We start from the raw sequence: 115,343 nt of genomic DNA on the forward strand, positions 1-115,343 counted from the left end.
TCGCGGCCCTATCCGCAGGAGCCGCCCGCGCAGCCGGCGCCCGAACCGCCGCCGACTCCGGGGGCGCCGACGCCGCCGCCTCCCGGCCAGCAGGCGCCCGGTCAGCCCGCGCCGCCTCCGGGGCAGCCCGCGCCGCCGCGCGATCCCAAGGACATCCCGCTGCAGCAGCGCATCGCCGACGAGAAGCAGTTGCGCCAGAGCACCGATCAGCAGATCCAGATCCTGGCGCTGCAGTTCCAGGCCACCCGCTGCGGCCAGGACGACGTGCTGGCCGGCAACGACGATCCGAACCTGCCGCTGATCACCTGCTCCGACGACGGCTCGACGGTGTATCTGCTGGACAAGTCGATCCTCAGCGGCGAGCAGATCCAGGACGCCACCTCCGGGCTGGATCAGCAGCGCGGCGAGTACGTGGTCGACGTGCAGTTCAAGGGCGACGGCTCCAAGACGTGGGCGGACTTCACGGCGGCCAACGTCGGTACCCAGACCGCGTTCGTCCTCGACTCGAAGGTGATGAGCGCCCCCGAGATCCAGGAGGCGATCCCCGGCGGCCGCACCCAGATCACCGGTCAGTTCACCCAGTCCACGGCCCGCGAACTGGCCAACGTGCTCAAGTACGGCTCGCTGCCGCTGTCGTTCGAATCCTCTGAAGCCGAAACCGTCTCGGCCACACTGGGTCTGTCGTCGCTGCGGGCCGGCCTGATCGCGGGCGTGGTGGGGCTGGCGCTGGTGCTGGCCTACTCGCTGCTCTACTACCGGTTGCTGGGCGTGCTGACCGCGCTGTCGCTGGTCGCCTCCGGCGCAATGGTTTACGCGATCCTGGTGCTGCTCGGCAGATGGATCAACTACACCCTGGACCTGGCCGGTATCGCGGGTCTGATCATCGGTATCGGTATGACCGCGGACTCGTTCGTGGTGTTCTTCGAACGCATCAAGGACGAGATACGCGAAGGACGGTCTTTCCGATCGGCGGTACCGCGCGGTTGGGCCAGGGCCCGCAAGACGATCATCTCCGGCAACGCGGTGACACTGCTTGCGGCCGTGGTGCTCTACATCCTGGCGGTCGGTCAGGTGAAGGGCTTCGCGTTCACCCTGGGGTTGACCACGGTGCTCGACGTCGTGGTCGTGTTCCTGGTGACCTGGCCGCTGGTGTACCTGGCGTCGAAGTCGACGCTGTGGGCCAAGCCGGCGCTCAACGGCCTCGGCGCCGTTCAGCAGATCGCCAGGGAACGACGAGCAGCCGCGCACGCGACGGGACGGGATTGATATGGCGGCCAAGCAGTCAGCCGACGAGAAGCAGAGCCGCGCCGTGGAGGCGCCCGACCTGGAGGCGGCCACACCGCGCCACGGCTTCTTCGTCCGGCTCTACACCGGCACCGGTGCCTTCGAGGTCATCGGCAAGCGCAAGCTGTGGTACGCGGTCAGCGGCCTGATCGTCGCAATTTGCCTCGCCAGCATGGTGTTTCGCGGATTCACCTTCGGTATCGACTTCGAGGGCGGCACCAAGGTCTCGATGCCGGCGTCGACGGAGTCCGGCACGGTGACCACCCAGCAGGTCGAAGACGTGTTCAGCCGCACGCTGGACAAGACCCCGGAGTCGGTCGTCCTCGTCGGTAGCGGCGGCTCGGCGACCGTGCAGATCCGGTCGGAGACGTTGTCCAACGAGGAGACCGAGGAACTGCGCACGGCGCTGTTCGACGAATTCCAGCCCCGCGGCGCCGACGGCCAACCCAGCAAGCAGGCCATCAGCGATTCGGCGGTGTCGGAGACCTGGGGCGGTCAGATCACCCAGAAGGCGCTGATCGCGCTGTTGGTGTTCGTGGTGCTGGCCGCCATCTACATCACCGTGCGCTACGAGCGCTACATGGCGATAGCGGCGTTGGCGACGCTGGCGTTCGACCTCATCGTCACCGCCGGGGTGTACTCGGTGGTCGGGTTCGAGGTGACACCGGCGACGGTCATCGGCCTGCTCACCATCCTGGGCTTCTCGCTGTACGACACGGTGATCGTGTTCGACAAGGTCGAGGAGAACACCAACGGGTTCGAACACACCACCCGGCGAACCTTCGCCGAACAGGCCAACCTCGCCGTCAACCAGACCTTCATGCGCTCGATCAACACCAGCCTGATCTCGGTGCTGCCGATCGTCGCGCTGATGGTGGTGGCGGTGTGGCTGCTCGGCGTCGGCACGCTGATGGACCTGGCGCTGGTGCAGCTGGTCGGCGTCGTGGTCGGCACCTACTCGTCGATCTTCTTCGCCACCCCGCTGCTGGTGTCGTTGCGCGAACGCACCGAACTGGTGGGCAGCCACACCCGCAAGGTGATGAACCGCCGCGCCGGCGCGTCGGCGCGCGCCGCCGAGGCCGCCGACGACGAATCGCAGACCGTCTCGACCGCCACGGCGCGGGTGAACACCCCGCCGCCGCCGGACAAACCGGCGCCGGGTGCCCGTCCTTCGCGACCCACGACCGGCCGCCCGTCGGGTAAGCGCGACACCCGCCGGCGGTAGCCCCGATGAACACCCGCAAGACCCGCACGCGGGTGGCCGTGATGGCGAGCATCGCGGCGCTCGCCGCGACCCTGGTGGCCGCGTGCACACCGAGCCCGGCCGACAGCATCGACTACGCCATCGACGGGGCGTTGATCACCTACAACACCAACACGGTCGCCGGTGCGGCCTCCGGCGGACCGCAGGCGTTCGCCCGGGTGCTCACCGGGTTCAACTACCACGGCCCCGACGGGCAGATCGTCGGCGACCACGACTTCGGCACCATCTCGGTCGTCGGCCGCGCCCCGCTGGTGCTCGACTACGAGATCAACGCCAACGCCGTCTACTCGGACGGAAAGCCGATCACCTGCGACGACCTCGTGCTGGCCTGGGCGGCGCAGTCCGGCAGGTTCCCGACGTTCGACGCCGCCAGCCGGGCCGGCTACAGCGACATCACCGCGGTCGAGTGTGCGCCCGGGCAGAAGAAGGCGCGGGTGTCGTTCGCGCCGGACCGCGGGTTCGTCGACTTCGGCCAGCTGTTCGCGGCGACGTCGCTGATGCCCTCGCACGTGATCGCCGACCAGCTCGGGCTCGGCGACGGCGGGGTCACCCGCCCGATCCTCGACAACGACGGCGCGGTCGTCGAGCGGATCGCGCAACTGTGGAACACCGGCTGGACCCTCAAACCCGACCTCGACCTGAAGCGGTTCCCCTCGTCGGGGCCCTACAAGCTGGACTCGGTGACCGAGGACGGCGCGGTCATCCTGGTCGCCAACGACAAGTGGTGGGGCGCCGCACCGGTCACCGAGCGGGTGACCGTGTGGCCGCGCGGGGCCGACATCCAGGAACGGGTCAACCAGGGCGCCTACGACGTCGTCGACATCGCGACCGGATCGTCAGGCACCCTGAACCTGCCCGACGACTACGTGCGCACCGAGTCGCCGTCGTCGGGCATCCAGCAGCTGATCTTCGCGCCCGGGGGCGTGATGGGCCCGCCGCCGGCGCGCCGCGCGCTGGCGCTGTGCACACCGCGCGACGTCATCGCCCGCAACGCCGAGGTGCCGATCGCCAACTCGCGGCTCAACCCGGCCGCCGAGGACACCTACACCGCGGCCGAGGGGGTGGGTGACGCCGGCCCGTTCGTCGCCGCCAATCCCGACGCGGCCCGCGCCGCGCTGGCCAACCGGCCGGTGACCGTGCGGATCGGCTACCAGAGCCCCAACCCGAGGCTGGCCGCCGCGGTCGGCGCGATCGCGAAGGCGTGCGCGCCGGCGGGGATCACCGTCGAAGACGCCGCCACCGACACGACCGGCCCGGTGGCGTTGCGCAACAACGAGATCGACGTGCTGATCGCCAGCACCGGCGGCGCGTCGGGTAGCGGTTCGACCGGTTCGTCGGCGATGGACGCCTACCAGTTCCACACCGGCAACGGCAACAACCTGCCGCGGTACACCAATCCGGAGGTCGACCGCGTCATCACCGGCCTGGCCGTCACCGCCGACCCGAAGGAGATCGCCCGACTGCTCGGCGAGGGCGGGCCGGTGCTGTGGGCCGATATGCCGACGCTGCCGCTGTACCGTCAGCACCGGACCGTGCTCACGTCGAAGAAGATGTTCGCGGTCAGCAGCAATCCGACACGATGGGGCGCAGGGTGGAACATGGACCGTTGGGTGCTCGACCAGTGAGCGCCGGACCGTCGTCGCCCGAGGCCATTTCGACGCTGATCTCGTCGATGATGCGCCAGGTGCCCGACTTCCCCGAACCGGGCATCCAGTTCAAGGACCTGACGCCGCTGCTGGCCGACGCGCACGGGCTGGCCGCGGTCACCGACGCGCTCGCCGGATGCGCGGCCGGGGCCGACCTGGTCGCCGGCATCGACGCGCGCGGCTTCCTGCTCGGTGCCGCGGTGGCGCTGCGGTTGGGTACCGGGGTGCTGGCCATCCGCAAGGGCGGCAAGTTGCCGCCGCCGGTACACAGCCAGACCTACGAACTCGAGTACGGCACCGCGACGCTGGAGATCCCCGCCGACGGCCTGGATCTGCACGGGCGCCGGGTACTGATCATCGACGACGTCCTGGCCACCGGTGGCACCGCGGCCGCTGCGGTGCGGCTGCTCGACGATGCCGGTGCGACGGTCACCGGCGCGGCGGTGCTGCTCGAACTGAGCGCCCTCAACGGGCGGGCGGCGCTCGGGTCGATGGCGGTGACGTCATTGCACCGCGTCTGAACGATATCCTCGAAGTCGGGCGTCAGCGACGGCGGAGCAGGAGGTGAGCATGGCGGACAAACCCGGTACCGGACCGGCCGTGCAGTCGCCGCCGGCCGCGTCGAGCCCCGAGACCCAGCCACTGGAGACACCGAAGTCGTCGGCGAGCGCGTCGCGCCGGGTCCGGGCCCGGCTGGCGCGCCGGATGACCTCACAGCGCAGCGCGATCAACCCGGTGCTCGAGCCGCTGGTCGCGCTGCACCGCGAGATCTACCCCAAGGCCAACCTGCAGCTGTTGCAGCGCGCCTACGAGGTCGCCGAGCAGCGCCACGCCGACCAGATGCGCCGCTCCGGTGATCCCTACATCACCCACCCGCTGGCGGTGGCCAACATCCTCGCCGAACTCGGCATGGACACCACCACGCTGATCGCCGCGCTGCTGCACGACACGGTCGAGGACACCGGTTACACGCTGGAGGCGCTGACCGAGGAGTTCGGCACCGAGGTCGGCCATCTCGTCGACGGGGTGACCAAGCTGGACAAGGTCGCGCTGGGCACCGCCGCCGAGGGCGAGACCATCCGCAAGATGATCATCGCGATGGCGCGCGACGCCCGCGTACTGGTCATCAAGGTCGCCGACCGGCTGCACAACATGCGCACCATGCGGTTCCTGCCGCCGGAGAAGCAGGCCCGCAAGGCCCGCGAGACGCTGGAAGTCATTGCGCCGCTGGCGCATCGGCTGGGAATGGCGACGGTCAAGTGGGAGCTCGAGGACCTGTCGTTTGCGATCCTGCACCCGAAGAAGTACGAGGAGATCGTCCGGCTGGTCGCCGACCGGGCGCCGTCACGCGACACCTACCTGGCCAAGGTGCGCGCCGAGATCACCTCGACGCTGACCGCCTCGAAGATCAACGCGGTGGTGGAGGGCAGGCCCAAGCACTACTGGTCGATCTACCAGAAGATGATCGTCAAGGGCCGCGACTTCGACGACATCCACGACCTGGTCGGCGTGCGCATCCTGTGCGACGAGATCCGGGACTGTTACGCGGCTCTGGGTGTCGTGCACTCGCTGTGGCAGCCGATGGCGGGACGGTTCAAGGACTACATCGCGCAGCCGCGCTACGGCGTCTACCAGTCGCTGCACACCACCGTCGTCGGCCCCGAGGGCAAACCGCTGGAAGTGCAGATCCGCACCCACGACATGCACAAGACCGCCGAGCTCGGCATCGCCGCGCACTGGCGGTACAAGGAAACCAAGGGGCGCAACAACGTTCCGAACCAGCACTCGTCGGCCGAGATCGACGACATGGCCTGGATGCGCCAACTGCTCGACTGGCAGCGGGAGGCCGCCGACCCCGGCGAGTTCCTGGAGTCGTTGCGTTACGACCTTGCGGTGCAAGAGATCTTCGTGTTCACCCCGAAGGGCGACGTGATCACGCTGCCGACCGGTTCGACGCCGGTCGACTTCGCCTACGCGGTGCACACCGAGGTCGGCCACCGCTGCATCGGTGCGCGCGTCAACGGCCGCCTCGTGGCCTTGGAACGCAAACTCGAAAACGGGGAAGTGGTGGAGGTTTTCACCTCCAAAGCCCCCAACGCCGGCCCGTCGCGGGACTGGCAGAGCTTCGTGGTGTCCCCGCGGGCCAAGGCCAAGATCCGCCAGTGGTTCGCCAAGGAGCGCCGCGAGGAGGCTCTCGAAGCCGGTAAAGACGCCATCGCCCGCGAGGTCCGCCGCGGCGGACTTCCGTTGCAGCGGTTGATGAACGCCGAGTCGATGGGCGGACTGGCCCGGGATCTGCGGTACGCCGACGTGTCCGCGCTCTACACCGCCGTCGGTGAGGGTCACGTCTCGGCGCGCCACGTGGTGCAGCGCCTGCTCGCGCTGGTCGGCGGCGACGAGGACGCCGCCGACGAACTCGCCGAGCGGTCCACCCCGGCGACCATGCCGGTGCGCCAGCGCACCAGCGACGACGTCGGGGTCGCGGTACCGGGTGCTCCGGGGGTGCTGACCAAGCTCGCGAAATGCTGCACCCCGGTGCCCGGCGACAACATCATGGGTTTCGTCACCCGCGGCGGCGGGGTCAGCGTGCACCGCACCGACTGCACGAACGCCGGGTCGCTGCAGGAGCAGTCCGAGCGGATCATCGAGGTCAAGTGGGCGCCGTCGCCGTCGTCGGTGTTCCTGGTCGCGATCCAGGTCGAGGCGCTCGACCGGCACCGCCTGCTGTCGGACGTCACGCGGGTGCTGGCCGACGAGAAGGTCAACATCCTGTCGGCGTCGGTCACCACGTCCAACGACCGGGTGGCGATCAGCAGGTTCACCTTCGAGATGGGCGACCCCAAGCATCTGGGGCATGTGCTCAACGTGGTGCGCAACGTCGAAGGAGTTTACGACGTGTACCGGGTTACTTCCGCGGCGTGACACGGCATCGCTGAGCTGGCAAATACCGGCTTCGAGCGTCAATAATTTGCCTGCTCTGCGATACTGCGACGATGCGCCCCGCCCTGCTGATCGTCGCGGCCGCGCTCGGCATCAGCCTCGTCGGGTGCAGCAAGACGATCACGCCGGAGGGAGCGGCGAATTCCGTCGTCGACCTCGTTTCCGAGCAGACCGGGTTCACCCCGACCGACGTCCGGTGCCCCGACGGCATCGAAGCCGAAGAGGGCACCACCTTCGAGTGCACGTTTACCGGACCTCAGGGTATGGAGTACACGGCGAACATGCGGGTGACCAAGGTCGAGGGCGAGGACGTCGAGTTCTACATCGAGACCGAGCCCAGCGGATAGCGCTCAGTCCAGCCGGACCGACTCGATCTCGACCGCGGTGACGGGCTCACCGTCGGTGCTGCCGCCCTTCACACCGGCTTCGGCGATCTTGTCCAGCGTCGCCAGGCCGGTCTCATCGATCGTGCCGAACACCGTGTAGGTCGGCGGCAACTCGGAGTCCTCGTAGACCAGGAAGAACTGGCTGCCGTTGGTGCCGATACCGGCGTTGGCCATCGCCAGCGTGCCCCGCGGGTAGCGCACCGGCTTTTTCAGCGCCGGATCGCTGAGCCGGAACTGGTTGGTCGGGTACTCGTTGGGGAACCGGTAGCCCGGCCCGCCGATTCCGGTACCGGTCGGATCCCCGCACTGCAGCACGGCCAGCGCGCCGGTGGTCAGACGGTGGCACGGGGTGTTGTCGAACCACCCCTGCTGGGCCAGGCTCGCAAAGTTGTTGACCGTGCACGGGGCCTGGGCGTTGTCGAGTTGCAGACCGATGTTGCCGCGGTCGGTGGTCATGCTGACGCTGACCTCGGCGGGATCGGTGGGCACCTTGCCGGTGCGCGGCGATTTGGCGGGCTTGCTCGCCGGCTCGGCGGTCGCCGGGTACTGGCAGTTCGAGCCCAGCGTGGCCGGCGGTTTGAACTTCGGCAGCTCGTCGAGTTGGCCGGTCGGGGTCGCGGTGGTGTCGGGCACCATGCCGTCGAGCGACTCCAGGTCCCGCGCCACGGCCGCGACGAAGACGATGCTCACCACGATCACCAGCACCGCGACCACGGTCAGCAGGTAACCGATCACGAGGCCCGCGATCGCCAGGCCGCGGCCCTCCTCACCGCTGCGCTTGATCTGCGACAGCGAGATGTGCCCGAACACCACGCCCAGCGGTGCGAACAGGAACGCGCAGATCAGCGACACGACGGCCAGGGAGTTGGTCTGCCGCGGCGGCGGATGGCCGTAGCCGGGGTAGCCCGCGGGGTAGCCGGGCGGCGGATATCCGGCGTAGGGCGGATAGGGCTCCGGCGGCGGGTAGTCGCCGCCCGGTGGTGGTGTCGTCACGGTCGGGTCAGTCCAGCAGGATCGACTTCACCTGGACCGGGGGTGCCGGCGGGCCGTCCTGTGCGCCGCCCTCGACGCCGGACTCGGCGATCTTGTCCAGGGTGGCCAGACCGGTCTCGTCGATCGTGCCGAACGCGGTGTACTTCGGCGGCAGCTGCGAATCCTGGTAGACGAGGAAGAACTGGCTGCCGTTGGTGTTGGGCCCGGCGTTGGCCATCGCCAGCGTGCCGCGCGGATACGTGACCGCCTCCTGCAGCTTCGGGTCGTCCGGCTGGTACTGGTTCGTCGGGTACTCGTTGGCGAACGAGTATCCGGGCCCGCCGGTACCTTCGCCGGTCGGGTCGCCGCACTGCAGGACCTTGAGGGAATCGGCGGTGGTCAGGCGGTGGCACGGGGTGTTGTCGAAGTACCCCTGCTGCGCCAGGCTGGCGAAGCTGTTCACGGTGCACGGCGCTTTGGCGTTGTCGAGGACCAGGCCGATGTTGCCTTGATCGGTCGACATGCTGACGCTGACCTCGGCGGGATCGGTGGGCACCTTGCCGGTGCGCGGCGGGTTGACCTCCTTGCTGGCCTCCTCCGCCGACGCGGGGTACTGGCAGTTCTCGCCGAGGCCGGCGGGCGCGGCGAACGCGGGCAGCCCACCGGGCTGCGACGACCCCGGCTCCGGGGTGCTGGTGGCGGCCGCGTTCTGGCTGCCTTCCGAGTCGCGGTTGGTGATCACGACGGTCGCCACCACCGCGGCGATCACCACGACGGCGCCGACGGCCGAGCCGATGATCGTGTACAGCCGCCGCTTGCGAGCTTGTTCGGCGCGGCGCTCCAACTGCCGCTCGAGTTTGCGCTTCGCTGTCGCCCGCCGCTGTTCGTTGGTCGGCACGCCGGTGTCCTCCTCGTGTTGATCGGTCCGCAACGAGTGTGCCAGGCATTGCTGAGCGCAGTGCCGCACCCCACGTCGCGGCGGGATGGGAAACTGGAGGCCGTGTTCATCACCGGGTTTCCGGCCGGCATGCTGGCGTGCAACTGCTACGTGCTGGCCCCGCGGCCGGGGGCCGACGCGATCGTCGTCGACCCCGGGCAACGCGCGATGGGTCCGCTGCGCCGGATCCTCGACGAGAACCGGCTGACCCCGGCCGCCGTGCTGCTCACCCACGGCCACATCGACCACATCTGGTCGGCGCAGAAGGTCGCCGACATGTACGGCTGCCCGGCGTTCATCCACCCCGAGGACCGCGGCATGCTGACCGACCCGATCAAGGACTTCGGGCCGAAACTGGCGCAACTGGCGGTCGGGGCGATGTTCCGCGAACCCCGGCAGGTCATCGAACTGGACAGGGACGGCGACAAGGTCGAGTTGGGCGGGGTGACGGTCACCGTCGACCACACGCCGGGCCACACCCGCGGGTCGGTGGTGTTCCGCATCGCGCAGGGGCCTGACGAGGTCGCGTTCACCGGCGATACCCTGTTCCGGCAGTCGGTGGGTCGCACGGACCTGCCGGGCGGCAGTGGCCGGGACCTGCTCGGCTCGATCGTCAACAAACTGTTGGTGCTCGACGACGACACCGTGGTACTACCGGGGCACGGCCCCAAGACCACGATCGGCTTCGAACGCCGCCACAACCCGTTTCTCGAAGGCTTGAGCTAAGTGAGTGAATTTCAGGCGCCCAAGGGCGTCCCGGACTACCTGCCGCCGGACTCGGCGCAGTTCGTCGGTGTGCGCGACGGGCTGCTCGACACCGCCCGGCGCGCCGGGTACGGCGACGTCGAACTGCCGATCTTCGAGGACACCGCGCTGTTCGCGCGCGGGGTGGGCGAATCCACCGACGTGGTGTCCAAGGAGATGTACACCTTCGCCGACCGCGGCGACCGGTCGGTGACCCTGCGCCCGGAAGGCACCGCGGGCGTGATGCGCGCGGTCATCGAGCACGGGCTGGACCGCGGCGCGCTGCCGGTCAAGCTCTGCTACGCCGGGCCGTTCTTCCGCTACGAGCGCCCGCAGGCCGGTCGGTACCGCCAGCTGCAGCAGGTCGGCGTCGAGGCGATCGGCGTCGACGACCCGGCGCTGGACGCCGAGGTGATCGCGGTCGCCGACGCCGGGTTCCGCTCGCTGGGGCTCGACGGCTTCCGGCTGGAGATCACCTCGCTCGGTGACGACACCTGCCGCCCGCAGTACCGGGAGTTGTTGCAGGAGTTCCTGTTCAAGCTCGACCTCGACGAGGACACCCGCCGGCGCGCGGAGATCAACCCGCTGCGGGTGCTCGACGACAAGCGCCCGCACATCCGCGAGATGACCGCCGACGCGCCGGTCATGCTCGACCACCTCTCCGATGTCGCCAAACAGCACTTCGACAGCGTGCTGGCGCATCTGGACGCGCTGGAGGTGCCGTACGTCATCAACCCGCGGATGGTGCGCGGGCTGGACTACTACACCAAGACGACGTTCGAGTTCGTGCACGACGGGCTCGGCGCGCAGTCGGGGATCGGCGGCGGTGGCCGCTACGACGGGCTGATGCGTCAACTCGGCGGAAAAGACCTGTCCGGCATCGGGTTCGGGCTCGGCGTCGATCGCACGCTGTTGGCGCTGCGGGCCGAGGGCAAAACCGTCGGCGGGACCACACGTGTCGATGTGTTCGGGGTGCCGATGGGGGAGCAGGCCAAGGTGACGCTCGCGGTGCTGGGCGCGCGGTTGCGGGCCGCCGGTGTCCGGGTCGACCTGGCCTACGGCGACCGCGGGATCAAGGGCGCGATGCGGGCCGCGGACCGCTCCGGGGCGTCGCTGGCGCTGGTGGCCGGTGACCGCGACGTCGAGGCCGGCACGGTCGGGGTGAAGAACCTGGCGACCGGCGAGCAGGTGGACGTGCCGATCGGGGCCGTGCACACCGAGGTGCTGACCCGCCTGAACCGCGCGTAGACATTTCTTGTGGGGCGAACGTGCGCGTCTGCACACGACACGCCGCGCATTTTCGAGCCTTTGCGCACGCTCGTCGCGCGGTGAGCGTGCTCAAATGCCGTGCACGACGCCGGTCAACACACGATCGAGCGTTCCGATGCCGCCGGTGAAAGCGTTGCCGCGCAGCAGTATCCGCGTCGCCGACGGCGTCACGGCCACCAGCCGGGAGGTCAACAGGCTCGAGCGTCGTTCGAAGACGACATCGCTCAACAAGGCGACGACTTCGCCGGCGCTGTCGCGGTAGACCCCTCGGTGCCGGTCGAAAACCGCCACCGGCGCATAGACACTCAGCGGCGTTCGACGAACGCGGCGCAGCGCCCCCGACGCGCGGATCATCGCGCCGAATGCGAGCACCCCGACCGCGAGCAACGCCGCGCCGATCACCACCGACCGTCCGGCCATCGCGCCGGCCGCGGTCGAGATCGCCGACACCACACCGAACCCGCCGCAGATCAGCGGTGTCATCGTCAGCAACAGCACCGTGACCTCCGACGGCACCCGGCCACGGTCGATCAGCAGGACCTCGTCGCCGCGCACCGCGAGCACCGCAGAACCGTGTTCGGCGAGCAGAACTGGTTCCGGCGGGTGCGACACGTCACCAGCATGCCGGACCGCGCGTTACATTACGTCCGACGCGCACACTCGCACCTCGCCGAGTCCGCGAGAACGGGAGAGCCCATGCCGCTGATCGCGCTCGAGGAGCACTACGCGTGGGACCCGGCCAGCACCGGCAACGTGGTGGCGACGTGGCTACGGACGCACAACGACCTCGGTTACGAGCGGTTGTACGACCGCGGCGCACTGCGCCTGGAGCAGATGGACGTGGCGGGCATCGACTTTCAGATCCTGTCCCTGTTCGATCCGGGCGTGCAGGACGAGACCGACGTCGCCGTCGCCGTCGACATGGCCCGTCGCGCCAACGACGACCTCGCCGAGACCGTGCGCGCGACCCCCGACCGGTTCGGCGGCTTCGCGACCCTGGCGACCCAGGACCCCGTGGCTGCTGCCACCGAATTACGCAGGGCGGTAGCCGACCTCGGCCTGGTAGGCGCGCTGATCAACGGCCACTGCCAGGGCCGCTACCTCGACGACCCCGCCTACCACGAGCTGTTCGCGGCGGCCGAAGACCTCGGTGCTCCGATCTACCTGCACCCGACCACGCCTCACCCGGCGGTGATGGACGCGTGGTTCGCGCCCTATGTCGACGACGGCCTGCACCTGGCGTCATGGGGTTTCGCGGCCGAGACCGGCACCCACGTGCTGCGGCTGATCTACTCCGGGCTGTTCGACCGGTTCCCGAGACTGCAGATGATCATCGGACATCTCGGCGAGATGCTGCCGTTCGCCGCCTACCGGATCGACCGCTACTACGGGCTGGGCGGAACACCCGCGGGCAACAGGCTGCGGCGTCTCCCGTCGGACTACCTGCGCACCAACTTCCACGTCACGACCAGCGGGAACTTCTGCGCTCCGGCCTTCGCGTGCACGCTGGAGGTGATGGGCGCCGACCGGGTGATGTTCTCGGTCGACTACCCGATGGACGACAACGTGACCGGTGCCCAGTTCCTGCGCGACTACCCGATGGACGACGGCACCCGCCGAAAGGTGTCCTCCGGCAACGCGGTACAGCTGTTCGGTGACCGTCTGCCCGCCCGCGTGAGGGGCTGAGAACTCACAGCGCGAACACCTGTCCGTCGCGGGCGACGGTGACACGACCGGGGTAGTGCTTACCCACCGCGGTCAACCATTCCGAGTCCGGCAGGTCGGTGGGCGAGTAGTGGCTGAGCACAACATGCCCGGCGTTGGCTGCGGCGGCCACCTCCCCGACCTGCTCGGCCGAGGTGTGCGAGTTGACCAGGTAGTCGGGCGGGAACCGGTTGCCGTAGTAGGCGTCGTCGAGGCTGAACTGCGCCTCGTGCACCAGGATGTCGGTGTCCCTCGCCAGGGTGACGACGTTCTCCGACTTCGTCGTGTCACCGGAGAACGTCACCGAGACACCGGATTTCAGCAGATCGAACCGGAACGCGAATGCCGGGTACACGTCGTAATGCGAGACGAGCGTCGCGGTGACGGTGACGTTGTCGTCGCGCATCACGGGGAACGGGTCGGTGCGCGGCGCCCGGTTGAGGTAGTCGGAACCGGGCGGAACCGCGATCTCGACGACGTCGGCGAGACGCTGGATGTCGTCGGTGCCCATGTCGCGGATGAAGATGTTGTCGGTGTAGGCAAACGCCTGCTGCAGCGCCGCGGTGGTGGCGGCCAGCCCGGGCGTCGCGTCCGCAGCGTCGATCAGGGGCGGGTTCGGGTTGCCGACCCGGCTCGGAGGCAGACCGCCCGCAGGGCCCGGGCCGTAAACCATCACGGGCGCTTTGCCTTTCGCGGCGGTGTAACCGCCGGAGGCGAAGAAGCTGAAATAGTCGACGATGTGGTCGGTGTGCAGGTGGGTGATGAACATGGCTTTGAGAGCGTCGAACCGGAAACCCGCGTTGGTGAACGCGTTCAGCGAGCCCAGCCCGCAGTCGATCTGGTACAGGTCGGCGCCGACCTTGAGCGTCGACGAGATGCCGGTGCGGCCGGGGACCGGGGGCGGGCCGGCCTGCACCCCGAGCGTGACCAGGGCATCGCGCGGCAGGTCGGCCACCGGGGCCGCCGAGGCGGGACCCGGCGAGGCGACTGCCGCTCCTCCGACGACGGCGGACACCGACGCGGCCAGCATCGCGCGACGCGACAGCGTGGCGTCGGCGTGCCCGCAGGCGCATCCGCCGTCGCCCGCGGTCACCCTTCGCGGACCACAGCGTTGAGCACCTCGTCGATGTTGCCGACCCCGCCGTCGAACGGGTTGCCCCGCTTGAGAATCCGGGTTCCGCCGGGCATCTCTGCGACGAGTTTCGGTGAGCTGGAACCGATCTGGAACTTGCGGGCGAACCGCACCTGGTCGAGCTGTACCAGAGCGCCGCCGCGGTAGCTGAACAGTTCGAGTTTGCGGTCCAGCACGGCCGCCGGCCGGCATTCGTGCAGCGGTCGACCCCGGTACCGGCGGATCCTGCGCACGACCAGAAACGTCGCCACCGCCAGCGCCACACCGGCCGCGACGAAGACCGCGCCCACCGTCGTCGACGGGCTGGTAGTGATCAGCGCGACGAGTCCGAAGCCGCCGGCGACGACGGCCAACACCCCGAGCACGAACGCCAGTACCGTCAGCGGCCCCGTCCCGCGGTCGATGACCAGCACGCGGCGCCCGTCGTCGGTGACCACGAGGCCGCCGGTGTCGATCAGAACTCGGTTCTCGGTCGGAGTGTCCACGGCTGAACTGTGCCATTCGACCGCCACGAACGTGCACAAACTGCTGAAGATCAGCGGCGTGTCGTGTGCTGACATGCACGCTCGCCGCACGGGGAGGATCAGATGGCCATGGCTGCGCGGACGTCGGCCTCCGACGCCGATCCGCCGGTCCCGCTGGACGTCACCCGGCCGGCCTCCAGGATGTAGTACTGCTGGCAGGACTCCAGCGCGAACCCGATGTGCTGTTCGACCAGCAGCACGCCCAGGTCCCCGCGGCGGGTCAGGTCGGTGATCGCGGCCTCGATCTCGGCGACCACCGACGGCTGGATGCCCTCGGTCGGCTCGTCGAGGATCAGGCATTTCGGCGTGGTGATCAGCGCCCGGGCGATCGCCAACTGCTGGCGCTGACCACCCGAGAGCAGCCCGGCACGCCGGGTCAACAACTCCTTGAGAGCGGGGAACAGGTCGAGTTGCTCGTCGATCAGGCGCTTGCCGTTCTTGCGCCCGTCCGCGACGACCTGCAGGTTCTCCATCGTCGTCAACTGCCCGAACGACTGCTGCCCCTGCGGCACATACGCCAGGCCGCGCGCCACCCGAGCGCTGGGCCGCAGCTTGGTGATGTCCTCACCGTCGAAAAGCACCTGTCCGGCAGAGCATTTCAGCAACCCGACCGCCGCGCGCAGCAGGGTGGTCTTGCCGGCGCCGTTGTGGCCCATCACCGCGGCCACCCCGTCGGACGGCACCTCGATGCCGACGCCGTGGATCACTTCGGAACGGCCGTAGCCGCACCGCACATCGGCCAGTGTCAGCATCAGGCGTTCTCCTCGATCAGCTCTTCGGGCACACCGGCGGTACCGGCGGCCGCCGTGCCCAGGTAGACCTCCTGCACCTTCGGGTTGGCCTGCACCTCGGCGACCGAACCCTCGGCGATGACCTGCCCGCGCGCCAGCACGGTCACCGATGTCGCGAACGCGCGCATGAAGTCCATGTCGTGTTCGACGACGACGACGGTGCGCTGACCGCCGATGCGCCGCAGCAGCTGCCCGGTTTCTTCGCGCTCCTCGTGACTCATCCCGGCCACCGGTTCGTCGAGCAGCAGCACGTCGGCGTTCTGCACCAGCAGCATGCCGATCTCGAGCCACTGCTTCTGGCCGTGCGCCAGCACCCCGGCGGGCTTGTCGGCCAGCTCGGTCAACCCGGTCGTCTCGAGCGCCTCCTCGATGGCGGGCAGCACACCCCTGCGCCTGCGCAGCAGTGTCCACGCCGACCGGCCCGCCCCCGCCGCGATGTCGAGGTTCTGCAACACGGTCAACTGCTCGAAGACGCTGGCCGTCTGAAACGTCCGCCCGACGCCGAGGCGCGCGATCTGGTGCACCTTCTTGCCGAGCAGGTCGACGCCGGACTTGTTGACCGACCCGGTGGCACTGACCAGCCCGGTGATCGCGTCGATCACGGTCGTCTTACCCGCGCCGTTGGGCCCGATCAGGAACCGCAGGTCGCCCTGGAACAGGGTCAGGTCGACGTCGCTGACCGCCTTGAAACCGTCGAAATCCACGGTGAGGCCGCGCACTTCGAGGTACTCGGTGCCCATGCCCACGTTTCCGCCGGGGGCGGGATCTTTGACCGTGCTCATGTGGAGGCACCCACCTTCTCGGTGTCGGGATCGGTCTGCGCCTCGGGTTCCGGCGCGGGAGGCGGTTTGGTGCGGCCGAGGCGGCGCCGCTTGAACAGCACGCCGAGCCCGGCCAGACCGGCGGGGAAGAACCCGACGACGACGATGAACAGCAACCCCTGCGCGTAGGTCCACTCCGACGGGAACCGTTCGGAGAACAGGGTTTGCGCCCACGCCACGCCGATCGCGCCGAGTACCGGTCCCAGCAGCGTGGTGCGCCCGCCGATCGCCACCCCGATCAGGAACGCGATCGACGGCAGGATGCCGACCTGCGACGGTGCGATGAACCCGACGATCGGCGCGAACAGCGCACCGGCGATGCCGGCGAACAACGCCGCGGTGGTGTACGCGACGACTTTGATGTTGGCCGGGTCGTAGCCGAGGAAGCGGACCCGCTCCTCACCGTCGCGGACGGCCACCAGCAGTTCGCCGTAGCGACTCTGCATCAACTGCCGCACGACGGCCACGACGAGCAGCAGCACCCCGGCGGCGATGAAGTACAGCATCCGCCGGTTGGCGGGGTCGTTGAGGGTGAACCCGAAGAAGGTGCGAAACCTGTTGAGCCCGTTGCTGCCGCCGAGGCTGGTCTGGCCGACCAGCAGGATCGCCAGCGCCGCCGCCAGTGCCTGGGACAGGATCGCGAAGTAGGCGCCCTTGACGCGACGTTTGAACACGCCGAACCCGAGTGCCGCAGCGATCGCGGTCGGCACCAACAGGATCGCCAGCACGGTGAACGCGGGGGAGGCGAACGGCGCCCAGTAGCCGGGAAGCTCACGGACACCGGCGATCTGCATGAAGTCGGGCACGTCGTCGCCGCGCAGTTGCGCGTCGGCGATCTTGAGGTGCATGCCCATCATGTAGCCGCCGAGCCCGAAGAACACGCCCTGGCCGAGCACCAGCATTCCGCCGCGGCCCCAGGCCAGCCCGATGCCGACCGCCACGATCGCGAAGCACAGGAACTTGCCGAGCAGGCTGAGCCGGAAATCGGACAGCACCACCGGCGCCACACCGAACAGCACCACCGCCGCCAGCCCGAAGCCGGCCCACGTCTGCCAGCGGCCCAGGAACGTCGTCATACGAGACTCCTTGTGCGGACGGTGAACAGGCCCTGCGGGCGGGCCTGCAGGAAGATGACGATGATCACGAACACGATCACCTTCGCCAACGATGCGGTGGTGTTGTACTCGATGAACGAGTTCAAAAAGCCCAGCGCGAACGCGGCGATCACGGTGCCCTTGATCTGCCCGAGCCCGCCGACCACCACCACCAGGAACGCGTCGATCAGATAGCTCTGCCCGATGGTCGGGCTGGTCGACCCGATCAGCGTCAACGCGACCCCGGCCACCGCGGCCAGGCCCGAACCGATGAAAAACGTTGTGATGTCGGTCTTGCGCGACGAGATACCGCTGGTCTCGGCGAGGTCGCGGTTGGCCACCACCGCCCGGATCCGCCGGCCCATCGGGCTGACCTTGAGCGCCGTGGCCAGCGCCGCGACGCAGATCACCGCCAGCACCAGGATGAAGATGCGGGTCTTGGGCACCACCGCGCCCAAGATCTCCACACCACCCGAAAGCCAGGCGGGTGCCACCACGTTGACCGCCGGTGCGCCGAAGACGTCACGGGCCACCTGCTGCAGCACCAACCCGACGCCGAAGGTCACCAGGAGGGTGTCCAACGGCCGGTGGTACATCCGCTGGATCAGCGTGGTCTCCAGAAGGGCGCCCATCGCCCCGCCGATCAGGAACCCGATCAGCAGTGAAAGCAGCAGCGACACACCGGCACTGGACACGACCTGCTGAACGACATACGCGGTGTAGCAGCCGGCCATGATGAACTCGCCGTGCGCCATGTTGATGACGCCCATCTGACCGAACGTCAACGACAACCCCAGGGCGGCCAGCAACAGGATCGAGCCGAGGCTCAACCCTGTTGCCAGCTGCCCGATCAGGACATCCATCTGTCAGGTCAGCTGGACAGGCCGGCAGCCCACGGGTACGACTTGAGGTAGGGGTCGGGCTCGATCGGTCCGGGCGACTCCCAGATCGTGTAAATCAGTCCGTCGGGCCGGATCTCGCCGATGCGGGCGGTCTTGGTGATGTGGTGGTTCTCGCCGTCGATGGTGACCAGGCCCTCGGGCGCGTCGAACGTCACCCCGCCCGCGTTGTCCTGAATCGCCTTGACGTCGAACGAGTTCGCCTTCTCAACGGTGTTCTTCCACAGGTAGACCGAGACGTAGGCGGCCTCCATCGGATCCGAGGTCGGCTTGTCGGCACCGAACTTGTCCTTGTAGGCCTTGACGAACGCCTTGTTGGCCGGGGTGTCGACGGTCTCGTAGTAGTTCCACGCGGTGAGCTGACCGGTGACGTTCTGGATCCCGATGCCGCCGACCTCTTCCTCGGCGATCGACACCGAGACCACCGGCATCGCCTCCGGGGTCAGGCCGACGTTGCGGTACTCGCGGAAGAACGCCACGTTGGAGTCGCCGTTGAGGGTGTTGAACACCGCGTCGGCGTCGGCGGTGCGAACCTTGTTGACGATCGTGGAGAAGTCCGTGGACCCCAGCGGCGTGTAGTCCTCACCCTTGATCTCGATACCGTTGGCACCCGCGTACGCCTTGATGATCCGGTTGGCGGTCTGCGGGAACACGTAGTCGCTGCCGACCAGGTAGAGCGATTTGACGTCCTTCTCCTTGAGATAGTCCAGCGCGGGCACGATCTGCTGGTTGGTGGTGGCGCCGGTGTAGAAGATGTTCTTGCTCGACTCCAGGCCCTCGTACTGCACCGGGTAGTACAGCAGCGAGTTCGCGCTCTCGAACACCGGCAGCATCGCCTTGCGCGACGACGATGTCCAGCCGCCGAACACCGCGGCCACGCAGTCGCTGCTGATCAGTTTCTCCGCCTTTTCGGCGAACACCGTGGGCTCCGATGCGCCGTCCTCGCCGACCAGCTGGATCTGCTTGCCCAGCACCCCGCCGGAGCCGTTGATCTGTTCGACGGCGAGGTCGATGGCGTGCCGGACGGTGACCTCGGAGATCGCCATGGTGCCCGACAACGAGTTCAGCGCGCCCACCTTGATCGTCGAACCCGAGGTGTCGACGCACGATTCGGCGTTTGCCGAGTCCGACTCGGTTGCCTTGCTTCCGCAGCCGGCCAGCACCAGGCTTGTCGCCGCGACGATACCGCTCGCAACAAGTGCCGACCGTTTCACCGAGGACCGTCGTGGTAGTCGCATGAACAGCCTTTCCTATATATCCGCAGCGCACATCGGGCGATGAGCGTCGAGTCTGAGGTGAGATCCCGACACCCCGGGGGTGTCGACTCGGGACGTTAGAGCCGCGGTGTTTCTAGGAAATGTCTGTGTGTGACGAACAAATTAACCTGTGCCCCCGCGGGCGGTGGTTTGCCGTTCACCGGGCGGCCCGGTAGCTGCCCGGCCGGCGGTGTAACGGTTTGGTACGGTCCGGCGATGTGACGAGCATGCGAACAGGTACAGCTAAGGTCGGGGCGGCGTTCATGCTGGCAGCGGCGTCGGTCGCGGTCAGTCAGGCGACGGCGGTGGCCCAGTCCGAAGGACACGTGGTCCGGTACACGCTGGTGTCGGCGACCCCGGCGGATTTCCAGCTCAACTATCTGACGGTGCAGCCTCCGAGCAAGGAGGCCTACAACGCCGACGCGTACGCGTACCTGAAGAAGGAAGAGGTCGTCCTCCAGCCGGGCGTGCCGTGGGTGTTCGAGACGACGATGGCCGACCCGCAGTGGGCGATCCTCACCGCGAGCACCGGTGTGCACGCCATGCAGGCCTCGCCGAACCCGCACTGCGAGATTGCGATCGACGGTGAGGTCGCAGTGCAGCAGGACGGCCCGTACACGGTGCAGTGCCAGCTCAGCCAGTGGTGAGCACGCAGATCACTCGGTGACCGTCTCCAGTTCGGTCAGGCCGTGCAGCACCGCGGGCAGCGGGTCGCGGTGCAGCACGCCCAGTCGCTGGGTGGCGCGGGTGAGCGCGACGTAGAGATCGGCCGCACCGCGCGGGCCGTCGGCCATGATCCGGCCCGGGTCGACGACGAGCACGGCGTCGAACTCCAGGCCCTTGGTCTCCGACGGTGCCACCGCGCCGGCAACGCCGGGCGGCCCGATCACGACGCTGGTGCCGTCGCGGTCCGCCTCGTCGCGAACGAATTCCTCGATCGCCGAGGCTAATTCGTCGTCGTCGTCGTCGTCGACGGGACGGGACCAGGGCCGCACCCCGCACGCGCGCACCGACTCCGGCGGCTGCGCCTCGGGCGCGAACTGCGCGAGCAGCGCCGAGGCGACGGCCATGATCTCGGCCGGGGTGCGGTAGTTCACGCTCAGCGGCCGGTAGACCCACCGGCCCGGCACGTACCGGTCCAACACCGCCCCCCACGAGGTGGCGCCCGCCGCCGAGCGCCGCTGCGCCAGATCGCCCACCACGGTGAACGACTTGGCCGGGCAGCGGCGCATCAGTACCCGCCAGTCCATCTCCGACAACTCCTGGGCCTCGTCGACGACGATGTGCCCGTAGGTCCAATCCCGGTCCGCGGCAGCGCGTTCGGCGACGTCACGGTTGTCGCGTTCGGCGAAGCGGTCGGCGAGTTCGTCGGCGTGCAGCAGGTCCGAGGCGATCAGGTGGTCCTCGTCGTCCATCAGGTCCTCGCGGGCCACCATCAGATCCAGCACGCCGGCGGCGTAAGCGGCTTCCTCCTGGCGCTCCCGCTCGGCCGCGACATCGGGTTTGATGCCGCCGAGCAGGTCGACCAACTCGTCGAGCAGGGGTACGTCGGAGACGGTCCAGGCGTCTCCCTGGGCGCGCCACAGCGACGGGTCGGCGCCGGCCGCGCGTAACCGGTCCCGCGATTCGTACAGTCCGGCCAGCAGCGTCTGCGGGGTCAGCTCGGGCCACAGCTGGTCGAGCGCGGCGGCGAACCCGTCGTGGTCGTCGAGTTCGTCGAGCAGTTCGGCCCGCAGATGTTCCCACGCCTGCTTGTCCGCGCGGGTCAGCCAGCCCTTGCCGATGCGGGCGATCGCGCGTTCGGTCAGCACCCAGGTGATGACGTCGACGAACGTCGCGCGGGCGTCGTTGTGCGGCAACCCCGTGTCGCGGGCCTCCTGCACGGCCCACTGAGCGGTTTCGGCGTCGATGCGCACGGTGACGTCGGCGAGTTTGATCGGCAGCGGCTCGTCGGGGACACGTTGGCGGTCGGCCACCGCGGCCGCGAGCACCTCCAGCATCGTCAGCGAACCCTTGAGCCGCGCCGCCTCGGGGGAGTCCTGCGCGGTGACGCGCAGCCCGGCGACGAGGTCGCCGGTGGTCATGAACACCACGTTGGTCTCACCCAGCGACGGCAGCACGCGCCCGATGTGGTTGAGGAAGGCCGGATTCGGGCCGATCACCAGGACGCCCTGGCGCTCCATGCGGTCGCGGTGCGTGTAGAGCAGGTAGGCGACGCGGTGCAGCGCCACCACGGTCTTACCGGTGCCCGGCCCGCCCTCGACCACCAGCACCCCGGGATGGTCGAGGCGGATGATCTCGTCCTGCTCGGCCTGGATGGTGGCGACGATGTCGCGCATGCCGTCCCCGCGCGGTGCGTTGACCGCCGCCAGCAGCGCGGCGTCACCGCGTTCACCGTCGCCGGGTCGCCCGAACACCTCGTCGGTGAAGTCGAGGACGCGGCGCCCGCGGGTGTGGAACTGGCGGCGCCGCCGCATGTCCTCGGGATGGGCGCCGGTGGCGACGTAGAACGGGCGGGCCGCGGGCGCCCGCCAGTCGATCAGCACCGGTTCGTAGTCGTTGTCCTCGTCGAGCAACCCGATCCTGCCGATGTAGCGCCGCTCACCCGAGACGCTGTCCAGGCGGCCGAAGCACAGTCCGTGGTCGGCGACGTCGAGCCGGTGCATCCGCTTGGCCTCGGCGCGCACCTCGGCGTCGCGGTCGACGAGCGGGCCGCCGTTTCCGCGCAGCGCGGCGGTGTAGCGCGCCTTGGCCTGCGCGCGTTCGGCGTCCAGCCGCGCGTACAGGTCGGACACGTAGCGCTGCTCGGACCGCAGTTCCTCGTCATAGCCGTCTGTCGGCACCCCGCCCCACTTTCTTGAACGTCTCGAACCGAGCGAGTACCGGTTCAGATCAACGATTTTCAGGTATCACCCCGGCCTTGCGGCAAGCCCCCCACCACGGCGTACGCCGAAACGGGGTGACACTCCTTTGTACCCCTGCGCCGACATGCTTGACATCGTATCGAACGTGAGTTCGAATGGATGTCATGCGGTGGGACGGACAGGGCGTGGGCGTCGATGACGGCGCGTTGCCCGGCCTGCAGCGGATCGGCTTCGTGCGCAGCGTGCGCACCCCGCAGTTCGAGGGCATCACGTTCCACGAGGTGCTCTGCAAGTCGGCGTTGAACAAGGTGCCCAATGCGGCCATGCTGCCGTTCAAGTTCACCGTCAACGGCTACCGCGGCTGTTCACACGCCTGCCGCTACTGTTTCGCCCGGCCCACCCACGAGTACCTCGACCTCGACTGCGGAACCGACTTCGACAGCCAGGTGGTGGTCAAGACCAACGTCGTCGACGTGCTGCGCCGCGAACTGAGGCGGCCGTCGTGGCACCGCGAGACCGTGGCGCTGGGCACCAACACCGACCCGTACCAGCGCGCCGAGGGTCGATATGCGTTGATGCCCGGCATCATCTCGGCGCTGGCCGATTCGGGCACTCCGTTCTCGATCCTCACCAAGGGCACCCTGCTGCGCCGGGACCTGCCGCTGATCACCGACACCGCCCGGCACGTCGACGTCAGCGTCGCGGTCTCGCTGGCGGTGGGCGACCCCGCGCTGCACGCCGACGTCGAACCCGGGACCCCGACGCCGCAGGCCCGCCTCGGGCTGATCGCGGCGATCCGCGACGCCGGCCTGGACTGCCACGTGATGGTCGCGCCGGTGCTTCCGTATCTGACCGACTCCGTCGCGCACCTCGACGATCTGCTCGCCGGTATCGCCTCGGCCGGGGCCACCAGCGTCACGGTGTTCGGGCTGCACCTGCGTGGCTCGACGCGGGGGTGGTTCATGGACTGGCTGGCCCGCTCACACCCCGCGTTGGTGCCGAAGTACCGCGAGCTGTACCGCCGCGGGGCGTACCTGCCAGCGGACTACCGGAAGATGTTGCAGGAGCGGGCCGCTCCGCTGATCGCCAGACACGGGTTGTGCCGCGACCGCCGGTCGTTCCGCGCGGTCGACGAACCGGCACCGCGCCCGCCAGCGCCGGCCCTGCAACCCACCCTGTTCTGAGTCGTCAGCTCTTGTTGCGCTTGACCTCTTTGAACGGCACGCCGCGGTCGGCGGCCGGTTCGCGCGGGAAGCCGAGCACGCGTTCGCCGATGATGTTGCGGGCGATCTCGGTGGTGCCGCCGCCCAGCGCGGCAGCCTGCCGCGACAGGTAGCGCTCGCCGTGGCGGAACAGCGCACCGTCGACGTCGACCACACCCGCGCTGCCGGTGATGGCCAGCGCCGTGTCGAACTCGACGTGGTGGACGTCGGCGTGCGCGATGCGGATGATCGACCCGGCGGCCGGCGGCAGCGAGCCGTCGAGCACACCGTGGTAGACGTGGTCGATCAACTGCTCGCGAACCGTCCGGTGCACCATCGCGCGCCCGGCCATCTCCTGCAGTCGGGCGTTGTCGGCCTGGCCCGCCTTCTCCAGCAGCTCAACGTAGTTGGTCGGGACATCGGATTTGCCTTCGGCGCCGATACCACTGGCGAATTCCGATCCTCCGCCGACCGCGCGCCGCTCGTGGTACAGCTGCCGGGACGCGACGTGCCAGCCCTCGTTCACTTCGCCGACGACCGCGTCGTCACCGAGTTCGAGGTTGTCGAAGAACTCCTCGCAGAACTCCACCGAACCGTTGACCTGCTTGATGCGGCGCAGCGTGATCCCGGGGCTGTTGATCGGCACCAGGAACATGGTCAGGCCCTCGTGTTTGGGCGCGTCCCAGTTGGTGCGCGCCAGCATCAACCCGTAGTCGGCGGCGAATGCGCTTGTGCTCCACGTTTTTGCGCCGTTGATCACCCACTTGTCGCCCTTGCGGTCGGCGCGGGTGATGACACCGGCCAGGTCCGAGCCACCGCTGGGTTCGGAGAGCAGCTGCACCAGCACCTCGTCGCCGCGCAGCACCGCCGAGATGTGCCGGCGTTTCTGCTCCTCACTGCCGGTGTCGAGGATCGTCGCCGCGCAGATGGTGAACGTCGGCGTGTTCAGGATGATCGGCAGCTCGTAGGCGCGCGAAACCCTGTCGAACGCCTTCTGGTACGCGATCGGCAGCCCGAGGCCGCCGTACTCGGACGGAAAGCAGATGCCCGCGAAACCGCCCTCCCACAACTTCTTCTGCAGTTCCCGCGCCCGCTGCCACGGTTCCTCTTCGCCGCGGTCGTGTTCGGGGGGATTGTTCGGGTTGATCGGCGGCATGTTCTCGGCCAGCCAGGCTTCGGCGCGGGCGGCGAACTCCTCGACCGATTCGGTGGTGGCGGGCGCGGCCGGGGCCGATGTCGTGTCGGTCATGACGCTTGCTCCAGTCCCCAGCTGGCGTGTGGGCCCACCTTGGTGAGCGAGTAGACGCGCAGGTTGTGATCCTCGGGCGTGCCGAACAGCGAGCGGTACAACGTGACCCGCCGCAGGAACAGGTGCAGATCGTGTTCCCACGTCACCCCGATACCGCCGTGCAACTGGACGCACAGCTGCAGCATCCCCGGGGCGTATTCGCCCACATAGGATTTCGCGACACTGACCGCCATCGGCGCCTTCGGTGTCCGCGCGGCCACCTCGGCGGCCGCGGCGTTCGTCGTGGCGCGGCACCCCTCGAACCAGATCTTGAGGTCGGCGTACTTGTGCTTGAGCGCCTGGTACGAGCCGAGCGGGCGGCCGAACGAATGCCGGTCGAATCCCCACTGGATGGTGAACGCGAGCACCGTGTCCAGGATGCCGACGACCTCCGCGCACTGCAGCACCGAGGCGATCTGGGACTGCCTTTCGATCAGCGCCGGTGTCTGTTCGGCCGTGCCGACTTCTGCGCTCGCCTCGACCTGCACACCGTCGAACTGCACCCGGGCGTAGGTCTTGACCATGTCGACCGACCGCTGTGTCTCCACGTGCACACCCGGCGCGTCGGCGGGCACCAGGAACTGCCGGATGCCCTCGCCGGATCGTGTTGTGACGAGGAAGATCTGGCTGTCCGCGCCCGCCTCGACCCGGTCCTTGACCCCGTCGATCCGGAACCCGCCGTCGGTCGCGGTGGCGGTCACCGTCGGCGTCAGCGGTGACCACGGTTGCCCGGGCTCGTACACCGCCCAGGAGGCCACCGTCGCACCGGCGACCAGCGCCTCGATGGTGTCTTCGTGGCCGGCGGGTGCCTCCACCAACCCGGCCAGCACGGTGCTGACCGGGTGCAGCGGACCCGGCGCGACGGTCTTGCCCGCGATCTCGGCGACCAACGCCAGATCCTTCACACCGTCGCCGGAGACGCTTCCGCCGCCGAGCTCCTCGGGCACCAGCAGGCTGGTCCAACCGAGTTCGGCGGCGCGGCGCCACCATGCGGTGTCGAATGAGATGCCGGCGTCGTGCATCTCGCGGATCCGACTCAGGGGCACTTCCTTTTCCAGGAAGGACTGCGTCGTCAATGCGAAGAGCAGCACCTCAGGATTCGCGCTGTCGCTCACGGGCTCACTTTCGTAATCGCGCCAGCGCGTGCCGACGGATCGACACGCACGCTGGTTACGGGTTGCCTGGTCAGGCGGGGATGACGAGCGCAGGCACGTCGGGGTTGTGGACGATCTCGTTGGGCACTTTGAACAGGTCGATCATGTTGCCGCCCATAACCTTTCGCTGCCCTTCCTCGTCGAGTCCCTGCAGGTCGTCGATGAGGTGGGTCGGTTCGGCCAGCCCCTCGGGGTGCGGCCAGTCCGATCCGAAGATCACCCGGTCGACGCCGATGAGATCGGCCATCTGCTTGAAGTCGTCCTCCCAGAACGGTGCGACATACACCCCACGCTTGAACGCCTCGATCGGGTTCTCGGGGAACTCCTGCGGCATCTTCTTGTAGACGCCTTCGAACTGCTTGAACAGGTACGGCACCCAGTCGGCGCCATTCTCGATCGACAGGATCCGCAGGTCGGGATTGCGGGTCAGCGCGCCATGGCACACCAGCGCAGCCATCGAGTCCTCGATCGGGCGCTTGCCCATCGAGACCATCCGGAACGCGGTCGGTTTGAACGGCAGGTACTCGTCGGCGGGTTCCCAGTCGTTGAGGTACTCGGCGTAGCCCGAGTCCGAGGCGTGCATCGACACCGGGATACCGGCCTTGACGCAGGCGTCCCAGAACGGGTCGAACTCGGGCAACCCGAATGACCGCGTACCGCGCACACCGGGCACCGGCGCCGGGCGGACAAGCACGGTCTTGGCGCCGCGTTCCAGGCACCACTCGAGTTCCTCGAGCGCGCGGTCGACGATGCCGAGGTTGATCACCGGGGTGGAGAAGATGCGGTCCTCGTAGTTGAACTGCCAGGTCTCGTACATCCACTCGTTGAGCGCGTGGATCACGTCGAGGATCAGTTCCGGGTCGTCCTTCATCCGTTCCTCGACCAGGCTGGCCAGGGTCGGGAACATCAGCGAGTAGTCCAGGCCGAGGCCGTCCATGACCTCCAGGCGGGCCGCGGGTTCGCGGAACGCCGGGATCGCCTTCATCGGCTTGCCCATCACCTCGCGGAAGCTCTTGCCGCCGCTGCCGTGCTTGAAGTACTCCTCCTGCGCGCCGGGCCGGGCGACGACCTCGAAGGTGGGGTTCGGGATGTAGTCGCTGACCTGGTTGCGGACCATGATCTTGGTCCGGCCGCGCACCTCGATGTAGTCGATGACGTTCTTGCGATGGTCGGGCAGGAACTTGGTCAGCGCCTCTTTGGGCTCGTAGAAGTGGTTGTCGGCGTCGAACACCGGATAGGGAAGCTGGCGGGTCATTTGCGCCTCCTGGAAGTCTGCTTGGCGGCTGGTGGTAATGACATTACCACTTTCAGACCAGCAGAAACAGACGAGTCGGAGAGGATGCTTCTCACCGGTTTCCGTGCAGGTCAGGCCGGACCGGTCAGCCCGCTCAGGCAGTAGTCGTAGATGTCGTCGGCGGAGACCGGCACGCCGGTGAGTTCGGCGCCGAGCACCTGCAACCGGATCGCGCCCAGCGAGGACTGCATGATCAGCGCGGCGCGCGCGCCGACGTCGAGGTCGGACCGGAAGACGCCCTCGTCGATACCGCGGTTGATGATGTCCTTGATCAGCTCGTGCACCGGCGCGAGCACGCGGGCGTACTCGCGCGGCAGGAGTTCGGCGAGGCGGTCGTTGTAGTTGGTCAGCCCACGGTTGACCTTGTCCTGGGTCGTGGTCTCCGGTGGGGTGCAGACGCGGTCGATGAACACGCGCAGCGCCGCAGGCGCCGGCAGGCCCGCGGTGTCCTCGCGCCAGCGGCGCGTCGACTCGGACATGATCTTGTCGACGAGCGCGAGCAGCAGTTCGTCCTTGGTCGAGAAGTGCTGATAGAAGGACCGCAGCGACGTCTTCGACCGCTCGACGACCTCGAGCACGGTGAAGTCGGTGCGTCCGGTTTCGCCGAGGATCGCCAGCGCCGACTTCATGAAGCGTTTCGGCCGGGGGTCGGCGTCGTGGCCGGCGGCGGTCTCGGCCGTCGCGGCCCGCCCGCTCGGCTTGGACATGTGCGGCGCCTTCCGGTTCGAAGTTACTGGTAATGACGTTACCGCTTTTGCAGAAGCTCGGTTACTGTTCCCTGTCATGACGACTGACTCAGCGCAGAAGCAGTGGACCGTCGACACGCTGCTCGACCTGTTCGACGTCCGCCAGGACGGGGAGAACCGTTTCATCGCCGAAACCGGACCGGCCGGGGAGGAGGACCGGCAGGTCGTGGAGGGCACCCAGGTGCTCGCCCAGGTGATCGTCGCGGTGGCCAAACGGTTCGAGGGCAAGTCGGTGCGCTCCGCGTACGCGGTGTTCTCCCGGGCGGTGATGGTGGCCGCGGGTCCGCTCGAGTTGGAGATCGACGTCATCAACGAAGGCCGTTCGACCGCAACGGCTGTCGTCGCCGCCAAGCAGAACGGTAAGCGCTGCATCACGGTGACGGTGTTGACCGACGTGCCCACCGAGGACGTCATCCGGCACGCCGTCGCGCGCCCCGAGGTCAAGCCGCCCGCCGAGGCCAACGATGCGCATATGGCGATGACCGGGCGCGAGATCCGTCTCGTCGATGTCGTCGACGTCAACAGCCCCGACGAGGTCGGCCCGCCGGAACTGTACGCCTGGGTGCGCTACGACAAGACCCCCGACCGCGACGAGGTCGCCAAGGCGCTGGTCGCGTATCTGACCGGGCACCTGGGCATTTCAACGACGATGCGGGCACATGAGGGGATCGGCACCGCGCAGTCGCACGTCACGGTGTCGACGGCGCCGATGACGGTGTCGGTCAGCTTCCACGAGCCGTTCCGCTTCGACGGATGGCTGCTCTACAGCCATGAGAGCACCCAGGTCGGCGCGGGCATGTCGTATGTGCGCGGCACCGTGCACACCGAATCCGGTGAGCTGATCGCGTCGTTCACCCAGGACGCGTTGATCCGCCCGTTGCGCACCACCGACACGGCGATCAAAGAACAGTCCCGCCTGTAACCTTTTCTCCGCGAGCTTTTCTCCGCGAGCAGACGCGAAGTGCCCCATTTCCGCGGCGAAACAGGGCACTTCGCGTCTGCTCGCGGGGCTACTGGGTGGCCAGCCAGTCGTCGAAGGTGGTCGGTGCGATGCGAGCATTGTCGCCCGGCAGCAACACATTTCCGGCCATCGACGGGCCGAACATCCCCGACCATGTCGGCACCAGCTTGACCTGCCGGCCCCTGGCGGCCAGGGTGCGGCGGGCCATGTCGACCAGGTCCTGGGGTTCCGGGCCGGCGACGTCGACGTAGCGGCCCTGCGGCGGGCCCGTCGCGATCTCGGCGAGCACCTCGGCGATGTCGTCCGGCGCGATCGGCTGCACCAGCAACGGCGCGATGGTGGCCACCCCGTCCTGTTCGGTCCAGCCGGCGACCATCGCCGCGAAATCGTGAAACTGCGTGGCAGGCACCACAGTCCACGGCACAGCACCCTCGGCGACCAATCGCTCCTGCTCACGCTTACCGGAATAGTGGGCGTTGCCGTCGATACCGTGGATCCCGACGATCGACAGCAGTACGTGATGCCGCACCCCGGCGCGTTGCTCGGCGGCGAGCAGATTGCGCGTGGTGGTGCCGAAGTACTCGGTGGTCTGGTCCCGGTCGGTCGGCGGCGCGCTGACCGCGTCGACGACCGCCTCGACCCCGGTGAGCGCGGCGTCGAGACCCTCGCCGGTCATCAGATCGACACCCAGCGAACGGCTGATCGGCACGACCTCGTGGCCGTCGCGCTGCAGCGCAGCGACGGTGCGGCCGCCGATGTTTCCGGTGGCCCCTGCGACCGCGATCCGCATCGGTGCCCTCCTCGACTAGGGATGAACGCGCCCGATGGTATGGCCGACACCCGTTTCCGTGTCCGGTTTCGACAACGCGGTCGGCGCTAATGGGTGACATCCCAGCTGTGGTGCACGATGTCGTGCAGGTGGTAGATCGCGATCGTTGCGATCGTGAATTCGCTTCCGTTGCTGCGCAGACCCCGCCGGGACCACGCGTCGGCCGGGACGCTGTCGTAGGTGGCGGCGACCGCCGTCGCCGCGTCGTACAGTTCCACGGCGACGGTCGCGGGATCCTGCGATCCGTAGTCGTCGGCGCGGGCCGTCTCGTCCTGATCCCAGTTGGGAAACAGCGGGGCGTCCTCGGTGAGCATCAACCGCACCCGGTGCTCGAAGATGCGGTGCACATCGCGGATGTGGCAACCGTATTCGAGTGTCGACCACACCGTCGGGCGCGGCCGCACGCCGACATCGGCACGGTGCAGGCGCGGCACCCAGTCTTGCGCGTCGGCGCGGATACGTTGCGCGACTTCGGTGTGCGAAAGAAGCGAGGCGTCGAACCCGCACTCCGGGCACGGTTCGGCGAGCACCCAGGTCCAGTCCTTGGTGTCCGGTTCGATGGGCTGATCGGTCACGCTGTCAGTGTGGCAGCCCACTCGCGCAGCCGCCCACCGACGCAGGAGACGAAGCGCGCCGTTTCTAGCTCGCGGTCAGCGCGGTGCTGAGCACTTCGAGCGGGAGCCCGCCGAGGTCGAGTGCGCGGCTGTGGAACTCCTTGAGCGACCCGCCGCGCCGCAACGTCTCGTCGCGCAGCTGCTGCCAGATCCGCTGGCCGACCGCGTAGGACGGTGCCTGTCCCGGCCAGCCGAGGTAGCGGTCCAGCTCGAACTGCAGGTTCTCGTCCTTCATCGCGCTGTGCGACGTCAGAAAGTCCCAGGCGTGCTCGGCGTCCCACATCTCACCGTCGGGTGCGGTCATGCCGCAGTGCACGCCGATGTCGATCACCACCCGCGCGGCGCGGAATCGCTGGGCGTCGAGCATGCCGATCCGGTTGCCCGGATCGTCGAGCCAGCCCAGGTCGGCCATCAGCCGTTCGGCGTACAGCGCCCAGCCCTCGCCGTGCCCCGACACCCAGCAGCCCAGCCGCCGCCACCGGTTGAGCTGGTCGGCGAGCACCACCGCACGGCCGATCTGCAGGTGATGGCCGGGCACGCCTTCGTGGAACACCGTGGTGGTCTCCTGCCACGTGTGGAACGTGTCCACCCCGTGCGGCACCGACCACCACATCCGGCCGGGCCGGCTGAAGTCCTCCGACGGTCCGGTGTAGTAGATCCCGCCGGTGTGGGTGGGTGCGATGCGGCATTCGAGCCTGCGCAGCGGTTCGGCGATGTCGAAGTGCGTGCCGGCCAGCGACTCGACCGCACGGTCCGACAGGTCCTGCATCCAGGCCTGCAGCGCGTCCACCCCGTGCACGAGGTAGCGCTCCTCCTCGTCGAGGCGGCGTAACGCGTCAGCCACCGACGTACCGGGATAGAGCTGGTCGGCGAGGCTTTCCTGCTCGGCCACAATGCTTTCCAGCAGAGCGAGCCCCCACTCGTAGGTTTCGTCGAGGTCGATCGACGCGCCGAGAAAGGACCGCGAGCACAACCGGTACGTGTCGCGGCCCACCGCATCTTCGGTGCGTGCGTGCGGGGCGATCTCGTCGCCCAGGATCCGGCCGAGCTCCCGGTACGCGTTCGCGGCGTTGGCGGCGTGCTGCTGCAGTTCGTCGTGCAGCGCAGCGTTGTCGGTCGGCGCGCCGGTGACCATGTCCACCAGCAGGTGCTGGATGGTTGCGGCCTGGTCGATGCCGCGCACCACCTGGCGCACCGCGGGCGGGTCACCGGCGGTGACCGTCGCCCGCAATGCGTCGGCATAGCCCATGAGCCGCTCGGGTAGCCGCGACAAGCGCCGACTGATCACCGCCCAGTCGTCGACGGTGTCGGTCGGCATCAGGTCGAACACGTCGCGCATCGACTGCAGCGGGGAGGCGATCACGTTGATCTCCCCGACGTCGAGGCCGGCGTCGTTGAGATCGACGGTGACACCGAGGCGTTCGCGCATCGCCGCGATCGTCACCTCGTCGACGGCGTCCTCGGCGGTGACGGTGTCGAGTTCACGCAGCGCGGCGCGGGCGGCGTCGGCCCGTGCGGCGACGCCGTCGGGGGAGTAGTCGGTGATGTCCTCGTCGTGGCCGGTGATGCCCATTTCCGTTGCGGCGCAGGGGTCGAGGGCGGCGAACGTCTCGAGATAGCGCTCGGCGACGGCGTCGACGGCCGTCGGTGTCCTAGCCAAGGTTGTCGGTCGCGAATGTGTTGCAGGCGTTCGGGTCGCCGGTGCGGTAGCCCTCGGTGAACCACTTCTGCCGCTGCGCGGCCGATCCGTGGGTCCACGCCTCGGGGTTCACCTGCCCGGTGGCCTTCTCCTGGATACGGTCGTCGCCCACGGACGCCGCGGCCGACAGCGCGTCGGCGATGTCCTTGTCGGTCAACGGTTCCAGGAACGGCACGCCGGTGCTCTCCTGTTTGGTGATCGCCGCGTAGTGCGCCCACACCCCGGCGTAGCAGTCGGCCTGCAGTTCGGTGCGCACACCACCGCCGGTGGGGCCCGCCGCGCCGGGTCCCTGCGACTGCTTCAACGTGCCGGTGATGTTCTGGATGTGATGGCCGAACTCGTGCGCGACGACGTACTCCTGCGCCAATGGCCCACCGCTCGAACCGAATTCGTCCCGCAGGACGTTGAAGAAGCCGACGTCGAAATAGGCGGTCTGGTCAGCCGGGCAGTAGAATGGGCCGACGTCGCTGGTCGCCGCGCCGCATCCGGTGTCAACACTGCCAGTGAACAGGCGGACATTGGGGCGGGTGTAGTCCGGCAGCAACTGCGGCCATATCCCGTCGAGTGAGTTGCCGGTCGCCACCACCCGGCACTCGGCGATCTCGTTGGCGTCAGCGCCGGTCTTGCACTGGCTGAGGTCGAAACCCGGCGTCTCAGCGCCAGGTCCGCCGAGCTGACCCTGCTGTTGCGGCGGCATCACCGAACTGGGGTCCACGCCGAGAAACAGCGCCACCACCATGATCAGCAGCCCGCCCACACCGCCGCCGATCGCGATACCGCGTCCGGGGCCTCGTCCACCCCCGCTGGTGGAGGTGGTGCTGGTGTCGATCCGCATGCCCTCGTTGAAGGTCATGGCATCAGCTTCGCACACTACGATTTGGTCGTGGCAGTCGTTGTCGGACATTCGGCGGTTGTACACACACCGCTCGGCGACCTGCGCGGATCCACCGAGGGCGGGGTGAGCGTCTTTCGGGGTGTGCCCTACGCCGAGCAGCCGGTCGGCGAGCGCCGGTTTCTGGCGGCCGAACCGAAACGGCCCTGGACGGGTCTGCGCGACGCCGTCGAGCACGGGCCGCTGCCGCCGCAGGGCAAGTCGTTCGTCGGCGGCGGCCGCGACGATCCCAAGGTCCGCGACGAGGCCTGCCTGACGCTGACGGTGTGGTCGCCGGACACCACCGCGTCGCTGCCGGTGATGGTGTGGATTCCCGGTGGCGCGTTCGTGTTCGGCGCCGGGCAGTTCCAGCTCTACAACGGGTCGCGGCTGGCCGCCAACGGCAACGTCGTGGTGGTCAACGTCACCTACCGGATCGGGGTGTTCGGCGGCTTCGAGCTCGGCGACCTCGGTGAGGGCTTCGACGACAATCTGGCGCTGCGCGACCAGATGGCCGCGCTGCGCTGGATCCGCGACAACATCTCCGCCTTCGGCGGGGACCCGGACCGGGTCACCGTGTTCGGCGAGTCCGCGGGCGGCACCTCGGTGCTGGCGCTGTTGGCCTCACCGGAGGCCGACGGCCTGTTCAGCCGGGCGATCGCGCAGAGTCCGGCGCTGCCGCTGATCGCCGACCGCGAGGTGCGGGCCCGACAGGCCCACGAGTGGCTGCGCCGCCTCGGGGTGTCGGCCGCCGAGGTCAAGGGCCTGCCGCAGCGCGACTTGCGCCGCGCGGCGGGCACGCTGCAACTCGACAGCGCGGCCAGGACGCCGACGCTGGCGTACGGGCTGACGTTCGGCGTCGACCTGCTGCCGCGTCACCCCATCGACGCGGCCCGCGACGGCACCATGCGCCACATCCCGCTGATCATCGGCACGAACAGCCACGAGGCGTCGATGTTCGCCTGGACCAAACCGCCGATGCTGCCCACCACCCGCGCGACGGTGGACGCCTACTTCGAGCGGATCGGATCGGACGCCAAGGCACGGGTGCTGGCGGCGTATCCGGACTATCCGCGCAGACGGGCGCTCATCGCGTTCGGCTCCGACGTGATGTTCGGCGGGCCGGCGTGGGCGTTCGCCGACGCCTACAGCGGGTTGGCGCCGACGCACGTCTACCGCTTCGACCACGTCGGCTTGAGCCTGCGGATGCTCGGACTGGGCGCCACCCACGGCAGCGAGATCGTGCACGTCCAGCACAGCTACACCTCATACCTCGGGCGCAAGATGCACCCGCTGGGGCGGCGGTGGCAGCCCGCGGTCGGGCGACGCATGCAGCGGGCCTGGCTGGACTTCGCCGCCAAAGGCTGGGACGACGGCGAGATCCGGTGGTCCACCGGCCACGACTGGCCGACGTACGACACCGTCGACCGCTGCACCCGCATCATCCAGTCCACCCGCGACACCGTCGTCTCCGATCCCGACGCCGCACGCCGCGAGGCGTGGACGGGCCTCTACTGAGCCCCTTTTGCCGCGAAACGGTATTCCCGCAGCGAAAGTGCGAGAAGAGACCTGCGGGAACGCCGTTTCGCGGGTGATGAGGCTCAGCCGAACCGCTCGGCGGAGTAGTCGCGCAGGTTGTACAGGAATTTCTGGAACAGCCAGCCCATCACGGGCCGGCCGAGTGTCATACCCAGGCGGGCGGCGACGCCGCGGGGCTTCATCGCCATTACCCACGTCAGGTGGCAACCACGCGGGGTGCGCACCACGCGGTAGTCCTCGGCGAACGCCGCGATGCTTCCGGTCGAGGCCTGGTTGAACCGAAACGCCATGTGCGAGTACGGCTCCCACGCCAGGAACTCCTCGTCACCGACGATCCCGCCGCGCATCTTCACGGTGCGGGTGGTGCCGACGCCGCGGGGTTCGGCGCTGGTCCAGGTGACCTCGGTGATGACGCTGGCCCAGCGTGGCCACGACTGGGCGTCGGCGAGCACCTCGAACAGTTGCTCGGGGGTGATGGCGAGGTCGACGGTGCTGACGAAGCGGAAGGGTGCAGAGTCGACGAAATCCAGGCCGACGCGCTCGCAGGGCTGCATGGCCATACACAGTAGAGGACACTGTCTAGTCGAATTGGCTATCCGGGCCCGTCGCTCGCCGCCGCCAACAACGGGACGATGACGTCGCTGATCGGCGTCGCCAAGCCGTGTTCGGCGGCCTTGCGCGAGATCACGCCGTTGCGGATGTCCCACTCGAGCTGCCGGCCGGCCTGGCGATCGGTCAGGATCGACGTGGTGATGTCCTCCGGCGATCCGGCCAGCAGCCCCACGACGTCGTCGATGACCTCGTCGCCGAGTTGGGCGCCGTCGGCCCGCGCCACGGCCAGGCATTCGGCCAGATAGCGTCGCGCCAGCGCGGCGACGTCGTCGCGCCGAAACATGCCGGCCCGGCGCCCGGTGAGCACCATCAGCCCGACGACGGCATTCACCAGCAGCTTGTGCCAGGCGGCGCTGACGAAGTTGGGATCGTTCTCGACGGCGATCGCAGTGCCGGCGAACACGCCGGCCAGCGACCGGGCCGCCGCGGTATCCGGCAGCACCAGCCGCACCGACGTGCGCACCCGCACGGCGCCGTCGGCCGTCGGCTCGGCCGAGACCCACACCGCGGCCGGCACGACCGTCGAGCCGGGACAGAAGCGGCCGACGCGCTCGACCTGCTCGACACCGTTCTGCAGCGCGCACACCACGGTGTCCGGGCCGCACAGCGCCGCCAGCCAGGCCGCGGCCTGCTCGTTTTGGGTGTCCTTGACCGCGAGCAGCACGACGTCGGAGGTCGCGTCGATCCGGCCGGGATCGGTCAGCACGGGGCCAGGCACCGTGATCGGGTCCTCACCGTCGGGTTGGACGACGATCGAGTCGCGGGCCGTGCGCCCGCACAGGGTCACCTGGTGGCCCGCGGTGTGCAGCAGCGCGGCGACGGTGGCGCCGATCGCCCCGGGTCCGACGAGCGCGATTCGGGTGCGCATATCCGCAAAACTACCGGCGCGAACGCCCCCTCTACACTTGTGCAGTTGTCCCATCAGGCGATTCCCAGGAGAGTTTTCAGTGCTGCGCAGTCATGCCGCCGGAGCGTTGCGGCCCACCGACGCCGGTCAGAAGGTGACGCTGGCCGGCTGGGTCGCGCGTCGTCGCGATCACGGCGGTGTCATCTTCATCGACCTGCGCGACGCGTCAGGCGTGTCCCAGGTGGTGTTCCGCGAAGGTGACGTGCTCGCGGCCGCGCACCGGCTGCGCGCCGAGTTCTGTGTCGCGGTGACCGGTGTCGTCGAGGTGCGCCCGGAGGGCAACGAGAACCCCGAGATCCCCACCGGGCAGATCGAGGTGAACGCCACCGAGCTGACCGTGCTGAGTGAGAGCGCACCGCTGCCGTTCCAGCTCGACGAGACCGCGGGTGAGGAAGCGCGGCTGAAGTACCGCTACCTGGACCTGCGCCGGGAGGGCCCGGGGCAGGCAATTCGGTTGCGCTCCAAGGTCAATGCGGCCGCGCGCGAGGTGTTGGAGCGGCACGACTTCGTCGAGATCGAGACCCCGACGATGACGCGCTCGACACCCGAGGGCGCACGCGACTTCCTGGTGCCTGCCCGACTGCAGCCCGGATCGTTCTACGCGTTGCCGCAGAGCCCGCAGCTGTTCAAGCAGCTGCTGATGGTCGCGGGCATGGAGCGCTACTACCAGATCGCCCGGTGCTACCGCGACGAAGACTTCCGCGCCGACCGCCAACCCGAGTTCACCCAACTCGACCTCGAGATGAGCTTCGTCGACTCCGAGGACGTGATCGCCGTCGCCGAGGAGATCGTCGCCGCGCTGTGGCGGTTGATCGGCTACGACGTGCCGCTGCCGCTGCCGCGGATCACCTACGCCGACGCAATGCGCCGATTCGGTTCGGACAAACCGGATCTGCGGTTCGGGCTTGAGCTCGTGGAGTGCACCGACTACTTCGCCGACACCTCGTTCCGCGTGTTCCAGGCGCCCTACGTCGGGGCCGTCGTGATGCCCGGCGGCGCGTCGCAGCCGCGCCGCACCCTCGACGCCTGGCAGGAGTTCGCCAAACAGCGCGGCCACAAAGGTCTGGCCTATGTGCTCATCGCAGAGGACGGATCGCTGGGCGGTCCGGTCGCCAAGAACCTGTCCGACGCCGAACGCGACGGGCTGGCCGCGCACGTCGGCGCGTCACCGGGTGACTGCGTGTTCTTCTCGGCGGGCCCGGCCAAGACGTCGCGGGCGCTGCTGGGCGCGGTGCGCATCGAGGTCGCCAAGCGCCTCGACATGATCGACCCGAACGCGTGGGCGTTCACCTGGGTGGTGGACCCGCCGCTGTTCGAACCGGCCGACGACGCGACCGCCTCCGGTGATGTCGCCGTCGGGTCCGGCGCCTGGACCGCGGTGCACCACGCGTTCACCGCGCCCAAGCCCGAATTCGCCGACCGCATCGACACCGACCCGGGTGCCGTGCTGGCCGACGCGTACGACGTCGTGTGCAACGGCAACGAGATCGGCGGCGGCTCGATCCGTATCCACCGCCGCGACATTCAGGAGCGAGTGTTCGCGGTGATGGGTCTGGACAAGGCCGAGGCCGAGGAGAAGTTCGGATTCCTGTTGGAGGCGTTCACGTTTGGCGCCCCACCCCATGGCGGGTTGGCCTTCGGGTGGGACCGCACCACCGCGCTGCTGGCCGGCGCCGACTCGATCCGCGAAGTGATCGCGTTCCCGAAGTCCGGCGGCGGCGTCGACCCGCTGACGGGTGCGCCCGCCCCGATCACCGTGCAGCAGCGCCGCGAATCGGGCATCGACGCCAAGCCCAAGAAGGACGACTAGCTCGGCCAGTCGCACCCGGTCAGTTCGGCCGACAACGCCCAGAGCCGGCGTGCCGCGTCGGGGTCGACGGCCTTGCGCCGCAACCGCGTGACCTTCGGCCTGCCGAGTTGGTTGAACCGCGGCGCCAGATAGGTGCCGCTGGGCAGGTCGGTCGTCACCGCCTGCAGGCTCGCACGCGCACCCTGGGCGGGGGAGTGCATCAGCCGCCGGATCCGCGCGTGTTCGGCCATGTCGAGCGAGCGGGTGATGTCGGTGTCGGTGGCGCCGGGATCGGTCGCGTAGGCACGCACCCCGCGCCCAGCCAGCGCCGCGACGAACAACAGGTTGGCCAGCTTCGACTCGCCGTAGGCCGCCCAGCGGGAGTACGTGCGCCGCTCCCAATTGAGGTCCTCGAGATGCAGGCGGCTGAACAGGTAGGTCGCGCTGGCCACCGAGATGACCCGATTGGTGATCCGGTCGGCCAGCAGGCACGCCAGCGCGAAGTGGCCGAGATGGTTGATCCCGATGTGGGATTCGAACCCGTCGGCGGTGCGGGTCAACGGCACGGCCATCACGCCCGCATTGTTCACCAGCACATCGACGGACTCGACGGAGTCGGCGAACGCGCGCACGCTGGCGAGGTCGCCGAGATCGAGGGCGGCGACTGCGACCTCCCCGGGCATCTGCGCGGCGGCCTGCTGAGCCTTATCGACGTCGCGGCAGGCGATCACCACGCTGTGCCCGTCGGCGGCCAGCGCCGCCGCGGTCGCCTTGCCGACCCCGCTGTTACCGCCCGTCACGATCACCCGCATGGGCACAAATTATGCGGGGTGGGAATACGGCCGGTGTTCGCGGCACTTGTGGCTGCCATGACCGACATCAGCAACCTCAAAGAACTCAACGCCGGCATCGTCGCTGAATTCCGCGCCAACGGCGGCAAGGTGGGTGGCCCGTTCGAGGGCGGGCACATCCTTCTGTTGCACACCACCGGCGCCAAGTCCGGTCAGCCGCGCCTCTCGCCGCTGGCGTACTTCCCGCTCGGCGACAAGATCTACATCGTCGGGTCGTTCGCCGGCGCCGACAGGGACCCGGCCTGGGTGCACAACCTGCGCGCCAACGCCCGCGCGCACATCGAGGTCGGCACCACCGACTACGACGTCACCGCGCACGAACTCCCTCGCGACGAACGCGACGCGCTGTATCCGAAGCTCGTCGAAGCCGCACCGGTGTTCGGCGAATATCAGGCCAAGACGAGCCGCATCATCCCGATCTTCGAACTCGCCAAAGCGTGATTTCGGTGCGCTGCCAGTCGCTCGGCGATCGGCAGCGCACCGAAACCGCCCGGAACTCAGACGCGTTCGATGATCGTGGCGTTGGCCATGCCGCCGCCCTCGCACATCGTCTGCAACGCGTAGCGGCCGCCGCGCTGTTCGAGCGCGTTGACCAACGTCGTCATGATGCGGGCGCCGCTGGCGCCCAGGGGGTGCCCGATCGCGATGGCGCCGCCGTTGACGTTCGTCTTGGCCAGATCGGCTCCGGTGTCGTGCGCCCAGGACAGCACGACGGGCGCGAACGCCTCGTTGACCTCGAACAGGTCGATGTCGGCGAGCGTCAACCCCGCGCGCTGCAGCACCTTCTGGGTCGCCGGGATGACACCGGTCAGCATGTACAGCGGATCGGAGCCGACGACGGTCATCGAGTGGATGCGCGCCAGCGGCCGCAGACCCAGCCGCGCGGCCACCTCGCTGGTGGTGATCAGCAGCGCCGCGCTGCCGTCCGACAGCGGCGACGCGTTGCCCGGCGTGATCCGCCAGTCGATCTGCCGGAACCGCTGCTCGTAGGCCGGGTTGTAGAACGCCGGCTTGAGCGCCGAAAGCGTGTCGACGGTGGTGCCCGGCCGGATGATCTCGTCGGTGGCCAGCCCGGCGATCGGAGCCAACTCGTTGTCGAAGCGGCCCTCCTTCGTCGCCGTCGCGGCCTTCTCGTGGCTGCCTGCCGAGAACTCGTCGAGCTGCTGGCGGGACAACCCCCACTTCGCCGCGATCAGCTCGGCGCTGATGCCCTGCGGCACAAGGCCTTCGGGGTAACGATGCGCCATCGCGCCGAACGGGTCGGAGCCGGGCAGCACGTTCGATCCCATCGGAGCCCGCGACATCGACTCCACACCGGCCGCGACCACGATGTCGTAGGCGCCCGAGATCACACCCTGGGCCGCGAAGTGGATGGCCTGCTGGCTGCTGCCGCACTGCCGGTCGATCGTGGTGCCGGGCACCGACTCCGGGAAGCCGGCCGCCAGCACGGCGTTGCGCGCGATGTTGACCGATTGATCCCCGACCTGGGTGACCGCACCGGCGATCACGTCGTCGATCTGAACCGGATCGACCCCGGTGCGCGCCACCAGTTCGGTGAGACTGTGTGCGAGCAGGTCGACGGGCAGCACGTCGTGCAGCGCGCCGCTGGCCTTGCCCTTCCCGACCGGGGTGCGTACGGCTCCCACGATGACCGCGTCACGGCCTGAATATGCCGACATTGCTGCCTCCTCGACTCAACTCTGAGTAAATCCTTCTATACCCAGCTATAGCACTCTGGGTATAGGTGGAACAACTCAGAGGTAGGGTGAATTCCATGACTGTCCTGCAGGGCCGCCTCGCCAACCGCGATGCCTGGTCGGCGATCGGTGAGTGCCCGATCGAGAAGACGATGACGGTGCTGGGCACCAAGTCCGCCATGCTGATCATGCGCGAGGCCTACTACGGCACCACCCGCTTCGAGGACTTCTGGCGTCGGGTCGGGATCACCAAAGCCGCTGCGGCCGCGCGTCTTTCCGACCTCGTCGAGGCGGGCCTGCTCGAGCGCCGCCCCTACCGGGAACCCGGTCAGCGCAGCCGCGACGAGTATGTGCTCACCGACGCCGGCACCGAGTTCATGCCGGTGGTCTGGGCGATGTTCGAGTGGGGCCGGCGCCACCTGCCCAACCGCACACCGCTGCGACTGGCGCACCGCGACTGCGGCGCCGAGGCCACGGTCGAGGTCGTGTGCGCCGACGGGCACCGCGTGCCGCCCGAGGAACTGGCGGTGCGGCTGACCCGGTGACGTTCAGCCGGCCAGAAACGCCTTGGTCAACGCCTTGGGCGCCTGCGACAGCCACGCCTCGGTGACGAGTTCGGTCAGCTCGTCCACGCCGATCGCGGCCAACCGGACCAACACGATCGGGTAGCCGTCGAAGTGCGGTGTGGTGAAGTACACGCCGGGATCGTCGTTGAGCAACGCGAACTTCACGCCCTCGTCGGCGACCCGGACACCGACGATGTCCCCGGTCGGTGCATCGGCTCCCAGCGCCGCGTGATCGGCCTTGCGCAGCGGCCGTTCCCACACGACCAGCTTCTTGCGCACCCGCCAGGTCCGCGGGGAGGTCTCGCTGGTCTCCGGTAGTCCGGCCGCGATCCGACCGACATCAGTCCAGGTGGCCACCCGACCAGTCTGGCACCGGCGGTTTACCGCGCGGCCAAATCGGCTATCTCCGCGCGGCGCACCCACAGAAGGGCGGGACCGTGTCCAACGACAGCCAACGCCAACTCGGCGAATCCGACAGCCCGATCGAAGACGAACTGGAAACCGCCTTCCGGCGGATGGTCGACGAAGGCACTCAGCGGCTGCACCGCACCTGGCGCGAAGTCCTCGTCACCGGCTTCTTCGGCGGCACCGAGGTGGCCGTCGGCGTGCTGGCCTACCTGTCGGTGCTGCACGCCGGGGGGAACCAGCTCGTCGCCGGCCTGGCCTTCTCGGTCGGTTTCCTGGCGCTGTTGTTGGGCCGCAGCGAATTGTTCACCGAGGGGTTCCTGGTGCCGGTCACCACGGTCGCCGCCAAACGGGCCGGGCCGGGACAGCTGATGAAGCTGTGGGGCGGAACGCTGGCGGCCAACCTGGCCGGCGGCTGGGTCCTGATGTGGCTCGTGATGACCGCGTTCCCGAAACTGCACGAGCAGACCATCGAATCGGCCGCCCACTTCGTCACCGCGCCGCTGTCTATGGAGACCGCGGCACTGTCGGTGCTGGGTGGCATGGTGATCACGCTGATGACCCGCATGCAGCACGGGACCGACGCGGTGTTCGGCAAGATCGCCGCTGCGGTGGCGGGCGCGTTCGTGCTGGCCGGGCTGGGGCTGTTCCACTCGGTGCTCGACTCGCTGCTGATCTTCGGTGCGCTCGACACCGGCGTCGCCCCGTTCGGCTACCTCGACTGGCTGTCGTGGTTCTGGTGGACCACCGTCGGCAACGTCGTCGGCGGTCTCGCGCTGGTGACGTTGCTGCGCCTGCTGCGCAGCAAGGACCGCATCGAGGAGGAACGCAGCCATGCCGAACGCGACGAACCGGTGGATTGACTGACACTGCACACGCGCACACCTTGTGGTGGGATCTCCGGTTATGGGGATCGCGGCGGCGCCAGAGCATCGCACCGGTGACCCCTCCGATCCGCTGGTGGAGGCCGGATCACGACGCGGTCGCCCCATCGAGGTGATCGGACTCGCACCCGGCATCCTCGACCTGCGGCGAGTGCGTACCGTTCTGCACTGATGGCACTACCGGCACCCAACGCGCCTGACGACCTGCTGGGGCGCTACCGCACCGCGCGGACCCAGCAGGCGCTGTTCGACGTGCGTTCCAGTGCGGGCAGCGGGTACGACGAATTCGTCGACGCGGCAGGAGAGGTCCGCCCGGCCTGGCAGGAGCTCGCCGATTGCGTCGCGGACCGCGGGCGCAGCGGGCTCGACCAGCTGCGCGGCGTGGTGCGCAGCCTCGTCGACAACGACGGCATCACCTACATCCAGGTGGGCAGGCACGGGTCGGTCCTCGGTCAGGCCTCCACCAACGGTCACGGCGCGGCCGAACCGGGCCCGTGGCACCTCGACGCCCTGCCGCTGGTGCTCTCCGCCGAGGACTGGGCGACGCTGGAATCCGGTCTGCTGCAGCGCTCCCGGATTCTCGACGCGGTCCTCACCGACCTCTACGGCGCGCAGCGCTCGATCACCGGCGGCGTGCTGCCTGCGCCGCTCCTGTTCGCCCATCCCGGATACGTGCGGGCCGCCCGCGGCATCGAACTGCCCGGCAGGCACCAACTGTTCCTGCACGGGTGCGACGTCAGCCGCGCGGCAGACGGCGGTTTCCGGGTCAACGCCGACTGGACCCAGGCGCCCTCCGGTGCGGGGTACGCGCTGGCGGACCGGCGCGTCATCGCGCACGCGGTGCCCGAACTCTACGAACGGATCGGGCCGCGGCCCGCGTCGCCGTGGGCGCAGGCACTGCGGTTGGCGCTCATCGACGCCGCGCCGGAGTCGGCCGAGGAACCGGTGGTCGTGGTGCTGAGCCCGGGCATCCACTCCGAGACCGCGTTCGACCAGGCGTACCTGGCCAGTGTGCTGGGTTTCCCGCTGGTCGAGAGCGCGGATCTGGTGGTGCGCGACGGCAAGCTGTGGATGCGTTCGATGGGCACACTGAAGCGGGTCGACGTGGTGTTGCGCCGCATCGACGCCGAGTTCGTCGACCCCTTGGACCTTCGCGCCGACTCGCGACTCGGGGTGGCCGGGCTGGTCGAGGTGCTGCGGCGCGGAGCCGTGAGCGTCGTCAACACGCTCGGCAGCGGCATCCTGGAAAGCCCCGGGCTGCAACGGTTTCTGCCCGATCTCGCCCAACTGCTGCTCGGTGAGGCCCCGGAGCTGGCCGGCCCGCCGATGTACTGGGGCGGCATCAACACCGAACGCTCGCACATCCTGAACCACCTGCCGCGGTTGCTGATCCGGCCCGTCACCGGCGGACCGACGATCGTCGGCCCCTCACTGTCGAGCGTGCAGCGCGAGGACGTCGCCGCCCGCATCCAGGTGGCGCCGTGGCAGTGGGTCGGCGAGGACCTGCCCCAGTTCTCCTCGGCGCCAACCGCGCAACGCTCCGGCGGCCTGTCCGCAGCCGATGTCGGGTTGAGGTTGTTCACCGTCGCCCAGCGCGGCGGATACGCGCCGCTGGCCGGTGGGCTCGGGTACCTGCTGGCTCCCGGCGACGCCGCCTACACCCTGAACACCGTCGCGGCCAAGGATGTCTGGGTTCGTGCACCGTCGCGGGTCGGGGTGGAGTGGACGCCGCCGGTCGACCTGCCCGCGATCACCCCCAGCCCCACCAGGGCGGTCAGCTCGCCGCGGGTGCTGTCGGACCTGTTCTGGGCCGGCCGGTACGCCGAACGCGCCGAACACATGGCCCGGCTGCTCACCGTCACCCGCGAGCGCTACCACGAATTCCATTACCGCCGAGAGATGGACGGCAGCGAATGCGTACCGGTGCTGCTGACCACGCTCGGCACGATCACCGGCACCGACACCGGCGCCGACGGTGACCACGCCGAGATGGTGGCCACCGCACAGTCGACGCTGTGGTCGCTGACCGCCGACCGGCAGCGGCCCGGTTCGCTGGCCCAGTCGGTCGAGCGGCTCGGTCTGGTCACCCGCGCGGTGCGCGACCAACTGTCCAACGACACCTGGATGGTGCTGGCGGCGCTGGAGCGTGCGCTGCTGAGTTCACCTGGCGCACTGCCTGATTCGCAGGCCGACGGTGAGGCGTTCCTGTCGGCGACCTGCAACCTGGCGCTGGCCGGCATGCTCGCGCTGTCCGGGGTGGCCGCCGAGTCGATGATCCGCGACGCCGGCTGGACGATGATGGACATCGGCAAGCGGATCGAACGCGGCCTGAACCTGACCGCGCTCCTGGGCGCGACGCTGACCACCGTGCGCAGCCCCGGTGCCGAGCAGACGATCACCGAGTCGGCGCTGGTGGTGCTGGAGTCCTCGGTGATCTACCGGCGGCGCATGCTCGGCCGCGTCGACGTGTCCGCGGTCGCCGACCTGGTGCTGTTCGACGCCGACAACCCCCGCTCGCTGGCCTATCAGCTGGACCGGCTGCGCGCCGGGCTCAAGGCGCTACCCGGGTCGTCGGGTTCGTCGCGCGCGGAGCGACTGGTCGACGACATCGGCACCCGGCTGCGGCGCCTCGATCCCGACGATCTCGACGACGTGGTCGACGGCCGACGGGTGGAATTGGCCGCCCTGCTCGACGGGATGCACCGCGACCTTCGCGAACTGTCCGCCGTCATCACCGCCACGCACCTGTCGCTGCCCGGTGAGATGCAGCACCTGTGGGGACCCGACGAACGCCGGCTGGTGCCATGACCCGTACCTACCGGATCGCGCACCGCACGGCGTACCGCTACAGCGACGATGTCACCTCCTCCTACGGTCGCGGGTTCCTCACCCCGCGCGACTCGGCGCGCCAACGGTGTCTGTCGCACGAGTTGGTGGTCGATCCGGTCGCCGCCGACAGCTCCACGAGCCGCGACGTGTACGGCAACGTCAGCTCCTATTTCCATGTGACCGAACGGCACCGCGAACTGACGGTCAGCAGCCGGGCCGTCGTCGAGGTGGACCCGCCACCGCCGTCGCTGTACGGCGCCGGGTCGGCGCTGGCGCCCTGGGAGATCGCCCGCCCCGTCGGGGTCGACGGCGCGCTGGCCACCGAGTTCACGCTCGACCTTCGGCCGCCGGAGATCACCGACGCCGTCCGTGATTACGCCGCACCGAGTTTCGTGCCGGAGCGGCCGCTGATCGAGGTACTGGCCGATCTGACGCACCGGATCTTCACCGACTTCACCTACCGGTCCGGGTCGACAACGGTGTCCACTTTGGTCAGCGAGGTTTTGGCGGTGCGGGAAGGGGTATGTCAGGACTTCGCACGGCTGGCCATCGCCTGCCTGCGCGCCAACGGGTTGGCCGCCAGTTATGTGTCGGGCTATCTGGCGACCGATCCGCCCCCCGGGAAGGAACGCATGATCGGAATCGACGCGACCCACGCCTGGGCCGCGGTGTGGACGCCGCAGAACCAGTGGCTCGGACTGGATCCCACCAACGACCAGATGGTCGACGAGCGGTACATCACGGTCGGTTACGGTCGCGACTACGCCGACGTTCCGCCGTTGCGCGGCATCATCTTCACCAACTCCGACCGCAGCGTGATCGACGTCTCGGTCGACGTCGAACCCTTCCCGAGTGTCGAAGGGGGAGTGCGGCATGCGTGACTTCCAGTGCCCCAACTGCGGACAGCGCCTGGCGTTCGAGAACTCGCTGTGCCTGTCGTGCGGGCGGCCGCTGGGCTTTTCGCTCGAGGACATGGCGCTTCTGGTCATCGCCACCGGCGAGGAACAGGACCAGGCAGGCTTCATCGACGGCGACAAGTACCAGTTGTGTGCGAACATGCATCTGGCCGAATGCAATTGGCTGGTCGGAATGCAGACCGTGCACAAGTTGTGCCCGGCGTGCACGCTGACCAGGACCCGGCCCCGCGACGACGACACCAAGGCGCTCGCGGCGTTCGCCGAGTCCGAGCGGGCCAAGCGGCGGCTGCTCGCCGAACTGCACGAACTCAAGCTGCCGATCATCGGCCGCGACGAGGACCCTGACTACGGCCTGGCGTTCGACCTGCTGTCGAGTGAGCAGGAGAAGGTGTTCACCGGCCACCAGAACGGTGTCATCACACTGGATCTCGCCGAGGGTGACGACGTGCACCGCGAACAGTTGCGCAAGGCGATGGACGAGCCGTACCGCACGCTGCTCGGACACTTCCGCCACGAGATCGGCCACTACTATTACTACCGGCTGGTGAGCGTCTCACCGGACTACGACGGACAGTTCCGCGAGCTGTTCGGAGACCCCGACACCGACTACCAGGCGGCGCTGGACCGCCACTACAACGACGGCCCGCCCCCGAACTGGGAGCAGAACTTCGTCTCGTCGTATGCCACCATGCATCCCGCCGAGGACTGGGCCGAGACGTTCGCGCACTACCTGCACATCCGCGACACTCTCGACACCGCCGCGGCGTTCGGATTTGCGCCCGCGTCGGCGACGATCGAACGGAAAGTGCTCGGGCCCAGTGGGTTCGACACCATCATCGATCAGTGGCTGCCGCTGTCGTGGGCGCTGAACATGATCAACCGGTCGATGGGCAAGGCTGATCTCTACCCGTTCGTGCTACCGCCACCGGCGCTCGACAAGATGCGGTTCATCCACACCATCGTCGACGACCTCTGAGCAATTGTGGCGAGCGTGCGGGTCTGCACCCGGACACGCCGCAAAATCTCGACATTCACGCACGCTCGTCCGGGCGTGAGCGCTGCAGTCCGGTCGACAACAGTTCACGCGCTTCGGCACCGCCGTCGAACGCGCGGGTGCGCCGCGCCACGATCCGCCAGCGACCGTCGCCGCGCCGCAAGCGGAAGTGGTTGGCGCCCGCGCGCCAGACGGCGAATCCGTCGCCCTTGCGCGTCACCAGGACGGACTCACAGACCGCCACCGCATCGTCACCGTCGACGGTGACCACGGCAGGTCCCAGAAAGTGGCAGCACCCGGCCTCGATCAAACCCCGGTGGGCGTCCGAGCGCACCATCGCGGCCACCTCGGCACGGCTGGACATGAACCAGCCCTCCACGTCGTAGCTCCCGTCGACCGCCCACAGGTCGGCGGCCGCGTCGGCGTCGCCGGCATCGACGAGGGGACCGTAGGAGGCGATCATCCGCTCGATCTCGCGTTCGTCTTCGATGCGCCGCAACCTTCGCTCGAGGTCGGCGATCCGCTGATCGGTCATCGGGTGCCCCTCTCGCCCAACAGTTTCTGCATGAAGCGGTGTGTACCGAGCACCACCTTGGCCCGGTCCGGATCGTTACGCCGCGCCACGTCCTCGGCGTTGCCGCCCGCGACGAACACCGGGCCGTTCGCCAACTGCTGCAAACCTTCCCGTGCGACATCGGCGGGCTCGGCGACCCGCATGCCGGGCACATCGAAGTTCAACCCGACCCGCTGCATCGCCGGTGTGCGGGTCACGCCCAGCACGAGTTCGAGCACGTGCACGTCGTACTCGCGCAGTTCGAGCCACAGGCTCTCGGCGAACATCCGCCCGAACGCCTTGACCCCGCTGTAGACGGTGTGCCGCATCGATCCCAGATAGCCGGCCATCGACCCGACCATCAGGATCCCACCGCGCCTGCGGTCACGCATCGGCCGGCCGAAGTGCTGGACCATCGCCAACATCGTGCCGATGTTCAGATCGACCACACGCTGGAAATCGTCGAGCGGCGCGTCGAGGAAGTGCTCACTGCAGGTGTTGGCGCCGGCGTTGTAGACCAACAGGCCCACCTCGACGTCGGCGGTGATCGCGCTCACCTGTGCGAGCGCGTCGGGCGACGTCAGGTCCAGCGCGAGGGTCCGCGCCTCGACGCCGGTGCCCCGGCACGCCTCGGCGGTCGCCTCCAGCGGCCCGGGCTTGCGGGCGATGAGGACCAGGTGGATGCCGGCGTCGGCGAGCTGGCGGGCGAACTCGGCGCCCACGCCTTCGGAGCCGCCCGCGATCACCGCAAAGGGGCCGTAGTGGAAGAGTTCGCTCACGCAGGCGATTGTGTCCGACCGGCCACCGATTCGTGAAAAGCGGGCGTGACGACGCGCTCGACCTGCCGGGCCGCGGCGAGCAACTGCTCGTCCTCACCTTCGGGCAGCGAGAGCAGCAACCCCACCGTCGACGACCCGTCGCCCCGGCGCAGCGGCACGCTGATGCCGCAGGTGCCGAGCACGCTGAGCACCATGGTCGTTCGCAGCGTCGACGCGTTGGCGGCGTCGTAGCGCGACGGCGAGGCCCGCAACTCGTCCACCCGGTGCGGCTCGTGGCGAACGGTCGGACACAGCAGCAGCGCGCCGTCGAGGTCTCGACGCAGCCGGCGTCGCAGCGCCGGCATCTGCGCCCGCACCCGCGCGACCGACCGATCGACGTCGCGGTTGGCGAGCAACCGCCGCCGGGTGGCGTCCTCGATGTCCGGGGAGGACGCCAGCCGGCGGTAGCGGCGGTACGCGTCGGCACCGACGATGGTGCCGTGAATATCCGTGAGCCGCTGCGCATCCCGAAGCGACGGCACCGTCACACAGTCGATCCGGACGCCGGCGGCGGACAGCGCATCGACCGCCGCGTCGAACAGCTCGCGCACACCGGCGGTGGCTTCGACGACCCACTCGCCGCGCGGCACCACGGCCCGGAACTCCCGGCCCGGGCGCCGACGGCCGGGAGCGAGCAGACCGTCGAGCATCACGACGTCATCGACGGTGCGGGCGAGGATTCCGACGCGGTCGAGTGCCGGCGAGAGCGGGAGGTGATCGGGGCGGCCGTACCGGCGGCGGCTTGCCCGGAAGCCGACGCATCCGCAGAACGCCGCCGGCACCCGGACCGACCCGGAGGTGTCGGTGCCGATCGCGAGCGGTGCGACGCCGGTGGCCACGGCGACCGCCGATCCCGACGATGAGCCCCCGGGCACCAGGGCGGCGTCGTTCGGGTTGGCCGGGGTGCCGAAGGTCTCGTTGATCCCCAGCCCCGAGAACGCGAGTTCACTCGTGTTCGCCTTTCCGACAACGACGAGTCCCGCAGCCCGGGCGCGGCGGACGATTTCGCTGTCCGCCGCCGCGGGTGGGCGGCGTGAGAATCGTCGCGAACCGCCGGTGGTCACGGTGCCCGCGACGTCGAACACGTCCTTGATCACCAGCGGAACCCCGTCGAGAACACCGGTGGGCGAACCATTCTGGCGCCGTGTGTCGCTGGCATCGGCGTCGTGTGCTGCCCGCTCGGTGGTGGTCGTGATCAGCGCCGCACGCGCAGCCGGCCGGCTTGCCGCAATCAGCGAGCGCTGCAGCAGCTCCCGCGCCGAGACCCTGCCGTCGGCGAGGTCGGCCGCCATCTGCTGTGCGGTCACGCCGGGATCCGCGGGGAGGCACCGGCGGCCGACGTGTCGGCGAGCGCACGGCCCCGGGTCTCTTCGCCGAGCAGCACGGTGACGACCAGTCCGACCACGTTGACGGCTGCGAGCAGCCACATCACACCGCCGAGGCCGGTGCCGGTGAGCACCAGCGGCAGCACGAAGGTGCTGATGGCCGACCCGACCCGGCTGATGGCGACCACGGTTCCGGTCGCGGTGGCGCGGACCGGGGTCGGGAACAGTTCGTTGGGGTAGATGATCTCGATGAAGTTGCAGGCACCGGAGGTGACCGCGTACACGGCGAGCGCAGCGAACAGCAGCACCGCGGGTGCCGACGGATTGACCGCCATGAACGCGAACGCGATGCTCATGATCGCGAATGTGTAGATCAGCAGCGGCTTTCGCCCGATCTTGTCGACCAGCAGCAGACCGGGAACGCCGCCGACGAGGAACAGTGTGCTGATCACGAGTTCGGCGAGGTAGATGTTGTGCTCGGCGATACCGATCTCGGCGATGATGTCGGGGCCGAACGTGTACACGGCGAACAACGGGATCACGTGGGCGGAGAAGAAGACGCCGACGAAGATCACCCGGCGCAGGTAGACGCCGCGGAAAATCGTCGAATAGCGGGTGGGCGCGACTTCGCCCGGGTTCGTCATGAGGCCGGCGATGCCGGCCAGGTCGGCGTCGGGTCCCCACACCTGGCGGCACACCTGCAACGCCTGGTGCTCCCTGCCCTTGCTCAACAGCCAGCGCGGTGACTCCGGGGTGCCCGCCCGCAGGATCAGCGTGATCAGGCCGAACACCGCCGGGCTGGCCAGCATGTAGCGCCAGGCGTCGGGACCCAGCGTAGACAGCACCCAGCCCGCGGCGGCGGCCGCGGCGGCGCCGGCCGCCCATACCACGAACAGCGAGCCGAGCAGCCGCCCCCGGTATCGGCTCGGAACAAACTCTGTCAGAAGCGAACTCGCGATCGGATAGTCCGCGCCGATCGCGACCCCGAGGATGAACCGCAGCAGCACCAACTGCCAGACCTCGGCCACGAACGCCGACGCGATCGACACCACCACCAGCATCAGCAGGTCCGCGATGTACATGACCTTGCGGCCGATCCGGTCGGTCACATATCCGAAGACCAACCCGCCGAAGAAGATACCGATCAGCGCGGCCGCGCCGGCCAGGCCGACGTCGACGGCGTCCATGCCCAGTTGCGCTTTCATGGACACGAACGCGATTCCGATGATCGTCAGCGCGTAACCGTCGAGGAAGGGTCCGCCGGCCGAGTAGAGCGTCAGTCGCTTGTGGAACGCGGTCAGCGGACCGTCGTCGATGATCGAGGACATGAGACTCCTATCGGGTCGGGATGGTGATCGGGTCGATGCGGGCGAAGCCCGCCGCGGTCCGTGCGAGCGGATCGGTTTGCGCCACATCGATTCGGCCGTTGGCGTCGAGGACGTGACTGGCGATGTGGAAAGCCACCACCTCGCCGATGACGAGGCGATCGCTGCCGGGCCGCAGCGTGGTGTGCAGCCGGCACTCCAGGCTGACCGGTGACTCACCGACACGGCACGGCCGGACGAGGCGGGACGGGACCGGTGTCAGGCGGGCGAGCGCGAACTCGTCGACGTCCGGGCCGAAGTCGTGGCTGGTGTGATCGACGGCGGCGGCGTAGCTTGCCGGGGCAGTGTTGACGACGAACTCGCCGGTCGCCTCGATGTTGGCCGCGCTGTCCTTGGGGCGGCCGTCGGGATGGAACTCCAGGCTGAGCAACACCATCGGCGGCGACGACGACACCACCGTGAAGAAGCTGAACGGCGCGAGGTTGTTCACGCCGTCGACGCTTCGGGTCGAGGTCCAGGCGATGGGCCGCGGAACCACGCTGGCCTTCAACAACCCGAAGGTCTTGGCGGGGCTGAGGTCGCGGGGGTCCACGAAGAGTTGGTCCGTCGCGTGCATCCGGGCTCCTGGGCTGACGAGGAAATGTGGTGTGGCGCACGCTATGGCCGGACGGCGACGTCGGAGAATGTAGATACCTCCACCGTTTCGCTGGCTACGTCGTCGCAAGCTCCATTGGCCGGTGCCGGGAGCCACCGGTGCAATGACGGCATGGATTCAGAAGTCAGAAAGCGCACCATCGTGGCCGCCGGCGAGGGACGCGCCGTCCACCTGCGAGCCGGCGAGCGGGTCAGCGTCGTCGACATCGAGGGCGGGCAGGTCGGTGACGTCTTCGCCTTCTCGGCCGACGACCTCGGCGAGTACGTCAGCGCCGCACACACCAGGACATCGATCGGCAGGCTCTTTCCCCGCATCGGGGAGGCGTTCATGACGAACCGGCGCCGGCCGATGCTCACACTGGTCGGCGACACCTCACCGGGCCACCACGACATGCTGATCGCGGCCTGCGACGCCGAACGGTACCGGTCGCTGGGCAACCCGGAGCACGCGTCGTGCGCGGAGAACCTGCACAACGCCCTCGGTCTACTCGGCCTGTCGGTCGACACGGTGCCCCAGCCGGTGAACGTGTTCATGCGGATCCCGGTGGCCCCGAACGGAGATCTGACCTGGTTGCCGGCCACCAGTGCGCCCGGCGACGCCGTCACGTTCGAAGTCGAGATCGACTGCGTGTTCGTGGTATCGGCGTGCCCGATGGATCTCAACGCCATCAACGGCGGGCGACCGACCGCCCTCGGCGTGAACGTCTCTGCGCCGCTGTCAGTGGAAATGGAGAAGTAGACATGAAAAGCGTTGCCACCCACCACCCCACGGTGTTCACCTCCGTCGAGCTGGGCGGACTTCGGCTCAGGAACCGGCTCGCGGTCGCGCCGATGACGCGGGTGTCGGCCGGTCCCGACGGCACCCCGACCGCCGAAATGGCCTCCTACTACGCCGACTTCGCGGTCGGCGGGTTCGGGTTGATCCTCACCGAGGGTGTCTACCCCGACGAAGCGCACAGCCAGGGCTACTTCAACCAGCCGGGCCTGGCGTCGTCAGCGCACGTGCGGGGCTGGCGCCCGGTCACCGAGGCGGTGCACGCGGCCGGCACCCCGATCCTGGCCCAACTCATGCACGCTGGAGCGCTGTCCCAGGGCAACGCGTACGGAATGCCCACGATCGCACCGTCTCCGGTACCTCCGCTCGGCGAGATGATGCCCGAGTACGGTGGGTCGGGCCGCTGGCCGGTACCGCATGAGATGACGGTCAGGGACATCAACCGGGTCGTCACCGGCTTCGTCGACGCGGCGGCGCGCGCCCGCACTGCCGGATTCGACGGTGTGGAGATCCACGCCGCCAACGGATACCTGCTCGACCAGTTCATCACGACCTACACCAACGAGCGCGACGACGACTACGGCGGCGCGGTGTCCAACCGGATCCGGTTGACCACCCGCATCGTCACCGGAATCCGGGAACGTCTCGGCGACGCCTTCGTCGTCGGTGTGCGGCTGTCGCAGACCAAGGTCAACGACACCACCTACCGGTGGCCCGGTGCGGCCGCCGAGGCCGAAGTGATCTTCGGCGCGCTGGCCCGCGCCGGCGCCCACTACCTCCACATCGCCAGCGAGGGAAGGGACTTCATCGACACCGCCCGCTTCCCCGACGGCCGCACGATCACCGCCGTAGCCCGCGAGACGACCGGGCTTCCGGTGATCGCCAACGGCGGTATGCACGATGCGCGCCAGGCCGCCGACGTGCTCGACGGCGGGCACGCCGACCTGGTGTCGATCGGGCGCGGCGCGCTCGCGAACTCCGACCTGCCGCAGCGCTGGCGCACCGGGACCTCGCTGACACCCTTCGATCACGCCATGCTGTCCCCGATGGCGACGATTGCGAATGCCCGGTCCTGGCGTGCGGCCCATCGTGCAGACTGACGCCATGGCCTCCCCGTGGCACGGTGGCGCCGCCGCCGTCGCGACCATCACGTTCGACGTCGACGCCGAGACACCGATTCTGGCGCACAGCCGCCGCTACGCCGACCATCCGATGACGATGTCGCACCAGTCGTTCGGCCCCGACGTCGGGGTGCCGCGGATCCTCGACATGCTCGACGAGACCGGCATCCCGGCGACGTTCTTCGTGCCCGGTTGGGTGGCCGAGCACCGGCCGGGGCTGGCCGCCTCCATCGTCGAGCGCGGGCACGAGGTGGCCCACCATTCCTACAGTCACCGCCCGGCCGCTTCGATGACTCCGGCCCAGGAGCGGGCCGACTTCGTCAGGGCCCTGGAGGTTTTCGCCAACCAGGGGATCGACATCGCGGGGCACCGCGCGGCGATGTGGGACGCGAGCTGGCGGACCCCGGCCCTGATCGCCGAGCACGGCCTCACCTACGACTCCTCGCTGATGGGCGATGACCGGCCGTACCGGATCAGCACCGACTCCGGGCCCATCGTCGAACTGCCCGTGCACTGGTCGCTCGACGACTGGGAGCAGTACGCGTATCTGCCCGAACCGAACATCGGCACGGTGATCGAATCGCCGGTCAAGGTGGCCGAGATGTGGCGGGCCGAACTCGACGCGATGCGCCGGTACCGGTGTCTGTTCAACCTCTGTCTGCACCCGTTCTTGTCCGGGCGGCCGAGCCGGCTGCTGGCGCTGCGGGGGCTGATCGAATTCGCCCTGGACCGTGGCGACATCCGGTTCATGCGGTGCCGCGACGTGGCGGCCGCGGTCGCCGCGGACCCGGGAATGGCGCCGCGCGCGATCTCCCCACCGCGGGTCGATCCCGACGTGTACCCGGACTAGCCTGCGAGCGCGTCGGCTTCCAGCGCCAGGAACAGGTCCACCCGGTCTTCGAGGCGGGCCAGGTCGCGGCCGGTCAGTTCGTTGATCCGGGCGACGCGGTTGCGCAGCGTGTTGACGTGGATGTAGAGCGCGGCGGCCGTGGTCGACCAGTGGCTGTCGTTGCCGAGGAATGTGCGCAGCGTCAACTCCAGTTCGGTGCCGTTGCGGCCGTCGTGCAGACGCAACGGTGAAAGGATGTCGTCGGCGAACCGGCGTAGCACGTCGCGGTCGTGCAGGCCGAGCAGCATCCGGTGGGTGCCCACATCGGTGAACGTGGCGATCTGACGACCGCGCCCGCGTCGGCGCAGCACACGGCACGCCTCTCGGGACCGGATCAGCGGCTCGCGGAGGCCGGCGCAGTCCGCGGCCAATTCGCCGACACCGACGACGACGCGGTCGCCCGGATACGCCCGTTCGAGGGCCCCGACGAGCTGCTCGGCGAGGCCGACCAGTTCCGACGAGGTGTCGTTCCACGGGAAGACCAGAACGGTGTCCTGGCTGCCCGCGACCGTGACGACGGGTATCGACCGCGCGCTGAAGAACTGCTCGACGGCGTCGGTGGACCCGGCCGGCCGGATCGGTTGTTCCCCGACGATCAACGTCAACACCGCCATCGGGCCCCGCGGGTCGATACCGAAGGCGCGCAACCGTTCCGGCACTTCGCTCGCCCGTGCCGTACCGGACAGGATCATCTCCAGCAGCTCGCTGGAGAACCGCGCCTCGATCGCTTGCAGCGCCTGCTGTTTGGTGACCTCCAGGCTCAGGAAGCGGGCCGCCTGGTCGAGTGCCTCGCGCTCGATCGGCTCCAACGCCTTCAGCGGACGCAGGCAGAACAGTCCCGCATCGATGTCGCCGACCGCGCCTTCGACCAGAAACAGTGACGCCGAACCGATTCCGGGCAGATCGACCTCCAGCGGGGGCGGCCTGCGGGTGAGGGCGTCCGCGCAGACACGCAGCGCGTCGTCGCCGGCGACGGTGCCGGCCAACCGCCGGGCCAGGCGGTCCACCACCAGCAGCGGGAGATCGTGATCCCGGCGCAGCACGTCGATGACGCCCGCGGCGCCGGCACCGCGCGATATCGACGACGCCAACGCGTTGCCGCGTCGCACCAACCCGACCAGCGCGTCCTGGCGGGCCCGTTCCTGAATTCTCGCCGCGGCCTGAGTGATCGCCGTGAACGGCACCGCGATCGACAACTCCGCCAACGGCATGTCCACCCGCGCACACGCATCGACGAGATCCTCTGGTACCGAGGGCGTCTCGACAGTGAGACCGAAGATGAGGCCCGCCGCGCGGGCCCGGACCAGCGCCGCGACGAACGCCTCGGCGGTGACACTGGACCGCCACAGCCCGTTGGTGAGCACGAGTTCGGTTTCGCGGATGTAGGGCGACGGGTCGGGTAGTTCGGTGTTGTGCAGCCACAGCACCTCGCGGTCGACGGCGTCCGGCGCCCCGACGACCAGCAGGGTCAACTCGAGGGAGCCATCGACGAGCAGGGCCGACATGTTCAGCATGGCTGTACCTACATCCAGTCGGTTCGTCCAATGATGGACGTTTATACACTCCCCGGAGGATTTGCGGCGGTGCTTCCATGACGGATGTCACTCGTGGTGAGGAGATCCCATGGCTACCAGCCCACACACGTCGGCCGCCGCCGCACCCACACCGGGTAGCCCAGCGGGGGCCGTGCCGTTCGACGCGCACGGGATCGAGGCCATCCCCGACACCAGTCGGGACTGCTCACCGCGTGAGCTGTTCTGGATCTGGGCGGGCGCCAACATCGCGCCGATCAACTGGGTGCTCGGCGCACTGGGCATCACGCTCGGGCTCAGCCTGGCCGAGACCCTCGTCGTCGTGGTGCTGGGCAACATGATCGGCTGCACCGTCTTCGGTGTGTTCAACGTCATCGGTCACCGCACCGCCGTCAACCAAATGGTGCTCGGCAGAGCGCCTTTCGGGCTCAAAGGGGCCATCATTCCGGGGCTGGTGCAGTTCCTGCTGACCATGGGCTGGGTCGGTGTCAACACCTGGGTGGTGCTCGACCTCGTGCTCGGCATTCTCGCCGAGTTCGGTGTCGCCGGAAGTCTGTGGACCGAGTTCGCGGTGGCCGGCTTCATCATGGCCGTGCAACTGGGCCTGGCGCTGTACGGCTTCTACGCCATCCGCAGCTTCGAGAAGTACACGGTGCCCGCCACCGCGCTGGTGATGGCGGTGATGACGATTCTCGCGCTGCTGACCACGGAGGTGAGCTGGCAGTCGGGTAGCGCCGTCGAACCCGGCGACAAGCTGACCGCGGTGACCCAGCTGCTGACCGCGATCGGGATCGGCTGGGGGCTGACCTGGATCCCGTACGCGTCGGACTACAGCCGCTTCGTGCGGCCCACCGCCTCCACGCGAGCGGTGTTCTGGTCATCGACGCTGGGCATGTACCTGCCCACGGTCTGGCTGGCCGCACTGGGGGCCTGTCTGGCCAGCGCGGGGCGGGGCAGTGACCCGTCGACGCTTGTCGTGAGCACCTTCGGCGTCATGGCGGTCCCGGTGCTGCTGCTGCTCATCCACGGGCCGATCGCGACCAACATCCTGAACCTGTACTCGTGCTCGCTGGCCGCGCTGTCTATCGGGGTGCGCACCACGCGGTGGAAGCTCACCCTGGCCGCCGGCGGGGTGGCGTCCGCGGTGCTGGCGGTATTCGTGCAGGCCGACAGCTTCGCGCACGCCTTCGACCACTGGATGGTCTCGATCCTGGTCTGGATCAGCCCGTGGGCCGCCATCATGCTCGTCGACTACTTCGCGGTGCGCCGGGGCTCGCTGGACATTTCGCAGCTGTACGCCGCGGTCAGCAGCTCCGCGTTCGGCCGGTTCAATGCCGCCGGACTGGTCAGCCTCGCGCTCGGCGTGGTGGCGGGTTGGTCGTGGCAGTACGGTCTGGTTCCCGCGATGCAGGGCCCGCTGGCGTCGGCGCTGGGCGGCACGGACCTGTCGTGGCTGTCCGGCAGCCTGGTCGCCGGCGGCCTCTACTACCTGCTGCGCTCGCGAGCAGACGCAAAGTGACCCAAAAACCGGCGTGTCGGGGGCACTTTGCGTCTGCTCGCCGAAGGAAGTGACCCTACGATCACGCGGTGGCTGATCGCTATGGCTCCGATGTCCTCGCCGGCAACAACCGACGCAAACCCCGCTCCACCGAACAGCCGGTGGAGATCGGGATGGTGGTCGAGGACGCCCAGACCGGATACGTCGGCGCGGTGGTGCGCGTCGAGTACGGCCGGATGGAACTCGAGGACCGCCACGGCCGGCGTAAACCGTTCCCGGTCGGGCCCGGCTACCTGATCGACGGCAAACCGGTCATCCTGACCGCGCCGAAACGCAGCGCGCCGACCAAGACCCGCACCGCGTCGGGTTCGGTCGCGGTCCAGGGCGCACGCGCGAAGGTGGCGCTGGCCAGCCGCATCTACGTCGAGGGCCGCCACGACGCCGAACTCGTCGAGCAGGTGTGGGGTGAGGACCTGCGGATCGAGGGTGTCGTCGTCGAGTACCTCGGCGGCGTCGACGATCTGAGTGCGATCGTCGCCGACTTCCGTCCCGGCCCGGGCCGGCGGCTCGGCGTGCTCGTCGACCATCTGGTCACCGGATCGAAGGAAGCCCGCATCGCCGACGCGGTTCGCCGCGGCCCGGGCGGCGAGCACACGCTGGTCGTCGGGCATCCGTTCATCGACATCTGGCAGGCCGTCAAACCAGAGCGGCTGGGCATCGCGTCATGGCCGGTGATCCCCAAGGGCGTGGACTGGAAGAAGGGCGTGTGCCGCGAACTGGGCTGGCCCGCAAGCGAACAAGCCGACATCGCCAGGGCGTGGCAGCGGATCAGGGCACGGGTGCGGGACTGGAACGACCTGGAACCCGCCCTGATCGGCCGGGTCGAGGAGCTGATCGACTTCGTGACCGCGCCCGGCGACTGATCACGGTCGGCCGTGGTAAGCAGAACACGTGTCCGACGGTCTGTTCGACGTTCCCGGTGAGGCCCCCGCCACCGCGACGGGTCCCGTCGGTGCGTCGGCGCCGCTGGCGGTGCGCATGCGCCCCGCGCACCTCGACGAGGTCGTCGGGCAGGATCATCTGCTGCAGCCGGGCTCGCCGCTGCGCCGGCTGGCCGAGGGCTCAGGTGCGGCGTCGGTCATCCTCTACGGCCCGCCCGGCACCGGCAAGACCACGCTGGCATCGCTGATCTCGCAGGCGACCGGCCGCCGCTTCGAGGCGCTGTCCGCGCTGTCGGCCGGGGTCAAGGAGGTGCGCGCGGTCATCGACGTCGCGCGCCGCGCCGCCGCGCACGGTGAGCAGACCGTGCTGTTCATCGACGAGGTGCACCGGTTCTCCAAGACCCAGCAGGACGCGCTGCTGTCCGCCGTCGAGAACCGGATCGTGCTGCTGGTCGCGGCCACCACCGAGAACCCGTCGTTCTCTGTGGTCGCGCCGCTGCTGTCGCGGTCGTTGATCCTGCAGTTGCAGCCGCTGACCGCCGACGCGATCCGGACGCTGGTGCGCCGCGCGATCGACGACCGGCGCGGCCTCGCGGGCGCGGTGAAGGTCGACGACGACGCCGTGGAACTGATCGTGCAACTGGCCGCCGGTGATGCCCGTCGGGCACTGACCGCGCTGGAGGTCGCCTCCGAGGCCACCGAGCACGTCACCGTCGAGATCATCGAACAGTCGCTGGACAAGGCCGCGGTCCGCTACGACCGCGACGGCGATCAGCACTACGACGTGATCAGCGCGTTCATCAAATCGGTGCGCGGCTCCGACGTCGACGCCGCGTTGCACTACCTGGCGCGGATGCTGGTCGCGGGGGAGGACCCGCGCTTCGTCGCCCGTCGACTGATGATCTTGGCCAGCGAGGACATCGGGATGGCCGACCCGACGGCGCTGCAGACCGCTGTCGCGGCCGCCCAGACGGTCCAGTTGATCGGCATGCCCGAGGCGCAGCTGACCCTGGCCCACGCCACCGTGCACCTGGCGACCGCGCCGAAGTCCAACGCCGTGACGACCGCCCTGGGCGCGGCGATGGCCGATATCCGCGCCGGCAAGGCCGGTCTGGTCCCGCCGCACCTGCGCGACGGGCACTACTCCGGGGCCGAGAAGCTCGGCAACGCCGTCGGCTACAAGTACAGCCACGACCATCCCGACGGTGTTGTGGCGCAACAGTATCCGCCCGACGAGCTGGTCGGCGTCGACTACTACCGGCCGACCGGGCGCGGAACCGAGCGCGAGATCGGCACGCGCCTGGAGAAACTGCGCGCCATCATCCGCCGCAAGCGCTGAGATCCACTCTTGACCCGCCGGGAACCCGCGTTCTATCGTTTAATCAACCAATTGGTTTATCAAAGGAGATATTGATTACTGGGGTCGACGACGCCGCTCTGGACCGTGCGTTTCTGGCGCTGGCCGACCCCGTGCGGCGTGCGATCGTGGCACGACTGTCGCGAGGCCCGGCCACGGTCAACGAGTTGGCCGAACCGTTCGACATCACCAAACAGGCGGTGTCCAAACACATTCAGGTCCTCGAGCAGGCGGGTCTGGTCACCAGGACCCGGGATGCGCAGCGGCGGCCCGTGCACCTGGACGCCGCCGCGCTCGAACGGCTGACCGCGTGGATCGACCGCTACCGACTCGACGCCGAACGCAACTACCGCCGACTGGACACCGTGTTGGCGGAGCTGAACACCGAGAAAGGAACCGACGAATGACCAACGCACTCAACCTGACCGCCCCCGTCGACACCCTGGCGATGGAGTTCACCCGCGAGTTCGACGCGCCGGTCGAGGCGCTGTTCCGGGCGCACGCCGACCCGGAAGTCGTCAAACAGTGGCTCGGGCCGCGCGGTCTGGCGATGACGATCGACGAATGGGAGTTCCGCTCCCACGGCGGCTACCGCTACGTGCACTCCGACGAGAGTGGGGAGTACCGCTTCAACGGCACCTTCCACACGGTGCGCGACAACGAGTTCATCCTGCAGACCTTCGAATTCGACGGCGCACCGGACATGGTGAACCTGGAGTACCTGTGGTTCGAGGACCTCGGCGGCGGCCGCAGCCGACTGCGCGGTCGATCGATCTGTCCGAACACCGACGCGCGCGACGCGCTGCTGTCGTCGGGAATGGAGGGCGGCATGACCGAGGGCTACGAGAAGCTCGACGAGTTGCTCGCCCGGCGCTGAGCCCGCAGGGGGCGACCCCGGCCGCCGAGGGGAGGGGCCGGGATCGCCGGACTCCGGTTACCGCAGAACGCCGCGCCGGGTGCCGGTCACGCCGGTGCGCCGACGCCCCATCAGGGAGGCGACCAGCGCCACGCCGATGGCCGCGACGACGACCTGCACCAAAAGTTCGAGCCAGTCGATGCCGCCGGTCGCGGTCGGGATGCCGATCGCGCGGGCGATCGCGGTGCCGATGAGCGCCGACACGATGCCGACAAGGATGGTCACCAACATGCCGATGGGTTGCCTGCCGGGTAACACCAGGCGGCCGAGCACGCCGACCACGATGCCGATCAGGATTGCGGTGATAATGCCGGTGATGGTCATCTGTCCTCCAAGCTGTCGGGATGGCGGTGAAATACCCCGACCCCCTCGTCAATAAACGGGTGCGTCAAATGACGGCACGCCTCGTAGGCTCGGACAGGTGGACTCCGACGTGCTCACCATCGACACCGGCCAACGGCGCATCATCGACCTGACCGACGCCGTGCGCTCGTTCTGCGGTCCCCGCGGCGACGGCCTGTGCAGCGTGTTCGTGCCGCACGCCACCGCCGGTGTGGCGATCATCGAGACCGGTGCCGGTTCCGACGACGACCTGGTCGACACCCTCGAGAACCTGCTCCCGCGCGACGGCCGGTACCGCCACGCGCACGGCTCACCGGGACACGGCGCCGACCATGTGCTGCCCGCCCTGGTGTCACCGTCGGTGACGGTGCCGGTGCAGAACGGCGAACCACTGCTGGGCACCTGGCAGAGCGTCGTGCTCGTCGACCTCAACCGGGACAACCCGCAGCGCAATGTGCGGTTGAGCTTCATCACGGGGTGACGCGGGCACTGCGGCCCGCGCCCGTTCGTTGGCTTTCCGGTGCGACAACCGCGACCGGTACTGTAGTGCGGTCGAATAGTCGCAGGTACCGGCGAACGCAAGGATGAATCGAACGTGCAGACACACGAGATCAGGAAGCGCTTCCTCGATCACTTCGTGAAAGCGGGCCACACCGAGGTGCCGAGCGCCTCGGTCATACTCGACGACCCCAATCTGCTGTTCGTCAACGCGGGCATGGTGCAGTTCGTGCCGTACTTCCTCGGTCAGCAGACCCCGCCGTGGAACCGGGCGGTCAGCGTGCAGAAGTGCATCCGCACCCCCGACATCGACGAGGTCGGCATCACCACCCGGCACAACACGTTCTTCCAGATGGCCGGCAACTTCTCGTTCGGCGACTACTTCAAGAAGGGCGCGATCGAGTTCGCCTGGACCCTGCTGACCAACCCGGTCGACGCGGGGGGCTACGGGTTCGACCCGGAGCGGCTGTGGGCGACGGTGTATCTCGACGACGACGAGGCGATCACGCTGTGGCAGGAGGTCGCCGGGCTGCCGGCCGAGCGGATCCAGCGGCGCGGGATGGCCGACAACTACTGGTCGATGGGTATTCCCGGACCGTGCGGCCCGTCGTCGGAGATCTACTACGACCGCGGCCCCGAGTACGGCGTCGAGGGTGGCCCCGAGGCCAACGAGGACCGGTACATCGAGATCTGGAACCTCGTGTTCATGCAGAACGAGCGCGGCGAGGGCACCTCCAAGGAGGACTTCGAGATCCTCGGTCCGCTGCCGCGCAAGAACATCGACACCGGTATGGGCGTCGAGCGGGTGGCCTGCCTGCTGCAGGGCGTCGACAACGTCTACGAGACCGACCTGGTGCGCCCGGTCATCGACCTGGTCGCCGGGATCGCGCCGCGCGGGTACGGGCAGGGCAGCCACACCGACGACGTGCGCTACCGCATCATCGCCGACCACAGCCGCACCTCGGCGATCATCATCGGCGACGGAGTGAGCCCCGGCAACGAGGGCCGCGGCTACGTGCTGCGCCGACTGCTGCGCCGGATCATCCGCGCCGCCAAACTGCTCGGTGTCGAACAACCGATCATGGCCGAACTGATGACCACCGTGCGCGACGCCATGGGGCCGTCCTACCCCGAACTGGTCACCGACTTCGACCGCATCCAGCGCATCGCGGTGGCCGAGGAGACCGCGTTCAACCGCACGCTGGCCTCGGGTTCGCGGTTGTTCGACGAAGCCGCCGGGGCGACGAAGGCCAAGGGGGCGACGGTGCTCTCGGGCTCCGACGCGTTCACGCTGCACGACACCTACGGCTTTCCGATCGAACTCACCCTGGAGATGGCGGCCGAGCACGGCCTGACCGTCGACGAGGAAGGCTTCCGCGGCCTGATGGCCGAGCAGCGGGCGCGTGCCAAGGCCGACGCCGCCGCGCGCAAGCAGGCGCACTCGGACCTGTCCGCGTACCGCGACCTGGTCGACGCGGGTCCCACCGAGTTCACCGGTTTCGACGAGCTGTCCTCCGAGGCAAGGATTCTCGGGATCTTCGTCGACGGTGAACGGGTGCCGGTGGTCTCCCATGACAGCGGCGGGCCGGCACCCGACCGCGTCGAGTTGATCCTCGACCGCACCCCCTTCTACGCCGAGTCCGGCGGCCAGATCGCCGACGAGGGTGCGATCTCCGGCGCGGGTACCTCCAGCGCCGCCAAGGCCGCGGTGACCGACGTGCAGAAAATCGCCAAGACGCTGTGGGCGCACCGCGTGCGCGTCGAATCCGGCGAGTTCGTCGAAGGTGACACCGTCGTCGCCGCGGTCGATCCGCGCTGGCGGCACGGCGCCACCCAGGGGCACTCGGGAACCCACATGGTGCACGCCGCACTGCGAGAGGTGCTGGGGCCCAACGCTGTCCAGGCCGGCTCCCTGAACCGGCCCGGCTATCTGAGGTTCGACTTCAACTGGCAGGGGGCTCTGTCGGAGGACCAGCGCAGCCAGATCGAAGAGGTCACCAACCAGGCCGTCGAAGCCGACTACGAGGTCAACACGTTCACCACGCAGCTGGAGAAGGCCAAGGCGATGGGCGCCATGGCGCTGTTCGGTGAGCAGTACCCCGACCAGGTCCGCGTGGTCGAGATCGGCGGCCCGTTCTCAATCGAGCTGTGCGGCGGCACCCACGTGCACAACTCCGCGCAGATCGGGCCGGTGACGATCCTCGGCGAGTCCTCGGTCGGTTCGGGGGTGCGCCGCGTGGAGGCCTACGTCGGTCTGGACTCGTTCCGCCACCTGGCCAAGGAACGGGCGCTGATGGCCGGGCTGGCGTCGACGTTGAAGGTGCCCTCCGAGGAGGTGCCGGCCCGGGTGGCCAACCTCGTCGAACGGCTGCGGTCCGCCGAGAAGGAACTGGACCGGCTCCGGCTGGCGAACGCGCGCGCCGCGGCGGTGAATGCCGTGGCCGGAGCGGAACTTGTCGGTAAAGTCCGACTGGTGGCGCAGCGGATGGCCGGCGGGATGTCGGCTGGGGACCTGCGCACGCTCGTCGGCGACATCCGCGGCAAACTCGGCAGCGATCCGGCCGTGGTGGCGTTGATCGCCGAGGGCGACGAGGACAGCGTGCCGTTCGTGGTGGCCGTCAACGCGGCCGCGCAGGACCTCGGGTTGCGCGCCAACGATCTGGTCAAGACGCTGGGCGCGGCGGTCAACGGCCGCGGCGGCGGAAAGGCCGATCTGGCGCAGGGTTCCGGCAAGGGGGCGGCGGGGATCGACGCGGCACTGGCCGCGCTCCGCGCAGAGATCGACCGGAGCTGACCGAGTGGTCCACACCGACGACCGCCTGCCGGATCGGCCGGGGAGTTCACTGAACCCACCCGATCCGGGCCGGGGCCGTCGGGTCGGCATCGACGTCGGCACCGTGCGCATCGGCGTGGCCGCCAGCGATCCCGACGCGATCCTGGCCACCCCCGTGGAGACCGTGCGCCGCGAGCGCACCGGTCGGCACCTGCGCCGACTCACCACCCTGATCAAAGACCTCGACGCGGTCGAGGTCGTGGTCGGGTTGCCGCGCACGCTCGCCGACCGCTCCGGGTCCTCGGCCCAGGACGCCGTCGCGCTGGCCGACGCGCTGGCCGGGCGGATCGCGCCCACGCCGGTGCGGTTGGCCGACGAACGGCTCACCACCGTGGTGGCGCAGCGCTCGCTGCGCGAGGCCGGTGTGCGGGCCAGGGGCCAACGGTCGGTCATCGACCAGGCCGCCGCGGTCGGCATCCTGCAGAACTGGTTGGACCAACGGCGCGCCGCCGCGCGCTCGCAAGAACCGAGCGATCACGACGCCGTGCATGGAGAGGTCACAGATGACTAACCACTGGAGCCGGGAGCGCGCCGAACCCGTGGCGGTCGGTCCGCCGCGGCGCCGGATGACCCGCGCCGACCGCATCCGCGAGGCGCGCGGTCGCCGCAAACGCCGGCTGGCGGCCGGGTTCGCGGTCGCGATGCTGATCGTGGTGGTCGTGGTCGCGGTGTTCCTCGGCTCCAAGCTGTGGCATTCGCTGTTCGGCAGCAACGACTTCAGCGGCGAAGGCCTCAACGACGTGGTCATCCAGGTGCACGACGGCGACTCCACCACCGCGATCGGCAGGACGCTGCAGGAGAACAAGGTCGTCGCGACCGCCAGCGCGTTCGTCGACGCCGCCGAGGGCAACACCGCGATCTCCGAGATCCAACCCGGCTTCTACAAGGTGCGCACCGAGATCTCTGCCGCCAATGCCGTTGAGCGCCTGGCTGATCCGCAGAACAGGGTCGGCAAGCTCACCATCCCCGAGGGCCGGCAACTCGACGACGTCCGCGACGTCAAGACCAACGCGGTCACCGACGGGATCCTGTCGTTGATCTCGAAGGCGACATGCGTGGACCTCGACGGTGAGCGCAACTGCGTGCCCGTGGAGGCGCTGATGGAGGTCGCCTCCACCGCGACGCCGGAGGCTTTGCAGGTGCCGCAGTGGGCGAACGGTCCGGTCGTCGCGATGGGCGACGACCACCGTCGCCTCGAGGGGCTGATCGCCGCGGGCACCTGGAACATCGATCCCTCGGCGCAGGCTCAGGACATCCTGTCGAGGTTGATCTCGGCCAGCGCGTCGCAGTACGCCCAGGGCGGGCTGCTCGACACCGCGGCCGCGATGAACATGTCGCCCTACGAGATCCTGACCGTCGGCTCGCTGGTACAGCGCGAATCCACGCCGGAGGACTTCGCCAAGGTGGCCCGGGTGATTTACAACCGGCTGGCCGAGAACCGCACCCTGGAGTTCGACTCGACGGTCAACTATCCGCTGGACCGGATCGAGGTGGCCACCACCGACGCCGACCGGGCGCAGAGCAACCCGTGGAACACCTATGTGCGCCCGGGGCTTCCGGCCACCCCGATCTGCTCACCGAGCCAGCCCGCGCTGGCCGCGGCCGAACAGCCGGCACCGGGGGACTGGCTGTACTTCGTCACCGTCGACATGCAGGGCACGACGTTGTTCACCCGCGACTACGAGCAGCATCTGGCGAACATCGAGGTGGCCCGGCGCAACGGTGTCCTCGATTCGGCGCGATGAGCCGCAAGGCGGCCGTTCTGGGCAAGCCGATCGCGCATTCGCGGTCCCCGCAGCTGCATCTCGCGGCGTACTCGGCGCTCGGGCTGACCGACTGGACCTATGAGCGCATCGAATGCTCGGCCGAACAGCTGCCCGACCTGGTAGCCGGACTAGGACCGGAATGGGTCGGACTGTCGGTCACCATGCCCGGCAAGTTCGCCGCGCTCGAGGTCGCCGACGAATGCTCGGCGCGTGCGGAGCTGGTCGGCTCGGCGAACACCCTGGTGCGCACCGCCTCCGGCTGGCGCGCAGACAACACCGATATCGACGGGGTGAGCGGCGCACTCGGCGATGTGTCCGCCCGGCACGGTCTGGTCATCGGGTCGGGCGGCACGGCGCCCGCGGCGATCGTCGCGCTGGCCGAACGCGGCGTGCAGCGGATCACGGTCACCGCGCGCAACCCGGACAAGGCCGCGCCTCTGGTCGATCTCGCGACGCGGCTCGGTACCGAGGCCCGATGGGTGGCGCTGGGAACGCCGACGACCGACGTCGACGTCGCCGTGAGCACCGTCCCCGCCGACGTGGCCGCGCAGTACGCCGACTCCGTGTCGGTCCCGGTCCTGCTCGACGCGATCTACGATCCCTGGCCGACGCCGTTGGCCGCGGCGGTGCAGAACGCGGGCGGGCGGGTGATCAGCGGTCTGCAGATGCTGCTGCACCAGGCCTTCGCGCAGGTCGAACTCTTCACCGGAATGCCCGCGCCGAAAGAGGCGATGGCAGCGGCACTGCGGTGACGGCCCGATTTGAATCGGATGGCCCCGTCCGCCGTTAGTAGAGGTGTGAACTCAACGTGCAGGACCGCTCTGTCGGTGACCGCGGCTGTGACCCTCTCCGCGGCACTTCCCATCGCACCGCCGGCTGCCCACGCCTCGACACCGCAGTATCTGGGTCAGTGGCAGGCGCCGCGCGGCGCGGTGTTCGACAACACCGTGATCGGCGGCCTGTCGGGGATCAGCTACGACCCGGAGCGCGACGTGTACTACACGATCAGCGACAACAAGGCCGAGCGCGGGGAGGTCCGCTTCTACCGTGTGGCGCTGGGCATCTCTGAGCGCGGTGTCGACAGCGGCCACTTTCTCAGCACGCAGCCTCTGCTTGACGTGGCCGGAAACCCGTTCAGTTCCAACGACATCGAGGCGCGTCCACCGGTGCTGGCGCCCGACGCCGAGGCGATCGCGTTCGACCGTGCCCGCGGCCAGCTGTACTGGGCGTCCGAAGGGTTCGTCAGCGACGGTCCCGCCGCGGTGTTGCAGCCCTGGATCAGGATCGCCAGCCTCGACGGCAGGTACCGAGGGGAATTCGTCCTGCCGCCGACGTTCGCCCTGACAGCCGAGGAGACCAGCGGTCCGCGCCCCAACGGCGTTCTCGAGGGATTGTCTCTGACGCCCGACGGTCGCTACCTGTTCGCGGCCATGGAGTACCCGCTGTACCAGGACGGCCCCGTCGCGGATGAGGGAGCAGGCGCGCAGATCCGCATCACCAAGTTCGACGTCGAAACGAAAACCGCTGTCGCGCAGTATGTCTATCAGGTGGAGCGCGGGGCGCCGCGAACACGGCAGAACGGTGTGTCCGACATTCTGGCGCTCTCGGACAGCTCGCTGCTCGTCATCGAACGCGCAGCCAATCTTCCCGATGCCGTCGCGGTCACGCTCCACCGCGCCGACGTCGGCCTGGCCACCGACGTGCTGGGGATGTCCTCGTTGGGCGCGGTCACGCCGATGGTGAAGTCACCGGCCGTCGACCTCACCGCCGTCGTCTCCCCGCTCGACAACATCGAAGGAATCACCCTGGGTCCGGTGCTGCCCGACGGCCGACAGACCGTGGTGCTGGTCAGCGACGACAACTTCCAGCCCTTCGAAGTGACCCAGTTCCTGGCGTTCGCGCTGTGACCGGCAGGAAGTTCGCGGGCGGGCCGTACGGGAACCGGGTCCAGGAGTCGGCGCGCGAGTGGCAGTCACTTCAACTCGCCGTGTTGGGCTTTGTCGGCCTGTGCGGTGTTCTCAGCGGCGACGTTTCGGGCCGCACCCGTCCGAACTGGTTGCAGGAGGCCGGCGCGATGGCGGCGTTCGCCGGCTTCGCGATGGCCGTCGCGGCAATCCTTCTGGTCGCAACCGTCGCGCACCCCGTGATCACGCAGCCCCGGACCAGTGCCGCGGCCATCTCGCGACTTCGGGTGGGGATCGCTCTCACGTTCGCCGCAGCCGCGCTGACTGCGGTGGCCGCGTTGACCTGGTGGTGGCCGCAACCGGGCAGCCCGGCGCCGAGTGCACCCAGGATCGAGGTGACGACATCGCAAGGTTCTGTGTGCGGGTCCCCGGTGCCCGGTCGCAGCGATGCGGTCGCTCTGGAAGCCGACGGTGAGCAGATCGTCATTCCGCTGCGACGGTTACTCGCCCTCGACGTGGTCGAGAGCTGTTGAGCAACTACTCGGCCAGCGCAACGACGCGGATCTCGGTGAGCTGTTTGACATAGCGGGTGCCGCTGGCGTCGTCGGGCATGACCAGCGTCGGCCGGTCCAGCAGCGTTCCGTCTTCGGCCCACGCCACCATCGCGGGCCGGTGTGCGATGGTGGAGGACACGTCACCGTATGACAGAGCCGCGGTGTATCCGTCGGCGCCGACTGCGAGGATGCCGAGAGTCAAAAACGGGTGCTTGTCGGCCGGCCGCCCGATGGGTCGTGCGTCGGCGAGCATGGGTTCCAGCGGGCATGCCTGGTACACATGGCTTCGCGGGCCCGCAGGCGTCTCGAACCCGACGGTATGTGTCCCGCACGTCGGATGTGCCAGGTAGTCGGCGGTGAAGGTTCGCGGCGTCGTGACCGCGCCCGAGACGGTGACAGCGCCGCTGCTGTCGGCATCTGCGGTGCCCGCTTGACCAGACAGGATCACCGCAACCGCCAGCGCGCCGATGCTGCTTGTCGAGATCATCGGTGCCTCAGTTCCTAGAGACGGTGCATCTCTCGGGCCATGCACGCGTCCTGCAAGAACGCCTCGGTGCGGCGCGGTATGTGACCGGAGGGCATGCGCCAAGTCGGCACCCGGCGCAGAGTTCGCAGCGCGGCGGCTAACACACTGTGTCGCAACGGAAAAGCGCTCGTCGCCATGGCGGGCCTTCCTATCCATCGGAGTTCGTCACTGTCTACGACGACGCGTGTCGTGCTGGCGTTCGCCGATGTGTTCGCAATCACCCGTCGTGATCGCCGAGTTCTACGCCAGGGTCGCCCGTGGGCGATTTTCACTGCCATCGCGTGGAAATCGGCGAGCCGAATTGGTGCGTGATCGGGTAGTCGACAACGCTTAGCCTTCGAGGGTGGGGGTGGGACTCGTCGCCGGTGCCGTCGTCTGGCTGACGGCGCTCAGCGTCTCCGATATCCGGCATCGGCGGCTGCCGAATGGGCTGACGCTGACCGGTGCCGTGGTGATCCCGGCCGTCGCGGCGTTGCACGGCAGGGGTCTGCCCGCACTGGCCGGGGCGGCCGCACTTTTTGCCGTCTACCTCACGGTGCACCTGATCGCGCCGGCGGCGCTCGGAGCCGGTGATGTGAAACTGGCGCTGGGCACCGGCGCGCTGACCGGCGCGTTCGGAATCGACGTCTGGCTGCTCGCTGCGTTCGGGGCGTCGCTCCTGTCCGCTGCCTGGGCTCTTCTACTCGTGGTCACGTACACGAAAGGCGCGGTGCCGCATGGTGTATCGATGTGCCTGGCCACTGCGCTGACGGCGGGCTCGGCGCTGATCTAAGCGGGTGAGGACGGCGGCGCGGACTGCCCGGACTCCGGACGGTAACGGTCCGCCGACGCGGGTGCCTGTCCGACGCTGGGCAGTCCCGAGGGCCGTGCAGCGGCCGGTCCTGCGGATTGAGAATCCGACACCGTCGGTGCGGCACGGCCGAGGTCGGCGTAGTCCGCGTACCCGGCATACTGGGCGTCGGTCGACGCTTGCGCAGCGCCGTGGCCCTGACCGTAACCGCTGCGCGGCATCTGCTCGGTGCCGGCCTGTGCATGCTGGTCGTAATAGCTGCGGACGGCCTTGTTGTAGTAGTCGACATACGCCTCATAGCCCGCGGGTGCGGCCTGCTCGTCACCGGCGTCGCCGACCAGCAGAGCGGCCGTCGCCGCCACGGTCTGCAGCGCACCCAGCGCCACGAGCACCACCGCGACCCATCCCGGATCATCACCGCCGAGCACACTCCACAACCCGTCGAGAAATCCCAGGCCCGCCAGCACCGCAACCGCCACTGCGAGGCGGCCGACGCTCGACAACAGACCGAACACGGCCATCAGCGCGGCGGCCGCGGCGAACCGGACCGACCACAGCGCCGCCTCACCCGGGTCGGCAAAGCCGACGCCGTAGGCGAACAGTCCCAGCACCGCGACGATGACGAGCATCATCTGCGCGCGCGGCTTGCCCGACGGCTGTCGGGTCGAAGGTGCGTAATTGTCAGGCGAATAGGCCACGATCAGTTCCTCTCAGTCGAAGCTGTCGGCGGACGCCCTGAGGTAGCGCATCTCCTCATCGGTGGCCACCATCGTCACGATCGCGGCGCCGGATCGGGTGCTGACCTTGACGGTGTCGTGCTCCATCGAGATGAGTTCGAGGGCGACATCGGCGTCGGGTGAGGCCGGGGTGCCCGGCGGCACCACCACGATGCACGTCACGCCGGCGCGCACCGACTGCTCGCTCACACCGTCGAAGACCTCCACGTTGTAGTTGCGCTCCGAGCCGGCCTGCATGGCGCCCCGGTTGAAATCGGGGACCCACAAGAGATCCTGGCGCGCAATCACCTCGACCATGTCGCGCCATTGCTGGGCGCGGCGGCTGTGCACCAACACCCGGGCCCCCAGCGCCAGCGCACGCAGAACCGCCTGCTGAGCGAGGTGCAGGGTTCCGCAGATCTCCACTCGGCTGATCTGCGGGCCGAACACCGGAAGTGCGACAGCCCGACCCTGCTCGTCGGCTCCGATCACCTGTCCGCAACCCGACGCCGGCACCGCCAACCCGCGCAATTCGAGGTCGGGCCGCCCGTAGTTCCAGTGTCCGATCTGGCGTGCCGGCGGCGGTACCGGAAGGGTGCTCGCCAGCGCCGAGAACTGCAGGCCCCGAAGCGGTATCAGACCGGGCAGCGCTGCGGGAACGGTCCGGTCACCGTCGAAGCGCGCCAACCCCCGCACCCGGATCAGGCCCTCGGTGTCGTGTTCGCGCAGCGACAGGCACAGTGTGGTGGAGTAGCTGGGGACCGTCCAGAGCAGCCCGAGCCCCTCGGTGGTCAGCAGTTCGGGTGCGATGGCGAAGCTGCACAACCGGAACTGACCGTCGCGGCAGTCTTCCCACGTCTCCTCGACGGTCGACGGATTGACGCCGTCGGCGAGTTGGTTGGCCGCGGCCGCGATTCCGCTCGCGGTCAGGATCCGGGGCCGCAGTCCCGCCTCGATGAGCCGGTTGGCGACGCGTCTGGTGGCGGTGGTGGCGGTGCGGATCACACCCTCGCGTCCGCCGCCCCTGCGGCGGACCGCGTCCGGGCAGCGCGACGGGTCGAAGCGCAGCGCGATCCAGACGGTGCGGTTCGCGATGGCGGGCAAGGGCCCCAGCACGGCGTCATAGACCGCCGCGATTGCGGTGTGGCCGTGGGAGCGCGCGCCGTGGCTGATGATGTCGATCGCGTCGAGTTTGATGTCGAACTGCTCAAGGCACTCGACGAGCGTGCCGACGCGGACCATTTCGCCGGACACCGTCACCCCGGGCTCCATCACGGTCAGCGCCTGGGGGTTGGCGTCGATGCGGATCACTGACAGCAAAGTGGTGCCGTCCCAGCGGAATCCGATCTGCTCACCGTCGGCTGCGGTGACGTCGAACGGTTCGGCGTCACCGTGCCGGCTCGGCCGGCGGCGCCGGTCCATCGCATAGCCGCAGCGCAGCGCAATCGAGCGCGCCGCGTTGGTGCCACGGACCGGTGCGACGAACGCCGCCGACACGACAAGGCCGACCACTGCGCCCTGCCACCCGGGCCGCCCCATGAGACTCGCCGAAACCACCCCGACAGCAACCACAATCTGCACTGCGACCAGGTCGACGAGCGGAAGCAGCCGGTGCGAGCCGACATCGACCGACGACCTTAGCTGCGGGCCCCGTGCGGACACTGGGTGAACGCCCTCTGACGGGCGACGTCGGTGCTCACCCCGCGTCGAGATTCTGTTCGCTGTTAAGGCCAAGTGCCGCACCGCGTTTCGAAAGACGTGCTATACCCTACGTATGCCAGCGCAAGTTACCACGCGCGCGCAGGTCAACGGCTACCGATTTTTGATTCGGCGACTCGAGCACGCTCTGATCCGGGGTGACTCGAGGATGATCCACGACCCGATGCGTGGCCAGATGAGGGCGTTGATCGTGGGCGTGGTGATCGCCGTGTTGATCACCGGCGCGTGCGGCGTGCTGGCTTTCTTCAAGCCGGCGCCAAGTGTCGGGGATGCGCAGATCCTGTTGAGCAAGTCCAGCGGTGCGGTGTTCGTCAGGATCGGGGACCGGGTGCATCCGGTGCTGAACCTGGCCTCGGCGCGGTTGATCGTCGGTGCGAACGAAAGCCCCGAGGAGGTGGACGACAAGTTCCTCAACCCGTTGCCGCGGGGCGCGATGGTGGGCATCGTCGGGGCGCCGACGAGTATTCGCGGCGCCGACAACACCGCGATGTCGTCGTGGACGGTGTGCGACACCTTGCAGGCCCCCGGCGTCACCGAGACCACCGGCACCGTCAGCCTGCACACCGCGGTGCTGGCCAGTGATCCGGTGCTGGACGGTGACGTGCGCGCCGCCGATCCGGGAGAGGCGGTGCTCACCGAGGCCGGCGGTGTCAGCTATCTCATCTACGACGGCGTCCGTGCACCGGTGGACTTGTCGGATCCCGTTGTGGTCAACGGCCTTCACCTGCAGGGGGCGACGGCCCGACCGATGTCACCAGGGCTGCTCAACACCTTCCCGCTCGTCGAACCGATCACCCCGGTGACGATCGACGGGTTGGGGGAGCCCAGCACCGCGCTGGGGCCTGACCACCCTGTCGGGTCCATGGTGCGGGCGGTCGACTCTCGCGGCGAGCAACTCTATGTCGTGCTGCGCGACGGCCTTCAGCCCGTGTCCGCGGCCACCGCCGACATCATCCGCTACGGCAATCCGACCACCGCAGGCGACGCCCGTGACATCGCCGCGGCCGCGCTCGCCAGTACGCCGATCGTGCACCGGCTCGGCGTCGACCACTACCCATCGGAGCCGCCGCGCATCGTCGGACCGGACACCGACAGCGTCGTGTGCATGGGATGGCAGCGCTCGAACACCGCCGCCGAGGCCACCGCGAAACTCCTGTTCGGCCATCGTCTTCCGACGCCAATCGATGCACAACCGGTGCGGTTGGCGTCGACCGACGGCAGCGGACCCGCCGTCGACCTCGTGTATCTGGTCCCGGGTCACGGCGAATACGTGCGGGCGACCGGGACGCTGCCGGACAGCGATTCGGCCGGGCCGCTGTTCTACATTTCCGACACCGGATTGCGCCATCACATCAAGGACCCGCCCACCGCCGAGTCGCTCGGCGTCACCGGCGTACGGCTACCTGACGGGCGGACCAACGCGCCGCAGAGCGCGCCGTGGTCGGTGTTGTCGCTGCTACCCGCCGGGCCCGCGCTGTCGCAGGAGGCCGCGCTCGTCGCACACGACGGCATGGCCGCCGACCCGGACGGCGTCCCGGTTCAGCTTCCCGACTGAGCTCAGATTCGCAGCTCACGGAAAAACGCGTACAGCCGGATGATCCACATGCACAACGGAAACATCAGGCCGATCGCAATGTACTCGATGATCTCCACCCAGCGGCGCGCCACCGGCGAGAATTCCCGCGCCGGCGCCACCAGTCCGAAGGTCGCGACCATCAGCATCAGCATCAGCAACGCGATCACGGATTTTATTTGCCAGTCCTCCACCAGCACAGCAGTTTTGACGATGACGGCAATTGCGGAAGTCAGACCGGCTCCGATCAGCACCGCCGACTGCACCAGGTCGTGGTGCCGGCGCCCGCGCAGGCTCAGCACCGTTGCCACGACGAGAGCGAAAACGGTTCCCTGCCAGAAGAACCCGTCGCTGCCGTCGGCGGCAAGGTAGCTGCCCACTACGGCCGCGACCGCGGCGGCGACCAGTATGCCGGTCAGATACTCGTTGGCGCGGCGGACCCGCCGGATGAGGTCCTGTTCGGTCGGGATGATTTGCTTACCGACGGCGTTCACGCCTTCGACCGTGGTACCGCCCTGGGTCTCGATGTCATCGAGTGGTTCGCCCGCGGTCGGCACTCGAGGAAGCGGCAGCTTCGACAGCGCGATCGTGACGCGGGGGGCCAGATACACCGCGATCACCGCCGCCGTCGCCATGATGGCTCCGACGGTGCGCGGCGGTGGCTGTGTCAGCAGCATCGCGGTCGAGGCCACCCCGCCGAAGGTGCACGCAGCGATCACTGCGGTGTGCAGCGCGCGTCCTGACCGCGAGATCAGTAACACAACAAGTGATCCCAACGCAGTCAGGGCAAATGCCATCGGCAATGACGTGGTGCCGAATCCCCCTGGGACGACATACAACGCGCCGCCGAACACCAGCGGTAAAACGGTCGCGGCGACCCACGCCGAGCGCGCGGGACCGGCGGCGCGGGTCCCGAGCAGACAGGCGAACGCGATGCCCAGCACCCCGAGTCCGAGAATCGAAGCCGGCACGACAGGACGCTCCGCCCACCGCGGCACCAGCGCGGCGACGGTGATCGTCGCCGCCACGGCGATGCCGAAGGCGGTGAGCGTAGCGCCCTCGCGTCGAATCCAACTCCACACGGCGGATCCACCGCCGGCGCCCTCGGCGTCCACGTCGTCGAACAGAAGCTGGCTGAGGGGTTGCCCGGCTCGGCAAATCACCAAAAGCTCACCGTCGTACACGCCGGCCTCTGACAGCGAACGGCGCGGTTCGATCGGCGCACCGCCGAGGCGGGCCAGCGTCCATTGATTGTCGGGATCGTCAAAATGCCGGTCATCGGCTGGATTTCGGAGCGCCACCTGCGCGTTGGCGATGTCGACGACGTCGCCGATGTACTCGGCGATGCTCACGTCCGGCGGTAGGCCGACGTCGAGTTTCAGGCTTCCGACCACCAGGGTCAGCCTGCTCAGATCGGGTTCGGATTCGGAATCGGGATCCAGGTCCGATAGTGACGGCGGTAAGGTCAAACGCGGTCAGCCTCCTGCGAATTGGGTTCTATCGTCGCAGACGATAGCCCCCGCGGAGTCCGAAACGTCGGGAGCAAACGGGTGAGCACCAAGGGATTCGTCCGCCGCCTGCGGGTGGTGCCTCCTCGGATGCCCGGTGGCGAAGTCAATCTCGCGCCGCCACCCGAAGTGCCGCGGGTGATACCGGGCAACCTTGCGATGCGGCTCATGCCGTTCGTGATGATCGTCGCGGTGATCGGGATGATCGCCCTGATGATCACCGTCGGCGGGCGCGACCTCACGCGCAACCCGATGTTCCTCATCTTTCCGATGATGATGATCATGTCAATGGCCGGAATGTTCATGGGCGGCAACGCCCGTACCGGCAAGGCTGCGGCCGAACTCAACGAGGAACGAAAGGACTACTTCAGCTACTTAGCGAATCTTCGAGACGAGGCAGAGACCACGGGGCAGGAACAGCGGGCCGCGCTGGAGTGGAGCCACCCCGATCCGCGGGCGCTCGCCGACGTGGTGGGCACGCGCCGTATGTGGGAGCGCCGACCCACCGACGCCGACTACTGCCATATCCGCGTCGGTGTCGGCACACACCGCCTCGCGACCCGGTTGATGGCGCCGGAGACCGGTCCGCCCGAAGACCTCGAGCCGGTGTCGACGGTGGCGTTGCGCCGTTTCGTCAAGACCCATTCGGTGGTGCATGCGCTGCCGACCGCGGTGTCGCTGCGCGCTTTCCCGACCATCACGTTCGAGGGTGAGCGCCGGCTTGCTCAGCAACTGGTGCGGTCGATGGTGCTGGAGTTGTGCACCTTTCACGGGCCCGACCATGTACAGGTCGCCGTCGTGACCGCGAACCCGGACGGTGCCACGTGGAGCTGGGTGAAGTGGCTGCCGCACGCCCAACACGCCGCGCTCCGCGACGGGATGGGTTCCATGCGGCTGCTGTTTCCGACGCTCGGACTCCTCGAGTCGACGCTGGCCGGTGAACTCAACGAGCGCGGCCGGTTCAGCCGTAACGCGCAACCGACGCAGGGCCTCAAACAGTTGGTGGTGGTGCTCGACGACGGGTTTGTGACCGGGGACGAGCGGCTGGTCACCGACGCCGGCATGGACGGTGTGACGCTGCTCGATCTCAACGGGCCGCGAGACGGCGCCGCCGCGCGACGTGGTCTGCAGGTCGTGGTCGAGGAGGACGAGGACGGGCAACACGTCGGGGCGCGGACCGCCGTCGGCGTCGAGCGGTTCGCCACCCCGGACACCATCACTGTCGCCGAGGCGGAGACGACGGCGCGGCGGATCGGACAGTTCCGCTCCGCGAACGCGGCGCACATCGTCAGCCTCGAACCCGATTCGCGTGCGGTGGATCCCGGGCTGATGTCGTTGCTGAAGATCGCCGACGCCGCCGAGATCGTCCCGGAGACGGTGTGGCGCAACCGGTCACCGCGGGAACGCCTCCGGGTCCCGATCGGCATCACCCCCGGCGGGCAGCCGCTCGAACTCGACATCAAGGAGGCCGCCGAAGGCGGGATGGGTCCGCACGGTCTGTGCATCGGGGCGACGGGCTCAGGCAAATCGGAATTTCTGCGCACCCTCGTGCTGTCGCTGGTCACCTCGCACTCACCGGAGGCGCTGAACCTGGTCCTCGTCGACTTCAAAGGTGGAGCGACGTTTCTCGGGTTCGAGGGGCTCGCGCACGTCGCGGCCATCATCACCAACCTCGAGGACGAACTGACCCTCGTCGACCGGATGCGCGATGCGCTCGCCGGCGAGATGAACCGCCGTCAGGAGCTGCTGCGATCGGCCGGCAACTTCTCCAAAGTCAGCGAGTACGAACACGCGCGCGCCAACGGCGCCGACCTCGAGCCGCTGCCCGCACTGTTCGTCATCGTCGACGAGTTCTCCGAACTGCTTGCGCAGAAACCCGATTTTGCCGAGCTGTTCGTGATGATCGGCAGGCTCGGCCGGTCCCTGCACATGCATCTGCTGTTGGCGTCGCAGCGCCTGGAAGAAGGCAAACTGCGCGGGCTGGACTCCCATCTGTCCTACCGGATCGGGCTGAAGACCTTCTCGGCGGGCGAATCGCGCAGTGTCCTGGGCGTGCCCGACGCCTACCACCTGCCCAGTGTGCCCGGGTCGGCGTTTCTGAAATGCGATGCTTCCGAACCCATCCGGTTCAACGCCAGCTACGTGTCCGGGGAGTACGTCAAACCACGGGTGGCGGTGCGGGCGGGCCGCGCCTCCCATCTGGGTGCGCTGGCACCGAAATTGTTCACCGCGACACCGGTGAAGAAAGACGCGCCCGCGGTGCCTTCTCCCGACCGCGTGCCCGCGCAGGCACCTCCGGAGTCACCGTCGGCACCCGCAAGTCGACCCTCCTCGATGTCGCGGTCAGCAGGCTGCGCGGGCACGGGCGACCCGCGCACGAAGTGTGGCTGCCGCCGCTCGAAGACAGCCCCGCGGTCAACGACCTGCTCACCGACCCCGACTGGACGTCCCCGGTCAACCTCAACGGCCGGCTGTGGTTGCCCATCGGTGTGGTCGACCGACCCTACGACCAGCGCCGCGACGTGCTCACCATCGATCTCGCCGGCGCACAGGGCAACGTCGCCGTCGTCGGCGGCCCGCAGTCGGGCAAGTCGACGGCGCTGCGGTCGCTGATCATGTCGGCGGCCGCCACGCACACCCCCGAGCAGATCCAGTTCTACTGCCTGGATTTCGGTGGCGGCACCCTCACCGGACTCGCGAAGCTGCCGCACGTCGGCGGGGTGGCGGGCCGGATGGACGCCGACGCGATCCGGCGCACCGTCGCCGAGGTCGCCGGAGTGCTGCGCGCGCGCGAGCAACTGTTCCGCGACCAGGGCATCGAGTCGATGCGCGATTTCCGTCAGCGCAAGGCCGAACTGGCCGCGCTGCCGCCCGAGGAGGCCGCGCGTCATCCGCTGAGCAAGGACCGCTACGGAGACGTCGTGCTCGTTGTCGACGGCTGGGCGTCGATCAAAAGTGATTTCGACTCCCTCGACCCGGTCCTGCAGTCACTGGCCATCCAGGGCCTGTCCTACGGTGTGCATCTGGCGATCTCGGCCTCCCGCTGGATGGAGATCCGGCCCGCCGTCAAGGACATGCTGGGCACCCGGATCGAGCTACGGCTGGGCGACCCGATCGACAGCGAGGTCGGCCGCAAGGCCGCAGAGCTGGTACCGATCGGCAGGCCGGGTCGCGGCATCAACCCGGAACGGCTGCACATCCTGATCGGGCTGCCCCGGCTTGACTCGAGCTCCGAGGTGGAGGATCTGCCCGCCGGGGTGGCGAGCGCGGTCGAAGCGATGCGCGCGCATTACGGCGAACGCGAGGCCCCGCGGGTGCGGATGTTGCCTCACAACGTCGACCGCGACGCCGTCGTCGCCGCCGCCCGCACCGCCGGGCTGCTGAGCCGCTCACGCATCGCGATCGGCATCAACGAGGAGGAACTCGCACCCGTCGTGGTCGATTTCGACGCCCAGCCGCACCTGGTGGCGTTCGCCGACACCGAGTGCGGCAAAACCGGTCTGCTGCGCAACATCGCCGCCGGGGTGATGGAGAACGCCACGCCCGCCGAGGCCAAGATAATCCTGGTCGACTTCCGGCGCTCGATGCTCGGCGCCATCGCCGACGAGTACCTCGGCGGCTATGCCACCGCACCGCAGTCGTGCACCGAACTGATGACCGCGCTGGCGGGCGCGCTGAGCGAACGGCTGCCGCCCGATGACATCACCCAGCAGCAACTCAAAGACCGGTCGTGGTGGTCCGGGCCGGATCTGTTCGTGATGATCGACGACTACGACCTGATCCCCGGCGGATCACTCAGTCATCCGTTGGGCCCGCTCGTGGAGTACCTGCCCCAGGCGCGTGATATCGGCCTGCGGGTGGTCCTGACCCGCCGCAGCGGAGGAGCCGGGCGCGCGATGCTCGACCCGATCGTGGGCCGGCTCAAGGACCTGTCGTGCAACGGTCTGGTGATGAGCGGCGGCAAGGAGGAGGGCCCGCTGTTCGGCGGGTACAAAGCCTCTGCGATGGCGCCCGGCCGCGGAATGCTGGTGTCGCGCAGCATGAAAAGCGGCGTGATCCAGCTGTCGAGGATGCCCGACCTGTGACCGGCATCGAGGAACTTCGCACCGTGGATACGGTGTCCGCCGCACCCGAGCTGATGCGGGTGGCGGTGCTGGGCGGACGTACCCAACTCGATGTGGCGCTGCCCGCCGAGGTCGCCGTGGCGGCGTTCCTGCCCGAGCTCTCCCGGCTGATCACCTCCCGCGACGCGCCCCGTGACGACGAGCTGGCCGACCGCGACGGACGGCGCACCTTCTGGGTCCTGCGCCGCGCCGAGGGCGGCGCCGTGCTGGCACCAGATCAGACCCTGCGCGACGCGGGCGTCACCAACGGTGAGTTGCTGATGCTGACCCAGCAGGAGGCATTGACCCCGCCGACGCTCTATGACGACGTGGTGGACGCCGCAGCCCGCCTCAACCGCACCTCGTATGCGGCGTGGGACGCCGTGGCCGCGCGCGTGATGGCCGTCGCGGGTCTATGGGCGTGCGCGGCAGTGTGGATCTACCTGCTGACCGCAGAGGCGCTTTCGGCTCACCGCGCGGTGGTGGCCGGCGGTGCCACGCTGACCGTCGTCACGCTTGTCGGTGGCGCGACGCTGGCCCACCGTGTCCTCGCGCGTCGTGACATCGCCGCGCTCGCCGGAGTGCCCGTGGTGATGCTCACCGGCGCCCTGGGCTGGACCGCGGCAGGTAACTCGGGACCCGTTGCGATCGCCGTCGCGGCTGCGGTGGTGGCTGCCGCGACGGCGCTGTGCCTGTGGCTGATCGGCGCAGGCAAGGGTATTTACGTTGCCGCCCTGGTCGTTTCGACGACCGGTGCACTCTCATCACTGGCGGTCGCGGCCGGAGCGGACAGCGCCGCCGTCGCGGTCGTGGTGGCGACGTCGGCGATCTTGCTGTGCCTGTGCGTTCCGCGGCTGACCACGAGGTGGAACCGGGTGCCGGTGGCGCACGTGCGCACCGCGGACCGCGCTGATCAGTTCGGTTCTGCCGGCGAGGCCGAGGTCGACGCGGGCGCCGCCATGCCCAGTGCCGAAGAGGTCTGGACGAGAGTGCGGTCGGCCACTTTGACCCGGGCCGGCCTGTTGGCCGGGTTGGCGATCGTCGTCATCGCATCGGTAGGCGCCCTGGTGCAGCGGGAGACCACCGGGCAGGCCATGGTTTTCGCAGTGGTGTGCGCTGCGGTGCTCGCGCTGCGAGGCTGTCGGCTGACCCACGCGGCGGAGCGGTTCGCGCTGTCCGTGCCGGCCGTCGCACTGGTGTTGTTCGGATGCGTTCAGGTGCAGCACGGTGACCCGTGGTTGGCGGCCACGGGAATCGTCGTGCTCGGTGTCCTCGCCGCCGCATCGGTGACGGCAGGGCTGACACTGGTCGGAAGCCGCCCACCGCGGTGGCTTTCGACCGCCGCGGCCTATGTCGACTACTGCGCGGTGGCCGCGGTGATCCCTGCGGCGCTGTGGCCGCTCGGCGTCTACGAGTGGCTGGCGCCGTGATGAGGTCTCCGGCGCGCGCTGCGGCGCTGATGCTGGCGGTAGCCATGGTGACGGGCGTCGCGCCACCCGCACCCGCCGGTGCCCTCGCCCCACCGGTCGTCGACCCCGGTCCGCCGCCCGCCGGCCCCGTCGGCCCCCCTGTCCCGACCGAGCTGAAAGCGATCTGCGGTATCCCGACGGGCGTGCTGCCCGCCACCGACCTGACCAAGCGCACCAGCGCCGAGGCCATGCTCGACTACCGCTCGGCGTGGCGGTTCTCGCGAGGTGCGGGACAGAAGGTCGCGGTGATCGATACCGGTGTGAACCCGCACCCGCGCCTGCGCTCGCTGGAGGCCGGTGGTGACTACGTCGGCACCTCCGACGGGCTGCAGGACTGCGACGCGCACGGCACACTCGTGGCGGGAATCATCGCCGCCGCACCGTCGCCCGACGACAGTTTCGCAGGCATCGCACCGGACGCCGTCATTTTGTCCATCCGTCAGAACAGCGGTGCGTTCGGCCCGGTCGGCACGTCCGCGGACACCGGTGACGACCCGAACGCGGTGTCGCCGGGCTTCGGTAACACGCACACGCTGGCGCTGGCCATCACTCGGGCGGTCGACCTCGGGGCCACGGTGATCAACATGTCCGAGGTCGCCTGCGCGCCCGTGGCGTCCGGACTCGACGATGCAGAACTCGGCCGCGCCGTGCGGTACGCGTTCGAACGCAACGTGGTCGTGGTGGCGGCCGCAGGCAACTTCAACACCCAGAGCATGTGCAATGCCCAGAACACCATGGCCGATCCGAACCGACCGCTGGAAACCGCCTGGGAATCGGTCGGCACCATCGCCAGCCCGGCCTGGTTCGACGATTATGTGCTGGCGGTGGCCGCGGTGACACCGTCGGCGGCCCCTGCGGAGTTCAGCCTGCACGGCCCCTGGGTGGCGGTGGCCGCCCCCGGCGAGCGGATCACCTCGCTGGACCCCAACGGTCCCGGCGTGATCAACGCCCAGATGGGGCGCGACGGCCTGGCACCGCTGAACGGGACCAGCTTCGCGACGCCGTTCGTCGCAGGCATGGTGGCGTTGATCCGGTCGCGCTTTCCCGAACTGAGCGCCGCTGAGGTGATGGACCTGGTCAAACGGACTGCGCGCACCCCCGGGCGCGGCCCCGATCTGGCCACCGGCTACGGCGTGGTGGATCCGGTGGCCGCGCTGACCCATCAGGTAGTACCCGGTGCCGCGCCGACCGAAATGCGAATCGACCTTCCCCCACAACAGGATTCGGGAGACGCCAGAGCCCGGGCAATCGTCTGGGCGGTCACCGGCGCCAGCGTGATGGCGATGGCCGCCGCGCTCGCACTGACCGCGACCAGGAGACGGGACCGATGAGGAAAGAGATGGCCTACGACATGTCGCTCAACGGCGGGCCCGCAGAATCCGTGGGCCCACACAACGCCCCGACAGAACGCGCTGAGGACACCACGGAGTCACGGCGCCCGCCGGCGCGCCGCTTGGCCCCGCCACCGTGGCAGCTCCACACGACGATCGGCTCGCGTGCGTTCGCCGACCGGTTCGATTCACCGCCGGAGGTCGCCGAACCGGACGCTGAGCCCACCGAGCTTGAGCCCGATGTCCCGCCGGCGTTGCCGGCCGAGCAGCCGGGCTGGGCGGGACCACCCCCGCCACCTCTGGCCCCACGACCTCTGGCCCCACCACCTCTGGCCCCACCGCCTCCGCCGCTGCCGCCGTTGCCGCCTCCGCAATGGCTGGTGCCACCACCGGGTTGGGCGCCGCCACGGCAACGCATCGGGGAACCGGCTCGCAATATTGCCGCGCCCAAGGGGTTTCGGGTTGCACCGTCGCTCGACGAGGCCGAAGTGGTGCGGCGTGACCGGCGCGCGCCGCAGTCAGGCTGGCGACGTGCGGTACAACGCGCCAGCGGGGGATATCTCAATCCCGGCGAATCCCGCAAGGAACGCCGAAAAGCAGATCTGCTCGCCCGGATCCGCACGCCGATCGCCGGCGACTTCCGGATCGCGGTGCTGTCGATCAAGGGCGGGGTGGGCAAGACCACCACGACGATCGGGCTCGGATCGGCACTGGCGATGACACGCAACGACCGCGTCGTCGCGGTCGACGCCAATCCCGACCGGGGCACGCTGGCCGAACGGGTGCGAGACCGGTCGACCCAGTCCACTGTCCGAGACCTGCTGTCGGACCCCGGCATCGAGCGGTACGCCGATGTCCGCAACCACACCCGGATGGCCGGTAGTCGCATGGAGGTGCTGGCCAGCGAACAGGAACCCGCGGTGTCCGAAGTCTTCGGGGAGGACGACTACCGGCGTACCGTCGATCTGTTGCGACAGTTCTACAACATCATCCTCACCGACTGCGGAACCGGAATCATGCATTCGGCCATGTCCGGGGTGCTCGACCTGGCGCACAGCATCGTCCTGGTCAGTTCGCCGGCAATCGATGCCGCACGCAGCGCGTCGGCAACGTTGGATTGGCTGATGCAGCACGGCCATTCCGCACTGGTGCGTGAGGCCCATGTCGTGCTCAGCGCGTCGCGTCCCGGTTCGGCCGCGCTGAAGATCGACAAGGTCTACGAACACTTCGAAGCCCGCTGCCGATCGGTACACCTGATCCCGTTCGACCCGCACCTGGCCGAAGGGGCCGACATCGACATCGATTCGCTGAAACCGGCCACCCTCGACGCGTACCTCGAACTGGCCGGGTCGATTGCGGAGAAGTTCCCCAGGCTGCGCGGCGGCCGCCACCGCCAGTAACCGGCAGGGAGGCTCCCGTCGCGGCGTTGCCGCGAACTGCGGGCGCGAGTCAGCCGCTCAGAAGGTCTGCGGGGCAACACCATCGAGTTCTATTCGCAAACTACGTCGCCGGGTCATCCGCCGCCGCGGGCAATCCGACGCCGGACCGGCCACCGCAGGCAGAGGGCCTGATCGGATGCATCGGCAAAACGTCATCCGCGCCAATCCCCGACGTTGGCAATGCCGGACAAATTGACGCCGACGAACGAAAAACTAACAAAACCAACGGCTTTCGTAATAAATGACTTGCGTCAGAGTGACCGTCTGTCAAGATGAGCCGAATCCGACGTGACCCCCGCACCGCGCGGCGGGGTAGTGGTGAGCGAGGCAGTTTGAGTAACGAAGCGCTGCGTCATCAGATGACCGAGGTCCTGGCCCTCGTGCAGGAGCAGATGGCCGAGATCGCGGCGGTGCAGAAGTCGCAAGCGCAGCTGACCGCGAGTGCGACCGCGGCCGACGGACTGGTCGAGGTCACCGTCAACGCCCACGGGCACCTCATCGACACCGCGATCGACGAAACCTACCTCGACGAGTTCGACTTCGACGAACTCGCCGGACACATCACCCAAGCTGCACAGGCCGCGATCCGTTCGGCCGCAAGCCGGGTCAGCGAGATGATGGCGCCGGTCGCCGAACGCCGACGCGCGTTGCCATCACTGTCGGACTTCTTCGACGGGGCACCCGATCTGCGGGACCTGAGCCCGCCCGGATTCGAATCCCCGGTCGTCGCCGGACAGCAGCCCGGCCCGAATGACAGCGATAACACAACCGATTCCGCGTTCCCCACCGTGAGGAGGTGACCGATGGCAGATCCGCTTGGTGTGACACCACCCGACCTGCGTGCGGCATCACAACATCTCAACGATGTCAGCACGCGAATGAAGGAGGTGTTGTCGACTCTGCGGGACAGCCTCAGCGGCGAAGGCGCCGCCTGGGGTGACGACAAGATCGGCGACCAGTACGCCAACGGGGACAGCGGCTATCTGGCCCAGCAAGATTGGGTCGACGGTTCGGTCGCCGCGAAAACCGGTCTGCTGGACTACTACTCGACGGGTCTCAAGGAGGCCGCGGACTCGTTCGAACAACAGGACCAGGGCTAACTCCGCCCCCACGGCGCGTGACGTCGCGCGCGGCTTTCTGCGATGGACTTCGACATTCCCCCCTGGCTCCAGTGGGTGTCCTACCTGGCTGGAGACGAGTGGCCACAGGGCAGCGAGTCCGGCATGTTCCGCATCCAGGAGCATCTGCAGGCCGCTGCCGATCAACTCGATGAGCTGATACCCGACCTGAACCGGGTGCGTGGCGAGACGCTCTCGGTGCTGATGGGCGAAACCGCGAATGCCGCGGACAAACAGTTCGCCATGCTGTTCGACGGGGACTACGCGGTCGACAAACTCTCCGATGCGGTCAGAGCGCTCGGCGAGTCGTCCGGCTACACCGGCAGCGAGATCCAGTACTCGAAATATTCGATCGTGGTCGGACTCGCTCTGGCCGCGGCCGAGATCACCTACGCGCTGGCGATGTCGGGTCCGACGTTCGGCGGCTCGCTGGCGGCGATCCCGGCCATCGAATGGGCGACGGTCACCACGTTCCGACAACTGATCGCACTGCTGCTTCGGCGCCTTGCCGCCAAGGTGCGCGAGATGTTGGCCAGGACGACGGTGAAACAACTCGTCAAGGCGGGTCTGAGGGAAGCCCCGAAAGAAGCCGGTCAGGAACTGGCGATTGCCGCGACTCAGGAAGGGATCGTTTACGCGCTGCAAGGTGACCGCTACAACGTGAACGGTCAACGGCTGCTGCTGAACGGGATCGCCTCGACAGCCGGCGGTGCGGCCGGCGGCGGAAGTGCCGTCCCCGTATCGGCCTACCTCGGACCTGCACGCACCATGGCAGGCGCCCGGGCGAAGGGCGTGACCACATTCCTCACCGCCGGGTTGGTGGGCAATGTCGCGGCAACGGCGTCGGTCGGCGGTGACTTCGATCCCTTCACGGTCCTGGTCAGTTCGGTGACCAGCAGTGCCGGCGGTCTCAAGGGAGCCGGTGTGATGCCTGCGACCCCGATTCGGTCGAACAACGGGCAGCTGCCCGGCCCTCCGGCCGACCCGGGCTCGGCGCCCGAAGGCGAAGGACCCCACAACGATCCGGATTCCGACGACTCGGAACGGACGACCGGCCGGCCCGACGACAGTCAACCCACGAACGGTGCCCAACCCACCAACGGTGCCCAACCCACGAACGGTGCCCAGCCCGCGGCAGACGGCCACGCGCAGGCCAACCAGCCTGCGACACACAACGATCCCGCGGTCAGCGATGCCCCAGCGACCGCCGACCACCAGAGCGATGACACCGGGGAAGGCACCCGAACCGCGCAGCCGACAACCCAGGTCGACGGCTCTGATCCCGCCTCGGAGCCCGCATCTGACGGTGCCCGGATCGTCGACGGACAAAGCGGTCACGACCCCGCGAGCCCCAGCCCGCCCGGACTTGCGGTCGCAGACAGCGCACCCGACACCTCGGCGAACGGACAACCGGTCGCCGACACCGCCGATGCATCCCATGTCATCGGTGGGGAACCGGTATCGGATTCATCGCCCACGAACCAGTCCAGCATCGAGCCGCCGGCGAACACCGATCAACGCGGAAGCGCCGAAGATCCGGCCGCCACACCTGCGCCCTCCGCCGCGGTCACATCGACGCCAGCTGCTCCCACACCGATCTCACCGACCGCCGGTAGCGCACCGACCACCGGCAGCACACCGACCACCGGCAGCACATCGACCAACGGGGCCCGGCCGGCACCCCATTCACCGGCTTCACCAACGCCGCCCCGCCGTCGCACCGATGAAACTGGCGAACAAGCGCCGGACACCGCGCGACCACAAGCCGCACCGGCCGCCGCCGCAGTCGACGGCCCCGCCCCCGCGGCCCGGCTCGCAGAAGACGGTGTGGCCACGAATCATCCGGATCCGCAGGCCATCCAGGTCGATCCGCAGGGCACGCCCGACGGCTCCGATGCGCTGCCGTCGCGTAACGACTGCGTCCAGCGGGTCGCAGCGGCACTGTCGAACCGGTACGGCCGGGAGATCCGTCTCGAAGAGATGCCGTCGCCGCAAGGCACACCGGCCACGGCGCTGTTCCGGGCGCTGGGCTCCGGCGGTCAGTTCGCCACACTCGCGCAGCTGGAGGCACAGCTGGCGCGCATGAGACCCGGCTCGTCGGCGATCGTGACCTCGGTGTGGGCTGGCGGACCAAACCAGGGCGCGCACGCGTACCTCGCAGTCAACGACAACGGCAGCCTCTTCCTGGAGGATCCCACCACCGGTGAGCGTCGGCCCTGGCCCCCACGATGGGAACAGGACGAAGTGTTGCGCTCAGCTGTCGGCTATCTCGACGAGCACGGGACGGCGACCGAACCGCTCAGCGACATCAGCCAACTCGTCGCGCCCGCCGCCATCGGACTGGCCGCGGGCCATCCCGACGAGAGTGGTCCGTCGTCGACACCGGAGGGCGAACAGGCCGCGGGGGAGCGCTGGCGCGACGTTGTTCCGCAGCACATGGTCGCCGACTCGGCGCTCGCGCGGCGAGTGCCGCCGGTCCAGTCAGCCGACCAGTTGCGCAATCCGCTCGGGTTGATGGAGGCGGCCAGCGCGCGTGCCCGCGACAACGCCGCCTGGTGGGCCGGGTTGACCGGCGCCGAGCAGAGCGCCCTGCTGCACACCTACCCGCACCACGTCGGCAACGCCGAGGGGATCCCGGCCTCCGCTCGCCACGAGGCCAACACGCAGTCGCTGGACAAGGACCGCAGGGAACTGCAGGCCCGCCGCGAACGCGGTGAACGGCTCACCCGCGAGCAGCGCAAGCAACTGGCTCGCCTGGAGCGCATCAGCGAGCAGCTGACGCAGGCACGCGATCGGGCCACGGACGCCGGAGTCGGCGGGCCGCTGCTGCTGGCGTTCGACTCGCTGGCATTCGGCGGGAACGGGCGCGCCCTGGTCAGTTTCGGCGCCGACCCGTACTCCGCGGATTCGGTGTCATGGCATGTTCCGGGCCTGAAGATGAACATCGACCAGCTGGGTCCGTGCATGGGAGATGCGCTCAACCACCTGCAAGCCACACTTCAGGAGAACCCGACGGTCACAGCGGCATCGATCGCCTGGATCGGGTATGACACCCCGAGCGGGCTGCTGGGGGCTGCCAGCCAGAACGCCGCGCGCGAGGGTGCGGCGATCCTCTACAGCGACATCCGCGCCTTCAACGCCGCGCGTGATGCCTGGGCGGCCGACGGCAGCCACTTCCGCGGCAACCACATCTTCGCGCACTCCTACGGGTCCACGACGGCGAGCCACGCGGGTCGCGACGGGCGGTTGGCGCACGACGTCCGCACGGTCACCCTGATCGGCTCGCCGGGGGCGGGACCGGTGCGAAACGCCGCCGAATTCGGCTCGGACGTCGACGTTTATGTCGCAGCCTCGTCGCGGGACCCGGTCGCGGCGGTCGGCGCCCGACTCGCCGGCGCGGCCGGGCGGATCTTCGGGGTCAATCTCGGCGTCGACCCGGCGATGTCGTCGTTCGGTGCTCAGCGGATCACCGCGGAGTTCTCCGCCGCGATGGACCGCCGCCGGACCTGGGGCACGCACCTGTCCTACTACAGGTTCGTCGACCGCACGGCCGACCCACCCGTGCGCACCGAGTCGCTGGCCAACTTCGGTCGGATCGCCGCGGGGCATCCAGACCGCCTTGACTTCGAGGCACACCGCGCCATCGACGAACGCCCGCTTCGAAGACCGCACCTTCGCACGGTCGAACCCGCCGCAGCGCGATCGCTGCGACTCGACGACGGCGAGCACGCCGACGACCGCGCGGTCCGGCGCCCCTGGACGCCGCGATGGCGCACGCCGCCACCCCCCGCGGTCGAACCCAGCCAGGCCGACGGCGGCGAACTGTCCCCGCCCGACACACCAGCCGAGACCGCACCGGCCGAACTCACGCCGGCCGAACTCGACCCGTCGAGTGCCCGCGAGATCGCCGATGAGGCTCTGGCACAACGAGGTCTCGACGCCGACGCCATCAAGAGCCCGGCCGATCACACCAAGAAGGTCGACGCAGCCGTCGACCTCGCGCGCGACAACGGCCACTGGTGGAAGGGACTGTCGCCGAGGCAGCAGCAGGCACTGATCCAGGCCTACCCCCATCAGATCGGCAACGCCGAAGGCATCCCACCGATGGCCCGCCACGAGGCCAACTCCCGGATGCTGCAGACCCACCTCGCGGACCGGGACCTGCTGGAAACCCGCCGTGACAACGGCCTCGAACTCACCGGCAAGCAGGAGCAGTTCGTCAATCTGATCAACGAGATCGAAGCCGCGCTGCGCTCCGCCGAACGCAACACCCAACGCGCCCAGGTCGCGTATCTGCTCGCCCTGGACACGTCGGCCTTCGACGGCAACGGCCGGGCGATCGTCAGCTTCGGCGCCGACCCCTACACCGCCGACTCAGTGTCCTGGTACGTGCCCGGCATGACGACGACGATCGAAAAACTGCGCGCGATGATGCTGCGCGGGTTCAACCAACTGCAGTCCACGCTGCAACAGAACCCGGACCTGTCGGCCGCCTCGATCACCTACATCGGCTACAAGGCGCCGGGCAGCTGGGACCCCAATGTCATGTTCCAGCGGATGGCCGGCAACGGCGGCAAGATCTTCGCCAGCGACCTCCTCGCGTTCAACGCCGGGCGTGACGTGTTCACCGGCGACGGAACACATTTCCGCAACAACCACGTTTTCGCCCACTCCTACGGCTCCACCACGGTCAGCCATGCCGGCAGGGGCGGCCAGCTCGCCGAGGACATGCAGACCGTGACGCTGATCGGCTCGCCTGGCGCAGGCCCGCTGCATCATGCGAGCGAGTTCGGCATCGGTGCCGACAACGTGTTCGTCGCGTCGTCGTCGCGGGACCGCACACCGGGACTGGGTGGCGAGCGGCCCGGTGACCGCGGCCGCACCGTGCGACGGATGGGCCAGGGCATCGATCCGGCGATGGACACCTTCGGTGCGGTCAGAATCACCGCCGAGTTCCCAGCGGTACTGGACCACAGCGGACCGGGATCTCGGATGACACACAGCCTCTACTGGGGCTACCTGGATCCCGGCACTCTGCGGATCCGCAGCGAGTCGCTGACCAACTTCGGGCGCATCGCTGCGGGTCAACAAGACCAGGTCAACCGCGAAGGACACCGCACTCTCGTCGAACAGAAGCGGTGGCTGCGCAAGCCACGACTGGTCACGGTCGAACCGGCGATCGGCCGTCCGTTGCGCCTGGAGGACGACCCCCATGCCAGGCACTCCGTCGACGGCAGACGAATCTGGAACCCCCGCTTCCAGCGGTTGCCGGTGCACACCGAGACGCTGCCAGGAGAGGTTCCGTCACCGCGCGAACTGATCGCCGCGGACACCGAACAAGTGCCGGCCGCCGCCCAGGTGGTGGCGGACACGGCGCTGGCCGAGCGCGGGATCGTCGCCGAGGAGATGATGAGTCCGGCCGACCACAGGGTCGCCGTGGACGCGGCGGTCCAGCGCGCGGACGCCAACGCCCGGTGGTGGGCGGGATTGACGGAGACGCAGCAACAGGCGCTGATCCAAGCCTATCCGCACCAGGTGGGCAACGCCGAAGGTATCCCACCGATGGCGCGCCACGACGCCAATTCGCTGATGCTGCAGAAGTATCTGGCGTATCGAGACCTGCTGATGTCGCGGCGCGACAACGGTGTCGCGCTCAACGGCGCACACGAAAAGTTCGTCGCGTTGATGGGCAAGATCGAGGACGGGCTGCGCGCCGCGCACAAGAACGCCACCCGGGCCCAGGTCGGCGGGCCCTATCTGCTGGCGCTGGACCCGCGCGCGTTCAACGGTGTCGGACGCGCGATCGTCAGCTTCGGCGCCGACCCGTACACCGCCGATTCGGTGTCCTGGTATGTGCCGGGCATGTCCACCACGATCGAGAAGCTCCGGACGATGATGCTGCGGGGCTTCAACCAGCTGCAGTCGACCCTCGCCGAGAACCCGAACCTGTCGGCGGCATCGATCACCTACCTCGGCTACGAGCCGCCGGGCAGCTGGGACGTGCGCGTGACGTCCCAGCGGATGGCCCGACAGGGCGGTGAGATCTTCGCCAGCGACCTACGGGCGTTCAACGCCGGGCGTAACGTATTCACCGGCGACGGAAGCCAATTCACCGGCAACCACATCTTCGCGCACTCCTACGGTTCGAGCACCGTCAGCCACGCGGGTGCCGGCAGGCGGCTGGCCGGGCAGGTGCAGACCATCACGCTGATCGGCTCGCCCGGCGCCGGACCCCTGCAGCACGCGAGCGATTTCGGCATCGGCGCCGACAACGTTTTCGTCGCGGCGTCGTCCCGCGACCGGACCACCGGCCTGGGTGGCGAGCGGCCAGGAGATCGAGGACGGTTCATCCGGGCCATCGGCCAAGGCGTCGATCCGGCGATGGATACCTTCGGCGCCCGACGGATCACCGCTGAATTCCCGGACCTGCTGGACCGCTACGGCGCCGGCTCGCGGATGACGCACAGCTTGTATTGGGCCTACCACGACCCCGCGACGTTGCGGGTGCGCAGCGAAGCGCTGGCCAATTTCGGGCGGATCGCGGCCGAACGCGTAGACCGGGTCGACTTCGAGAACCATCGGACGCTGCGTGAGCTGCCGCGCGTCGGGCGCCGTCCCGCCGAGGGGACCGTCGATCCGGCCATCGGCCGTCCGCTGCGTGTGCACGACGACCCGGGCGGCCATTACCCCGTTAATCGGCGCAACATTTGGAACCCCCGTTTCGGTCGTGACAGCAACTGCGCGTTCGACGTGGTCGACCAACTGGCCGCCAGGTACGGCCGGGTCTTCCAGCTCGCCGCGGCGCCCTCACCGCGCGGGGTACCCGCGGTCAAGTTGTTCGAGGCCATCGGGTTGCGTTCCGGGTTCGCCACCTATGCGGACGTCGAGGCGGAACTTCTGACACGAGGCGACGGATCCTCCGCGGTGCTGGCGTCACGGTGGAACGGTCGCGGCCAAGCCGGTCACGCGTTCCTGGCGGTCAACGACGGCGGCAAGGTTTATCTGATAGATCCGCACAGCGGGGAGCTCAAGAGATGGCCGCCGCCGTGGAGCGAACAGGCAGTGCGCCGCACCGCGGTCGGCTATCTGGACAGCAACGGGCAACCCGCCGACTCGTACGACGGAAGCGCGCGTGACCTCGCAGCTGCCGGCTTCATCGGCCGGGTGACGGGAATTCCGGACCACATCGCCCTGGCGGAGGCCGACGCGGTGCTCGCGCAGCGGGGTGTCGACGCCGCCGATCTGCGCAGCCCGATCGGCGACGCGGATCTGGCCGTCCAACGCGCGCGCGACAATGCGGCGTGGTGGACAGGTCTGTCCGATGCGCAGCGCGAGAGCCTGATCGCCAGCTACCCGCACCACATCGGCAACTCCGAGGGTATTCCGGCGGCCGTCCGGGATACCGCGAATCGCCTTGTGCTGCAAGAGTATCGAGGTCGCGCTGACGAGGTGCAGCGCAAGCTCGACGAGTTCGTCCGGCCCAGCCGTGACGAACGCAGCTTCCTCGACAGAGTCAACCGCATCGAGAATGCGCTGCGTAAAGCTGACGCCGACGCCGAACGCGCGGGTCTGGACACGCCGCTGCTGCTCGCCCTGGACCCCGCGGCGTTCGACGGTGACGGACGCGCGGTCATCAGCTTCGGCGCCGACCCCTACACCGCGCACGACGTGGCCTGGCACGCCGGACGACAGTCCATCGACAGGATCGGGGCGATCACCGGTCCGGCGCTAAACCAGTTGCCGTCACGCGAGGCGAGCGCGGTCGTCTGGGTCGGTGACAATTGCGCGACCGCGGCGCTGCACAGCGACATCGCGGCGTTCCACGCTGTGCGCGCCGCCTTGGCGCCCGAGAGCGACGCGACCCCGTTCACCGGCAACCGCATCCACACGTCGCAATCCGTCGCAGAACCGAACCCGTGGGTGCCGCGCGACGACAGCGGCCGGGTCGTCGCCCACCGCGGCGCGTCCCACGACTTTCCCGAACAGACCCTGGCCGGCTACCGGGAGGCGCTGCGCCAGGGTGCCCGCGGCCTAGAGTGCGACGTCCGGCTCACCAAGGACGGGCACCTGGTCTGCATTCACGACAAACGGGTCAACCGCACGTCGGACGGGACGGGCGCCGTCGGTGACATGACGCTGGCCGAGTTGCAGCAGCTGGACTTCGGCGGATGGCACCCGAGCCGGGGCTCCTCGGACACCCGGGCCGACACCGGCATTCTCACCCTCGAGCAGCTGCTGCAGCTGGTGGCCGCACACGACCAGCCGGTCACGTTGTTCATCGAAACCAAGCACCCCGACAGCGGCGGCTGGAAACTCGAACGCGAAGTCGTGGCGTTGCTGGAGCGCTACGGTATGGCCAATCCCGAGTCACCCGAACAGGCGCGGGCGGCAGTGATCTCGTTCTACCCGGATGCGTTGTGGCGCGTGCGCCGGGCCGCCCCGAATCTGCCGACCGTCCTGTTGGGGCCGACCGCGCCGTATCTGGCCGGCGCGGTCGGCGCGACCGGTATCGGTCCGTCGATCGCCATGTTGCGCGCCAACCCGGAACTCGTCGACTCCGCGGCCGCGCGCGGGCTGACCACCTACTGCTGGACTGTCAACGATGCCGCGGATGTGCAGTACGCCCGTGATCTCGGGGTCGGCTGGATCGCCACCGACCATCCCGGACGGACCGGCGAACTGGTCTCCGGTCCAGCCGAGACCGCCGGCCAGACAACGGAACCGACGCCAAGTGACCCACCCGTCCCGGCCGACGCCGACGCCACACGGGCGGTGGCCGAGGAGGCCCTGGCGCAGCGCGTCCCGCCGGTGCGCCCCGACGAGCTGCGCAACCCGCTGGGGGTGGCCGAGGAGGCCGTCGCGCGGGCCCGCAACAACGCCAACTGGTGGCAGGGGCTGACCGAAGATCAGCAACGCGCGCTGGTCGAAACCTATCCTCAGCACATCGGAAACGCTGAGGGCATCCCGGCGAAAGACCGTGACGCCGCGAATCGTCGGGTACTTCAACAGCTTCGGGACCGGGCCGATCAGGTGCAGTCCAAAATCGACGACGGCAGACGTCCCAGTCGCGAGGAGCGCAAGTTCCTTCAGCGGGTGAACCGATTGGAGAGCGCGTTGCGCAAGGCGGCCGCCGATGCGGCGCGCGCCGGCCTCGACGGCCCGCTGCTGATGGCGTTTGATCCCGCCGAGTTCGGCGGCGACGGACGCGCGGTCGTCAGCTTCGGCAGCGATCCGTACCAGGCGGATTCGGTGTCCTGGCATGCGCCGGGCGTGCAGGCGACAGTGCACTCGCTGTTTGGTTTCTCCACGGCGAACGCGCTGAATCACCTGCAGTCGGTCCGCGCCGAGAACCCGACGCTGACGGCCGCGTCGATCGCCTGGATCGGATACGACACCCCGAGCGGTCATGGCCTCGGGACGATGCTGCGGCAGACGGCCGCCCGCACCGGCGGCGACATCCTGCACAGCGACGTCCGGGCGTTCAACGCCGGGCGCGACGCCTGGGCCGGCGACGGCAGCCACTTCTCCGGCAACCACGTCTTCGGTTACTCCTACGGTTCGACGACGACCGCCTACGCCGGCCGGGGCGGTCGGTTGGCCGGTCACGTCAGCACCGTCTCGTTGGTCGGCTCACCCGGGGCCGGACCACTGCGGCACGCAGCCGAGTTCGGGCCCGGGGTCGACGTGTACGTCGCGTCGTCGTCACAGGACCTGGTCACCACCTTGGGCGGGCGGACGGGTGGGTCCATGGCCCGGCTGCTGGGATCCGTCACGCGCGCTTTCGGATTGGGCGTGGACCCGGCGATGGACACCTTCGGCGCGGTACGCGTCGCCGCGGAGTTCCCCGACGGACCGAACCGGCTGGTGACCGGCGGTACCCACCACGCCTACTACCTTCAGACCCAGACAGCCACGGCGCGCAGCGAATCGGCGGCCAACTTCGGGCGGATCGCCGCGGGGCACCCCGAACGGCTGCAACTCGAACGGCACCGCACCGCCGACGGCAGGCGCACGGTCGAGCCGGCTGCCGAACGGACCGGGCCACGCCGGATCTGGGATCCGATCTGGCGACCGATCCCGAACTGCGCGGTCGCCGTCGCCGACGAGCTGTCGGCAAGGTTCAATCGCGACATCCGGCTTGACGCGCGGCCTTCACGGCGCGGCGTGCCGGCCCGCACCTTGTTCGAAGCCCTCCGGTTGGACGCCCAGTTCGCCACGTACACCGACGTCGCCGAGACCCTGACGCACCGGCCGATCGGCACGACAGCAGTGCTGGTTTCGCGGTGGAGCGGCGCCCGCCAGGGCGGGCATGCATACCTCGCTGTGCGGGTCGAAGGCGGAATCGACCTGGTCGACCCCCACACCGGAGAGCGGTCGGGCTGGCCGCCTCACTGGGGGCAGGACGCCGTCGACGTCACCGCCGTCGGATACCTCACCGCCGGAGGCGAGCCCATCGCGCGGGTCGGCGTCGATGTGCCGCTGCGGCTGGACGCCGCCGACGCCGTGGGGCATGTGCGAGGGGCGCCGACCGACCCCGACTTCCGCCGCAGGCAAGCGGAATACCGCGACCAGGACCCGCTCACCCGCACGGTCGACACCCGATACGCCGACGCGCTGGGCGACGTCGTCGACAACGTCGGGGACCTGGCTTCGGCGCAGCGGCTGGCCGCCGACATGTCCGGCATCTACGGCCCGTACCGGATCCAGTTCGAGGCGGACCGATTCGGCGCCGAGGTGTTGCTGTCGGGCAAGGTCTTCAACGGCGCCACCGAGATCGGCAACATCCAGCGCAGCTTCAACCGAGACGCGCAAGGGAACCTGGTCGCCTCCCACACCGGGATCGAAATCAAGGTGGACCCGCAGCAGCTGCGGGGCAAGGGGTTCTCGAAGGCGGTCACGGCTGAGTTCGAGCGCCTCTACCTTCGGTCCAGCGTCGACCGCGCCGAGCTGAGAACCCACGACAAAGGCGGATCAGCCTGGCCACCAAGGGGATTCACCTGGGACCCGGACCCTCGGAAACTGAAGGAGTCGCTGGACGCGGTCAAGGGGTCGCTGAGCCGGTTGCGTGACACGGTCAGCGCCGAAGGGCGCGCCGTTCTCGACGGGGTCCTGCCCCGGTTGACGCCCGACAACGCTCACCTGCCGGAGCCGATTGATCTGCTCGACCTCGCCACGACAGCCGAGCCGGATCTCGGCAGGCGGTTGATGAACGGCGTGGGGGTGCGCCGTGAGCAGGGATTGAACTTCGTCAAGTACTACAGCGAGAGTCCGACCCCCTCCGGGCTCAAAGGGCTGCTGCAGCGGTGGTTCGGCATCGGCGCGACCGAGAACTGCGCGCATTCCGTTGCCGACGAGCTGGCGCGGATGTACGGCCGCGAGATCCGGGTCGCGGCGCCACGCACCCGGATGGGAGTGACCGCCCGCGCTCTGTTCTCCGCAGTCGGGACGAGTTCAGAATTTCAGAGCTATGCGCAGGTGGACGAGACGCTGCGGGGCATGCCGCCGAACTCGTCGGCCGTCCTCGCGTCGCGCTGGACACACAACTCCGGGCGCTCCGGCGGACATGCCTACCTCGCGGTCTTCGACGGCCGCGATGTCCACTTGTGGGACCCCGCCACCGGGGAGCGGACGGGCTGGCCGCCCGACTGGGGGCAGGACGCGGTCACCCGCACGGCCGTCGGATACCTCGACGAGCGCGGGGAGCCGGTGCGGTCGCTGCACGACGTTCCGCTCCAATTGTCCGCTGCCACCGCCATCAGTCATGTTCAGGGCCATGGCAGAAGCGACGACGAGTCCGACGGGCCCGCCATCTCTGCGGCAGACGAAACCTCGAGACCGGAACCGGTTTTTGATCTGACCACCGAGCACGCGCTGCATCTCGGAACGGATCCGGATATCGGTGGTAAGTTGCGACGAAGCGAGGCGGAAACCGGTTTACGAGTGGAGTGGGAACGAAGCATCACCCTCGAGCGGGCGCCCGGTGATGTCGCCGGTGACTGGATCGACTCCGGAACGGGCGCGTCCTACGACGCGGTCGGAAACTTCCCGGCCCGGTTCTTCGAAGCTCAATGGCCTAATCTCCGGTCGCAGATCGTCAGTCACCTCAAGAAAGCCGATTTCGTTCCGATCGACGTTTCGAAGTTTTCCGCCGAGCAGCGACAGCTCGTCCGGGAGTTCGTTCGAAGCCTCGACAACGAGCGGGCATTCATCGTAGGAGAAGGTTATGGCCGGTAGCATCTTCTTCGCGAGCGACAGCTGGCACGGTAAATCCTCGACGACCTTCTTCGTCATGGACTTCTTGATCAGTCAGCTGCCGGACGGCGAGATACGTTCGCAGCTGCAGGACCTCGTCGACAACAACATCGCGATACTCGACTTGCGCGAGCCCGGCCAGTCCGCACTGCTCGACCTCATCGCCGAGGAGTTGCCGCAGCACATCGAGTCGATCGGCGATGCGAGGATTCGGGAGAATCTCACGACGCGGCTGGCGGACCTTGTCTCCCTGGCGCGAACGCAACGGCAGAAGACCCGCCAACCGGTCGGCGGCGAACAGATGGACACCCGCCGGATGGAGCTCAACCGCAGCCAAAGCCGGGAACTGGGCCAGCTGTACTCGCGTTTTCTGGAAGCACATCCCGAGGTCGAATCCGAAGTCGACGGTGCCGCGATGACCGAGGAACAAGAGGCCGCCTGGGCGGCCTACAGCGCTGAGCTCCGGGCTCGACACAAAGCCGAACGGTCGGCGCTCGCCGATCGTATCCAAGCCGAACGACGCCGGTCGTAAGGTGTCGGGAGCAGATGAGAGGACTACGTAATGGAAGCGACGCAAGCGATCTCGTTGGTGTCGGATTGGATCCGGTCACGAGGGCTGGACTATCCCACCGAAGGACTGGCAGCCGACCGCTTCGAAGCGGGCTGGAGCGTCTACGCGCCGGTCGAGGTGGATGAGAGCGACCCCATGGCGTTCCTCGACATGCCCGTCGGCCGCTCCGTCTTTTTGGTCGGCGACTCCGGGCGCATCGAGGAGGTGTCGTCCTCGATACCTCCGCAACAGGCGCAGGCCGAGTTCGCGGCGGCCGAACTGAGCGGGCAGGGCCGCAACGGAGACACCTCGGCTGCAGATTTCATGGCCGAGTTCGAGCGACAATTTCACGAAGCCGCCGGCGACGGGGATCCGGCCATCGCCAGCTTCACCGTCGTGGACACGCCGCCGGCAGACGCGCCCGCGACCGACCCCGAAGACGAGGACGCCGCGACGGCCCAGGAGGCCTCGCAGCTCATCGAGCCGATCGTGCAGCAACTGGCGCAACTCGGGCCGGAAGGCTGGGAGGAGTTCTCCGCCGAGTTCGCTTTCACCGTGTCCTCGCAGATCGCGCAGTTGCAGTTCACCTCGCAGGACCGCACCGGGTTGGTGCCGGTGCCTCAGTCGGTGGCCGCGCTGGTCAGCCGCCAGCGGGAGGTCGCGGCGCGGATGCCCGCGGGGCCGTGGTGGCGGCTGGTGCTCAACGTCACCAACCGGGGTGAGACCACGGTGAACTACGACTACGGTGACGAGCCGTTCCCCGAGGACCAACTGGTCGCCCCCGAGCACTACCGTGACGACCTCGAGGCTTACCCGCGCGCGCGGATTCCGGTCTGGTTGGCGGGCTACGTCGCTGGCCCCGCCGCACAGGGGCGGGACCCGCGCCGGGCGGCGGAGGCCGAAGCGGCCGACGCGGCCGCCGGGCGCAGCGCGGTCCCGGTCACGGAGCTTCCCGCCCTGCCCGAACTGCGGGCTCGCTGGGCCGTGCTGTCGGCGGCCTACGCCGGCGTCGAGTCCGGTTGGGGGCCAAGGGTGTTCCCGGGCTACCTGTGGTACGAAAGTGACCGGCGCAGCGGGGCGACGCTGTTCGTGCTGCCCGGCGACCGGGCCGTGCTCTCCGGCGGAAAATGGGACTCGGAGTTGCTCGACGCCGCCTACAACGGGGGACAGCCGCTGCCCGACCTTTTCGGCGGCGCACCGGTCTGGGTCAACGACAGTGCACTGAACACCCGAATCCGCAACGGGCTGTTGAGTTTCTGCTTCTGGTGGCACAACGGCCAGTGGCACCGCGGTAGCACCGACACCGCTGCCGAGCTAGGCGAAGCGCTGCCGGCGATCGCGACCTCGGACGACACCGTCGCCGCGATGGTCGGGCAGACCGGACCCGGTACCGAGGCGCAGTGCGTGGCGTTGCTGGCCGCCGCTGTCCGGCATGAGGCGACGCCCACGGAGGTCGAAGTGATCTTCACCAACGCTCCTCGCGCCGATGTGGCCGCGGCGGTGAACCAACTGAGTCTGGCGGGAGTGCTCGCCGGCTAGAGTGGCCGTCAGCCGAACTTTCGGCGAACAACCGCGCAGGCAGTAGCTGGACCGCGCAGGCGGCTCTAGCGTGAAATGCCGTGTCAGGTAGTGAAATTCGATACGGTATCGCACCTATGTCGCGCGAGTTCGCGTGACGATCGAGATCCCCGCCGCTTTGCAATGGGTCTCCTATTTGGTCGGGTCGCAGTGGCCGCAGGGCGACGAGGACGCCATGTATCGGATCGGGGAGGCATGGCACACCGCTGCACAAGACATCGCGGTGTTGGTGCCCGACCTCGACGTCGCGCGCAAACGCACGATGACGGCGCTGCATGGGCTGACCGCCGATGTCGCGCAGGACGAGTTCGCGATGCTGTTCGACGGCGACGCTTCCGTCGAAGCGCTTGCCGAAGCGATGGCTGCCCTCGGCGACCTCGCGGAACAGACCGGGAAGAACATCGAGTACACCAAGCTCAGGATCCTCACCTCATTGGCGATCGCGGCAGCCGAGATCGCGTGGGCCCTCGCCCAGACCTCGGTGACGGCCGGCGCGTCGGCGGCTCAGATCCCGATCATCCAAGGGTGTACCGCGGCAGCGATCCGCCAGGCCGTGGCGATGCTGCTGCGCGACATCGTCTCCGGCCTAGGCAGCGCGCTGCGAAAAACGATGGTGCACCGCATCGTCAAGAAATCGGGCGTCGAGACCACGGAAGCCGTCGGGCAGGAACTGTTCATCCAGAGCATTCAGCGGGCGAACGGGCGCCAGGACACCTTCGACTGGAACAAGGTGGGCCGCGTGGCGTCGGCGAACGCCGCAGGCGGTGCCGCGCAGGGCACCGTCAGTGACGTCGGCAGGCGACTTCTCGGGGATTCGACACTCAAGGGTGCGGTCGTCGGATACGGCGCAGGCATGGCGAAGTATGCGACCGGCGCGATGGCCACGGGTCAACCGGTCGACACGGTGGCGATGCTCGGCGCCGCGTCCACCGCGGCCACCGGCGCGGTTCGGGGACGCGCAGCCGCTCGGAACGACACCGCGCGCACGCCCGGGCCGGACGACGATGGACAGGGCGCGTGAGCGTGCCGCACGCTGACGTCAGTCCGGTGTGGCAGGAACCGGCGGTTGCGGGGGACGCGTCGCCCCGCTGACCGGGTCGGTCTGCCATGCGGTGCCGCGCTGCGGTATTCGGCGGCGGGGCGGCGCCGGCGTGGGCTCGTTGTCCTCGGCCGGCGCCGAATCGCCGAGAACCGGGACGACCGCGTCGGTGTCACCGACGATGTCGGAGCCGTTCTTGCGGTTCTTGAGCGCCTTGTTCGGCTTGTGCTCCTTGCCGTCCTGGCCGCGTTGCCCCGCCGCGGGCGCGCCGCCCATACCCGGACCGCCCATGGCGCCCATCCCCGCGGCCGATGCGGCGGGTACCGTGGGCCGGATGCCCGACGCCGGTGTCGTCGGTTGCGACGAAAGCCGGGCGGCAGGCTGCTGGACGCCCGGACCGCCCTTACCCAGGCCGGCGCCCCCCGCACCGGTACCGCCACCCTTGCCCGCGGCGGGTTTGTCGCCGAGTCCCAGAGCGCCCTCCCGCATCTTCGGAACAGCGTTCTTGCCCAGCCCTTTTCCAGCCGCCTGTGCGGCTTGCTGCGCCGCCTTGGTCGCTGCGTCGATTCCCGATGTCGCGCCCTTGGTGGCGGCATCGAGGGCGGGCTTGAGGCCTTGGGACAGGCCGGGCGGCACTGCCTGCGGAGTGGTGATCGGCGACCGGCCCTGCTCGTCGATACCGGCTAATGCCGGGGTCTTCCCCAGATCGGGAGTCTTGAAGTTCGGCGTACCGATGGGCGGGGTCCCCGACTTCGGACCCCCGAGGCCACCCCCGCCGCCGCCGAAGCCACCCCCGCCGCCGGCACCGGGTCCGCCCCCGCCCGGACTACCGGACGGCTTTCCATACTCCATGTTCGGTGCCGGCGGCAGGTTCGGAAAGTCCTCCGCGACGGCTTGTACGGCCGGGTTGTAGGTGTGGTTGAACAGGGCCACGGCGTCGTTGTAGGCCTCGGTCGACCGCTCGAGTTCGTTCATCTCGTCGATCGCATCCTGTGCGGAGACGTAACCGTCCGAGTTGTTGCGCAGTCGCCCGCTGCTGTCGAGGTGATACCTCGAATTAAAGCTGCTCACGCCGGAGTTGAGCGTGTCCCTATTGAAATCGCCATCCTTGAACAAGTCCCCGAGGGAGGTGGTGGGAAACTTGTCCTGGATGTGCTCGAAGGCCCCCTTGAGAACCTTCAGGCGGTTCGAGATCGCTTCCGACGATGGTGTGAAGTCGTAGATCGACGTCTTGGTGACCTGTTCAGTGGCGGCCTCCGCTGCGCTGGCGCTCGCGCCGGACCATTTCCCGGTGATCTTGTCGCGGACGGATTTCTTGAAGTCCTCGGATTCGGTCTTGAGTGTCTCACCGTGATCGGACCACGCCTTCGACAGCGTATCGAGAGCGCCGGGGTTGAGTGCATCCTTCTCATCGCGTAACTGCTTGTAAGTCTTGATTTCCCAGTTCAACGCGTTACCGCCGGACAGGGCACCGCCGACCTGGGTGACAACGCTGTCATCGGAGAGCAGGCCGGGCACCTCTCCGAGCAGGTCGCTGTTCGGTTTGTACGCTTCGGGAACCGTGTCGTGGGTATCGGTCGACAGGTCCCGCAACTCGTGATTGCCGAGATCGCTGGGATCCTCCAGAAGGACATGGCGGCTCGGATAGTACGAGTTCGTGACGAAGGACTCGTCGTAGGACCCGCCCAACGTGGCGCCCAGGTAATTTCCGAAGCCGCTCATCGGCCACCTCCTCTCGTCGTCCGCCCCTACTTGTCCAGTGCCTCCATAGCCGCCGCGGCGTCCTGGGCGGTTTTGACGAAATCCTTCGATTGCGACAGCTGTTCGGTCAGGTACTTCGTCAGCATCTCGCCGCGCGCGTTGAACGCGGTTTCCAAGATCTTCGCGAGTTCGTTTGTTCCGAAGTATCCGGCGGTGTCATCGAGCGCGTCGTCGATGAGCGTTTGCAGGCTCTGTCGGTACGGCTCGAAAGCCTTGTTGAGATCGGAGATGACGTCGGGTTCGAGGTAGAGCTCGTCGTTCTGGGTCGCGTCGTCGAGATTGCCCCACGGACTGGTCATTGTGCTCCTCGTGAGTTGGCGTAGCGCATCATGCGGCGATGTTGATGGGTAGGTGTACTTCCTGTTCGATACGGACCAACACCGCCGCGGAGTTCACGAAATTCCCTGCCGCGAATAGCAGGACGTGATCGCCCACCCGGGCGATGTCGTTGTTCATGAGATAGCTGAGGTTCACGCCGAAGTCCGACACCGTCAGGTGGCCGAATTTCGCCGCAAACGGGCGCAGTCCCGGGGGTTGTCGCAACCTCGTCTGCTTGGCGAGGGTGTCGGTGACGTAGCTCGGCTCGATGAACGACGGAACGAACCAGTCGACCTCTTCGGGTCCGAGTCCGGCCCGTGTGTAACACTCGAGTACCGTTTCGACGGCGCTCTGAAAGCTGGCCATCGCGTTGTCGGCCACTGCACCCCGACGGCGCCGTTCGTACCCGTCCCAGCGTTCGATCCAGTTCGACAAGGTCGGGAATGCCGGATCATCTTTTCCGTGATCGGTTCTGGTGCGCATCATGTCCGCCGACGGGTTGTGCGAACGCGCCGCCGCGGACACGATTCGGGCGAAGCCGTGGTGTCTGTTCAACACCGCGCAGAACGCGCTGTCACCCATCAACGAGCCTTCGGTCGCGGGGCTGGTGGCGTATTCGTGGCGGTCGAAGTAGAAGAAGCTGTCGCCGCCGGTGACCATCGCATAGTCGCCGCCCCACCCGGCCTCGAGCAGAGCATCGGCGAGCATCAGACCGAAAAGGCCGCCGGAACAGAACTGCCGGATCTCGGTGGCGGCACCGGCGGAAGGTCTGCCGAGCACCGCTTGTTGGATCGAATTCTGTACCGGCCAGAAGTGCTCACCCTGATAAAGGGTTCCGCAGTGGAATGAAGCCGCCATGCTGGTGCCGGCAGCGGCCAGAAGCGCGGGGTCGATCCCATTCGCGGCGCGTTCGACGAGTTCGTGCACCGACAACATGTCGTCAACGGGTGAACACAGATGTCTCGGATACCCGTCAAGGGTCGCACCGTCCGGCACGTAGGTGGACACCGCACTCAGATATGCCATCGCAGATCATTCCCTCTCCGGGGTCGAAAGGCGTTGGGCGGCGGCCATCTGGCGTTCTTCGACTTTGTGGAAGGCGTCCATCAGCGCCGACACCGTCGCGGGAACGATCTGGAAGGTCTCGGCCCCCTCGTGCACCACGTACGCGCCGTCGTCGGCGAGGTTGACCACGGTCAGGTAGTTGGCGTTGCGCAACTCATAGCCGTGTGAGAAGCTCGCCGACCCGCCGAGCAGAATCGACGCGGTGATCGACGACTCGCGGAAAAAGTCGGCTGGAGTCTCGTCGGCGAAGAGTCCGTCCTTGCGCGGTTGCTTTCCAGCCGCGAAGTCGGGGAGCGCTTCCAGCACGACCTGTGGGAAGTCGACGTTCGCGCAGCCGATGATCTGTACATCTTCGCCGAAGAGCGCCAGCTCACCGGGATCCTGGGTGATGACCGCGCTGTAGCCGTTCGTGCCGATCGTGCCGAGGAGTCGGTAGAACCGCTCGTCGGCACCGCTTCCCAACCGGCCGAACCCCTGCATCAGAAACACCGGATAGCGCAGCGCTTCCATGACGCGTACGCGATCCGGTGTGAGCTCAGACCGTTGGCGCGCCAGGGCGGCTTGCCTGTCGGCCTCCACCTCCCGCATGTACTTCTGTCGGTTCCGGTAGGCGAGCGGAAACGGTAGGCGGTCGAGTCCGAGTGCCTCCCAGATGCAGCGGAAGTCGAACCCGCTCATGAACCAGGGTTCGACGTCGTACCGCAGCGGGGCAACGCTGTCCGTGATCATGTCTCCGTCTTCTCGGCGTCTGAGACTGCGGCCAGGGCGGCCGCGAACCGGGTTTGACCACCCTGGCCGCAGTCTCGAGGTGGCTATCCCTCAGAAGCCGCCGGCGAGGTGCGCGTCGAGCGCCCGCGCGTCGTCCTGCGACTGGTTACCGCCCGACCGGGTCTGGGTGATCTCCATCAGCACGTTGTCCAGCATCTGCGAGATCTCGATCTGCTTCTGCTGCAACGCACCTGCGGCCTGACCTTCGTACACTCCGGACAGGGCGCTGAAAACCTTGGCCACTTCTTCCCGCAACGCCTGCGCGTCGTTGGTGCGGCCCTGGATGTCCTCCAGCGAGGCGTTGTTGGCTTCGTACTGGTATCGAATGGTGTCGCTCATGGATGCCCTCTTTCTGTTAGTCGGTGTCGTGGCTGACCAGGGTGCGGATGTCGCCCTTGCCCTTTTCCGCGACCTGCGTCAACTGCCCGATGACGTAGTTGAAGTCGTCCGCGTGCTGGGTCATGATGCCGCGGAAGATCTGTGCCCGACCGCCGAGCCAGGAACCGGAGGTCATGGTCTCGGTGCTGTCGAGGATCTTGCCGGCCAAGGTCCGAAGGTTTCCCATCGCCTCGTCGACCTGGGTGATCTTGGCCTCGGCTTCGGACGGCGTCAGATTGAGCGTCATATCTTCCTCTCGTGGTGTCCAACGGCGTTATCCGCCGCGCGAATTGAGATCTCGTAGTTGAGCTGGATCTAGAACTCCTCCCATCTGTCGCCGGAGAGCCCGATGAGCTGATCGACGCCCTGTTTGAAGGCGTGATCGGAACCCGGTTTCAACGTTGTCCACACCTGTCCGCTCGGTGAAGTGCTGGGTGCGGCGATGATCCGGCCGCGTTTTGTGTAGAACACCGCCACCGCCGCGGGGGAGCGCGCGATGCGGTCGTCCACCCGGTTGAGCGCGTATGACACCACTTCGGCGAATGCCTGCCGCGACGCCAGCGCCGACCCGAGCAGCATCGCGGTTCGCGGTTCCGTGCCGAGGGCGCGGATGCGGTCCGAAAGTTCCGCGGCGTCTAGGGTTCCCGACAGCGCTTCACTGAACGCGTCGAGCGGTGCCCCGGCGGGCGGGATGTCGGCCGCCGCCGCGACCGGCAGGTGACGTAGCAGTGCGCGCACCGCGACGCCCAGCGAAGCGCCACCGGCCGCGGCCCCGAGATCCTCAAGAACGGTCTCGTCGCCGACCCGGCACGCGACGACGCTGTGTTTCCCCGTGCGCACGACCGTGACTCGGGCGATACCGTCGGGAGTGACCAGGCGCATCGCCAGTTCACGGTCGGGCCGTTGCAGCGCGGTCAACACCGACGCCAACCCGGCGTCTACCTCGCCGTGCTCGATCAACCCGCGTTCGGCGAGGGTCTGCGTCGCGTCATCGACCGCCCGCAGGACGTCCGATTCCGTCCCCAGGCGGGGTCGTACGTCGAGCACGACCGGCAGCGCCTGCACGCCGATCCGTGCCGCGGCGACCTGCAACTCGTCGTCGGTGACAACGAATCTCGGTGTGCAGACAGAGGTCACAGGTTCAACTTCCGATCGACGCCGAGGACCGGGGGAGCCACCCAACTGTCGTCGACCTGCTCGAGTGTGCGGGCGGGTTCGTCGGCGAATCCCTCGACAACGGGTTCTTCCGAAGTGACCAACTCGTCGAACAAGGTGGTGTCCGGACCCCAACTGACGTTGGACACGGTGAACGGCGCATCGTTGTCCGCGGCCGTCGGCAACCACGGCTGGCCCGAATCCGAGAGCCCGGCCGCGGGTTCACCGGCGCCGTCGAGCGCCGCTGCGGGCTGATCGGAGTCATAGTCGCGGCCCTGATCACCGCGCCCCATCGCCCCGATCGGGGCGTACGGTGCTCCGTGCATGCCCGCGCCCCCGGCGCCGCCGGCCGACGCGGACACGGTCCGCTGCAGGTTCTTCGGCTCCGACGTCGACTTGACCTCCTGCGCGGTCATCGGGGCCAGGGGCATCGCGGGGACGCCCGCCCCGCCGCCGCCCGCCGCCCCACCCGCGGCAGCCTCGGCCTCGGCACCGCGTTCGGCGGCCAGAGCGTTGCCTTTCGAGACGTCGGGGGGCGGTGCCTGCTCCCACGGCTGCGCCAGGTGGGCCACGGCCTCTTCGTACGACGTCATCACCGCCGCGGCGTTGGCCTGATCGGCGGTTGCGGCCTCGTCGAATTCGGCGAAGCTCCCGGTCAGTACCGCGCCGTTGTACGCGGCCAGTGAGGCCATCATGTCGTGTGCCGCTCTGGCTTCGGTCGCCTCCGACACACTGGGCATGGCCAGCACTGCGACGGTGTTGGCCACGGCGGCCTCCTCGGCCCGCTGACCGTTGGCGGCCGCGCTGAGGCTGACCGCCTGCAGCCACTTGCCGAACTCCTCGAGCCGGCGCACCGCGGCATCCGACGCCCGGCTCTCCCACACGCTCGTGAGGCGGGCCAGCAGCTTGTCGAAGTCCTGTGAGACCGAGGCGAGTTCGTTGGCGACCCGAACCCATGCTGCGCCCGCATTGCCCACGGAAGCCGGACCGGGACCGTCGGTGAGGTCCCGGGCCAGTTGTTCGGTGGTGCGTGAAGCCCACGCAACATTGGTGAACCCCATGTCAGCCGATGAAGTCCCCGTCGGCCGCCGCGACGTTGTTCGAGTGGCCGCGCAGGGTCGCCGCCACCTCGTGCATTTCACCGAGACCCTTGTCGGTGGCGGCGCCGAACGTCGTGTGAACCTCGTTGAGGGTGGCGGCGATCCGCTGAGACACTTCGTCGCGTCCCGGCGCGGTCACCGCGAGATTGGCTGACTCGTCGCGAATCACCCGCTCGACCCGGGCGGCGAGGTCGTCGAGTTGACGGCTGACGTCGAGCACCTCCGCGGGCTGGATCGACATCCCGGTGTTATCGGCCATTCGCTGCTCCTCGTTGACTACTAGATCCGGAGTTCGACATCCGGCGGCTCATTCGGGTCGGGCGCTCCGAGAACGGGTGGCGCCGAAGTGCCGAGATCCCCGACGATCTCGCCACCTTTGTCCGTGGTGTGCAGGAACGGCGCCGGGGTATGGGTATTCGACGAGTTCGCGCCCTGACCGGCTCCCGCCATGGGGGCGTACGGGGCGCCCACCATGCCGCCGCCACCTGTGTTGGCAACGCCCGCCGCGCGCACCGTCGCGGACTGCGTCGGTGAGGTTTCGGGCTGCACCATCGGTGAGGGGGCCAGCGACCGCACCGCCGGCGAACCGCCGTATCCGCCGCCGAGCCCACCACCGCCCTTGCTGCCGGCCGGTGCCATCACCGCCGCAGCACCGCCAGCGGGTTCGTCTGCCTTTACGGCGGATTCGGCTGCTGCCTGGCTTGCGGCCTGGCCTGCGGCGCCGACACCCGCCTGGACACCGGCCTGGGCGCCCTTGGTCGCCATCGACATCAGTGGCGAGATCATGCTCGCAAGCGGCGCCCCACCCCCGGTCGGCGCGGCGGTCACTCCGACCGGTGCGCCCGCAGCGGTGACCGCAGCGGCCTGCGTGCCCAGCGACGACTGGAGTTCGGCGATCACCTCGGCGGTGGAGGCGATCGCCTTGTTGGCGGCGGCGATCGCCGCGGCCCAGCCCCAGGGAAAGATGATGTTGGGCCCGATCGCGGCCATGGTCGCCTGAAACTCGGTGATGATCGCGATGATTCGCACGCGGGCCTGTGCGACTTCGGCGGAGGCGGTCGCCAGGCTGCTGCGCAACGCCTCCGATTGTTCGGCCACCCGCGCGCCGTCGGCGACCGCCGTCGCCGTCTTGGCCGCGGCTGCGGTGCTGGCGGCGCCCTTCCAGGAGTCGTCGACAGCGCCGAGCGACTGTCCGAGCGTGCCACCGGTGGACTGGAACACCTGCGAGATGCCCTGCAGCATCGCCAACGGATCGGCGCCCTCGAAGAAACCTGAGCCCAGCGTTCCGAGCGCATCGGTGACCGGGCTGATCAGTGCACTGGGATCCATCGGGCTGGCCTGCGGGGCCTCCGGCTCGAGTGGTGGTTCTTCGGGGCGCCGTTCGCCGTCGTCCGGGTTCGCCTGGGGTGGTGGCGACAAACCGAGCCGGGCCAGAATTTCCTTGACCGGCAAATTCAGAAACTCTTGCAGGCTCTGCTCTTGCGCGGCGATTGCCGGGCTGACGTCATAGCCGGGCATCGTGTGTGCGAGTTGCGCCGTCGGGTTGACCGGCGCGGGAGGGATCTGAGCTGCCATCGGTGCCGGGCGTTATCCGTTGTCGGCGGCGACTATGGCCGACTTAGCCGAGTCCGTTGCGGCGCTGACTCCGGCGTGTACGCCGCCGACCAACAGGGTGTCCGCGAGATTGTTTGCCTGAGCAGGCCCGTACGCCGCGAGGAACGCCGCGCCGATCGGTCCGAGTGCCACGGCGACGGCGTTCACGACGGCCGCGTTGTCGGCGGTCCCGGCCGCGACGATGGCCGTCGACGCTGCCTGACTGGCAGCGGAGAATGCGGACATGCCGGCGGGGGCGGCAAGAAAAGCGTCACTCATGATGTCGACTTTCGATTAGCTTCCGAACCATCAACCCGGGCTGGGGGCGATAGACCTGGCACCGCAGAGGAACTCACTATAACGGCGGTGCCCACCGGCAGCTAACGATTTTCTGACATGATCATTGCATTCAAATGGCCCGGTAATTAAGGGAATTCACGTCAAAATTGCCGAGCAAATATTGACATCTGCGGCGGAATCCACCTTGTCCTTACACCGTCACCCGTCGTCGTCACGTCGGCGCGGCGGTGAGCTGGGCACTTCGCGGATACTGGCGAGCTGGAGCGCGCGTTACGTCCCATCGTGAACGGGTATGGGGAAAGGAGGACCTTCGCCTGTTTCGAATCGCGCTGTCTGGTAGTCGAGTTCATCCTCGCGACACGGAGTGTCTGCGCTCTGTGGGTCGCCCGGGCCCCGCCGATCTGCTGCAGCGACCGCGGTTGCGCTGCCGTAGATATCGCTGCCAGCAGCGTCGCCGATTCTGGCGACAGCCGGCAACGTCAGTCTCGGGTGGGCGTGAAAGCGGTTTGATCCCAACGGGTCAACGGAGCCTGATCGAGCTCGCGCATGCGTGTCGAGAACTGTTCGGTGAGGAAGGTCTGCCGCTCGGCGGCGACGGCCGCGGCGGCGTGAGCGGTGTGCACGATCAGTCGAGCGAGCGCGTCGGCGCCCAGTCGATGGGCATCTGGGCTCAGCCACAGCCCCGTCATCGCCCCGTACCCGTCGACCTCGACGGCGACGTTCTGATCTCGGCTACTGACGCGGGCCGAGATCGATTGACAGTGTTCGTCCATCGCCTGCACGAGGTCGCGCTGCTTGATGATCCGGGCAATCAGGGAGTCCGCGAGACCGGTCACGGCTGCCTCATCCACGTAGCAGGAATCTCGTCGTCAGCACCGAACACCTGTTCCTCGGCGTCGCAGAGGTCGGACTCCGTCGCCAACCGCAACGTTCGGATTACGCTGGCGTCAAAGCCTTTTTCGGCGAGCGCCCGGCGGCGGTCCACCTGAGCCCGGGCGGCAGAAAGTCGGCAGAGTGCGAGGATCTCCTCGGCCAGTTGCTGCGGGGGCTTCTGCAGCGCAGCCTCGTCGAGTCGCAGCGCGACGGGCAGCCCGCGTTCGGTGGTACGCACGGCGATGGAACCATTTGCTGATCGGAGCGGTGGCTGCGCCATGGCTCCACGTTAGTCAAAACCGGGTCCGCTGCAACGGTGGTTCTGCGTACAATCACCAGCGTCCGTCCGGAAATTCAGCGACATCATGCGACTGAAATCGGGTGTGGGTCCTCGCATATCGCGCTCGGCGGCGCACCCCGAGATCCGCAGTGAGGAGATCGATCACCTCAAATGAGTGGCACCAACGACGCGCAGCGGGTGTTCGATGCGGGTGTGTTGTCGATGGGCATACCCATCGACGGGTTGGAGACGGAGCGCGACGTCGACTATGCGGCGCGGGCCTTCAAGCGCGCCACCGAGTACGACCCCGACATGTGCGACGCCTGGCTCGGCCGCGCCGCGGCCGGCGACACCGGACACGAGGTTCTGTATCACCTCTATCGCACCAGCGCGACGTCGCTGTTCCGCGAGCAGCGAAGATTGGGGCTGCCACCGCGCACTCTGGCGGGGCGGTTCCAAACCGGGTTGTACCTTGACTACCCGCTGGCCACGAAAACCGAGATCTGCCTTGCTTATGCGGCGAGCATGATCACCGCCGGCGACTACGACGAGGCCGAACGCGCCTTGGCCGAACTGGATGAAACGCGTGGGACGCAACCCGACGGTGACCGGCACTCCGACGAGATCTGCGCCTACATCCGCGGCGTCCTGCACTTCACCACGCAACGCTGGCCGGATGTGCTGACCGCGCTGAGCAGTTCGGCGTCGTTTTCCGACGAGTACATCGCCGCGGGCGCCCACCTCATGGTGGGTTCGGCGTGCGCACAGATGGGCCTGTTCGGCGAGGGGATCCGTCGCCTCGACCAGGCGATCGCGGGACCGATCCCGGCGGCCCGCAAGGCAGCGGAGTTCTGTAAAGGTCTGACACTGCGCGAGATGGGCAACGAACAGGAGGCTCGCGTCATCTTCGAGCGGATCTACAGCGAGGAGCCCGGTTTCGAGGCCAATGCCGCGGCGTTGGCCGATCCGAAGTACCGGCTGGTCATCACGTCGAAGGAGATGATCGACGCGCGCACCGATCGCTGGGATCCCGACAGTGCCCCCAGTGCTGCCGACCTCATCGGCGACGATCTGTCCGAGCGCGGCAACGAGTATCTGCGGTCCGCGCAGGAGGAACTGGACCGTCAGATCGGCCTGTCCGAAGTCAAACTGCAGGTGGCCAAACTCAAGTCGGCGGCCATGCTGGCGAAGGTCCGCGGTGACAAGGGCCTCAGTGCCGCCGCGCGCTCTCTGCATCTGGCCTTCACCGGTCCACCCGGCACCGGCAAGACGACGATCGCGCGCGTCGTCGCACAGACGTACTGCGGTCTCGGCCTGCTGCGCACGCCGAACATCGTCGAAGCCAAACGCAGCGACTTCGTCGGGCAGCACCTGGGCAGTACCGCGATCAAGACCAGTGCCCTGATCGACTCCGCCATGGACGGCGTGCTGTTCATCGACGAGGCCTACACGCTGATCCAGACCGGCCTGTCCGGCGGCGACGCGTTCGGCCGCGAAGCCGTTGACACCCTTCTGGCTCGGATGGAGAACGACCGCGACCGCCTGGTGGTCATCATCGCGGGATACGACTCTGAGATCGACAGGTTCCTCGCCTCGAACGAAGGTCTGGCATCGCGATTCACCAAACGCATCCGGTTCCAGTCGTATGACGCCACCCAGCTCGGCGACATCGGACGCCTGGTCGCCCGCTCCCGGGACTCGGAGCTGTCCGATGCCGCCTACGAGGAACTGATCGCGACGTGCTCGACGCTGTGTGACGGCGAAGCCCTGGACTCCACGGGCCAACTGCGCCGCCGCATCGACCTGCTCGGCAACGGCCGCTTCGTCCGCAACGTCATCGAGGCCGCCGAGGAGGAACGCGAGTACCGGCTCAGCGAACAACACGGAACCAGCCTGGCGGACCTCGACGAGTCGTCGTTGATGCGCATCGAGGCTGAGGACATGCAGGCCGCACTCCGCCAGGTGCTCGGCATGCTGACACCGAACTGAAAAGGATCACGGTGATGACGCGATACGTCGGGCAGAACGGTTCTGCAGCAACGCCGTTCATCAGCGCCCCTGCGGACCCGGCATGGCCGTCGGCGCCCACCGACGGCGAACTGGGCCTGGCCCGGCGTCAACCCGTGCCCAGGACCGGGTGGCGCGCCGCGGTGCACCGGATGACCGGACTGAACCCCGGGGTGTCGACCCGTGAGGCGAGTCACCGGGCTCTGGTCGATCGTGTCAACCAACCCGTGCGCGGCCCGCACAGCGTGGCCGTGCTGTCGCAGAAGGGGGGTGTCGGCAAGACCACGGTGACAGTCGGTCTGGGCGCGACGCTGGCGGCCACCCGTGGGGACCGGATCATCGCTGTGGACGCCAACCCCGACTTCGGCACGTTGGCGCAGCGCGGACCCGACGAGACCCAGTCCACAGTTCGCGACGTGCTGTTCGACGAACGCATCATCCGCTACTCCGACATGCGGATGCACACCTCGCAGAGCGCGAGCCGCTTGGAAATCCTCGCCTCCGAGCGCGACCCGGCGACTTCAGAAGCGTTCTCCGAGGCCGACTATCGCGGCGTCCTGCAGGTGTTGCAGCGCTTCTACAACATCATCCTCACCGACTGCGGCACCGGCCTGGTGCATTCGGCGATGGCCGGCGTCCTCAGCGAGGCCGACATGGTCGTCGTCGTGGCCTCGCCCGCCGTGGATTCGGCCCGCAGCGCGTGGGCGACGCTGCGCTGGCTCGAACGGCACGGCTACGCGCACCTGATCCCCGGCGCGACGGTCGTGTTCAGCGCGTCCCGGCCGGGGGAGTTGGGTCTCGACCTCGACCAGTTGGCGCCGCAGTTCCTGCCGCGCGTTCGCGCGATGCATGTCATCCCGTTCGACGACCATCTTGCCGAGGGTTCACAGATCGACCTCGACCTGTGCGCAGCCGATACCCGTCAGGCATTCCTCGGATTGGCGGCGACGGTCACCGACACCGTCTCGGTCGTCGGGCGGAGGCACGCCTGATCCAGTCCGGGGCTGTTGCATACCTGGGGTAGGTTAGTGCATACTCGGGGTATGCAAATGAAGCGAGTGGACCTGGTGTCGTTCTCGGAGCGGTATTTCGCGGCGTGGGCCGCGCGCGATCCCGATGCGATCGCCGCCCTGCATACCGAGGACACCCGGTTCTGGACCCATACGGGCGCGCCGCCGGCGATCGGGCGCCAGGCCGCGCGCGACGCGTTCGCAGCGGTCTTCGACCAGTTCCCGAAGTTCTCGTTCGAGGTCTACCGCGTGCTCTACGGCGACGACCACTGGGTGCTGGACTGGGCCCTGATCTCGGGGACCGTTCGCTTCGACTGCCTCGATGTCGTGACCGTCACTCCCGACGGCCTGGTCTCGCGCAAAGACTCGTTCATCGACTCGGCCCAACTGATGGCCGCACTCGACAAGGCGAGTGCATGAGCTCCGTCATCGACGAACTGCCGCTGGTCGAGGCCCTGCCCGTCGAGCACCTCTTCGACATGCGCGTGAACCTTGCACCGGCACAGGCGATCTCGACCGCGACCGGGACGCGGATGACATTCGTGACCACCGGCGGGACCGTCGACGGGCCGAAACTTCGCGGCGAAGTGCTGCCCGGCGGCGGCGATTGGCTTCTCGTCGGCGACGACGGCGTCGGGCGGGTCGACGTCCGCGTGACGCTGCGGACCCACGACGGCGTGCTGATCCACTTCGAGAGTGCAGGCATCATCAAAGTGCCCTCGGACGGACTGCACCGGCTGGCGGAGGGACAGGCGCTGCCGTTCGACGAGACCTACGTGCGGACCACCCCGAGGCTGGCCACCGCCGACCCCCGGTACTCCCGGCTGTCCGAAACCGTCACCGTCGGCTACAACGTGCTCTCGCCCAACCGGGTCGACTACCGCGTCTACGGGCTGCGATGAACCAGGAAAGGCTTGCGCGGCAATCGAACCGGATCGTGGTGCGGTGGCCGCGCGCTCAGCGGGCGCTGGGCCGGACCCACGCCCGGCTCTACCGCCTGACCGGCGGGCGGATCGGTCGCCGCTGGTTCGCGGGCGCGCCGGTGATGCTGCTCGAAACCGTCGGCCGCCGGACCGGCCAAACGCGGGTGACGCCGGTGCTGTACCAGGCGTCCGGTGACGCGCTGGTGGTGATGGCCGCCAACGCCGGCTCCTCCCGCACCCCGGCGTGGTGGCTGAACCTGCAACAGGCGGGCCGCGGCGTCGTGCAGATCGGCACCACCCGTCGGTCCGTGCGCCCCCGCGAACTAGCCGGCGCCGAACGCGACCGCGCGTTCACGTCTTTCGTCGAGATGTACCCGCAGGCCGCCCACTACGGCCGGTTCACCGACCGACGCTTCCCGGTCGTCGCGCTCGAACCCGACGACCGGTGACGGGCTATCGTTCGGCCGTGGCGAGCAGAACCGCACGACGGACCCAGGCCGAGCGCACCGAGGCCACCACCGCGGCGCTCGTCGACGCCGCCCGGCAACTGTTCGCCGAACAGGGCTACGACGCCACCTCGCTGGACGCCGTCGCAGCGCGCGCGAAGGTCACCAAGGGTGCGGTCTATCACCACTTCGACGGCAAGCGCCGGCTGTTCGAGGCGGTGTTCACCGGCGAGGTCGAACGGTTGGCGAACCCGCTGAGCGACGCGTACCGCCGTAAGAAGGATCCGTGGGACGGCTTCAGCGCGGCCTGCCGGGCGTTCCTCGACGAATGCCTGGAGCCAGGGCTGCAGCGGATCGTGCTGCGCGACGCGTTCACCGCGCTGGGCTGGGACGAGATGCGACGCCTGGAGCAGCCGCTACTCGATCTGATGGAATCCGCGATCATCCGCGCCGCGGACGCGGGCCGGATCGCCCGGCGCCCGGCCGGACCGCTGGCGCACTTCCTGTTCGGCGCCATCTGCGAGACAGCGATGGTCGTCGCCCGCGCCGAGGACCAGAGCGGCGCCCACCGCCAGGCGGTGATCGAACTCGGCCGCGTCCTGGACGGCCTGGTCATCAGCTGATTCGGGGCCGGCGGACCCGACGTGGGAAGATGGGACGCGTGTTGCGTTGGACCACTGCTGGTGAATCTCACGGCCGCGCCCTGGTGGCCGTGGTCGAAGGCATGGTCGCGGGGGTCTCCGTCACCTCCGACGACATCGCCGCGCAGCTGGCCCGCCGCCGCCTCGGCTACGGCCGCGGCGCCCGGATGAAATTCGAACAGGACCAGGTCACGATGCTGGCCGGGGTCCGCCACGGCGTCACGCTCGGCGGCCCGAT

General features: G+C 68.5%; 99 protein-coding genes and 5 pseudogenes (1 of these 104 running past the window's edge). 56 read left to right on the plus strand and 48 right to left on the minus strand.

What is annotated here, in order from left to right:
• The 6 genes from secD to BHQ18_RS02545 form a co-directional block, all read left to right on the plus strand.
• Positions 1–1,266, plus strand: a 1,266-nt coding sequence (gene secD / locus BHQ18_RS02520; protein ID WP_069412019.1) for a protein translocase subunit SecD, incomplete at its 5' end; no start/stop codon positions are given.
• A 1-nt stretch (position 1,267) separates the two neighbouring features.
• Positions 1,268–2,509, plus strand: a complete 1,242-nt coding sequence (gene secF / locus BHQ18_RS02525; RefSeq protein ID WP_069412020.1) for a protein translocase subunit SecF — start codon at positions 1,268–1,270, stop codon at positions 2,507–2,509.
• A 41-nt stretch (positions 2,510–2,550) separates the two neighbouring features.
• Positions 2,551–4,173, plus strand: a complete 1,623-nt coding sequence (locus tag BHQ18_RS02530; protein WP_109789184.1) for an ABC transporter substrate-binding protein — start codon at positions 2,551–2,553, stop codon at positions 4,171–4,173.
• Complete coding sequence (locus tag BHQ18_RS02535; protein ID WP_084293852.1) at positions 4,128–4,715, plus strand: adenine phosphoribosyltransferase; 588 nt, start codon at positions 4,128–4,130, stop codon at positions 4,713–4,715. The genes BHQ18_RS02530 and BHQ18_RS02535 overlap by 46 nt, the downstream gene beginning before the upstream one ends.
• A gap of 49 nt (positions 4,716–4,764) precedes the next feature.
• Positions 4,765–7,116: a RelA/SpoT family protein gene (locus tag BHQ18_RS02540; RefSeq protein WP_069412329.1), complete on the plus strand. Its 2,352-nt coding sequence runs from the start codon at positions 4,765–4,767 to the stop codon at positions 7,114–7,116.
• 71 nt (positions 7,117–7,187) lie between these two features.
• Complete coding sequence (locus BHQ18_RS02545) at positions 7,188–7,481, plus strand: DUF4333 domain-containing protein (RefSeq protein WP_069412022.1); 294 nt, start codon at positions 7,188–7,190, stop codon at positions 7,479–7,481.
• A gap of 3 nt (positions 7,482–7,484) precedes the next feature.
• On the opposite strand, the gene BHQ18_RS02550 is transcribed toward BHQ18_RS02545, so the two are convergent.
• Together BHQ18_RS02550 and BHQ18_RS02555 are read right to left on the minus strand one after the other, a co-directional pair.
• Positions 7,485–8,513: a peptidylprolyl isomerase gene (locus BHQ18_RS02550; RefSeq protein WP_069412023.1), complete on the minus strand. Its 1,029-nt coding sequence runs from the start codon at positions 8,511–8,513 to the stop codon at positions 7,485–7,487.
• 7 nt (positions 8,514–8,520) lie between these two features.
• Entirely contained in the window at positions 8,521–9,390 is an 870-nt protein-coding gene (locus BHQ18_RS02555; protein WP_069412330.1) for a peptidylprolyl isomerase, read from the minus strand.
• A gap of 102 nt (positions 9,391–9,492) precedes the next feature.
• On the opposite strand from BHQ18_RS02555, the gene BHQ18_RS02560 reads away from it, so the two are divergent.
• Together BHQ18_RS02560 and hisS are read left to right on the plus strand one after the other, a co-directional pair.
• Positions 9,493–10,155, plus strand: coding sequence for an MBL fold metallo-hydrolase (locus BHQ18_RS02560; protein ID WP_069412331.1), 663 nt, complete (start codon positions 9,493–9,495; stop codon positions 10,153–10,155).
• Positions 10,156–11,421, plus strand: a complete 1,266-nt coding sequence (gene hisS, locus BHQ18_RS02565; RefSeq protein ID WP_069412024.1) for a histidine--tRNA ligase — start codon at positions 10,156–10,158, stop codon at positions 11,419–11,421.
• Positions 11,422–11,511: 90 nt separating this feature from the next.
• On the opposite strand, the gene BHQ18_RS28935 is transcribed toward hisS, so the two are convergent.
• A complete protein-coding gene (locus tag BHQ18_RS28935; protein WP_084293853.1) occupies positions 11,512–12,054 on the minus strand; it encodes a hypothetical protein in 543 nt (180 codons plus the stop codon).
• An 84-nt stretch (positions 12,055–12,138) separates the two neighbouring features.
• Between BHQ18_RS28935 and BHQ18_RS02575 the strand changes: the two genes are divergently transcribed.
• Positions 12,139–13,128, plus strand: coding sequence for an amidohydrolase family protein (locus tag BHQ18_RS02575; protein ID WP_069412025.1), 990 nt, complete (start codon positions 12,139–12,141; stop codon positions 13,126–13,128).
• Positions 13,129–13,132: 4 nt separating this feature from the next.
• On the opposite strand, the gene BHQ18_RS02580 is transcribed toward BHQ18_RS02575, so the two are convergent.
• The 7 genes from BHQ18_RS02580 to urtA all read right to left on the minus strand — a co-directional run bounded on the left by BHQ18_RS02580 (position 13,133) and on the right by urtA (position 19,645).
• The gene (locus BHQ18_RS02580) at positions 13,133–14,176 is read right to left on the minus strand and encodes an MBL fold metallo-hydrolase (protein ID WP_084293871.1); all 1,044 of its coding nucleotides are present in this window, start codon (positions 14,174–14,176) and stop codon (positions 13,133–13,135) included.
• A 59-nt stretch (positions 14,177–14,235) separates the two neighbouring features.
• On the minus strand, positions 14,236–14,763 hold the full coding sequence (locus BHQ18_RS30250; protein ID WP_205866028.1) for a hypothetical protein: 528 nt from the start codon (positions 14,761–14,763) through the stop codon (positions 14,236–14,238).
• Between the two features lie 98 nt (positions 14,764–14,861).
• Entirely contained in the window at positions 14,862–15,554 is a 693-nt protein-coding gene (urtE, locus tag BHQ18_RS02590; protein WP_069412027.1) for an urea ABC transporter ATP-binding subunit UrtE, read from the minus strand.
• Positions 15,554–16,375: an urea ABC transporter ATP-binding protein UrtD gene (gene urtD / locus BHQ18_RS02595; protein WP_069412028.1), complete on the minus strand. Its 822-nt coding sequence runs from the start codon at positions 16,373–16,375 to the stop codon at positions 15,554–15,556. Before urtD ends, urtE begins: the two co-directional genes overlap by 1 nt.
• Positions 16,372–17,490 (minus strand): urea ABC transporter permease subunit UrtC, encoded by a 1,119-nt coding sequence (gene urtC / locus BHQ18_RS02600; protein WP_069412029.1) that lies wholly within the window; start codon positions 17,488–17,490, stop codon positions 16,372–16,374. The genes urtD and urtC overlap by 4 nt, the downstream gene beginning before the upstream one ends.
• The gene (urtB, locus tag BHQ18_RS02605; protein ID WP_069412030.1) at positions 17,487–18,371 is read right to left on the minus strand and encodes an urea ABC transporter permease subunit UrtB; all 885 of its coding nucleotides are present in this window, start codon (positions 18,369–18,371) and stop codon (positions 17,487–17,489) included. The genes urtC and urtB overlap by 4 nt, the downstream gene beginning before the upstream one ends.
• Positions 18,372–18,379: 8 nt before the next feature.
• Entirely contained in the window at positions 18,380–19,645 is a 1,266-nt protein-coding gene (gene urtA / locus BHQ18_RS02610; RefSeq protein WP_069412031.1) for an urea ABC transporter substrate-binding protein, read from the minus strand.
• A 245-nt stretch (positions 19,646–19,890) separates the two neighbouring features.
• Between urtA and BHQ18_RS02615 the strand changes: the two genes are divergently transcribed.
• Positions 19,891–20,310: an Rv2576c family protein gene (locus tag BHQ18_RS02615; RefSeq protein ID WP_109789174.1), complete on the plus strand. Its 420-nt coding sequence runs from the start codon at positions 19,891–19,893 to the stop codon at positions 20,308–20,310.
• A gap of 9 nt (positions 20,311–20,319) precedes the next feature.
• Here the strand turns inward: BHQ18_RS02615 and helR are convergent, their stop codons facing one another.
• Positions 20,320–22,506, minus strand: coding sequence for an RNA polymerase recycling motor ATPase HelR (gene helR, locus BHQ18_RS02620; RefSeq protein WP_205866029.1), 2,187 nt, complete (start codon positions 22,504–22,506; stop codon positions 20,320–20,322).
• A gap of 185 nt (positions 22,507–22,691) precedes the next feature.
• Between helR and BHQ18_RS02625 the strand changes: the two genes are divergently transcribed.
• Positions 22,692–23,711 carry an Rv2578c family radical SAM protein gene (locus BHQ18_RS02625; RefSeq protein WP_069412335.1) on the plus strand — a complete coding sequence of 340 codons (1,020 nt, stop codon included), beginning with the start codon at positions 22,692–22,694 and terminating at the stop codon, positions 23,709–23,711.
• Positions 23,712–23,715: 4 nt separating this feature from the next.
• Here the strand turns inward: BHQ18_RS02625 and BHQ18_RS02630 are convergent, their stop codons facing one another.
• The 4 genes from BHQ18_RS02630 to BHQ18_RS02645 form a co-directional block, all read right to left on the minus strand.
• Positions 23,716–24,978: an acyl-CoA dehydrogenase family protein gene (locus tag BHQ18_RS02630; RefSeq protein ID WP_069412033.1), complete on the minus strand. Its 1,263-nt coding sequence runs from the start codon at positions 24,976–24,978 to the stop codon at positions 23,716–23,718.
• Positions 24,975–26,132, minus strand: a complete 1,158-nt coding sequence (locus BHQ18_RS02635; protein WP_069412034.1) for an acyl-CoA dehydrogenase family protein — start codon at positions 26,130–26,132, stop codon at positions 24,975–24,977. Before BHQ18_RS02635 ends, BHQ18_RS02630 begins: the two co-directional genes overlap by 4 nt.
• A gap of 70 nt (positions 26,133–26,202) precedes the next feature.
• Positions 26,203–27,426, minus strand: coding sequence for an amidohydrolase family protein (locus BHQ18_RS02640; RefSeq protein WP_069412035.1), 1,224 nt, complete (start codon positions 27,424–27,426; stop codon positions 26,203–26,205).
• 110 nt (positions 27,427–27,536) lie between these two features.
• The gene (locus BHQ18_RS02645) at positions 27,537–28,172 is read right to left on the minus strand and encodes a TetR/AcrR family transcriptional regulator (protein WP_069412036.1); all 636 of its coding nucleotides are present in this window, start codon (positions 28,170–28,172) and stop codon (positions 27,537–27,539) included.
• Positions 28,173–28,248: 76 nt separating this feature from the next.
• Between BHQ18_RS02645 and BHQ18_RS02650 the strand changes: the two genes are divergently transcribed.
• Positions 28,249–29,133 (plus strand): acyl-CoA thioesterase, encoded by an 885-nt coding sequence (locus BHQ18_RS02650; RefSeq protein ID WP_069412037.1) that lies wholly within the window; start codon positions 28,249–28,251, stop codon positions 29,131–29,133.
• A gap of 88 nt (positions 29,134–29,221) precedes the next feature.
• Here BHQ18_RS02650 and BHQ18_RS02655 read toward each other — a convergent pair whose 3' ends face one another.
• The 4 genes from BHQ18_RS02655 to ypfJ all read right to left on the minus strand — a co-directional run bounded on the left by BHQ18_RS02655 (position 29,222) and on the right by ypfJ (position 33,167).
• On the minus strand, positions 29,222–29,962 hold the full coding sequence (locus BHQ18_RS02655; protein ID WP_069412038.1) for an SDR family oxidoreductase: 741 nt from the start codon (positions 29,960–29,962) through the stop codon (positions 29,222–29,224).
• A gap of 86 nt (positions 29,963–30,048) precedes the next feature.
• Positions 30,049–30,576 (minus strand): DinB family protein, encoded by a 528-nt coding sequence (locus tag BHQ18_RS02660; RefSeq protein WP_069412039.1) that lies wholly within the window; start codon positions 30,574–30,576, stop codon positions 30,049–30,051.
• A gap of 64 nt (positions 30,577–30,640) precedes the next feature.
• Entirely contained in the window at positions 30,641–32,275 is a 1,635-nt protein-coding gene (locus tag BHQ18_RS02665) for a DUF885 domain-containing protein (RefSeq protein WP_069412040.1), read from the minus strand.
• Positions 32,268–33,167, minus strand: coding sequence for a KPN_02809 family neutral zinc metallopeptidase (ypfJ, locus tag BHQ18_RS02670; protein ID WP_069412041.1), 900 nt, complete (start codon positions 33,165–33,167; stop codon positions 32,268–32,270). The genes BHQ18_RS02665 and ypfJ overlap by 8 nt, the downstream gene beginning before the upstream one ends.
• 30 nt (positions 33,168–33,197) lie before the next feature.
• On the opposite strand from ypfJ, the gene BHQ18_RS02675 reads away from it, so the two are divergent.
• Positions 33,198–34,703 carry a carboxylesterase/lipase family protein gene (locus tag BHQ18_RS02675; RefSeq protein WP_069412336.1) on the plus strand — a complete coding sequence of 502 codons (1,506 nt, stop codon included), beginning with the start codon at positions 33,198–33,200 and terminating at the stop codon, positions 34,701–34,703.
• Between the two features lie 83 nt (positions 34,704–34,786).
• Here the strand turns inward: BHQ18_RS02675 and BHQ18_RS02680 are convergent, their stop codons facing one another.
• Both BHQ18_RS02680 and BHQ18_RS02685 read right to left on the minus strand, forming a co-directional pair.
• On the minus strand, positions 34,787–35,284 hold the full coding sequence (locus BHQ18_RS02680) for an SRPBCC family protein (RefSeq protein WP_069412042.1): 498 nt from the start codon (positions 35,282–35,284) through the stop codon (positions 34,787–34,789).
• Between the two features lie 32 nt (positions 35,285–35,316).
• Entirely contained in the window at positions 35,317–36,204 is an 888-nt protein-coding gene (locus BHQ18_RS02685) for an oxidoreductase (protein WP_069412043.1), read from the minus strand.
• 79 nt (positions 36,205–36,283) lie between these two features.
• On the opposite strand from BHQ18_RS02685, the gene aspS reads away from it, so the two are divergent.
• A complete protein-coding gene (gene aspS, locus BHQ18_RS02690) occupies positions 36,284–38,053 on the plus strand; it encodes an aspartate--tRNA ligase (protein WP_069412044.1) in 1,770 nt (589 codons plus the stop codon).
• Here the strand turns inward: aspS and BHQ18_RS02695 are convergent.
• The gene (locus BHQ18_RS02695) at positions 38,050–38,844 is read right to left on the minus strand and encodes an SDR family NAD(P)-dependent oxidoreductase (RefSeq protein ID WP_069412045.1); all 795 of its coding nucleotides are present in this window, start codon (positions 38,842–38,844) and stop codon (positions 38,050–38,052) included. The two genes, aspS and BHQ18_RS02695, sit on opposite strands and share 4 nt — an antisense overlap.
• Positions 38,845–38,901: 57 nt before the next feature.
• On the opposite strand from BHQ18_RS02695, the gene BHQ18_RS02700 reads away from it, so the two are divergent.
• Positions 38,902–39,324, plus strand: a complete 423-nt coding sequence (locus tag BHQ18_RS02700; RefSeq protein WP_069412046.1) for a nitroreductase family deazaflavin-dependent oxidoreductase — start codon at positions 38,902–38,904, stop codon at positions 39,322–39,324.
• Between the two features lie 56 nt (positions 39,325–39,380).
• Here the strand turns inward: BHQ18_RS02700 and BHQ18_RS02705 are convergent, their stop codons facing one another.
• The gene (locus BHQ18_RS02705; RefSeq protein ID WP_069412047.1) at positions 39,381–40,562 is read right to left on the minus strand and encodes a thiolase family protein; all 1,182 of its coding nucleotides are present in this window, start codon (positions 40,560–40,562) and stop codon (positions 39,381–39,383) included.
• Between the two features lie 95 nt (positions 40,563–40,657).
• Between BHQ18_RS02705 and BHQ18_RS02710 the strand changes: the two genes are divergently transcribed.
• Positions 40,658–41,125: a winged helix-turn-helix transcriptional regulator gene (locus BHQ18_RS02710; protein WP_069412048.1), complete on the plus strand. Its 468-nt coding sequence runs from the start codon at positions 40,658–40,660 to the stop codon at positions 41,123–41,125.
• A gap of 3 nt (positions 41,126–41,128) precedes the next feature.
• Here BHQ18_RS02710 and BHQ18_RS02715 read toward each other — a convergent pair whose 3' ends face one another.
• Positions 41,129–41,503, minus strand: a complete 375-nt coding sequence (locus BHQ18_RS02715) for an MmcQ/YjbR family DNA-binding protein (RefSeq protein ID WP_069412049.1) — start codon at positions 41,501–41,503, stop codon at positions 41,129–41,131.
• Between the two features lie 80 nt (positions 41,504–41,583).
• On the opposite strand from BHQ18_RS02715, the gene BHQ18_RS02720 reads away from it, so the two are divergent.
• The 4 genes from BHQ18_RS02720 (at position 41,584) to BHQ18_RS02735 (ending at position 47,157) form a co-directional block, all read left to right on the plus strand.
• Entirely contained in the window at positions 41,584–42,414 is an 831-nt protein-coding gene (locus BHQ18_RS02720) for a formate/nitrite transporter family protein (protein ID WP_069412050.1), read from the plus strand.
• A gap of 192 nt (positions 42,415–42,606) precedes the next feature.
• Positions 42,607–45,243 (plus strand): circularly permuted type 2 ATP-grasp protein, encoded by a 2,637-nt coding sequence (locus BHQ18_RS02725; RefSeq protein WP_069412051.1) that lies wholly within the window; start codon positions 42,607–42,609, stop codon positions 45,241–45,243.
• A complete protein-coding gene (locus BHQ18_RS02730) occupies positions 45,240–46,145 on the plus strand; it encodes a transglutaminase family protein (RefSeq protein ID WP_069412052.1) in 906 nt (301 codons plus the stop codon). The genes BHQ18_RS02725 and BHQ18_RS02730 overlap by 4 nt, the downstream gene beginning before the upstream one ends.
• The gene (locus BHQ18_RS02735) at positions 46,138–47,157 is read left to right on the plus strand and encodes a zinc-binding metallopeptidase family protein (RefSeq protein ID WP_069412053.1); all 1,020 of its coding nucleotides are present in this window, start codon (positions 46,138–46,140) and stop codon (positions 47,155–47,157) included. The genes BHQ18_RS02730 and BHQ18_RS02735 overlap by 8 nt, the downstream gene beginning before the upstream one ends.
• Positions 47,158–47,212: 55 nt before the next feature.
• Here BHQ18_RS02735 and BHQ18_RS02740 read toward each other — a convergent pair whose 3' ends face one another.
• The 5 genes from BHQ18_RS02740 to BHQ18_RS02760 are packed head-to-tail and all read right to left on the minus strand — an operon-like array spanning position 47,213 to position 51,812.
• Positions 47,213–47,710 carry a nuclear transport factor 2 family protein gene (locus BHQ18_RS02740; protein WP_069412054.1) on the minus strand — a complete coding sequence of 166 codons (498 nt, stop codon included), beginning with the start codon at positions 47,708–47,710 and terminating at the stop codon, positions 47,213–47,215.
• Entirely contained in the window at positions 47,707–48,507 is an 801-nt protein-coding gene (locus tag BHQ18_RS02745; protein ID WP_069412055.1) for an SDR family NAD(P)-dependent oxidoreductase, read from the minus strand. Before BHQ18_RS02745 ends, BHQ18_RS02740 begins: the two co-directional genes overlap by 4 nt.
• A complete protein-coding gene (locus BHQ18_RS02750) occupies positions 48,504–49,853 on the minus strand; it encodes an amidase family protein (RefSeq protein WP_084293854.1) in 1,350 nt (449 codons plus the stop codon). Before BHQ18_RS02750 ends, BHQ18_RS02745 begins: the two co-directional genes overlap by 4 nt.
• The gene (locus tag BHQ18_RS02755; RefSeq protein ID WP_069412056.1) at positions 49,850–51,199 is read right to left on the minus strand and encodes an MFS transporter; all 1,350 of its coding nucleotides are present in this window, start codon (positions 51,197–51,199) and stop codon (positions 49,850–49,852) included. The genes BHQ18_RS02750 and BHQ18_RS02755 overlap by 4 nt, the downstream gene beginning before the upstream one ends.
• 7 nt (positions 51,200–51,206) lie before the next feature.
• Entirely contained in the window at positions 51,207–51,812 is a 606-nt protein-coding gene (locus tag BHQ18_RS02760) for a flavin reductase family protein (protein ID WP_069412057.1), read from the minus strand.
• Between the two features lie 150 nt (positions 51,813–51,962).
• Here BHQ18_RS02760 and BHQ18_RS02765 point away from each other — a divergent pair, with 150 nt between their 5' ends.
• The 3 genes from BHQ18_RS02765 to BHQ18_RS02775 are packed head-to-tail and all read left to right on the plus strand — an operon-like array spanning position 51,963 to position 54,596.
• Positions 51,963–52,589: a DUF1989 domain-containing protein gene (locus BHQ18_RS02765; protein ID WP_069412058.1), complete on the plus strand. Its 627-nt coding sequence runs from the start codon at positions 51,963–51,965 to the stop codon at positions 52,587–52,589.
• 2 nt (positions 52,590–52,591) lie between these two features.
• A complete protein-coding gene (locus BHQ18_RS02770; RefSeq protein ID WP_069412059.1) occupies positions 52,592–53,725 on the plus strand; it encodes an oxidoreductase in 1,134 nt (377 codons plus the stop codon).
• A 4-nt stretch (positions 53,726–53,729) separates the two neighbouring features.
• Positions 53,730–54,596, plus strand: a complete 867-nt coding sequence (locus BHQ18_RS02775) for a polysaccharide deacetylase family protein (protein WP_069412338.1) — start codon at positions 53,730–53,732, stop codon at positions 54,594–54,596.
• Here BHQ18_RS02775 and BHQ18_RS02780 read toward each other — a convergent pair.
• Positions 54,593–56,149 (minus strand): helix-turn-helix domain-containing protein, encoded by a 1,557-nt coding sequence (locus BHQ18_RS02780; RefSeq protein WP_069412060.1) that lies wholly within the window; start codon positions 56,147–56,149, stop codon positions 54,593–54,595. The genes BHQ18_RS02775 and BHQ18_RS02780 overlap by 4 nt on opposite strands.
• A 109-nt stretch (positions 56,150–56,258) precedes the next feature.
• On the opposite strand from BHQ18_RS02780, the gene BHQ18_RS02785 reads away from it, so the two are divergent.
• From BHQ18_RS02785 to BHQ18_RS02805, 5 genes are all read left to right on the plus strand, one after another.
• Positions 56,259–57,686 carry a cytosine permease gene (locus BHQ18_RS02785; protein ID WP_084293855.1) on the plus strand — a complete coding sequence of 476 codons (1,428 nt, stop codon included), beginning with the start codon at positions 56,259–56,261 and terminating at the stop codon, positions 57,684–57,686.
• Between the two features lie 68 nt (positions 57,687–57,754).
• Positions 57,755–58,588 carry a DUF3097 domain-containing protein gene (locus BHQ18_RS02790; protein ID WP_069412062.1) on the plus strand — a complete coding sequence of 278 codons (834 nt, stop codon included), beginning with the start codon at positions 57,755–57,757 and terminating at the stop codon, positions 58,586–58,588.
• 28 nt (positions 58,589–58,616) lie between these two features.
• Positions 58,617–59,945 carry a replication-associated recombination protein A gene (locus BHQ18_RS02795; RefSeq protein ID WP_069412063.1) on the plus strand — a complete coding sequence of 443 codons (1,329 nt, stop codon included), beginning with the start codon at positions 58,617–58,619 and terminating at the stop codon, positions 59,943–59,945.
• Between the two features lie 71 nt (positions 59,946–60,016).
• On the plus strand, positions 60,017–60,370 hold the full coding sequence (locus tag BHQ18_RS02800; RefSeq protein WP_069412064.1) for an ArsR/SmtB family transcription factor: 354 nt from the start codon (positions 60,017–60,019) through the stop codon (positions 60,368–60,370).
• A complete protein-coding gene (locus BHQ18_RS02805; protein WP_069412065.1) occupies positions 60,367–60,840 on the plus strand; it encodes an SRPBCC family protein in 474 nt (157 codons plus the stop codon). The genes BHQ18_RS02800 and BHQ18_RS02805 overlap by 4 nt, the downstream gene beginning before the upstream one ends.
• 57 nt (positions 60,841–60,897) lie before the next feature.
• On the opposite strand, the gene BHQ18_RS02810 is transcribed toward BHQ18_RS02805, so the two are convergent.
• Positions 60,898–61,203 carry a GlsB/YeaQ/YmgE family stress response membrane protein gene (locus BHQ18_RS02810; protein WP_069412066.1) on the minus strand — a complete coding sequence of 102 codons (306 nt, stop codon included), beginning with the start codon at positions 61,201–61,203 and terminating at the stop codon, positions 60,898–60,900.
• 97 nt (positions 61,204–61,300) lie between these two features.
• On the opposite strand from BHQ18_RS02810, the gene BHQ18_RS02815 reads away from it, so the two are divergent.
• The 7 genes from BHQ18_RS02815 to BHQ18_RS02845 all read left to right on the plus strand — a co-directional run bounded on the left by BHQ18_RS02815 (position 61,301) and on the right by BHQ18_RS02845 (position 68,755).
• Positions 61,301–61,702: a secondary thiamine-phosphate synthase enzyme YjbQ gene (locus BHQ18_RS02815; RefSeq protein WP_069412067.1), complete on the plus strand. Its 402-nt coding sequence runs from the start codon at positions 61,301–61,303 to the stop codon at positions 61,700–61,702.
• 114 nt (positions 61,703–61,816) lie between these two features.
• Positions 61,817–64,513: an alanine--tRNA ligase gene (alaS, locus tag BHQ18_RS02820; protein ID WP_069412068.1), complete on the plus strand. Its 2,697-nt coding sequence runs from the start codon at positions 61,817–61,819 to the stop codon at positions 64,511–64,513.
• A gap of 4 nt (positions 64,514–64,517) precedes the next feature.
• A complete protein-coding gene (gene ruvX / locus BHQ18_RS02825; protein ID WP_069412069.1) occupies positions 64,518–65,063 on the plus strand; it encodes a Holliday junction resolvase RuvX in 546 nt (181 codons plus the stop codon).
• Positions 65,056–66,297 carry an endolytic transglycosylase MltG gene (locus BHQ18_RS02830; RefSeq protein WP_069412070.1) on the plus strand — a complete coding sequence of 414 codons (1,242 nt, stop codon included), beginning with the start codon at positions 65,056–65,058 and terminating at the stop codon, positions 66,295–66,297. The genes ruvX and BHQ18_RS02830 overlap by 8 nt, the downstream gene beginning before the upstream one ends.
• Positions 66,294–67,070 (plus strand): shikimate dehydrogenase, encoded by a 777-nt coding sequence (locus tag BHQ18_RS02835; protein WP_069412071.1) that lies wholly within the window; start codon positions 66,294–66,296, stop codon positions 67,068–67,070. The genes BHQ18_RS02830 and BHQ18_RS02835 overlap by 4 nt, the downstream gene beginning before the upstream one ends.
• A gap of 75 nt (positions 67,071–67,145) precedes the next feature.
• Entirely contained in the window at positions 67,146–68,225 is a 1,080-nt protein-coding gene (locus tag BHQ18_RS02840) for an esterase-like activity of phytase family protein (protein ID WP_234794056.1), read from the plus strand.
• A complete protein-coding gene (locus BHQ18_RS02845; protein ID WP_069412073.1) occupies positions 68,222–68,755 on the plus strand; it encodes a hypothetical protein in 534 nt (177 codons plus the stop codon). The genes BHQ18_RS02840 and BHQ18_RS02845 overlap by 4 nt, the downstream gene beginning before the upstream one ends.
• 4 nt (positions 68,756–68,759) lie before the next feature.
• Here the strand turns inward: BHQ18_RS02845 and BHQ18_RS02850 are convergent, their stop codons facing one another.
• On the minus strand, positions 68,760–69,263 hold the full coding sequence (locus BHQ18_RS02850; RefSeq protein ID WP_069412074.1) for a molybdopterin-binding protein: 504 nt from the start codon (positions 69,261–69,263) through the stop codon (positions 68,760–68,762).
• Between the two features lie 388 nt (positions 69,264–69,651).
• On the opposite strand from BHQ18_RS02850, the gene BHQ18_RS02855 reads away from it, so the two are divergent.
• Complete coding sequence (locus BHQ18_RS02855) at positions 69,652–70,074, plus strand: prepilin peptidase (protein ID WP_069412075.1); 423 nt, start codon at positions 69,652–69,654, stop codon at positions 70,072–70,074.
• Here the strand turns inward: BHQ18_RS02855 and BHQ18_RS02860 are convergent.
• On the minus strand, positions 70,071–70,790 hold the full coding sequence (locus tag BHQ18_RS02860) for a DUF5336 domain-containing protein (RefSeq protein WP_131815645.1): 720 nt from the start codon (positions 70,788–70,790) through the stop codon (positions 70,071–70,073). The genes BHQ18_RS02855 and BHQ18_RS02860 overlap by 4 nt on opposite strands.
• A 12-nt stretch (positions 70,791–70,802) precedes the next feature.
• Entirely contained in the window at positions 70,803–72,551 is a 1,749-nt protein-coding gene (gene eccE, locus BHQ18_RS02865) for a type VII secretion protein EccE (protein WP_411550513.1), read from the minus strand.
• Between the two features lie 31 nt (positions 72,552–72,582).
• On the opposite strand from eccE, the gene eccB reads away from it, so the two are divergent.
• The gene (gene eccB, locus BHQ18_RS02870) at positions 72,583–74,082 is read left to right on the plus strand and encodes a type VII secretion protein EccB (protein WP_069412078.1); all 1,500 of its coding nucleotides are present in this window, start codon (positions 72,583–72,585) and stop codon (positions 74,080–74,082) included.
• 2 nt (positions 74,083–74,084) lie between these two features.
• Here eccB and eccD (BHQ18_RS02875) read toward each other — a convergent pair whose 3' ends face one another.
• On the minus strand, positions 74,085–75,569 hold the full coding sequence (gene eccD, locus BHQ18_RS02875; RefSeq protein WP_069412079.1) for a type VII secretion integral membrane protein EccD: 1,485 nt from the start codon (positions 75,567–75,569) through the stop codon (positions 74,085–74,087).
• Between the two features lie 81 nt (positions 75,570–75,650).
• On the opposite strand from eccD (BHQ18_RS02875), the pseudogene eccCa reads away from it, so the two are divergent.
• The 12 genes and pseudogenes from eccCa to BHQ18_RS02925 all read left to right on the plus strand — a co-directional run bounded on the left by eccCa (position 75,651) and on the right by BHQ18_RS02925 (position 100,469).
• Positions 75,651–79,693, plus strand: a pseudogene (eccCa, locus tag BHQ18_RS02880) (type VII secretion protein EccCa).
• A complete protein-coding gene (eccD, locus tag BHQ18_RS02885; protein ID WP_069412080.1) occupies positions 79,690–81,141 on the plus strand; it encodes a type VII secretion integral membrane protein EccD in 1,452 nt (483 codons plus the stop codon). Before eccCa ends, eccD (BHQ18_RS02885) begins: the two are co-directional and overlap by 4 nt.
• Positions 81,141–82,511 carry a type VII secretion-associated serine protease mycosin gene (gene mycP / locus BHQ18_RS02890; protein ID WP_069412339.1) on the plus strand — a complete coding sequence of 457 codons (1,371 nt, stop codon included), beginning with the start codon at positions 81,141–81,143 and terminating at the stop codon, positions 82,509–82,511. Before eccD (BHQ18_RS02885) ends, mycP begins: the two co-directional genes overlap by 1 nt.
• Positions 82,512–82,567: 56 nt before the next feature.
• Positions 82,568–83,911, plus strand: a pseudogene (locus BHQ18_RS02895) (MinD/ParA family ATP-binding protein); the annotation flags it as partial.
• A 371-nt stretch (positions 83,912–84,282) separates the two neighbouring features.
• Entirely contained in the window at positions 84,283–84,750 is a 468-nt protein-coding gene (locus BHQ18_RS02900; protein WP_084293857.1) for a YbaB/EbfC family nucleoid-associated protein, read from the plus strand.
• 3 nt (positions 84,751–84,753) lie between these two features.
• Positions 84,754–85,050 (plus strand): WXG100 family type VII secretion target, encoded by a 297-nt coding sequence (locus BHQ18_RS02905; RefSeq protein ID WP_069412082.1) that lies wholly within the window; start codon positions 84,754–84,756, stop codon positions 85,048–85,050.
• A 42-nt stretch (positions 85,051–85,092) separates the two neighbouring features.
• Positions 85,093–92,079: pseudogene (locus tag BHQ18_RS30985) on the plus strand (alpha/beta hydrolase); the annotation flags it as partial.
• Positions 92,080–92,988: 909 nt separating this feature from the next.
• Positions 92,989–93,741, plus strand: a pseudogene (locus BHQ18_RS30375) (glycerophosphodiester phosphodiesterase); the annotation flags it as partial.
• Between the two features lie 537 nt (positions 93,742–94,278).
• A pseudogene (locus tag BHQ18_RS30380) lies at positions 94,279–97,302 on the plus strand (alpha/beta hydrolase); the annotation flags it as partial.
• Entirely contained in the window at positions 97,292–97,852 is a 561-nt protein-coding gene (locus tag BHQ18_RS02915) for a hypothetical protein (protein WP_069412084.1), read from the plus strand. The pseudogene BHQ18_RS30380 and the gene BHQ18_RS02915, both read left to right, overlap by 11 nt.
• A gap of 30 nt (positions 97,853–97,882) precedes the next feature.
• Positions 97,883–99,409, plus strand: coding sequence for a hypothetical protein (locus BHQ18_RS30385; protein ID WP_069412085.1), 1,527 nt, complete (start codon positions 97,883–97,885; stop codon positions 99,407–99,409).
• A 133-nt stretch (positions 99,410–99,542) separates the two neighbouring features.
• A complete protein-coding gene (locus BHQ18_RS02925) occupies positions 99,543–100,469 on the plus strand; it encodes a WXG100-like domain-containing protein (protein WP_069412086.1) in 927 nt (308 codons plus the stop codon).
• Between the two features lie 18 nt (positions 100,470–100,487).
• On the opposite strand, the gene BHQ18_RS02930 is transcribed toward BHQ18_RS02925, so the two are convergent.
• From BHQ18_RS02930 to BHQ18_RS02990, 13 genes are all read right to left on the minus strand, one after another.
• Entirely contained in the window at positions 100,488–102,209 is a 1,722-nt protein-coding gene (locus tag BHQ18_RS02930) for a hypothetical protein (protein ID WP_069412087.1), read from the minus strand.
• Between the two features lie 26 nt (positions 102,210–102,235).
• Positions 102,236–102,547: a hypothetical protein gene (locus BHQ18_RS02935; protein WP_069412088.1), complete on the minus strand. Its 312-nt coding sequence runs from the start codon at positions 102,545–102,547 to the stop codon at positions 102,236–102,238.
• 28 nt (positions 102,548–102,575) lie between these two features.
• Positions 102,576–103,592, minus strand: a complete 1,017-nt coding sequence (locus BHQ18_RS02940) for a beta-ketoacyl-[acyl-carrier-protein] synthase family protein (protein ID WP_084293858.1) — start codon at positions 103,590–103,592, stop codon at positions 102,576–102,578.
• Between the two features lie 6 nt (positions 103,593–103,598).
• Positions 103,599–104,360 carry an ESX secretion-associated protein EspG gene (locus BHQ18_RS02945; RefSeq protein ID WP_069412090.1) on the minus strand — a complete coding sequence of 254 codons (762 nt, stop codon included), beginning with the start codon at positions 104,358–104,360 and terminating at the stop codon, positions 103,599–103,601.
• Positions 104,361–104,450: 90 nt separating this feature from the next.
• Positions 104,451–104,738 carry a hypothetical protein gene (locus BHQ18_RS02950; RefSeq protein WP_069412091.1) on the minus strand — a complete coding sequence of 96 codons (288 nt, stop codon included), beginning with the start codon at positions 104,736–104,738 and terminating at the stop codon, positions 104,451–104,453.
• A gap of 16 nt (positions 104,739–104,754) precedes the next feature.
• Complete coding sequence (locus BHQ18_RS02955) at positions 104,755–105,024, minus strand: hypothetical protein (protein WP_069412092.1); 270 nt, start codon at positions 105,022–105,024, stop codon at positions 104,755–104,757.
• A 68-nt stretch (positions 105,025–105,092) separates the two neighbouring features.
• Positions 105,093–105,914: an ESX secretion-associated protein EspG gene (locus BHQ18_RS02960; protein WP_069412093.1), complete on the minus strand. Its 822-nt coding sequence runs from the start codon at positions 105,912–105,914 to the stop codon at positions 105,093–105,095.
• The gene (locus tag BHQ18_RS02965) at positions 105,911–106,993 is read right to left on the minus strand and encodes a PPE domain-containing protein (protein WP_069412094.1); all 1,083 of its coding nucleotides are present in this window, start codon (positions 106,991–106,993) and stop codon (positions 105,911–105,913) included. Before BHQ18_RS02965 ends, BHQ18_RS02960 begins: the two co-directional genes overlap by 4 nt.
• 1 nt (position 106,994) lies before the next feature.
• Positions 106,995–107,291 (minus strand): PE family protein, encoded by a 297-nt coding sequence (locus tag BHQ18_RS02970; RefSeq protein WP_069412095.1) that lies wholly within the window; start codon positions 107,289–107,291, stop codon positions 106,995–106,997.
• Between the two features lie 20 nt (positions 107,292–107,311).
• The gene (locus BHQ18_RS02975) at positions 107,312–108,607 is read right to left on the minus strand and encodes a hypothetical protein (RefSeq protein WP_069412096.1); all 1,296 of its coding nucleotides are present in this window, start codon (positions 108,605–108,607) and stop codon (positions 107,312–107,314) included.
• Between the two features lie 12 nt (positions 108,608–108,619).
• Positions 108,620–108,904: a hypothetical protein gene (locus BHQ18_RS02980; protein ID WP_069412097.1), complete on the minus strand. Its 285-nt coding sequence runs from the start codon at positions 108,902–108,904 to the stop codon at positions 108,620–108,622.
• Positions 108,905–109,404: 500 nt separating this feature from the next.
• Positions 109,405–109,761, minus strand: a complete 357-nt coding sequence (locus BHQ18_RS02985; protein ID WP_069412341.1) for a YbaB/EbfC family nucleoid-associated protein — start codon at positions 109,759–109,761, stop codon at positions 109,405–109,407.
• Positions 109,758–110,078: a hypothetical protein gene (locus BHQ18_RS02990; protein ID WP_069412098.1), complete on the minus strand. Its 321-nt coding sequence runs from the start codon at positions 110,076–110,078 to the stop codon at positions 109,758–109,760. The genes BHQ18_RS02985 and BHQ18_RS02990 overlap by 4 nt, the downstream gene beginning before the upstream one ends.
• Before the next feature lie 171 nt (positions 110,079–110,249).
• On the opposite strand from BHQ18_RS02990, the gene eccA reads away from it, so the two are divergent.
• The 7 genes in view from eccA to aroC are tightly spaced (at most 51 nt apart) and all read left to right on the plus strand, a layout consistent with a single transcriptional unit that may run on beyond the window.
• A complete protein-coding gene (eccA, locus tag BHQ18_RS02995) occupies positions 110,250–112,067 on the plus strand; it encodes a type VII secretion AAA-ATPase EccA (RefSeq protein ID WP_069412099.1) in 1,818 nt (605 codons plus the stop codon).
• A gap of 14 nt (positions 112,068–112,081) precedes the next feature.
• Entirely contained in the window at positions 112,082–113,077 is a 996-nt protein-coding gene (locus BHQ18_RS03000) for a MinD/ParA family ATP-binding protein (RefSeq protein ID WP_084293859.1), read from the plus strand.
• 51 nt (positions 113,078–113,128) lie between these two features.
• Positions 113,129–113,515, plus strand: a complete 387-nt coding sequence (locus BHQ18_RS03005) for a nuclear transport factor 2 family protein (protein ID WP_205866030.1) — start codon at positions 113,129–113,131, stop codon at positions 113,513–113,515.
• A complete protein-coding gene (locus BHQ18_RS03010) occupies positions 113,512–113,997 on the plus strand; it encodes a DUF3237 domain-containing protein (RefSeq protein ID WP_069412100.1) in 486 nt (161 codons plus the stop codon). The genes BHQ18_RS03005 and BHQ18_RS03010 overlap by 4 nt, the downstream gene beginning before the upstream one ends.
• Positions 113,994–114,467: a nitroreductase/quinone reductase family protein gene (locus tag BHQ18_RS03015; protein ID WP_069412101.1), complete on the plus strand. Its 474-nt coding sequence runs from the start codon at positions 113,994–113,996 to the stop codon at positions 114,465–114,467. Before BHQ18_RS03010 ends, BHQ18_RS03015 begins: the two co-directional genes overlap by 4 nt.
• Positions 114,468–114,484: 17 nt before the next feature.
• Positions 114,485–115,087 (plus strand): TetR/AcrR family transcriptional regulator, encoded by a 603-nt coding sequence (locus tag BHQ18_RS03020; RefSeq protein ID WP_069412344.1) that lies wholly within the window; start codon positions 114,485–114,487, stop codon positions 115,085–115,087.
• A 38-nt stretch (positions 115,088–115,125) separates the two neighbouring features.
• Positions 115,126–115,343, plus strand: the start of a protein-coding gene (gene aroC, locus BHQ18_RS03025) for a chorismate synthase (RefSeq protein WP_069412345.1). Its footprint extends 985 nt past the window's final position; 218 of the gene's 1,203 nt are visible here — the first part of the coding sequence; its start codon is at positions 115,126–115,128; the stop codon falls past the right edge of the window.

Origin of the sequence: Mycolicibacterium flavescens, from assembly GCF_001722335.1 — a bacterium.
Taxonomy (GTDB): Bacteria; Actinomycetota; Actinomycetes; order Mycobacteriales; family Mycobacteriaceae; genus Mycobacterium; species Mycobacterium flavescens.

Bases quoted from the DNA above. Each gene is read 5' to 3' on its own strand.
- secF (WP_069412020.1), top strand. From the start codon at position 1,268: ATGGCGGCCAAGCAGTCAGCCGACGAGAAGCAGAGCCGCGCCGTGGAG.
- BHQ18_RS02530 (WP_109789184.1), top strand. From the start codon at position 2,551: ATGGCGAGCATCGCGGCGCTCGCCGCGACCCTGGTGGCCGCGTGCACA.
- BHQ18_RS02535 (WP_084293852.1), top strand. From the start codon at position 4,128: ATGGGGCGCAGGGTGGAACATGGACCGTTGGGTGCTCGACCAGTGAGC.
- BHQ18_RS02540 (WP_069412329.1), top strand. From the start codon at position 4,765: ATGGCGGACAAACCCGGTACCGGACCGGCCGTGCAGTCGCCGCCGGCC.
- BHQ18_RS02545 (WP_069412022.1), top strand. From the start codon at position 7,188: ATGCGCCCCGCCCTGCTGATCGTCGCGGCCGCGCTCGGCATCAGCCTC.
- BHQ18_RS02575 (WP_069412025.1), top strand. From the start codon at position 12,139: ATGCCGCTGATCGCGCTCGAGGAGCACTACGCGTGGGACCCGGCCAGC.
- BHQ18_RS02580 (WP_084293871.1), bottom strand. From the start codon at position 14,176: ATGCTGGCCGCGTCGGTGTCCGCCGTCGTCGGAGGAGCGGCAGTCGCC.
- urtE (WP_069412027.1), bottom strand. From the start codon at position 15,554: ATGCTGACACTGGCCGATGTGCGGTGCGGCTACGGCCGTTCCGAAGTG.
- urtD (WP_069412028.1), bottom strand. From the start codon at position 16,375: ATGAGCACGGTCAAAGATCCCGCCCCCGGCGGAAACGTGGGCATGGGC.
- urtC (WP_069412029.1), bottom strand. From the start codon at position 17,490: ATGACGACGTTCCTGGGCCGCTGGCAGACGTGGGCCGGCTTCGGGCTG.
- urtB (WP_069412030.1), bottom strand. From the start codon at position 18,371: ATGGATGTCCTGATCGGGCAGCTGGCAACAGGGTTGAGCCTCGGCTCG.
- urtA (WP_069412031.1), bottom strand. From the start codon at position 19,645: ATGCGACTACCACGACGGTCCTCGGTGAAACGGTCGGCACTTGTTGCG.
- BHQ18_RS02615 (WP_109789174.1), top strand. From the start codon at position 19,891: ATGCGAACAGGTACAGCTAAGGTCGGGGCGGCGTTCATGCTGGCAGCG.
- BHQ18_RS02625 (WP_069412335.1), top strand. From the start codon at position 22,692: ATGCGGTGGGACGGACAGGGCGTGGGCGTCGATGACGGCGCGTTGCCC.
- BHQ18_RS02630 (WP_069412033.1), bottom strand. From the start codon at position 24,978: ATGACCGACACGACATCGGCCCCGGCCGCGCCCGCCACCACCGAATCG.
- BHQ18_RS02640 (WP_069412035.1), bottom strand. From the start codon at position 27,426: ATGACCCGCCAGCTTCCCTATCCGGTGTTCGACGCCGACAACCACTTC.
- BHQ18_RS02645 (WP_069412036.1), bottom strand. From the start codon at position 28,172: ATGTCCAAGCCGAGCGGGCGGGCCGCGACGGCCGAGACCGCCGCCGGC.
- BHQ18_RS02650 (WP_069412037.1), top strand. From the start codon at position 28,249: ATGACGACTGACTCAGCGCAGAAGCAGTGGACCGTCGACACGCTGCTC.
- BHQ18_RS02655 (WP_069412038.1), bottom strand. From the start codon at position 29,962: ATGCGGATCGCGGTCGCAGGGGCCACCGGAAACATCGGCGGCCGCACC.
- ypfJ (WP_069412041.1), bottom strand. From the start codon at position 33,167: ATGACCTTCAACGAGGGCATGCGGATCGACACCAGCACCACCTCCACC.
- BHQ18_RS02680 (WP_069412042.1), bottom strand. From the start codon at position 35,284: ATGGCCATGCAGCCCTGCGAGCGCGTCGGCCTGGATTTCGTCGACTCT.
- BHQ18_RS02685 (WP_069412043.1), bottom strand. From the start codon at position 36,204: ATGCGCACCCGAATCGCGCTCGTCGGACCCGGGGCGATCGGCGCCACC.
- BHQ18_RS02695 (WP_069412045.1), bottom strand. From the start codon at position 38,844: ATGCGGGTGATCGTGACGGGCGGTAACAGCGGGGTCGGCAAGGCGACC.
- BHQ18_RS02700 (WP_069412046.1), top strand. From the start codon at position 38,902: ATGACCGACATCAGCAACCTCAAAGAACTCAACGCCGGCATCGTCGCT.
- BHQ18_RS02705 (WP_069412047.1), bottom strand. From the start codon at position 40,562: ATGTCGGCATATTCAGGCCGTGACGCGGTCATCGTGGGAGCCGTACGC.
- BHQ18_RS02710 (WP_069412048.1), top strand. From the start codon at position 40,658: ATGACTGTCCTGCAGGGCCGCCTCGCCAACCGCGATGCCTGGTCGGCG.
- BHQ18_RS02725 (WP_069412051.1), top strand. From the start codon at position 42,607: ATGGCACTACCGGCACCCAACGCGCCTGACGACCTGCTGGGGCGCTAC.
- BHQ18_RS02730 (WP_069412052.1), top strand. From the start codon at position 45,240: ATGACCCGTACCTACCGGATCGCGCACCGCACGGCGTACCGCTACAGC.
- BHQ18_RS02735 (WP_069412053.1), top strand. From the start codon at position 46,138: ATGCGTGACTTCCAGTGCCCCAACTGCGGACAGCGCCTGGCGTTCGAG.
- BHQ18_RS02740 (WP_069412054.1), bottom strand. From the start codon at position 47,710: ATGACCGATCAGCGGATCGCCGACCTCGAGCGAAGGTTGCGGCGCATC.
- BHQ18_RS02755 (WP_069412056.1), bottom strand. From the start codon at position 51,199: ATGTCCTCGATCATCGACGACGGTCCGCTGACCGCGTTCCACAAGCGA.
- BHQ18_RS02760 (WP_069412057.1), bottom strand. From the start codon at position 51,812: ATGCACGCGACGGACCAACTCTTCGTGGACCCCCGCGACCTCAGCCCC.
- BHQ18_RS02765 (WP_069412058.1), top strand. From the start codon at position 51,963: ATGGATTCAGAAGTCAGAAAGCGCACCATCGTGGCCGCCGGCGAGGGA.
- BHQ18_RS02770 (WP_069412059.1), top strand. From the start codon at position 52,592: ATGAAAAGCGTTGCCACCCACCACCCCACGGTGTTCACCTCCGTCGAG.
- BHQ18_RS02775 (WP_069412338.1), top strand. From the start codon at position 53,730: ATGGCCTCCCCGTGGCACGGTGGCGCCGCCGCCGTCGCGACCATCACG.
- BHQ18_RS02780 (WP_069412060.1), bottom strand. From the start codon at position 56,149: ATGCTGAACATGTCGGCCCTGCTCGTCGATGGCTCCCTCGAGTTGACC.
- BHQ18_RS02785 (WP_084293855.1), top strand. From the start codon at position 56,259: ATGGCTACCAGCCCACACACGTCGGCCGCCGCCGCACCCACACCGGGT.
- BHQ18_RS02805 (WP_069412065.1), top strand. From the start codon at position 60,367: ATGACCAACGCACTCAACCTGACCGCCCCCGTCGACACCCTGGCGATG.
- BHQ18_RS02810 (WP_069412066.1), bottom strand. From the start codon at position 61,203: ATGACCATCACCGGCATTATCACCGCAATCCTGATCGGCATCGTGGTC.
- BHQ18_RS02830 (WP_069412070.1), top strand. From the start codon at position 65,056: ATGACTAACCACTGGAGCCGGGAGCGCGCCGAACCCGTGGCGGTCGGT.
- BHQ18_RS02835 (WP_069412071.1), top strand. From the start codon at position 66,294: ATGAGCCGCAAGGCGGCCGTTCTGGGCAAGCCGATCGCGCATTCGCGG.
- BHQ18_RS02850 (WP_069412074.1), bottom strand. From the start codon at position 69,263: ATGATCTCGACAAGCAGCATCGGCGCGCTGGCGGTTGCGGTGATCCTG.
- eccB (WP_069412078.1), top strand. From the start codon at position 72,583: ATGCCAGCGCAAGTTACCACGCGCGCGCAGGTCAACGGCTACCGATTT.
- mycP (WP_069412339.1), top strand. From the start codon at position 81,141: ATGAGGTCTCCGGCGCGCGCTGCGGCGCTGATGCTGGCGGTAGCCATG.
- BHQ18_RS02905 (WP_069412082.1), top strand. From the start codon at position 84,754: ATGGCAGATCCGCTTGGTGTGACACCACCCGACCTGCGTGCGGCATCA.
- BHQ18_RS02915 (WP_069412084.1), top strand. From the start codon at position 97,292: ATGGCCGGTAGCATCTTCTTCGCGAGCGACAGCTGGCACGGTAAATCC.
- BHQ18_RS30385 (WP_069412085.1), top strand. From the start codon at position 97,883: ATGGAAGCGACGCAAGCGATCTCGTTGGTGTCGGATTGGATCCGGTCA.
- BHQ18_RS02930 (WP_069412087.1), bottom strand. From the start codon at position 102,209: ATGAGCGGCTTCGGAAATTACCTGGGCGCCACGTTGGGCGGGTCCTAC.
- BHQ18_RS02935 (WP_069412088.1), bottom strand. From the start codon at position 102,547: ATGACCAGTCCGTGGGGCAATCTCGACGACGCGACCCAGAACGACGAG.
- BHQ18_RS02940 (WP_084293858.1), bottom strand. From the start codon at position 103,592: ATGGCATATCTGAGTGCGGTGTCCACCTACGTGCCGGACGGTGCGACC.
- BHQ18_RS02945 (WP_069412090.1), bottom strand. From the start codon at position 104,360: ATGATCACGGACAGCGTTGCCCCGCTGCGGTACGACGTCGAACCCTGG.
- BHQ18_RS02950 (WP_069412091.1), bottom strand. From the start codon at position 104,738: ATGAGCGACACCATTCGATACCAGTACGAAGCCAACAACGCCTCGCTG.
- BHQ18_RS02955 (WP_069412092.1), bottom strand. From the start codon at position 105,024: ATGACGCTCAATCTGACGCCGTCCGAAGCCGAGGCCAAGATCACCCAG.
- BHQ18_RS02965 (WP_069412094.1), bottom strand. From the start codon at position 106,993: ATGGGGTTCACCAATGTTGCGTGGGCTTCACGCACCACCGAACAACTG.
- BHQ18_RS02970 (WP_069412095.1), bottom strand. From the start codon at position 107,291: ATGGCCGATAACACCGGGATGTCGATCCAGCCCGCGGAGGTGCTCGAC.
- BHQ18_RS02975 (WP_069412096.1), bottom strand. From the start codon at position 108,607: ATGGCAGCTCAGATCCCTCCCGCGCCGGTCAACCCGACGGCGCAACTC.
- BHQ18_RS02980 (WP_069412097.1), bottom strand. From the start codon at position 108,904: ATGAGTGACGCTTTTCTTGCCGCCCCCGCCGGCATGTCCGCATTCTCC.
- BHQ18_RS02990 (WP_069412098.1), bottom strand. From the start codon at position 110,078: ATGGCGCAGCCACCGCTCCGATCAGCAAATGGTTCCATCGCCGTGCGT.
- eccA (WP_069412099.1), top strand. From the start codon at position 110,250: ATGAGTGGCACCAACGACGCGCAGCGGGTGTTCGATGCGGGTGTGTTG.
- BHQ18_RS03000 (WP_084293859.1), top strand. From the start codon at position 112,082: ATGACGCGATACGTCGGGCAGAACGGTTCTGCAGCAACGCCGTTCATC.
- BHQ18_RS03005 (WP_205866030.1), top strand. From the start codon at position 113,129: ATGCAAATGAAGCGAGTGGACCTGGTGTCGTTCTCGGAGCGGTATTTC.
- BHQ18_RS03010 (WP_069412100.1), top strand. From the start codon at position 113,512: ATGAGCTCCGTCATCGACGAACTGCCGCTGGTCGAGGCCCTGCCCGTC.
- BHQ18_RS03015 (WP_069412101.1), top strand. From the start codon at position 113,994: ATGAACCAGGAAAGGCTTGCGCGGCAATCGAACCGGATCGTGGTGCGG.